The organism is Streptomyces sp. NPDC023527 (genome assembly GCF_055560115.1).
Genome location: NZ_JBVHJJ010000009.1, coordinates 55,907 through 171,249, shown reverse-complemented (window position 1 = coordinate 171,249; position 115,343 = coordinate 55,907). Strand labels below are relative to the sequence as shown.

The 115,343-nt window shown below is 70.4% G+C and carries 99 protein-coding genes and 1 pseudogene (2 of these 100 running past the window's edge); 43 read left to right on the top strand and 57 right to left on the bottom strand.

Annotated features, from left to right (window positions below):
- The 5 genes from ACZ303_RS19430 to ACZ303_RS19410 all read right to left on the bottom strand — a co-directional run.
- A protein-coding gene (locus ACZ303_RS19430; protein WP_467340488.1) for a YbaK/EbsC family protein crosses the window boundary here: on the bottom strand, window positions 1-77 show its beginning. It extends 397 nt beyond the left edge of the window; the window shows 77 of its 474 coding nt (coding positions 1-77); it begins with the start codon at window positions 75-77; the stop codon falls past the left edge of the window.
- Window positions 74-1,660 (bottom strand): amino acid adenylation domain-containing protein, encoded by a 1,587-nt coding sequence (locus ACZ303_RS19425; RefSeq protein ID WP_467340486.1) that lies wholly within the window; start codon window positions 1,658-1,660, stop codon window positions 74-76. The genes ACZ303_RS19430 and ACZ303_RS19425 overlap by 4 nt, the downstream gene beginning before the upstream one ends.
- The gene (locus ACZ303_RS19420; RefSeq protein WP_467340483.1) at window positions 1,635-2,387 is read right to left on the bottom strand and encodes a thioesterase II family protein; all 753 of its coding nucleotides are present in this window, start codon (window positions 2,385-2,387) and stop codon (window positions 1,635-1,637) included. The genes ACZ303_RS19425 and ACZ303_RS19420 overlap by 26 nt, the downstream gene beginning before the upstream one ends.
- 32 nt (window positions 2,388-2,419) lie before the next feature.
- The gene (locus ACZ303_RS19415) at window positions 2,420-2,689 is read right to left on the bottom strand and encodes an acyl carrier protein (protein ID WP_467340481.1); all 270 of its coding nucleotides are present in this window, start codon (window positions 2,687-2,689) and stop codon (window positions 2,420-2,422) included.
- Between the two features lie 102 nt (window positions 2,690-2,791).
- Window positions 2,792-3,739, bottom strand: coding sequence for a chlorinating enzyme (locus tag ACZ303_RS19410; protein ID WP_467340479.1), 948 nt, complete (start codon window positions 3,737-3,739; stop codon window positions 2,792-2,794).
- A gap of 521 nt (window positions 3,740-4,260) precedes the next feature.
- On the opposite strand from ACZ303_RS19410, the gene ACZ303_RS19405 reads away from it, so the two are divergent.
- From ACZ303_RS19405 to ACZ303_RS19395, 3 genes are all read left to right on the top strand, one after another.
- A complete protein-coding gene (locus tag ACZ303_RS19405) occupies window positions 4,261-5,025 on the top strand; it encodes a thioesterase II family protein (RefSeq protein ID WP_467340477.1) in 765 nt (254 codons plus the stop codon).
- Window positions 5,026-5,123: 98 nt separating this feature from the next.
- Window positions 5,124-8,525 (top strand): non-ribosomal peptide synthetase, encoded by a 3,402-nt coding sequence (locus tag ACZ303_RS19400; RefSeq protein ID WP_467340475.1) that lies wholly within the window; start codon window positions 5,124-5,126, stop codon window positions 8,523-8,525.
- 395 nt (window positions 8,526-8,920) lie between these two features.
- Window positions 8,921-14,068, top strand: a complete 5,148-nt coding sequence (locus ACZ303_RS19395) for an amino acid adenylation domain-containing protein (RefSeq protein ID WP_467340473.1) — start codon at window positions 8,921-8,923, stop codon at window positions 14,066-14,068.
- A 208-nt stretch (window positions 14,069-14,276) separates the two neighbouring features.
- On the opposite strand, the gene ACZ303_RS19390 is transcribed toward ACZ303_RS19395, so the two are convergent.
- The 6 genes from ACZ303_RS19390 to ACZ303_RS19365 form a co-directional block, all read right to left on the bottom strand.
- Entirely contained in the window at window positions 14,277-14,999 is a 723-nt protein-coding gene (locus ACZ303_RS19390; RefSeq protein ID WP_467340471.1) for a thioesterase II family protein, read from the bottom strand.
- A complete protein-coding gene (locus ACZ303_RS19385) occupies window positions 14,996-16,267 on the bottom strand; it encodes a cytochrome P450 (protein WP_467340469.1) in 1,272 nt (423 codons plus the stop codon). The genes ACZ303_RS19390 and ACZ303_RS19385 overlap by 4 nt, the downstream gene beginning before the upstream one ends.
- A 30-nt stretch (window positions 16,268-16,297) precedes the next feature.
- Entirely contained in the window at window positions 16,298-18,601 is a 2,304-nt protein-coding gene (locus tag ACZ303_RS19380; RefSeq protein WP_467340467.1) for an amino acid adenylation domain-containing protein, read from the bottom strand.
- A gap of 5 nt (window positions 18,602-18,606) precedes the next feature.
- Complete coding sequence (locus tag ACZ303_RS19375; protein ID WP_467340465.1) at window positions 18,607-23,202, bottom strand: non-ribosomal peptide synthetase; 4,596 nt, start codon at window positions 23,200-23,202, stop codon at window positions 18,607-18,609.
- A gap of 98 nt (window positions 23,203-23,300) precedes the next feature.
- Window positions 23,301-24,095, bottom strand: coding sequence for a thioesterase II family protein (locus ACZ303_RS19370; protein ID WP_467340463.1), 795 nt, complete (start codon window positions 24,093-24,095; stop codon window positions 23,301-23,303).
- 129 nt (window positions 24,096-24,224) lie between these two features.
- Window positions 24,225-25,019, bottom strand: a complete 795-nt coding sequence (locus ACZ303_RS19365; RefSeq protein ID WP_467340461.1) for a 4'-phosphopantetheinyl transferase family protein — start codon at window positions 25,017-25,019, stop codon at window positions 24,225-24,227.
- A 183-nt stretch (window positions 25,020-25,202) separates the two neighbouring features.
- On the opposite strand from ACZ303_RS19365, the gene ACZ303_RS19360 reads away from it, so the two are divergent.
- Window positions 25,203-25,931, top strand: coding sequence for a hypothetical protein (locus ACZ303_RS19360; protein ID WP_467340459.1), 729 nt, complete (start codon window positions 25,203-25,205; stop codon window positions 25,929-25,931).
- Between the two features lie 71 nt (window positions 25,932-26,002).
- On the opposite strand, the gene ACZ303_RS19355 is transcribed toward ACZ303_RS19360, so the two are convergent.
- The 3 genes from ACZ303_RS19355 to ACZ303_RS19345 form a co-directional block, all read right to left on the bottom strand.
- Window positions 26,003-26,182: an MbtH family protein gene (locus tag ACZ303_RS19355; protein ID WP_467340456.1), complete on the bottom strand. Its 180-nt coding sequence runs from the start codon at window positions 26,180-26,182 to the stop codon at window positions 26,003-26,005.
- A gap of 125 nt (window positions 26,183-26,307) precedes the next feature.
- Entirely contained in the window at window positions 26,308-28,656 is a 2,349-nt protein-coding gene (locus ACZ303_RS19350; RefSeq protein ID WP_467340454.1) for a M20/M25/M40 family metallo-hydrolase, read from the bottom strand.
- A 14-nt stretch (window positions 28,657-28,670) separates the two neighbouring features.
- Window positions 28,671-29,984: an MFS transporter gene (locus ACZ303_RS19345; RefSeq protein WP_467340452.1), complete on the bottom strand. Its 1,314-nt coding sequence runs from the start codon at window positions 29,982-29,984 to the stop codon at window positions 28,671-28,673.
- A 221-nt stretch (window positions 29,985-30,205) separates the two neighbouring features.
- Here ACZ303_RS19345 and ACZ303_RS19340 point away from each other — a divergent pair, with 221 nt between their 5' ends.
- The 4 genes from ACZ303_RS19340 (at window position 30,206) to ACZ303_RS19325 (ending at window position 36,683) form a co-directional block, all read left to right on the top strand.
- Entirely contained in the window at window positions 30,206-30,625 is a 420-nt protein-coding gene (locus tag ACZ303_RS19340; protein WP_467340450.1) for an ACT domain-containing protein, read from the top strand.
- Window positions 30,626-30,694: 69 nt separating this feature from the next.
- Entirely contained in the window at window positions 30,695-31,780 is a 1,086-nt protein-coding gene (gene gntD / locus ACZ303_RS19335; RefSeq protein WP_467340449.1) for a guanitoxin biosynthesis L-enduracididine beta-hydroxylase GntD, read from the top strand.
- A gap of 221 nt (window positions 31,781-32,001) precedes the next feature.
- Entirely contained in the window at window positions 32,002-35,190 is a 3,189-nt protein-coding gene (locus ACZ303_RS19330) for a non-ribosomal peptide synthetase (protein ID WP_467340447.1), read from the top strand.
- The gene (locus ACZ303_RS19325; RefSeq protein ID WP_467340445.1) at window positions 35,187-36,683 is read left to right on the top strand and encodes a condensation domain-containing protein; all 1,497 of its coding nucleotides are present in this window, start codon (window positions 35,187-35,189) and stop codon (window positions 36,681-36,683) included. The genes ACZ303_RS19330 and ACZ303_RS19325 overlap by 4 nt, the downstream gene beginning before the upstream one ends.
- A gap of 19 nt (window positions 36,684-36,702) precedes the next feature.
- Here the strand turns inward: ACZ303_RS19325 and ACZ303_RS19320 are convergent, their stop codons facing one another.
- On the bottom strand, window positions 36,703-37,209 hold the full coding sequence (locus ACZ303_RS19320) for a DinB family protein (RefSeq protein WP_467340443.1): 507 nt from the start codon (window positions 37,207-37,209) through the stop codon (window positions 36,703-36,705).
- 333 nt (window positions 37,210-37,542) lie between these two features.
- On the opposite strand from ACZ303_RS19320, the gene ACZ303_RS19315 reads away from it, so the two are divergent.
- Both ACZ303_RS19315 and ACZ303_RS19310 read left to right on the top strand, forming a co-directional pair.
- Window positions 37,543-38,157, top strand: a complete 615-nt coding sequence (locus ACZ303_RS19315; protein ID WP_467340441.1) for an antibiotic biosynthesis monooxygenase — start codon at window positions 37,543-37,545, stop codon at window positions 38,155-38,157.
- Between the two features lie 183 nt (window positions 38,158-38,340).
- Window positions 38,341-38,922 (top strand): Uma2 family endonuclease, encoded by a 582-nt coding sequence (locus ACZ303_RS19310; protein WP_467340439.1) that lies wholly within the window; start codon window positions 38,341-38,343, stop codon window positions 38,920-38,922.
- Between the two features lie 294 nt (window positions 38,923-39,216).
- Here ACZ303_RS19310 and ACZ303_RS19305 read toward each other — a convergent pair whose 3' ends face one another.
- The 5 genes from ACZ303_RS19305 to ACZ303_RS19285 all read right to left on the bottom strand — a co-directional run bounded on the left by ACZ303_RS19305 (window position 39,217) and on the right by ACZ303_RS19285 (window position 42,550).
- Complete coding sequence (locus ACZ303_RS19305) at window positions 39,217-39,681, bottom strand: hypothetical protein (RefSeq protein ID WP_467340437.1); 465 nt, start codon at window positions 39,679-39,681, stop codon at window positions 39,217-39,219.
- 386 nt (window positions 39,682-40,067) lie between these two features.
- Entirely contained in the window at window positions 40,068-40,535 is a 468-nt protein-coding gene (locus ACZ303_RS19300; protein WP_467340436.1) for a hypothetical protein, read from the bottom strand.
- A complete protein-coding gene (locus ACZ303_RS19295; protein ID WP_467340434.1) occupies window positions 40,532-41,080 on the bottom strand; it encodes an ArsR family transcriptional regulator in 549 nt (182 codons plus the stop codon). The genes ACZ303_RS19300 and ACZ303_RS19295 overlap by 4 nt, the downstream gene beginning before the upstream one ends.
- Before the next feature lie 353 nt (window positions 41,081-41,433).
- A complete protein-coding gene (locus tag ACZ303_RS19290; RefSeq protein WP_467340432.1) occupies window positions 41,434-41,922 on the bottom strand; it encodes a hypothetical protein in 489 nt (162 codons plus the stop codon).
- 337 nt (window positions 41,923-42,259) lie between these two features.
- Complete coding sequence (locus ACZ303_RS19285; RefSeq protein ID WP_467340430.1) at window positions 42,260-42,550, bottom strand: hypothetical protein; 291 nt, start codon at window positions 42,548-42,550, stop codon at window positions 42,260-42,262.
- Window positions 42,551-42,577: 27 nt separating this feature from the next.
- On the opposite strand from ACZ303_RS19285, the gene ACZ303_RS19280 reads away from it, so the two are divergent.
- Genes ACZ303_RS19280 through ACZ303_RS19270 form a run of 3 tightly spaced genes read left to right on the top strand, consistent with a single transcriptional unit; the run spans window position 42,578 to window position 45,886 of the window.
- Window positions 42,578-44,911: a helix-turn-helix domain-containing protein gene (locus tag ACZ303_RS19280; protein ID WP_467340428.1), complete on the top strand. Its 2,334-nt coding sequence runs from the start codon at window positions 42,578-42,580 to the stop codon at window positions 44,909-44,911.
- 21 nt (window positions 44,912-44,932) lie between these two features.
- On the top strand, window positions 44,933-45,253 hold the full coding sequence (locus ACZ303_RS19275; protein WP_467340426.1) for a hypothetical protein: 321 nt from the start codon (window positions 44,933-44,935) through the stop codon (window positions 45,251-45,253).
- 3 nt (window positions 45,254-45,256) lie between these two features.
- Window positions 45,257-45,886, top strand: coding sequence for a DUF6000 family protein (locus ACZ303_RS19270; RefSeq protein ID WP_467340424.1), 630 nt, complete (start codon window positions 45,257-45,259; stop codon window positions 45,884-45,886).
- Window positions 45,887-45,906: 20 nt separating this feature from the next.
- Here ACZ303_RS19270 and ACZ303_RS19265 read toward each other — a convergent pair whose 3' ends face one another.
- Both ACZ303_RS19265 and ACZ303_RS19260 read right to left on the bottom strand, forming a co-directional pair.
- A complete protein-coding gene (locus ACZ303_RS19265; protein WP_467340422.1) occupies window positions 45,907-46,443 on the bottom strand; it encodes a CbrC family protein in 537 nt (178 codons plus the stop codon).
- A 66-nt stretch (window positions 46,444-46,509) separates the two neighbouring features.
- The gene (locus tag ACZ303_RS19260) at window positions 46,510-46,866 is read right to left on the bottom strand and encodes a hypothetical protein (RefSeq protein WP_467340420.1); all 357 of its coding nucleotides are present in this window, start codon (window positions 46,864-46,866) and stop codon (window positions 46,510-46,512) included.
- Window positions 46,867-46,962: 96 nt separating this feature from the next.
- Here ACZ303_RS19260 and ACZ303_RS19255 point away from each other — a divergent pair, with 96 nt between their 5' ends.
- Both ACZ303_RS19255 and ACZ303_RS19250 read left to right on the top strand, forming a co-directional pair.
- On the top strand, window positions 46,963-47,505 hold the full coding sequence (locus ACZ303_RS19255) for a hypothetical protein (protein ID WP_467340418.1): 543 nt from the start codon (window positions 46,963-46,965) through the stop codon (window positions 47,503-47,505).
- 321 nt (window positions 47,506-47,826) lie between these two features.
- Entirely contained in the window at window positions 47,827-49,596 is a 1,770-nt protein-coding gene (locus ACZ303_RS19250) for a GmrSD restriction endonuclease domain-containing protein (RefSeq protein WP_467340416.1), read from the top strand.
- A gap of 29 nt (window positions 49,597-49,625) precedes the next feature.
- On the opposite strand, the gene ACZ303_RS19245 is transcribed toward ACZ303_RS19250, so the two are convergent.
- Both ACZ303_RS19245 and ACZ303_RS19240 read right to left on the bottom strand, forming a co-directional pair.
- The gene (locus ACZ303_RS19245) at window positions 49,626-50,162 is read right to left on the bottom strand and encodes an NUDIX domain-containing protein (protein WP_467340414.1); all 537 of its coding nucleotides are present in this window, start codon (window positions 50,160-50,162) and stop codon (window positions 49,626-49,628) included.
- A gap of 1 nt (window position 50,163) precedes the next feature.
- Window positions 50,164-51,519 (bottom strand): annotated as a pseudogene (locus tag ACZ303_RS19240) (tetratricopeptide repeat protein).
- A 194-nt stretch (window positions 51,520-51,713) separates the two neighbouring features.
- Here ACZ303_RS19240 and ACZ303_RS19235 point away from each other — a divergent pair.
- The 4 genes from ACZ303_RS19235 to ACZ303_RS19220 all read left to right on the top strand — a co-directional run bounded on the left by ACZ303_RS19235 (window position 51,714) and on the right by ACZ303_RS19220 (window position 54,717).
- Window positions 51,714-52,463, top strand: coding sequence for a hypothetical protein (locus ACZ303_RS19235; protein ID WP_467340412.1), 750 nt, complete (start codon window positions 51,714-51,716; stop codon window positions 52,461-52,463).
- Window positions 52,464-52,540: 77 nt separating this feature from the next.
- Window positions 52,541-53,452 (top strand): phosphotransferase family protein, encoded by a 912-nt coding sequence (locus tag ACZ303_RS19230; RefSeq protein ID WP_467340410.1) that lies wholly within the window; start codon window positions 52,541-52,543, stop codon window positions 53,450-53,452.
- A complete protein-coding gene (locus ACZ303_RS19225; RefSeq protein WP_467340408.1) occupies window positions 53,453-54,145 on the top strand; it encodes a class I SAM-dependent methyltransferase in 693 nt (230 codons plus the stop codon). It abuts the gene before it with no gap.
- A gap of 14 nt (window positions 54,146-54,159) precedes the next feature.
- Entirely contained in the window at window positions 54,160-54,717 is a 558-nt protein-coding gene (locus ACZ303_RS19220) for an HAD domain-containing protein (protein WP_467340406.1), read from the top strand.
- Between the two features lie 19 nt (window positions 54,718-54,736).
- Here ACZ303_RS19220 and ACZ303_RS19215 read toward each other — a convergent pair whose 3' ends face one another.
- The 4 genes from ACZ303_RS19215 to ACZ303_RS19200 all read right to left on the bottom strand — a co-directional run bounded on the left by ACZ303_RS19215 (window position 54,737) and on the right by ACZ303_RS19200 (window position 58,211).
- Entirely contained in the window at window positions 54,737-55,303 is a 567-nt protein-coding gene (locus ACZ303_RS19215) for a plasmid mobilization protein (RefSeq protein ID WP_467340404.1), read from the bottom strand.
- A 279-nt stretch (window positions 55,304-55,582) separates the two neighbouring features.
- The gene (locus ACZ303_RS19210; RefSeq protein ID WP_467340402.1) at window positions 55,583-56,293 is read right to left on the bottom strand and encodes a DUF2637 domain-containing protein; all 711 of its coding nucleotides are present in this window, start codon (window positions 56,291-56,293) and stop codon (window positions 55,583-55,585) included.
- 326 nt (window positions 56,294-56,619) lie between these two features.
- Complete coding sequence (locus ACZ303_RS19205; protein ID WP_467340400.1) at window positions 56,620-58,005, bottom strand: DUF3631 domain-containing protein; 1,386 nt, start codon at window positions 58,003-58,005, stop codon at window positions 56,620-56,622.
- Window positions 58,005-58,211, bottom strand: a complete 207-nt coding sequence (locus ACZ303_RS19200) for a helix-turn-helix domain-containing protein (protein WP_190101490.1) — start codon at window positions 58,209-58,211, stop codon at window positions 58,005-58,007. The genes ACZ303_RS19205 and ACZ303_RS19200 overlap by 1 nt, the downstream gene beginning before the upstream one ends.
- A gap of 125 nt (window positions 58,212-58,336) precedes the next feature.
- Here ACZ303_RS19200 and ACZ303_RS19195 point away from each other — a divergent pair, with 125 nt between their 5' ends.
- Both ACZ303_RS19195 and ACZ303_RS19190 read left to right on the top strand, forming a co-directional pair.
- Window positions 58,337-58,837 (top strand): helix-turn-helix domain-containing protein, encoded by a 501-nt coding sequence (locus tag ACZ303_RS19195; RefSeq protein ID WP_190101491.1) that lies wholly within the window; start codon window positions 58,337-58,339, stop codon window positions 58,835-58,837.
- Between the two features lie 22 nt (window positions 58,838-58,859).
- Window positions 58,860-59,972, top strand: a complete 1,113-nt coding sequence (locus ACZ303_RS19190) for a tyrosine-type recombinase/integrase (RefSeq protein ID WP_467340397.1) — start codon at window positions 58,860-58,862, stop codon at window positions 59,970-59,972.
- Between the two features lie 108 nt (window positions 59,973-60,080).
- On the opposite strand, the gene ychF is transcribed toward ACZ303_RS19190, so the two are convergent.
- Window positions 60,081-61,169 (bottom strand): redox-regulated ATPase YchF, encoded by a 1,089-nt coding sequence (gene ychF, locus ACZ303_RS19185; RefSeq protein ID WP_467340395.1) that lies wholly within the window; start codon window positions 61,167-61,169, stop codon window positions 60,081-60,083.
- 232 nt (window positions 61,170-61,401) lie between these two features.
- Between ychF and ACZ303_RS19180 the strand changes: the two genes are divergently transcribed.
- Complete coding sequence (locus tag ACZ303_RS19180) at window positions 61,402-62,001, top strand: DUF6542 domain-containing protein (protein ID WP_467340393.1); 600 nt, start codon at window positions 61,402-61,404, stop codon at window positions 61,999-62,001.
- Here ACZ303_RS19180 and ppgK read toward each other — a convergent pair.
- Window positions 61,898-62,662: a polyphosphate--glucose phosphotransferase gene (ppgK, locus tag ACZ303_RS19175; protein ID WP_467340391.1), complete on the bottom strand. Its 765-nt coding sequence runs from the start codon at window positions 62,660-62,662 to the stop codon at window positions 61,898-61,900. The two genes, ACZ303_RS19180 and ppgK, sit on opposite strands and share 104 nt — an antisense overlap.
- Window positions 62,663-62,692: 30 nt before the next feature.
- On the bottom strand, window positions 62,693-63,700 hold the full coding sequence (locus tag ACZ303_RS19170; RefSeq protein WP_467340389.1) for a 4-hydroxy-3-methylbut-2-enyl diphosphate reductase: 1,008 nt from the start codon (window positions 63,698-63,700) through the stop codon (window positions 62,693-62,695).
- A gap of 105 nt (window positions 63,701-63,805) precedes the next feature.
- On the opposite strand from ACZ303_RS19170, the gene ACZ303_RS19165 reads away from it, so the two are divergent.
- The 4 genes from ACZ303_RS19165 (at window position 63,806) to ACZ303_RS19150 (ending at window position 67,553) form a co-directional block, all read left to right on the top strand.
- Window positions 63,806-65,209 carry an APC family permease gene (locus tag ACZ303_RS19165; protein ID WP_467340387.1) on the top strand — a complete coding sequence of 468 codons (1,404 nt, stop codon included), beginning with the start codon at window positions 63,806-63,808 and terminating at the stop codon, window positions 65,207-65,209.
- 86 nt (window positions 65,210-65,295) lie between these two features.
- Window positions 65,296-66,516, top strand: a complete 1,221-nt coding sequence (gene xseA, locus ACZ303_RS19160) for an exodeoxyribonuclease VII large subunit (RefSeq protein WP_467340385.1) — start codon at window positions 65,296-65,298, stop codon at window positions 66,514-66,516.
- Between the two features lie 10 nt (window positions 66,517-66,526).
- On the top strand, window positions 66,527-66,796 hold the full coding sequence (locus tag ACZ303_RS19155) for an exodeoxyribonuclease VII small subunit (protein ID WP_467340383.1): 270 nt from the start codon (window positions 66,527-66,529) through the stop codon (window positions 66,794-66,796).
- Between the two features lie 166 nt (window positions 66,797-66,962).
- Complete coding sequence (locus tag ACZ303_RS19150; RefSeq protein ID WP_467340381.1) at window positions 66,963-67,553, top strand: malonic semialdehyde reductase; 591 nt, start codon at window positions 66,963-66,965, stop codon at window positions 67,551-67,553.
- Window positions 67,554-67,595: 42 nt separating this feature from the next.
- Here ACZ303_RS19150 and ACZ303_RS19145 read toward each other — a convergent pair whose 3' ends face one another.
- On the bottom strand, window positions 67,596-68,171 hold the full coding sequence (locus ACZ303_RS19145; protein WP_467340790.1) for a DUF4245 domain-containing protein: 576 nt from the start codon (window positions 68,169-68,171) through the stop codon (window positions 67,596-67,598).
- A gap of 192 nt (window positions 68,172-68,363) precedes the next feature.
- Between ACZ303_RS19145 and glpX the strand changes: the two genes are divergently transcribed.
- Complete coding sequence (glpX, locus tag ACZ303_RS19140) at window positions 68,364-69,395, top strand: class II fructose-bisphosphatase (RefSeq protein WP_467340379.1); 1,032 nt, start codon at window positions 68,364-68,366, stop codon at window positions 69,393-69,395.
- 91 nt (window positions 69,396-69,486) lie between these two features.
- On the opposite strand, the gene ACZ303_RS19135 is transcribed toward glpX, so the two are convergent.
- Window positions 69,487-69,843, bottom strand: coding sequence for a WhiB family transcriptional regulator (locus ACZ303_RS19135; RefSeq protein ID WP_467340376.1), 357 nt, complete (start codon window positions 69,841-69,843; stop codon window positions 69,487-69,489).
- Between the two features lie 170 nt (window positions 69,844-70,013).
- Window positions 70,014-70,694 (bottom strand): DUF1707 SHOCT-like domain-containing protein, encoded by a 681-nt coding sequence (locus tag ACZ303_RS19130; RefSeq protein WP_467340375.1) that lies wholly within the window; start codon window positions 70,692-70,694, stop codon window positions 70,014-70,016.
- Window positions 70,695-70,851: 157 nt separating this feature from the next.
- On the opposite strand from ACZ303_RS19130, the gene ACZ303_RS19125 reads away from it, so the two are divergent.
- Window positions 70,852-72,519 (top strand): fumarate hydratase, encoded by a 1,668-nt coding sequence (locus tag ACZ303_RS19125; protein ID WP_467340373.1) that lies wholly within the window; start codon window positions 70,852-70,854, stop codon window positions 72,517-72,519.
- Window positions 72,520-72,588: 69 nt separating this feature from the next.
- Here the strand turns inward: ACZ303_RS19125 and ACZ303_RS19120 are convergent, their stop codons facing one another.
- A complete protein-coding gene (locus ACZ303_RS19120) occupies window positions 72,589-74,106 on the bottom strand; it encodes a ricin-type beta-trefoil lectin domain protein (RefSeq protein WP_467340371.1) in 1,518 nt (505 codons plus the stop codon).
- A gap of 108 nt (window positions 74,107-74,214) precedes the next feature.
- Here ACZ303_RS19120 and ACZ303_RS19115 point away from each other — a divergent pair, with 108 nt between their 5' ends.
- The 5 genes from ACZ303_RS19115 to ACZ303_RS19095 all read left to right on the top strand — a co-directional run bounded on the left by ACZ303_RS19115 (window position 74,215) and on the right by ACZ303_RS19095 (window position 81,011).
- A complete protein-coding gene (locus ACZ303_RS19115) occupies window positions 74,215-75,609 on the top strand; it encodes a class II fumarate hydratase (RefSeq protein ID WP_467340369.1) in 1,395 nt (464 codons plus the stop codon).
- 102 nt (window positions 75,610-75,711) lie between these two features.
- Complete coding sequence (fomD, locus tag ACZ303_RS19110) at window positions 75,712-76,416, top strand: cytidylyl-2-hydroxypropylphosphonate hydrolase (protein ID WP_467340367.1); 705 nt, start codon at window positions 75,712-75,714, stop codon at window positions 76,414-76,416.
- 150 nt (window positions 76,417-76,566) lie between these two features.
- Window positions 76,567-77,241, top strand: a complete 675-nt coding sequence (locus ACZ303_RS19105; RefSeq protein ID WP_467340365.1) for a class I SAM-dependent DNA methyltransferase — start codon at window positions 76,567-76,569, stop codon at window positions 77,239-77,241.
- A 56-nt stretch (window positions 77,242-77,297) separates the two neighbouring features.
- Entirely contained in the window at window positions 77,298-79,382 is a 2,085-nt protein-coding gene (locus tag ACZ303_RS19100; RefSeq protein WP_467340363.1) for a SpoIIE family protein phosphatase, read from the top strand.
- 165 nt (window positions 79,383-79,547) lie between these two features.
- Window positions 79,548-81,011, top strand: coding sequence for a catalase (locus ACZ303_RS19095; RefSeq protein ID WP_467340361.1), 1,464 nt, complete (start codon window positions 79,548-79,550; stop codon window positions 81,009-81,011).
- Window positions 81,012-81,082: 71 nt separating this feature from the next.
- On the opposite strand, the gene ACZ303_RS19090 is transcribed toward ACZ303_RS19095, so the two are convergent.
- The gene (locus ACZ303_RS19090) at window positions 81,083-83,338 is read right to left on the bottom strand and encodes a transglycosylase domain-containing protein (protein WP_467340359.1); all 2,256 of its coding nucleotides are present in this window, start codon (window positions 83,336-83,338) and stop codon (window positions 81,083-81,085) included.
- A 251-nt stretch (window positions 83,339-83,589) separates the two neighbouring features.
- Here ACZ303_RS19090 and ACZ303_RS19085 point away from each other — a divergent pair, with 251 nt between their 5' ends.
- From ACZ303_RS19085 to ACZ303_RS19065, 5 genes are all read left to right on the top strand, one after another.
- Entirely contained in the window at window positions 83,590-84,546 is a 957-nt protein-coding gene (locus ACZ303_RS19085; RefSeq protein ID WP_467340357.1) for an SPFH domain-containing protein, read from the top strand.
- Entirely contained in the window at window positions 84,543-84,788 is a 246-nt protein-coding gene (locus ACZ303_RS19080; RefSeq protein WP_467340355.1) for a type II toxin-antitoxin system antitoxin, read from the top strand. The genes ACZ303_RS19085 and ACZ303_RS19080 overlap by 4 nt, the downstream gene beginning before the upstream one ends.
- A 114-nt stretch (window positions 84,789-84,902) precedes the next feature.
- Window positions 84,903-85,427 (top strand): PadR family transcriptional regulator, encoded by a 525-nt coding sequence (locus ACZ303_RS19075; RefSeq protein WP_467340353.1) that lies wholly within the window; start codon window positions 84,903-84,905, stop codon window positions 85,425-85,427.
- On the top strand, window positions 85,424-86,110 hold the full coding sequence (locus tag ACZ303_RS19070; RefSeq protein WP_467340351.1) for an ABC transporter ATP-binding protein: 687 nt from the start codon (window positions 85,424-85,426) through the stop codon (window positions 86,108-86,110). The genes ACZ303_RS19075 and ACZ303_RS19070 overlap by 4 nt, the downstream gene beginning before the upstream one ends.
- Window positions 86,107-88,500: an FtsX-like permease family protein gene (locus tag ACZ303_RS19065; RefSeq protein ID WP_467340349.1), complete on the top strand. Its 2,394-nt coding sequence runs from the start codon at window positions 86,107-86,109 to the stop codon at window positions 88,498-88,500. Before ACZ303_RS19070 ends, ACZ303_RS19065 begins: the two co-directional genes overlap by 4 nt.
- A 76-nt stretch (window positions 88,501-88,576) precedes the next feature.
- Here the strand turns inward: ACZ303_RS19065 and ACZ303_RS19060 are convergent, their stop codons facing one another.
- Entirely contained in the window at window positions 88,577-89,581 is a 1,005-nt protein-coding gene (locus ACZ303_RS19060) for a LysR substrate-binding domain-containing protein (protein WP_467340346.1), read from the bottom strand.
- A 132-nt stretch (window positions 89,582-89,713) separates the two neighbouring features.
- Here ACZ303_RS19060 and ACZ303_RS19055 point away from each other — a divergent pair, with 132 nt between their 5' ends.
- Entirely contained in the window at window positions 89,714-90,268 is a 555-nt protein-coding gene (locus ACZ303_RS19055; RefSeq protein WP_467340344.1) for a peroxiredoxin, read from the top strand.
- Window positions 90,269-90,279: 11 nt separating this feature from the next.
- Window positions 90,280-90,813, top strand: coding sequence for an alkyl hydroperoxide reductase (locus tag ACZ303_RS19050; protein ID WP_467340342.1), 534 nt, complete (start codon window positions 90,280-90,282; stop codon window positions 90,811-90,813).
- Window positions 90,814-90,885: 72 nt separating this feature from the next.
- Here the strand turns inward: ACZ303_RS19050 and ACZ303_RS19045 are convergent, their stop codons facing one another.
- The 4 genes from ACZ303_RS19045 to ACZ303_RS19030 form a co-directional block, all read right to left on the bottom strand.
- The gene (locus tag ACZ303_RS19045; protein WP_467340340.1) at window positions 90,886-92,310 is read right to left on the bottom strand and encodes an AI-2E family transporter; all 1,425 of its coding nucleotides are present in this window, start codon (window positions 92,308-92,310) and stop codon (window positions 90,886-90,888) included.
- A 171-nt stretch (window positions 92,311-92,481) separates the two neighbouring features.
- Complete coding sequence (locus tag ACZ303_RS19040) at window positions 92,482-93,204, bottom strand: aggregation-promoting factor C-terminal-like domain-containing protein (protein WP_467340338.1); 723 nt, start codon at window positions 93,202-93,204, stop codon at window positions 92,482-92,484.
- A 458-nt stretch (window positions 93,205-93,662) separates the two neighbouring features.
- Window positions 93,663-94,985 carry a PhoH family protein gene (locus ACZ303_RS19035; protein WP_467340336.1) on the bottom strand — a complete coding sequence of 441 codons (1,323 nt, stop codon included), beginning with the start codon at window positions 94,983-94,985 and terminating at the stop codon, window positions 93,663-93,665.
- A gap of 483 nt (window positions 94,986-95,468) precedes the next feature.
- A complete protein-coding gene (locus tag ACZ303_RS19030; RefSeq protein ID WP_467340788.1) occupies window positions 95,469-96,230 on the bottom strand; it encodes an isoprenyl transferase in 762 nt (253 codons plus the stop codon).
- Window positions 96,231-96,341: 111 nt separating this feature from the next.
- On the opposite strand from ACZ303_RS19030, the gene mgrA reads away from it, so the two are divergent.
- A complete protein-coding gene (gene mgrA / locus ACZ303_RS19025) occupies window positions 96,342-97,388 on the top strand; it encodes an L-glyceraldehyde 3-phosphate reductase (RefSeq protein ID WP_467340334.1) in 1,047 nt (348 codons plus the stop codon).
- Between the two features lie 409 nt (window positions 97,389-97,797).
- Here mgrA and ACZ303_RS19020 read toward each other — a convergent pair whose 3' ends face one another.
- The 3 genes from ACZ303_RS19020 to ACZ303_RS19010 form a co-directional block, all read right to left on the bottom strand.
- A complete protein-coding gene (locus tag ACZ303_RS19020) occupies window positions 97,798-99,033 on the bottom strand; it encodes an MFS transporter (protein WP_467340332.1) in 1,236 nt (411 codons plus the stop codon).
- Window positions 99,034-99,245: 212 nt separating this feature from the next.
- A complete protein-coding gene (locus ACZ303_RS19015; protein WP_467340330.1) occupies window positions 99,246-99,827 on the bottom strand; it encodes a TetR/AcrR family transcriptional regulator in 582 nt (193 codons plus the stop codon).
- 70 nt (window positions 99,828-99,897) lie between these two features.
- The gene (locus tag ACZ303_RS19010; protein WP_467340328.1) at window positions 99,898-100,629 is read right to left on the bottom strand and encodes a prepilin peptidase; all 732 of its coding nucleotides are present in this window, start codon (window positions 100,627-100,629) and stop codon (window positions 99,898-99,900) included.
- A gap of 105 nt (window positions 100,630-100,734) precedes the next feature.
- Between ACZ303_RS19010 and ACZ303_RS19005 the strand changes: the two genes are divergently transcribed.
- A complete protein-coding gene (locus tag ACZ303_RS19005) occupies window positions 100,735-101,103 on the top strand; it encodes a DUF192 domain-containing protein (RefSeq protein WP_467340326.1) in 369 nt (122 codons plus the stop codon).
- 21 nt (window positions 101,104-101,124) lie between these two features.
- Here the strand turns inward: ACZ303_RS19005 and ACZ303_RS19000 are convergent, their stop codons facing one another.
- From ACZ303_RS19000 to ACZ303_RS18945, 12 genes are all read right to left on the bottom strand, one after another.
- A complete protein-coding gene (locus ACZ303_RS19000; RefSeq protein WP_467340324.1) occupies window positions 101,125-102,978 on the bottom strand; it encodes an endonuclease domain-containing protein in 1,854 nt (617 codons plus the stop codon).
- Window positions 102,979-103,148: 170 nt separating this feature from the next.
- Window positions 103,149-103,799 (bottom strand): OmpA family protein, encoded by a 651-nt coding sequence (locus ACZ303_RS18995; RefSeq protein WP_467340786.1) that lies wholly within the window; start codon window positions 103,797-103,799, stop codon window positions 103,149-103,151.
- A gap of 67 nt (window positions 103,800-103,866) precedes the next feature.
- Window positions 103,867-104,460 carry a hypothetical protein gene (locus ACZ303_RS18990; RefSeq protein WP_467340322.1) on the bottom strand — a complete coding sequence of 198 codons (594 nt, stop codon included), beginning with the start codon at window positions 104,458-104,460 and terminating at the stop codon, window positions 103,867-103,869.
- Window positions 104,461-104,622: 162 nt separating this feature from the next.
- Window positions 104,623-105,318 carry a pilus assembly protein TadG-related protein gene (locus tag ACZ303_RS18985; protein ID WP_467340784.1) on the bottom strand — a complete coding sequence of 232 codons (696 nt, stop codon included), beginning with the start codon at window positions 105,316-105,318 and terminating at the stop codon, window positions 104,623-104,625.
- On the bottom strand, window positions 105,315-105,479 hold the full coding sequence (locus ACZ303_RS18980; RefSeq protein WP_467340320.1) for a Flp family type IVb pilin: 165 nt from the start codon (window positions 105,477-105,479) through the stop codon (window positions 105,315-105,317). Before ACZ303_RS18980 ends, ACZ303_RS18985 begins: the two co-directional genes overlap by 4 nt.
- Window positions 105,480-105,683: 204 nt before the next feature.
- Window positions 105,684-106,577 carry a DUF5936 domain-containing protein gene (locus ACZ303_RS18975; protein ID WP_467340318.1) on the bottom strand — a complete coding sequence of 298 codons (894 nt, stop codon included), beginning with the start codon at window positions 106,575-106,577 and terminating at the stop codon, window positions 105,684-105,686.
- A gap of 12 nt (window positions 106,578-106,589) precedes the next feature.
- Window positions 106,590-107,528 (bottom strand): type II secretion system F family protein, encoded by a 939-nt coding sequence (locus ACZ303_RS18970; RefSeq protein WP_467340316.1) that lies wholly within the window; start codon window positions 107,526-107,528, stop codon window positions 106,590-106,592.
- A 7-nt stretch (window positions 107,529-107,535) separates the two neighbouring features.
- The gene (locus tag ACZ303_RS18965) at window positions 107,536-108,879 is read right to left on the bottom strand and encodes a CpaF family protein (RefSeq protein WP_467340314.1); all 1,344 of its coding nucleotides are present in this window, start codon (window positions 108,877-108,879) and stop codon (window positions 107,536-107,538) included.
- The gene (locus ACZ303_RS18960; RefSeq protein ID WP_467340313.1) at window positions 108,876-109,415 is read right to left on the bottom strand and encodes a TadE family protein; all 540 of its coding nucleotides are present in this window, start codon (window positions 109,413-109,415) and stop codon (window positions 108,876-108,878) included. The genes ACZ303_RS18965 and ACZ303_RS18960 overlap by 4 nt, the downstream gene beginning before the upstream one ends.
- Window positions 109,416-109,527: 112 nt before the next feature.
- Window positions 109,528-111,189, bottom strand: coding sequence for an AAA family ATPase (locus ACZ303_RS18955; RefSeq protein WP_467340312.1), 1,662 nt, complete (start codon window positions 111,187-111,189; stop codon window positions 109,528-109,530).
- 25 nt (window positions 111,190-111,214) lie between these two features.
- Window positions 111,215-111,940 (bottom strand): Flp pilus assembly protein CpaB, encoded by a 726-nt coding sequence (gene cpaB / locus ACZ303_RS18950; RefSeq protein ID WP_467340310.1) that lies wholly within the window; start codon window positions 111,938-111,940, stop codon window positions 111,215-111,217.
- 69 nt (window positions 111,941-112,009) lie between these two features.
- The gene (locus ACZ303_RS18945; protein WP_467340309.1) at window positions 112,010-112,894 is read right to left on the bottom strand and encodes a hypothetical protein; all 885 of its coding nucleotides are present in this window, start codon (window positions 112,892-112,894) and stop codon (window positions 112,010-112,012) included.
- Between the two features lie 296 nt (window positions 112,895-113,190).
- On the opposite strand from ACZ303_RS18945, the gene ACZ303_RS18940 reads away from it, so the two are divergent.
- Window positions 113,191-114,894, top strand: coding sequence for a chitinase (locus ACZ303_RS18940; protein ID WP_467340307.1), 1,704 nt, complete (start codon window positions 113,191-113,193; stop codon window positions 114,892-114,894).
- Window positions 114,895-114,958: 64 nt separating this feature from the next.
- Here the strand turns inward: ACZ303_RS18940 and ACZ303_RS18935 are convergent, their stop codons facing one another.
- On the bottom strand, window positions 114,959-115,343 hold the end of the coding sequence (locus tag ACZ303_RS18935; protein WP_467340305.1) for a trypsin-like serine peptidase. Its footprint extends 479 nt past the window's final position; 385 of the gene's 864 nt are visible here — the last part of the coding sequence; its start codon lies off the right edge, out of view; it ends in the stop codon at window positions 114,959-114,961.

Below are 115,343 nucleotides of genomic sequence, written 5' to 3'. Positions count from 1 at the left end.
AGTTCGACAACGGTCAGATCCAGACCGCGCTCGTGGAGGGAGTCCTGGAACTGCTGCGCCCGCTTGCTGATGGTCATACCGACGTAACTCCCGTTGCCTGTGGGTGAGATGAGAGCAGTACTCGGCGGTCGACCTTACCGACCGCCGTCAGCGGCAGCGATGAACAGAGGTGGATGCCGGAGGGAACCATGTATGCCGGCAGCCGTGTCCTGAGGTGCGCCCGCAGCCCTTCGGGCGTGATGTCGTCGCCGTGCGGCACGACGAAGGCGACGAGCGCCCTTTCACCCGTCGCGCGCTCGGTGACCGTCACATAGCTCTGCTTCACCGTGGGATGGGATCCGAGGTGATGGGCCACTTCCCCGAGTTCGATACGGAACCCGCTGACCTTCACCTGGTCGTCCTGACGCCCCTGGAAGACCAGATCGCCGTCGGCGCGCAGATAGGCGCGGTCACCGGTGCGATAGAGGCGCTCGGACAGCCCGGCCACCTCGCGGTCGACGAACCGCTCCCGGGTGATGTCCGGCATGCCCAGGTATCCCGGTGAAAGGCCGGCACCCGCCAGCAGCACCTCGCCGGTCTCACCCGGTGCGCACAGCTTGTCGCCGTCCACCACGTACAGGCGGGTGTTCTGTATCGGTCGGCCGATGGGGAGCGCCGGGTCCTCCGGACGCAGTTCCCTGACAGGGTGGAAGGTGGCGAAGGTCGTGCACTCGGTGGGGCCGTACACGCTGACCAACCGGTCCCGGCCGTAGTGCCGGAGTGCCTTCTCGATGTGCCTGAGGGAGTGGGCCTCGCCGCCCGTGAGAATGGTCTCGAGGCCGCCGAGGGTCTCGGGCGCCTCGTCGACGACCGTGTTGAACAGGGCCGTGGTCAGGAACAACACGGTGACACGGTGATCGTCCAGAACCCGCTTCAGCTCGGACAGGCGCACGTGCTTTCCGGGGTACAGCACACAGGTTCCCCCGTGGAGCAGCGCACCCCAGATCTCGAACGTCGCCGCGTCGAAGGAAACGGGCGCCAACTGCAACAGAGTGGTGCGCGCGTCCAGGCGCGCGTACACGGCACCGAACACCAGCCGCGCGATCGCGCGGTGCTGGATCAGGACGCCCTTGGGTCTGCCGGTGGAGCCCGAGGTGAAGTTGATGTACGCGATGTCCTGAGGTCCGACGGGCACATCCGGGTTCGTCCGGCCGCGCGGCGGCTCGGCGTACGTGGCCGGGACGACCTCACACTCGGGAAATCGCCCGGCCAGCGCCACGTCCTGATCGGTGAGCACCCTACGGCAGCGGGCCTCACCGAACAGGATCCGGAGCCGTTCATCGGGCCATGAGGCGTCGAAGGGCAGATAGGCGGCGCCGCACTTGAGCACCGCGAGCAGGCCGACGATCAGTTCCGGGGACCGCTCGACGCACACCCCGACGGCGTCTCCCGGTCGCACGCCCCCCGTCCGCAGCACGTCCGCCAGGCCGTTGGCGAGTTCGTTGAGTTCGCCGTACGTCAACGTCCGGTCGCGGTGGACGATGGCCACCGTGTCGACGTTCCGGGCGGCGCAGTCCTCGAAGAGCTCCTTGACACCGGCGTCGTCGGGAAAGGGAACGGCGGTCCGGTTGATCTCCTGGTGGATCGACAGCGCCTCAGCCGTGCAGGCCAGACTCTCCACTCGCGTCCCCCAATCGGGCGTTGATGACATCCAGCAAGGGCCGGCGGTGGGTGTCCGGGAAGAAGTGCCCACCCGGCACGTCGAGCAGCTCGCAGTCCCGCTCGGTGAAGTGCTTCCAGTCCCGCATGGACTCGCGCCCGTCGATCGGGTCGTCCCGGCCGTACAGGGCCGTGACGTCGACGTCCACGCCCTTGCCGTGCCGGTCGTCCCACAACTCCGCCAGCCGGATCTCGGCGCGCATCGTCGGCAGGAAGAGCCGCATCAGGACTTCGTCGGCCAGGACTTCGGCCGGTGTGCCGCCCATGTCACGCACGGCGTCCAGGAAGCCGCTCGGCGACATCTCGTGCATGTACGGGTCGCGTTGGGGGCGGTTGGGGCTGCGGGATCCGGAGACGAAGAGCCGGCGGGTGAGCTCACCGTGGACCGGTGCGGCCGAATGGGCCACTTCGTAGGCCAGTCGGGCCCCGAAGCTGTGCCCGTAGAAAGCGTGGGGCTCGCTCAGGTAGGGGGCCAGCGCCGCACAGGTGTCCGCGACCAGCGGCTCCCACTCGGTGTAGAGGCCCTCGGCCAGTCTCGGTCCTTTGCCGGGCAGCCTGACAGCGAGCAGTTCCACGTGAGCGCTCAGATCGTCCGCCCAGGCCCTGAAGAGATCGGGGCTTCCACCCGCGTAGGGGAAGCAGATCAACCGGATGCCCGGCGTCCTGGACGCCCCCTTGAGTTTCAGCACCCATCTGTCGCTGCCAGGCCGCACCATGGGGCTCAGCTCCCGCCGACCGCGCCCGTGAGTGAACCGTTGCGCCGGATCGACGCCGCGATGTCACGCAGGCTGCTTTCGGCGTACAGGTCGTCGGGCGGAAGGGCGTCCTCGCCGTAGGTCTCCTCCGCCTTGCCGATCAACCTCATCGCGGTCAGCGAGGTGCCGCCGACCTCGAAGAAGTCGCTGTCGGCGTCCGTGACCGGCAGGCCGAGGTCCTTGCAGATCCCCACCACCCAGTTCTCGATCTCGTCGTGCTTGTCGGAAGCGCTCATCGCTGCGTCGTCTCCTCTCGGGCTTGGGCGCTGTGGCCCTGGACGTGCCGGGGGTCCGGCGGCGGACACGCCTTGGGCGCGCATCCGCCGGCCGGACACGGCCTAGCGGACCGGGAAGCGGTACCCGTTGACCGTGGTCTCGACGAATCGGTTGTGCTGGAATTCATCCTTGCCGGAGACGAGCACGTTGCCGAATTTGTCGAGGCTCGCGGCACCACCGAATTCCTCGAGAGCATCGGAGTGCGGGTAGACCTTCACCGACGTGGGCAGATAGCGGCCGGCGAATCCGAGCCGCATCTGGTCGGTAAGGCCGCTGTGCGGGTGAGACGCGTGCATCAGCGTCGACCAGAAGATGATGAACTGGCCCTGCCGCATCACCTGGGATTCGGCCTTCGACTCGTCCGGGCTCCAGTCGGGGTCCTTCTGCAGCTGGCGATAGTCATAGCCGAAGAACCCTCGCCGCACACCGTCCTTCTCCTTCTTGTTGATGGAGTCGGCGTCGTACGTCATCGTCTTCGACTCATCGTAGTTCATCGTCTTGTGCGAACCCGGGATGAACTGCAGGCAGCCGTTTTCGAGCGACGCTTCGGTGAAGGCGGACCACACGGTGATGGTGCCACCGAATTCAGCGTCCTCCGGCCAGACGATCTGCGGGTGCTTGGAGCCGGCCACGTTCGAGAAGTTGTCGGCCTGGTGCCAGTCCGTACCTTCGTCACCGGGGTACTTGGGGAAGAACTCGCTCCGCCAGCACAGGACGTCCGGACCCAGCAGACTGGAGACCCGATGGACTATCTCGGGCCTGGCGATGTGCTCCGCCAGGAAGTCGACATCAAGGTGCCGGTCATAGTTGGCCAGATTCGTGATGCCGGAGACGGCCTTGTCCTGGCTGTAGACGGCCTTCTTCGTATTCAGCAGCTTTGGACGCAGAGCGTGGAGATTCTTCTCCATCTCCTCGGGCTCGTACAGATCGAATGGACCTATGAACCCATTTCGATGAAACTGCTCTATCTCCTCGTCTGTGAGCGAGAAGTCCAGATCCTGCTGTTCCATTTCGCACCTTTCGCTGAACACACGCTGAAACAGAGCCGGAAAATGCGGAGAGACAAGGCGGATCGACTCGACCTCGGATTTCCGCATCACCCGCGCCGCGCCGCCCCCGAGGGTCGCGCCGGATTGATTTCATCACACCGGACGGACCAGGCGAAAGGGGCGATGTAAATCGTCGGCTCCGGAAATGCGAGGAGCCGCTGCCGGAGGGATATCGGTGCCATGGGAACGGGCTGCCTCGGCGAGTACGACCTGACGTCCCGGGGTGCCGCGCCGCCGGCACGTTCACCTCCGGCGACAGGGCCGGTCATTCGAGTCGTACCACATGGTCACCTTCACCGTCACCCCTTCACGATCAATGCCGGCGCGTCCCGCAGTCTGGCACGAAACGGCGCCGTGTCCGAGGAGTTGGCGCCCCCCGACGAGTAAGGGAACTCCCCGACTGGTCGGCACCCGTGCGGGCTGCGAGCCTCGAGCCAACTTCGCAGAGATCGTTTGACTCGACGGGAACAGTGTGGTGTTGCATGAACGCGCTACGGGTGTGGTCGAAGGCGGACGAGGTCCGGATGTGGCTGCTCTGTCTGCCGCCCGGAGGCGGCAGTGCGCGACTGTTCAAGAACTGGCCCGCGCTGCTGCCCGAGGGCCTCGGCGTGGCCGCGCTCGAACTGCCCGGTCATGGCGGTCGGCTGGCCGAGCCACCGGCCACGAGCTTCGAGGACGCCGTCGCGGAACTCGCTGACGCCGCGACACCGCTGCTGGAGCGACCGGTGATGCTCTTCGGGCACAGCATGGGGGCGGTTCTCGCGCTCGACCTGGCCTACGAACTGCGTGCCCGACGCGGCTGGAGTCCGGTGGCCCTGGTCGCCGCCGCGAGTGAGCCGCCCGAGCGACGGAGGGTATCGGAGACCTCGTCCGACGCCTCGGACGAGGAACTGGTGACCTGGCTCCGCGGCCTCGGCGGCACGTCGGAGGAATTGCTCGCCAGCCGGGAGTTCCTCACCGAGATGCTGCCGGCGCTGCGCGCCGATCTCCATCTCGTCGCACACAGGACGCAGCGTACGCAACCGCCGCTCGACTGTCCGCTGCACGTCTACCTCGGCGAGCAGGACCCGACGGTCGACGGGCCCGCGGCGGAACGCTGCTGGGCCGCGCACACGACGCGCGAACAGCCGCCCCGTAGCTTCCCGGGTGGTCATTTCTTCGTTCAGGAATCCGTCGAGCCGGTCCTGGCCGCACTGGCCGAAGACGCGAACGCCGCGGTCGGCGGCCGGCTCATGCCATCCGGGTGAGCGATTCAGGCGCACGTGGGCGAGGCCGAACAGGAGGAACAGACATGGTCAAGGCGGATACATCCGAAGCGCACGAAGGTGTCGCGGACAGCAGCACGATGAGGGAGTCAGCCGGACGGACGAACCCACTCCCGCTGGAGGGGCTCTCGGAGGAGCGCAGGGCGCTGCTCACCCTGGAGCTCGCCCGGCGGAAGGCCGCAGCGCTCAAACCGCGGCGGCTGCCGCGCGAGGGCGCCGAGCCGCGCTTCCCGCTCTCTTACGCACAGGAGCGGCTCTGGTTCCTCGCGCAGGCGGACCCGGAATCCACCGCCTATGTGATGTCCGGAGCGCTGCGCCTTCGCGGCGCACTGGACCGACGGGCCCTCAGTGGAGCCCTGGACGAGATCGTGCGCCGGCACGAGGTGCTCCGCACCACCTTCCCCGACGAGGGCGGTCGGCCCGAGCAGCGAGTCGGCCCGCCCCGGCCGGTTCCGCTCCCCGTGCTGGACGCGGAGAACGAGGACGAGATCGCCTCCGCGCTCCGGGCCGAGACCACCACGCCCTTCGACCTGACGTCCGACCTCATGGTGCGCGCTCGCCTGTTGCGTCTGTCCGACGAGCACCATGTGCTCCTGCTCGGGCTCCACCACATCGCCGCCGACGGTTGGTCGCTCGGCGTACTGCTGCATGAGCTCGGCGCGCTCTACGACGCCTTCCGGCGCGGGGCGCCCTCGCCGCTGCCGGAACTCGAGACGCAGTACGCCGACTATGCCGTCTGGCAGCGGGACTGGCTCGCCACCGGCCCGCTGGACGCCCAGCTCGACTACTGGCGGGAGCGGCTCGACGGAGCCCCCGTGCTGGAGCTGCCCGCGGACATCGCGCCCACGGCGGCGCGCACCTGGCGCGGCGCGTCGGAGCCGTTCGTCTTCCCGTCGGAGCTGTGGAAAGGGGTAGCCGCCTTCGCCGAGGAGCACAGGACGACCCCGTACATGGTCCTGGTGGCGGCGTTCGCGGTCGTGCTCGCACGGTGGAGCGGCGAGCGGGACGTCGTGATCGGTTCACCGCTGGCCGGGCGGTCCCACCCCGAACTGGAGCCGCTGGCCGGCTTCTTCGTCAACACCCTGCCGCTGCGGGTGGACGTGCCGGCCACAGCGCCGTTCGCGGCGCTGCTCGCCGAGGTCAAGCAGACCTGCACCGAGGCCTACGCCCATCAGGACGTCCCCTTCGGCAAGCTCGTCCAGGCGCTGCGGCCGGACCGCTCGCTCGGCCCGGTGCCGCTGGTGCAGGTGATGCTCGCACTGCGCGATGTGCCGGGGCAGGAGCCCGCATTGGCCGGGCTGGACGTCGAGGAGCTGGACCTGGCGACGAACCAGGACGCCAGCAAGTTCGACCTCGTCCTCGATCTGGTCCCGGAGCCCGACGGCCGGCTGCGCAGCCGGGTCGAGTTCAGCACCGACCTCTTCGAAGCGGCCACCGCGGGGAGGATCGCCGACGCGTTCGTCCGGGTGCTCGAGGCCGCGCTGGCCGACCCGGGCCAGCTCGTCGACCGGCTGCCACTGCTGTCGGCGGACGAGCGGGAACATCTCGTCGGCGAACTGTCCGGGGACGGTGACGCGAGCGCCTCCGACGCCGCCGGCCGCCTGCACTCCCTCATCGAGGAGCAGGCGAAGGCCCGGCCGGACGCACCGGCCGTCGAGTGCGGCGGCACCGTGCTCACCTACCGTGAGCTGAACGAGCGCGCCGACCGGCTCGCGCACCGGCTGCGCTCACTGGGTGCGGGACCGGAGCAACTCGTCGGTGTCTGCCTTCCCCGCTCGGCCGACATGGTGGTGGCGCTGCTCGGCATACTCAAAGCGGGCGCCGCGTACATGCCGCTCGACCCCGGGTATCCGCAGGGCCGGATCGAGCTGATGGTCCGCGACTCGGGCGTCTCGCTCGTCGTCACCGACCGCGGTGTGGCCGCCACCGGTCGGCTGAACGTGGGAGACGGGGACGGTGCCGACCTCGCCCCCACGCTCGTGCTCGTGGACGACATCGACGTCGAGCGGCCGACGGAGCCACTGCCCGAGCTGGCGCACCCGCGCACCATGGCCTACGTCATCTACACCTCGGGCTCCACCGGCCTGCCGAAGGGCTCGGCCAACGAGCACGGCGGCGTGGTGAACACGCTCAGCGGGCTGAACCGGACCCTCGGCCTCGGGCCGGCGGACCGGATGCTGGCGGTATCCAGTCTCAACTACGACATGTCCGTCTATGAGATCCTCGGCAGCCTGCTCGCGGGCGCGTGCGTGGTCGTCCCGCCCGGTGATCTCGAGGTCACCGATCCGGTACAGCTGCGCCGGCTTCTCGTCGACACCCGGGTCACCACCTGGAGTTCGGCGCCCGCACTGCTCGAACTGCTGGTCAACCACGCTCACGGCGGCCCCGGCCTCGACGGCGCCGCGCTGCGCATGGCCGTCCTCGGTGGCGACCGGGTGCCGCCGGGGCTCGCCGAGCGACTCGGCGAGCTGCTGCCGGATCTGCGGCTCTACAACCTCGCCGGCATGACCGAGGTCTCGTACTGCTCGACCTACCACCTCGTGCGGCGGCCCGAACCGATCCCCGGCAGCATCCCGTGGGGCCGCCCGCTGCCCAACCAGCGCCTGTACGTCCTCGACGCGCACGGTGAACCGGTCCCCGTCGGCGTGCGCGGTGAGCTCTTCATCGGCGGCGCGGGCGTGCGGCGTGGTTACTGGCGGCGGCCGGGCCTGTCGGCGCAGCGGTTCACGCCCGACCCGTTCGGCGGCGACCCTTCCGGGCGGCTCTACCGCACCGGCGACGCCGCGCGCTGGCGTTCCTCGGGCGAGCTGGAGTTCCTGGGCCGGCTCGACCAGCAGGTCAAGCTGCGCGGCTTGCGGATCGAGCCGGGTGAGATCGAGGCCGCGCTGACCTCCCATCAGGACGTCAAGCGCAGCATCGTCCTCTCGCGCGGCGCGGGCACCGACCAGCGCCTGGTGGCCTACCTCACCACCCAGGGCCAATTGCCGCCGAGCGTCGGTGAGCTGCGGCGGTACCTGCTCGACCGGCTGCCCGACCACATGGTGCCCTCGGCGTTCGTTCTCATGGAGGAATTCCCTCTGCAGCCGAGCGGCAAGCTCGATCGGGCCGCGCTGCCCGACCCCGCCGCGAACCGGCCCGAGCTGTCCGGTGCCTACGTCGAGCCCACCACGTCACTGGAGTGGGTGCTCGCCGGGATCTGGGCCGAGGTGCTGGAGTTGGACCGTGTGGGGGTGGCCGACGACTTCTTCGACCTCGGCGGTCACTCGTTGCTCGTGACGCAGGCGGTCTCCCGGATTCGTGACCTCTTCCGGGTGGATTTCTCGATCCGTGGCTTCCTGGCCTCGGGCACGGTGTCCGCGCTGGCCGGCCGGCTCCGCTCGGCCGCGGCCGAAGCGGGGGTGGACGCCGACCGCATGGCGGAGCTGATCCTCCAGGTGAGCGCCATGGATGCGGAGCAGGTGTCCAGGAGGCTTGCCGAATGAGCCCGTCCTACGCCGCCGTGCTCCGCTCGACGTAGACGGCGTTCGGGTCGCGGCCGTCGACGCCGGGCACCGGGCGTGCTGTGCGCGCGGTGCCCGGTGCGCGACGCTCGGGACCCGGCTGCCACCGGCGGTACGACCGTCATGCTCGTCGCGGTGCGAGGCACCGGAGGCCGGTGTCGGGGATGTGCGCCCCGGACGGCGGAGCCGGGATCCCTCACTACCTGCCGCCTGAGGCCGACGCCGGCCCTCCGGACCCCGCCCCGCGCGACACGGTCGACGCGACCGTCATCCGCCCGCCGGGGAAGGCCACCGTCGAGGCCGTGCGCTTCGCGCCGACCGCTTCAACGCCCCTCTTGCTCCGCCACCGCTGACCGACCTTCGTTCGAGGAGTTCACATGGACCCCACCTTCATCGAGACCCTCCGCCGGCGGGCCGAGACCACTCCTCATCGCCTGGCACTGGAGTTCGAGGTCTCGGAGACAGAGATCCGCGCGCTGGACTACGCCGATCTCGACCGGGGCGCCAGGGCGGTCGCCGCGCTGATCCAGAAGCGCGCCGACCGGGGCGACCGGGTCCTGCTCCTCCACCAGCCCGGCCCCGACTACGTGACGGCGTTCTTCGGCTGCCTGTACTCCGGGACGGTCGCCGTCCCGGTCTATCCGCCGCTCGGCGCGCACGGCCTCGAGCGGGTGCGGGCCATCGCCGCCGACTCCGGTGCCGTGCTGGCCCTGGTCGACACCGCCACGCTCGCCGCGATCGACGACCGCGGCAACCGGCTCGACCTGGGCTCCTCTCTGGAGTGGGCGACCACCGACGACGCGACCACGGCACCGGAGGACTGGCAGGAGCCGGAACTGTCCCCGGACGACCTGGCGTTCCTCCAGTACACATCGGGCTCCACCGGGACGCCGAAGGGCGTCATGCTCAGCCACGCCAACCTCGTGCACAACTCGGCGACGATCGGGCGGGCACTGGGCCTGGACGAGAACAGCCGCGGCGTCAGCTGGCTGCCGCCCTACCACGACATGGGACTCATCGGCGGCATCCTGCAGCCGGTGCACACGGGCTTCCCCTGCACGCTTCTCCCGCCGCTGACCTTTCTCCACCAGCCGATGCGCTGGCTGCGAGCGCTCAGCCGCACGCGGGCGACCATCACCGCCGCCCCCGACTTCGCCTACGCCGAGGTGCTGCGCCGCTCCAAGCCCGGGGAGCGCGACGAGCTCGACCTGTCGGCTCTGCGGCACGCGCTCGTCGGCGCGGAGCCGGTGCGCCGTGCCACGATGGACGCGTTCGCCGAGGCCTTCCGCACGGCGGGCTTCCGCCGCTCGGCGTTCTACCCCTGCTACGGCCTCGCCGAGACCACCCTGTTCGTCACCGGCAGGGTCGACCCGGCGGCCGAGCCCGCTGTCCTGCGCGTGCGGCGGCCCGACCTGGACGCGGGCCGGGCGGTCATGACCGCACCCGGCGAGTCCGCCGCCGAGCTGACCGCCTGCGGCTGGGCGCACCACGAGGACCTCGTGCTGATCGTCGATCCCGCCACCGGCGAGCCGCTGCCCCCGGGCGCCGTCGGCGAGGTCTGGGTCAGCGGCCCGACCGTCGCCCACGGCTACTGGAACCGGCCCGAGCAGACCGCCACCGCCTTCAAGGCCGTGGCACAGGGCCACCCGGGACGCGCCTTCCTGCGCACCGGGGACCTGGGCTTCCGACACGAAGCGGAACTGTACGTGACCGGCCGGATCAAGGACCTGATCATCGTCCGTGGCCGTAACCTCTACCCGCCGGACCTCGAGATGACGGCCGAGCGGGCCCACCCGCTCCTGAGCCCGGGCCGGAGCGCGGCGTTCGCGGTCGACGACGGGGCGTCGGAGCGGGTGGTGCTCGTGCACGAGGTGGTCCGGAAGTTCCGGGAAGAGGACGGGCCCTTCGTCATCGCGGCCGTGCGCGAGGCCGTGGCGGCCGAACACGGGCTCGCGCTCGCGGACGTCGTCCTCGTCCGGGTCGGCAAGATCCCGCGCACCAGCAGCGGCAAGGTCCGGCGCGCGGAGTGCCGCGCGCGCTGGCTCGCCGGAGCACTCGAGCCGGTGGCCAGGGCCGAGCGGGCCGACCCGGCGACGGCGATCCCGGCCGAGCTGGCCGAGCTCGTCGCGGCCGCGCTGGACACCGACCCCACCGCACTCGTCGCGGACGCACCGCTGGTCGGCCAGGGGCTCGACTCGCTGCGCGCCGTCCGGCTCAAGGCGGCGCTCTCCGACGCGCGCGGCGTGGACGTCCCGCTCACCCGGTTCCTGGACGGCCTCACACCGCTGGACCTCGCCGCCTTCCCGGCGCGCGAACCCGCGCGGCCGACCGGCGCCGCACTCCCGGGGCCGCCCGTCGTCAGCCCTGAGCAGGAGCGGATGTGGCTGCTCGACCAGATGGGCGCGGGCGATGCCTATCACGTCGCCGGCGGGCTTCATCTGCGCGGCCCGCTCGACCGGGCGCTGCTGGAGCGGTGCCTCATCGGGCTCTTCGACGAGGTCCCGCTCCTGCGCTCGGTGTTCCTGCGAGGACCGGACGACACGCTGGGCCTGTCCGTCCTGCCCACCGCCGACGTGTTCCGGCTGCCGTTCCGCGACCTGTCGGCGCCCGGCGAGAACCGCGTGGAAGAAGAGCTGCGCGCGCTGGCCGCCGAACCGTTCGATCTCGACTCCGGCCCGCTCGTACGCCTGCTCCTGCTGCGGCGCGGCCCCCGGGAATGGGTGCTCGGCGTCGCCGCGCACCACGCCGTGCTCGACGGCTGGTCGATGGGCCTGCTGCTGCGGCGGCTCGGCGACGCCTACCGCGAGGGCGGCACGGTGGAGCCCGTACCGTCGGCGATTCCGCCCCGCGCACCGTGGACCGAGGAGGCCCTCGCCTCATGGCGCGAACGGCTCGACGGGGCACAAGCGCTGGAGCTCCCCACCGATCGCCCTGTTCCCGCCGCGCCGACCTGGCACGGCGCTTCCCTGCCCGTACGGATCCCCGCGGATCTGGTCGGAAGGCTGCAGACGGTCGCCACGGACCGGGGAGCCACCCCCTTCATGGTTCTGCTGGCGGCCTTCGGCGTGCTCCTCGGCCGGTGGAGCGGCCAGGACGACCTGGTGGTCGGCACCGTGGCGGCGGGTCGGGACCAGCCCGGCACCGACACCGCCATCGGCATGCTCGCCGACACCCTGCCGCTGCGCGTACGGACCCGGTCGGCCGGCTTCGGCGCCGTCGTCGACGATGTGCGGGCCCAGTGTCTCGCGGCCTACGACCACGAGCGGCCACCGTTCGAGGAGATCGTCCGTGCGACCACCGAACGGCCCGCCGACGGTCGCGCTCCGCTGGTACGCGCTCTTCTCGCGCTCCAGAACCTTCCGACCGACCCCTGGGAGGCCAGGGACGTACGCGCCGAGCCCTTCGAACTGCCGGCACCCGGCGCACAGTTCGAACTGTCCGTGCACCTTGGTCCGCAACCCGACGGCTCGCTGACAGGCCACGCCGTCTACGCGGCCGACCTGTACGAGGAGCAGACCGTCGCCGCCCTGCTGGCCGGGCTGCCCGCCCTGCTCGACGCAGCGCTCACCGAGCCGGCCACCGCTGTCGCCGACCTGCCGACGCTGGCCCCCGCCGAGGCGGAACGCATCGCGCGAACCGTCGCGGACGGAGGCCCGGCGGCGGTCGGCGACGCGCTTGTCCACCGACTCGTCGAGCGCGTCGCACGGTCGGCCCCCGAGGCAACGGCTGTGGCATGGGACGGCGGTTCCCTCACCTATGGCGTCTTCGACGCGCGGGCCCAGGGGCTGGCGGCCCGGCTGCGCGCACTCGGCGTGACTCCGGACCAGCCAGTGGCCATATGCCTGCCGCGCTCGCCCGAGCTGGTCATCGCGGTGTACGCCGTACTCCTCGCCGGAGGCGCCTATCTGCCCCTCGACACCGCTCACCCGCCGGCCCGCCTCACGCGACAGATCGGCGACGCGCGCGCCCGGATACTCATCGGATCCGCACCAGGGCTGACCCCTCCCGAAGGCACCGTGCTGGTCGATCCCGAGGAGAGTGGCCCCGGCCCGTTCACGCACGCGGAAGTGCTGCCCGGCCACCTCGCCAACGTCCTGTTCACCTCGGGCTCGACGGGCGAGCCCAAGGCCGTGATGACGGCCCACGCCGCCCTGGCGAACCAGCTCGTGTGGTTCCAGCGCACCTACGGACTGGCAGCCGGGGAGGTGGTGCTGCTCAAGACCCCGGTGAGCTTCGACGTAGCCGGCCTGGAGCTGCTGGCGCCGCTGATAGCCGGGGCCACGGTGGTCCTCGCCCGGCCGGAAGGACACCGTGACCCCTATTACCTCGCCCAGCTGATCGCCCAGCACGCCGTCACCACCTGCCACTTCGTACCGTCGATGCTCCAGACCTTCCTGGAGGAGCCGGACGCCGCGCACGCCGCACGGACGCTGCGCCAGGTCATATGCATCGGCGAGGAGCTGCCCCCGGCGCTGGCCGAGCGCTTCGCCGAGGTGCTGCCCGGTGTGGAGCTGCACAATCTGTACGGGCCGACGGAGGCGGCGATCGACGTCACGGCCCAGCACGTCGGTTCCGCGGAGGCACGCCTGATCCGCGTCCCCATCGGCCGCGCGATCGCGGGCACCCGGCTCTACGTGCTCGACTCGTCCGGCGGGATCGCCCCGCCACTGGCCCCGGGCGAGCTCTACATCGGTGGGATCGCGCCGGCGCGCGGCTATCTCGGCCGCCCCGGCCTGACCGCCGAGCGGTTCGTGCCCGACCCCTACCACTCCGGCGCACGCCTGTACCGGACCGGTGACCGCGCGCGGATGCACCCCGACGGGACATTCGAGTACCTGGGACGGCTCGACCGTCAGCTCAAGATCCGCGGCCAGCGGGTGGAGCCCGGTGAGATCGAGGTGGTGCTGAACCGGCATCCGCTCGTGCGCGCCTCGGCCGTGGAGGCACGGCCCGACAGCTCGGGCCGGCCGCGGCTGCTGGCCTGGGTCGTGCCCGCGGGGGCGGAGTCCCCCTCCCTCGACATGCTGCGCGACCATCTCGAACAGGCGCTGCCGGCGGGCCTGGTCCCGGACGCGGTGACCGTCATGTCGGAATTCCCGGTGAGTCCGCACGGCAAGCTCGACCGCGCGGCGCTGCCGGATCCGACCCCGCGGGCGGCCGCGCCCGAGGAGACGATCTCGCCGCGCAACCCCGTGGAGCGCAAGATGGCCGGGATCTGGAGCGAGGTGCTGGGGGTACCGGAGCCGTCCGTCACCGCCGACTTCTTCGAGCTCGGTGGTCACTCGCTCATGGCCACCCGGGTCGCGATGCGTGCGCGTTACGCGTTCGGAGTCACGCTGTCCGCCGGTGAGCTGCTCAGCGGCTCACTGACCATCGAGCGGATGGCGGCCCTGGTGCAGAGCAGGCAGCTCACCGAGGCGGGCGACGGCGAGGTGGACGACGTGCTCGGGTGGCTGTCCGGGCTCTCGGACGAGGAGGTCACCGCGCTGCTCGCCAAGGAGCCGGGCGGTGAGGGCAGGCCGTGAGGGGCACGCACTACGCGGCTCCCTGAACCGCACCGCGTGACCGACGCACCGGAAAGCAGAAGCCCTGCCGGGATCCACCGGCAGGGCTTCTTCGTCACCACCCACGCTCATACTCAGCGGCACGCGGGTGCTCGTCTCGAGTGCGACGCGACACCCCCTGTGCGCGACACCCCCCGTCGGGGCGGGCGCCGCGCGTCACCGTCTCCGGTCAGGCGCTCAGATCCGCGAGGAAGGCGTCCATCAGGTCGTCCGGGGCATCCATGAACCGGTAGTGCGGTCCTTCCAGGACCCGGAAGGTGGTCTCGCCGCAGTCCGCCCAGGAGTCCATCAGCCGGTGGTCGACCTCCACGTCCTGGTCCCATCCCAGTGCGGTGATCGGGCAGGGCAGGCGGACGGGTGCGTCCGGGTGGTAGCGCTTGTTGGTCTCCACATCCGCCCGCAGCACCTCCAGACTCAGATCGACCAGGTCAGGACGCGGTTTGCCGCCCAGCTGCACGATCAGTGTGTGGACCTCGTCGGCCAGTTCGGCGTCGGACATCTCCAGGAAACGGCCGTGCGGACCACGGTGCGGAGCGACCTGCGAGGAGACGAACAGCCGGTCCGGGGTGGGGTACCCGCGCTCCGACAGTCGGACCGCGGTCTCGTAGCCGGGCAGCGCGGAGCCGCAGTGGCCGAAGAGCCCGAACGGGCGGTCCAGGTACGGGTGCAGCACCTCGACGAGATCATCGGCCAGGGCCTCGTACGTCTTGTACGGCTCCTCGCGGAAGCGGTTCTCCCGGCCGGGGAGCTGGACCGGGACGATCTCCATGTCACCCAGGAACCGCGGCCACTTGCGGTACATGCTCGCCCCGCACCCGGAGTAGGGCAGGCAGAAAAGGCGCGAGGCGCTTTCCGGTGACGGCTCGCGCAGGAACCACTTCGAGGCGCTCACTTGACCAGCTCCGAGCGCGTACGGGCCGCTCCCGCGCGGACCTTCGCGACCAGCGGCATGTGTTTGATGCCGGCGACGAAGTTGGAGTGCAGGTGCTCCACCTCGCCCGCGAGCTCGAAGTCGTCGAAGCTCTCGAAGAGCTCGGTGAACAGGATCTTCATGCTCATCCGGGCCACGGTATGGCCTACGCAGTAGTGCGGACCGCTGCCGAAGGCCAAGTGACGGTTGGGCTTCCGACGGATGTCGAAGGTGAAGGGGTTCTCGAAGACCTCCTCGTCACGGTTGGCCGAGCCCAACCAGACCACGACGGCATCGCCCGCCCGGATCTTCTTGCCGCGCAGCTCGATGTCCTGCAGGGCATAACGCATGAAGTGGTTGGTCGGCGAGGCCCAGCGCAGCGCCTCGTCCACCCCGGTGTTCAGCAACTTGGGGTCCGTGCGCCATTCGTGCAGCACCGAGGTGCCGGCGATCTCGGCCATCGCACCGGTCGGGACGAACGGAGTGGTGACGTTGGCGCCGAGGATCAGGCTGTAGCAGTTCGAGAGGACCGCACCGGTCTCCAGGCTCCGGCCGTCGATCTCCATGCCCAGCAGCAAGCTGATGAGGTCGTCGCCCAGGTTGTTGCGCCGCTCCCGCAGAATGTCGTGGAAGTAGGCGAACAGCTCCCGGTGGGCCGACTGGAGCGTCTCTTCGGCACCGTTGGGGCCCGCGAACTCGGGGTCGTCCGGGGCGACCGACATCGTCGTCAGCTGGGTCAGCCGGGTCCAGTCCTCACGTGGCAGGCCCATCATGGTGCCGGCGGTGGCCATCGGCAGCGTCATCATCGCCTCGGCGAAATCGAACCGCTCCCCGCTCAGGGCGGGCTCCAGGAGCCGGTGGACCTCGTTGGTGACCGCGTCCCGGTACTTCTCCACCTGCTTGTTCGTCAGGGCTCGCTGCATGGGGACCCGCATCCGGGTGTGCCGGGGCGGGTCGGTGGCGGCCATCTGCCGACCGCGCGCCGGGTCGTCCTTGCCCAGCAGGAAGAGCATGGTGCCGCGCTGGGAGGTGAACAGCGTGTGGTCGCGCAATACGAGGTCGGCATCGTCGAACTTGGTCACCGACCAGAACCCCAGCGTGTCGTCGACCTGCTGCCAGCGCACGGGGTCGCGCCGGCGCATGGCGGTCCAGACGGAGTGCGGGTCGCCCTGCCCGTACAGGACGGAGTCGGTCAGATCGACGGAATCGAGGTCGATCTGCTCCGGGTCCACTGGCTGGCTGAGCTTCATTTCGGATGGTCTCCCTGTCTCAACGGCAATTCAGGCGGTCGTCTGGCTGTCGAGCTCTGCGGCCAGCTCGGCGACGGTGGGACGCAGGTAGAGCGTGCGTGCGGACAGCTCCACGTCGAAGCGGTCCTGGAGGCGCCCCAGCAGGTCGGCCGCGATGAGCGAGTGGCCGCCCAGTTCGAAGAAGTCGTCGTCCATGCCCACCGGTTCGACGCCCAGCAGGTCGGCCCACTCCTCGGTCACGGCACTCTCCGTGGCCGTACGCGGGGCCACGTACTCGGTGACGAGCGTCCGGGCGGCCCGGCGGGCGGTGGGCAGGGCGGCCCGGTCCACCTTGCCGTTGCGGTTCAAAGGCAGCTCGGGCAGCGTGAGGATCGCCCACGGGACCATGTAGCCGGGCAGCTCGCCGCGCAGCCACTCCCGCAGCCGCTGTCCCAGCGCCGGGCTGTCGTCCTCGGGCCGCTCGGCGGTGATGTAGGCGAGCAGCCGCTTGCCGACGGCGCCGTCGCTCTGGGCCACGACGACGGACTGGCGCACGTCCTCGTGCCGGTCGAGCACGGCCTCGATCTCGCCCGGCTCCACGCGGTAGCCCTGCACCTTGATCTGCCGGTCGGCCCGGCCCAGGAACTCCAGAGTGCCGTCGGGCCCGCGGGACACGAGGTCACCGGTGCGGTACAGGCGCGCACCGGGGTCGGGTGCGAACGGGTCGGGCACGAAGCGCTCCGCGGTGGCGGCCGGCCGGCCCGCGTACCCATGGGCCAGCCCCTCGCCACCCGCGTACAGCTCGCCGGGCACCCCGACCGGCACCGGCCGCAGCTCCGGGTCCAGCACCAGGGCCCGGGTGCCGCTGATGGGCCGCCCCAGCGGGACGGAGTTCCCGGCCGGGGGCTCGGCGGAGGTCCAGCAGGTGGTGAAGGTGGTGTTCTCCGTGGGCCCGTAGCCGTTGGTGAACACCAGCCCCGGGTGCGCGGTCAGCAGACGCCTCACGTGCGTCGCGGAGAGCACATCGCCGCCGGCCACCACATGCCGCAGACCCGCGAACGCGTCCAGGTGCTGGTTGACCATTTGGTGGAAGAGACCCGCGGTCATCCAGGCGACGGTCACCTTCTCGTCCACGAGTGTGGCGGCGAGCCGCTCGGTGGAGAGCGGACCCGGCGGGTGGACGACCAGGCGCCCCCCGTTGACCAGCGGCGCCCACAGCTCGAGGGTCGAGGCGTCGAAGGCCACCGGAGCGAGCTGGAGGAAGACGTCGCGCGGGCCGAACTCGGCCCAGTCGGGCTCGACGACAAGCCGGGAGACGGCGGCGTGCGGAACGCGGACGCCCTTGGGGGCCCCGGTCGATCCGGAGGTGAAGCTGACGTACGCCACCGCGGTGGGCGCCACCTCGACGCCGATCGTCGCCACCGGGTCCTCCTGCGCTGCCGCGGCCGCGGTCAGCGGCAGCACGGTGATGCCCGCCGGCACCGAGGCGGCGTACTTGTCCTGTGCCAGCACTTGGCCGGCACCGGCGTCGGCCAGCAGTTGGCGCAGCCGCTGGGCCGGGAGGTCCGGCTCGAACGCGGCGTAGGCGGCCCCGCACTTGAGGATGGCCAGCAGCGCGACGACGAGTTCGGGCGACCGCTCGGCGAGGACGCCGACGACCCGGTCGGGACCCGCGCCCTCCTTTCGCAGGCGTAGGGCGAGCCGGTCGGCGCGCGAGGTGAGCCCGCGATAGGTCAGCTCCGCTCCGGCGCAGCTGACGGCGACCGCTTCCGGAGTACGTTCCGCCTGCTCCTGGATCATCACGTGCAGCGGCCGGGCGGGCACCGGAGCGCGGCCCGTACCGGCCTGGGCGACCGCCAGGGCCAGGTCGTCGGCGGTGACCAGCGGAAGAACCGACAGCGGCACGCCGGCGTCGGCGGACGCGGCCCGGTGCGCGGTGTGCAGCAGCCCGGTGAACCGCTCGGCGTCCTCCTCGGTGTACCGCCCGAGGCCGGCGGTCGCCCGCCACCGGGCGGGACCCGCCTCGACGGTCAGCGCGGGAGCCGTCCCCTCGGGCTCGGTGTCCCATACGAACCGGACATCGGCCACCGCCGACGGGTCCGCCTCCGCATCGTCCTCGTCCAGCGCCGCCAGGGCCGCGACCGCCTCGGCGGTCAGAGCGGCCGGCGTCGGGTCCTGGGACAGGTCGAACGACAGCACGCCTTCGGTGTCGGCGTCCTGGTAGGCGACGCGTACGGTCTCCTGAAGCGTGCACCGGTGCAGCACCGCGACCACACAGGCCACGGCGGCCGCGGGCTCCTGGGCGAACGCTTCGCCCAGCGGGCCACTCGCCCCGCGCTCCTGCGATTCGGTCATTGATGTCACGAGTTCTCCTTGGAGGGGGCGGACGCGGCCGGGGCCGCGCCACGGCGACGGCGCAGAGCGGACCGGTCGGCGCGCTGAATGGGGGCCACGGCCTCGCTGGGCTTGGCCAGTTGCTCGTCCACGTACGCGGCGACGGCCGCGATGGTCGGCGACTCGAAGAGCAGGCCGAGCGGTACGTCGACCTTGTACTCCTGGCGCACGGTGTCCATGACCTCGGAGCCGAGCAGCGAGTGCCCGCCGAGTGCGAAGAAGTCGTCGTGGACGCCGACCCGGTCCACACCGAGGGCCGCCGACCAGATGACAGTGAGCTGGCTCTCGGTCTCGGTGGCCGGCTCCCGGTGCGCCTCGGCCGCGGCGGCCGCGAGGTCGGGGCCCGGGAGGGCCGCGGGGTCGGCGACGCCCGAGCGGCCGGTGGGGAAGCCGGGGACCACCATGAGGTGCTCGGGTACCGCGTGGGCGGGCAGCCGCTGCAGCAGGTGCTGGCGCATCCTGGTCACCGCGGCGCGTTCTCGGGTGAGAGTCAGCGGGTCATTGTGCAAAGCGCCGTGCGGGGCCGTCGCGGTGCCACCCGCCACGGGGCTGCCGAAACCCTCCGGCAGGAGGTCGGCGGTGCTCGCCTGCCCGGTGCCGGTGGCCTGCGCGCGGGTGAGCAGCACATCGACGGTGCCGTCGGCCGCGTTGGCGGCGCACTGCACCAGGGCGGTGTAGCCGGCCTTCTCGGCCAGTGCCGCGAACAGGTGAGGATCCACCGGCCCGCCGGGCTCCGCGCGGCGCGGCGTGAGCGCCGCCGCGGTCTCGGAGACGGTGGTGGTGCGTCCCGCCATCAGGTCCGAGCAGGCGCGCAGCCGCGTGTGAACACGGCTGTCCGGCACGGCGGCGAGCCGCATCCGCCGGGGGGCCCGCTCGCGCAGGAGCTCGCTCACGCCGTCAGTGGTCAGACCCTCCGTCCGCCAGTCGAGGGTGAGGTCCGCGATGCCGGGGCGCGCCGGCTCGCCGGCCCGCAGTACCACGTCGTAGCGGTACGCCCCCAGTTCGTTGCGGTGGCGTCCGAGCCTGGGGAGCAGATACACCTCACCGATGCCGGGCAGCCGCTCGGCCAGTTCCGTGAAGTACCGGGGCTCCAGCGCCAGTTCCTCTTCCTGGCCGACTCGGGCGGCCACCGCCCGGCTCAGCCGACCGGCGGGATCCGTGGCCTGGAGGAGGTCCAGCTGTCCGGGCAGATGCAGGGCGCCCAGCAGCGGGAGGCTGCGTACGGAGCCGAGGTAGATGTGGCCGCCGGGGCGCAGCATCCGCAAGGCTCCGTCCAGGACCCGCTCCAGATACCGCGCGTTGGGGAAGTACTGGATCACCGAGTTGAGCACGACGGTGTCGAAGCCGCCCTCGGCCAGTCCGTCGTAGTCGTCGGCGGCCCGCTCCAGGAGCTCGACGTCGTCGACCTTGCTCGCCAGCCAGTCGCGATGGTCGCGGATGTGGCGCAGCGCGTGGGCCGAGAGGTCCGTACCCGTGTACGAGGCACAGCGTGGCGCCAGCCGGAACAGCAGTCCACCGGTCTTGCAGCCGATCTCGAGAACGTGGGCCGGCTCGAGCGCGAGGACCTGCCGGAAGGTGGTGTCCGCCCATTCGCGCATTTCGGCGGCGGTGAGGTACTCGCCGGTCTGCGGGCTGTTCCAGCCGCCCGCGTTGAGCGTCGGATCGTCCTCGGCGGCGCGCGTGGAGTAGATCTCCGCGAACCTCGCGCGGTCCGTGGTGCCGCTGTCGGGGTCGCCTTCCGGGCCCAGGGACACATGGGCGATCAGGCTGGGGTCCCCGTCGCCCGGGCGTGCGCCGAGCATGGCCCGCTCGATACCGGACACGCCGTGCAGCGCCGCCTCGACCTCGCTCGGCTCGACGCGGTGGGTCCGTACGCGGATGTCCTCGCCGAGCGGGTCCAGGGTGCCGTCGGGAAGGCGGCGGACGCGCTGGTGGGTGCGCAGCAGGCGGGCGGCGTCTTCGCGCAGCGGGTCGTCGGCCAGCAGCGAGCGGTTCTCGTGCGGCCTGCCGAGGTACCCCTCGGGCAAGGGGACGTCCCCGAGCCAGAGTTCGCCCGGCACGCCGATCGGTACCGGCTGGCCCGCCTCGTCCAGGATGCGCAGCGTGGCGCCGGGCTCGGGCGGGCCGGCCGCCGAGGTGAGGGCCTCGGAGCGGCACTCGGTACCGACCGGCTGGGCGATGATGTCCAGCGCCGCGTGGGCGGGGCCGTACTGGAGGTGGACACGGCAACCGGGGGCGGCCTCGCGCAACCGGGCGGTGAGGGCGGGCCAAGGACGCTCGCCGTGCAGGACGACCTGGCGCACGGTGGCGGGAACCTCGTCGGCGTCGAGCAGCGCCGCGAGTTCCGAGGGGGTGCACCGCAGGACGGTGACCGCTTCGAAGGACAGGGTCCCGGCCGGCGCGGCGGGTTCGTCACCGTCGGCGATCGCCACGCGCGCTCCGGCCGCCGGGGCCCACAGGAACTCCCATGGCGAGAGGTCGAACCCGGCCCCGGTGGACAGCACGGTGTGCTCTCCGCCGTCCGCACCCGCCGCGTCCAGATAGGTGGCGGCGGCCCAGCGGAGCCGGTGGGCGACGCCGGCATGGGTGTTGACCAGGCCGCGCGGGGTGGCGTCCGGCGTGTGGAGGTAGTTGACGAAGGCGCCCTGCTCCGGTGTCGGGGCGGCTGCCGGGCCGTCGGCGGGCCACCGCGCCAGATCCCCCGTGACATCGACCGGGCTGACCATGAAGTCCAGCCCGTCCGGCACCTCGCTGTCGAGAAGGACCAGTCCGGCGGAGCAGTCCAGCAGGACTTCGTTGATGTCGGCGATCGGATAGCGGGGGTTGAGGGGCACGGCCAGGCCGCCGGCCTTGAGCACGGCGAGCAGTGAGACGACCAGGTGGGCCGAGGGCGGCATACAGACCGCGACGGGCTGGCCCGGGGTCACGCCCAGGTCCCTCAGCCACCAGGAGAGCCGATTGGCGCGTTCGTCCAGTTCTCGGAAGGTCAGACCGCCGTTCCGGTGGCGGACAGCGGGCGCGGCCGGGCGCAGCCGGGCCTGTTCTTCGATGAGCGCCGGAACCGTGACGGGGGGATCCGTCCGCGCCGGGCACACGGCGCTGTCGTCCCTCAACAGTGCCAGCTCGCGTTCACCGAGCACCGGCAGGCCGGTGACGGGCGCGTCCGGCTCCCGGCCCGCCCCGTCGAGGACCGTGCGCAGGGAGTCCAGCATGCGTAGCACGATGTCTTCGGTGAAGACGTCGGTGGAGAAGTACACGGTGCCGCTGATGCCGCCGTCACTGTCGGGCGAGAGGTCCACCTCGAGGTCGAAGCGCGCGGTATTGGTGCTCAACGGTTCGACCGAGAACGTGAGGTCGGGCAGCTCGATGGTCGACCGCGGCTCATTGTGGAAGCCGAGCTGATGGCGGACGATGGGGACCCTGGCGAGCGTGTCACGCTCGGGGACGACGACCTCGACGATCCGCTCGAAGGGTACGTCCTGGTGGTCGTAGGCGCCCAGGCACACGTCCCGGGCCTGCCGGACCAGGTCGCGGTAGGTCGGTGCCCCGGAGGTGTCCATGCGCATGGCCAGCTCGTTGACGAAGCAGCCCACGAGGTGTTCCAGCTCGGCGTGCCTGCGCCCGGCCACGGCACAGCCGATGACGATGTCGTCCTGGCCGCTCCAGCGCGAGAGCACCACCGACTGGGCCGCGATCAGCGCCATGTACGGAGTGGCGCGCTCGGCCTCGGCCAGGTCGGTGATCCGGCGGACGATCTCCGGGGCGATCCGGTACTGGAGCGTGCCGCCCTTCCAGGACAGTTCGGCCGGCCGGGGCAGGCCGGTGGCGATGTCCACGAGGCGGGTCTCGGCGAGTCGCCCGCGCCAGTAGTCGAGCTGGCGCCGCACTGCCGGCTCGTCCATCCGGTCACGCTGCCAGGCGGCGAAGTCGCCGTACTGGAGCGGGAGTTCGGGAAGCTGCGGGGCGACACCGCGCAGATGTGCGCTGTACCGCTCCCCCAGCTCGCCGATCAGGACGTTGAGCGACCAGCCGTCGGTGGCGATGTGGTGCTGGCAGATCAGCAGCAGGTGCTCATCCGGGGCCAGCCGCAGCAGGACCGGCCGCAGCATCAGGTCGCGTTCGAGGTCGAAGGGCCGGTCGGTCTCGGCCTGACAGCGACGCCGCGCCTCCGACTCCCGTGCTTCGGCGGGCAGGTCCGTCAGGTCGACCAGGGGGAACTCGATGCCGGCGAAGGGGCGGACGGTCTGTACGGGCACGCCGTCGACCTGCCCGTAGGTGGTGCGCAGCACCTCGTGCCGGTCGACGATCTCACCGAGACAGCGGTGCAGCAGATCCACGTCGAGCCGGCCGCGCAGCCGGGCGGCTCCCGAGACGTTGTAGAGGGTCGCCTCGGGCTGCAGCTGGTCGAAGAACCAGATGCGCTGCTGGGCGGGGGACAGCGGCATGGCATCGCGGTCGCCGCCGTACGGGGTGATGCGGCTGTTCGCGGCAGCCGGGGCCTGGAGGTCCACCAGACGATTGAGCAGTTCCCTCTGTTCGGCTGTCAGCGTTGCCGGTCGCATGGGCGCCTCACTGTTCGGTGACGGGACGGTGGAGATGGCTGGTTCGATGGCCGTGACGGCCTTGGGCGCGCTCGCGGGAGGGGACGTGCCCGCGTTCCTCACAGCGGTCGTGCGCGGTACTCGGGGCGGTGACCCAGCGCGGGAGTCGCGACGGCACCGAGGGTGGCGGCCACATCGGCGCGCAGCCGAGCCAGCACCTCGGTCACCTTGTCCTGGATGAAGAAGTGCCCGGAGGCGAAGGTGTGGGTGGCGAAATCGCCGTTGCTCTCCGCGCGCCAGCGCGCGGCCCGGTCGGGGTGTACGCCCGGGTCCGAGGCCCCCAGGTAGACCCGCACCGGGCAGCCCAGCGGCCTGTCCTCGGCGGGCGGCCGGGTCGCCAGGACCGTCAGGTCCGCGCGCAGTGCGGGGAGCAGCATCCGCATGTAGTCGTCATCGGCGAGCAGTTCGGGCGGGGTGCCGCCCATGTCCCGCAGGAAGTCGAGGATCCCCTCCTCGGTGAGCCACCGGGCGTAGTCCTTGCGGGGGGCCGGACGCGGAGCCTCACAGGCCGCGGCGATCAGGAGGTCCGGGGTGAAGTCCCGCTCGCGGCGGAGGGTGCGGCACAGCTCGGCACCGACCGTGGCCCCCATGCTGTGACCGAAGACGACCAGCGGCCGGTCGGCCAGCGCGGCCACCTCCTCGCTCAGCGGCCGCAGGATCTCCTCCATCGAGTGCACCGCGGGCTCACCCATACGGCTCCCCCGGCCGGGCAGTTCCACGGCGACCACCCCGATGTCGGCCGGCAACAGCCGGGACCAGCGCCGGAACGTGTGGGCCGCGGTGCCGGCGCCCGGGAGGCAGAGCACCCGCAGTGCGACGTGCTCACTGTGCGACCAGTCACGCAGCCATGTCATCGGAGTCCCCTTCACATCACAGCGGGTCCGGTCGTGCCGGCTACCGGATTCCAGCTTCGCGACAGCGGCCGGGAGTTGCATTCAGGGGAGTTCCTGACAGGTGGTCGTGGGCCGGTGGCGCACCCGTCCTCAGCACACCGTCACCGTGCGGGACGCGGGCAGTGCGTCGACCGCCAGGGCGGCGACGAAGCCCTGCGGCGCTGCGAGGTCCCGTACGGACCAGCGGCCGCCCAGTCCGGGGACCGACGCCGCGGTCCAGCCGTCGGGCCGTGCCTCACCCAGGCGCGGCGGGTCCACCATTCCGGTACCGGCCGCCTTGCCCACCGCTTCGAGGCGGGTCCAGATCCGGGTGCCGTCCTGGTCGGACAGCCCGCGCCCGGCGTCGGGGCCGGGGTCGGACAGCACGGTGGCCCATCGGATCCCGGCGCGGACGCGTTCCACATCGATGCCCACCGACAGCGGCGCCCTTGCCACGGCCACCATGGCGATGTGTTCGCTGTGGCTCAAGTTGACGTCGAACTCGGCCCGGCCCGCTCCGGCACTCCATACCGGCTTGCCGTGCGGCGACGGCCCGCAGCGCGGACAGTGCCGCTCGGCCCGCAGCGCGGCCGGTTCCCGCCCCGTACAGCCGGCGAGGATGTGCCGCAGCGCGCAGTGCGCGGCCCGGCGGCGCCGCCGGTCGGCCGCGTGCTGCAGCCGGGCGGTGCGCTGCCGCTCCCGCGCGTCCAGGCAGTCGCCGCCGTCCGGCAGCACCAGCTCGTCGAGGTCCAGGCACCACACGTGGACGGTGTCGGCGGGCAGGTCCCGGGGGCCGGACACCTCACCGTCGGCCGGGCAGTGGAAGGCGACGAGGTCCGGGGTCCGCCGCGGGGCGTCGGCGTGCGGATCGGTCCCGCTCCCCGCCACGGGGGGAATCCGGCTCATGACCACCCCTGTCGTCGGAGGGCGCTGCGAAGTCACACCCTGAGTTCTTGGAAGAGACTGGCAATCCCGCGGGCTCCACTGACAGTCGGGAACACTCCTGACATCCGGGCGGCCGACGAACCGACCGGTCATCGGTACGTTCTGGGTCGCTGACACGATCCTTCGCCCCGCCGAGGAGCCTCCTTGACCGCGATATCCACCTTCTCCATCGCCGGCGCCTTCAACGGGCCCCCCACCAGCGCCAACGGCGGCTACGCGTGCGGCAGGCTGGCCGAGCTGGCCACGGCCGGAGGCCGGCTGGCCGCCCCCGTCGCCGTGTCCCTGCACCTTCCGGTCCCCCTGGACACCCCGCTCACCTACCGGCCGGCCGGGAAACGCGGGCACGCCTGGCACGGTGAGGACGTGGTCGCCTCGGTCACGGCGGGCAGCGGGCCCCCTCCTGTACTGGAGCCGGTCTCGGCAGCGGAGGCGAAAGCGGCGCAGGACTCCTTCACCGGCGTCGGACACCCCTTCCCCACGTGCTTCGTCTGCGGCCCGGAGCGGGCCGAGGGCGGTCTGGCCCTGCGGCCGGGTGCGGTCGAGGGCAAGCCGGACACGGTCGCCTGCCTGTGGACTCCCGATCCCGGGCTCGCCGATGACCAGGGCGTGGTACTCCCCGAGATCGTATGGAGCGCCCTGGACTGCCCCGGCGGCTGGACGACCGATCCGGTTCGGCGTCCCCGGCTGCTGGGCCGGATGTCCGCCCACATCGCCGAACTTCCGTCGGCAGGCCGGGAGTACGTGCTGGTCGGCAGGCTGGAGCACACGGAGGAGCGCACGACCACCAATCTCACCGCGCTCTACGACGTGGCCGACGGCAGGCTGCTCGCCCACGCCTCGGCGCTGTGGATCGCCATCGACGCGAGCGTCTGACGAGGACCGCGGAAACGCCGGGGGTCTGTCTCCCGCCCTGCCGGGGCGGGAGACAGACCCCCGGCGATCGGTCAGCGGGCGCCGGCCGGGCGCATGTCCGTCCATATGGCATCGATGTGGGCCAGGCAGTCCTCCTTGGAACCGCTGAAGCCCTCCCCGCGCCAGCCGGCCGGGATCTCGCGCCCCGCCCGCCAGATCGAGTACTGCTCCTCGGTGTTGACGACGACGTGGTACTCCCGCGTCACTGCCATGACGAACCTCCCGATCGGTGCGCCTTCGAAAGGCGCCGGTGTATGCGCGGACATGCTGCCGCGGTGTGCCGACCGCCGCCCCGACGCCGGCCGCCGGAGCGGCAGCGGCACGTGGCGTACGGCCGTCAGATGGTGAACTGCTTCGAGACCAGAGTGAATCCGGCGTCCCAGGAGGCCCAGGTGACGGTCGCGGGGGGCTCCTCCTTCAGCGCTCCACCGGGGAACCCGGGGGACTTCGCCAGCAGGCGCAGGTTCAGCGGCCCATCGCCTTCGACCGTCAGTTTCAGTTCGACACCCTCGGCCGGTGGCGCGGCATAGGTGAAGCCCCAGCCCCAACGGCCCTTGGCCCCCGGCCGGTTGTGGCCTCCGGCGAGCTTGTCCCCACCGACCGCCAGGCCCCGCACGGAGGAGCTGCCCGTCGTGTCGGCGTACAGCATCAGCTCGCCGGCCGTCGCGCCGACGGCGTTGATCCGCACCACGACCTCCCTCGATCCGGCGCCGCGCCGCGTGGACAGCACCCGCAGTTCCGGCGTCGGAGCGTCGACCAGCGGCGCGGGGCCCGTACGCCAGTCGTCCGGTGTCTTCAAGTAGGGGAATTGCGTGGCCACCGGCGTCGTACCGGCGCCGACGTACTGTTCGAGCCAGGGGTGGTCGCCGAACCCGGAGCTCACCCAGCGAGCCTTGTGCCGGTCGCCGTCGACCACGTACAAGAGGCTGACATGAGCGGGGTGTCGACTGTCCACGCCGTCCCGCGCCACCCCGACCACGCAGCCGGCGGCCCCGACCAGTGCCGCCACGGACGTCCATACGACGAGGGATCGACCGCGGAGGCGGCCGGCGAACGGCACCACGAGCGGGGCCGCGAAGAGGGCCACCACGATGAGCGGCACCATGGCCATGGCCAGTCCCAGCGCGTCGAAGAACAGCGCCGCGATGGGGACCAGCAACGCGGCCCCGGGCACCGCCGCCAGCGCCGACAAGGCGTCCCGCCAAGCCGAGTCCCGCGGCAGCCGGGCCGCGAGCGCCAGGCCCGCCGAGCCGGCCAGCGCGGGCCATACGAAGAGGTAGGAGGCGCCGGGCACCAGGGCGGCGGTGAGCACGGCCAGCACGGCCAGCCAGCAGGTGACCGCCGCGCTCAGCTCCAGGGCCCCGCGCCCGCGCCGCAGCACCGCGGCCCAGATCCAGACCGCCACCGCGGTGAGCACCCCCAGGCCGAGCGCGGCGAGCCCCGGCCGGTACGGGTCCCCGAAGACGAAGCCCGTGTAGTGCGGACGGAAGAACGTCATGAGCTGCCAGCCCGCCCAGCCGACGGCGACCGCCGCGAGCAGTGGCACCGGAACGGTCGCGGCCACGACCGCCAGCGAGCGGCCCCTGACAGCCCGGCGGCGCACAGCGAACCACACGGCGGCCGCGATCGCCGCCACCGAAAGACCGGCCAGTGGCAGGACCAGGCCGCCCGGGTAGCGCAGCAGCAGGCCACCGAGTGAGAAGTAGGTGGCGTCCGAGCTCTCCGCGAACGCCGGGATGTCGGCGGCGCCGAGCTTCCGGGTGGCGGACAGGATCGTGGAGCCCATGTCCTGCAGAGAGGCGCGGTTGGAGTGGGCGAGGTCGTCCTGAGCGGTGTGATAGTTCGCCGACGTGCCGATGTTGGCGAAGTTCATCCCGGTCAGGCCCGCCTCGCGGAAGACCGTGAAGTCGGTGTTGTTGGGCAGCAGCCGGTACACCTCGTACGCGAGCGAGGTGGTGACCGGGACATGGTCACCGAGCGCCGGTACGAGCGCCCCGTTGTGCGCACCCGTCTCGAACATCACCGCACGTCCGGACGTCCCTCTGGCGTCCAGGTTGAGCACGACGGTCCCGTCCCCGTCGCCCAGGCCTCCGGAGGCGGCGAAAGCGCGGGCCCCCATCAGACCGGCCTCCTCACCATCGGTGAACAGGAAGGTGATGTCGTTGCGCGGCGCGGGTCCCGCGCGCAGGGCCCGGATGGTCTCCAGCAGGACCGCGACGCCGTGTGCGTCGTCGGTGGCACCGGGGCCGTTCTCCGCGGAGTCGTAGTGGGCCACCACCAGAACTCGGCCGGTCGGGTCCGTACCGCGCATGGTGGCCTGGACGTTCTGCACCCGAGCGGCCGAGGCGTGGCCGGGGGTGCGGTCGACACCGACCGACGCGCCGGTCCTGGGCTCCAGTCCCAGCCGGGTGAGCTCACGCAGCAGCCGGTCGCGGACCCGGTCGTGCGAGGACGATCCGATGGGGTGCGGCTCGGAGGCGATCTCCTCGACGTGGCCGTGCGCGCGGGTGGCCGAGAACTCCTTCGCGGGCGCATCGCCGGGCAGCGGGTCAGGGGGTGTCAGCGGGCCGGTCACGGTCGCCGCCACGGCGATCAAGGCGACGACGGCGAGCAGGAGCAACCCGGGAAGGCGCCGCCGCACCACGGGTGGCGCGGCCGGTGGCCGAGTGGGGGTATCGGGGGTCACGCTCTCGCGAAGGGTCACTGGTCAGCCGTTCCTGTGCTGGTGGTCGAGGTCCCGGCGCCCGTGTGCGGTGACGCGTCGTACTGCTCCGGGAGCTGCCCGGTGCTGCGCTTCGACAGCAGGGGCAGCGAGATGAGCGCGACCACGGCGAGCAGGGCGGCCGCGAGGAAGAAGGGGGCGCGCAGACCGAAGTGGTCGGCGACCATGCCGCCGGTGAGGCCGCCCAGTGGCGCCAGGCCATTGATGACCAGCCGGTACGCGCCGTTGATGCTGCCGAACCGGTCCGGCGGGATGAGCGCCTGGCGCAGCGTGGTGGTGACCACGTTGACCAGCGCGACGCTGATTCCCACGAAGGCGAAGGCGAACGCCGCGGCCGGTGCCTGCCCGGCCGCCCCGCCGAGCGCGAAGGCGAACGGACACAGAGCGAAAGAGAGCTGGAGCACCGCGCCGCGCCCCATCACCGCGATGAGCCGGGGCGCGAGGGTCAGGCCCAGCAGCCCGCCGCCCGCGATCACCAGGAGGAGCAGGCCGTACTCCGTCTCGCTGACGTGCAGAACGTGCAGGGCATAGAGCACGGCGATGCCCATCACGGCGAGCACAGCGAAGTTGAGCACCCCTGCCATCAGGCAGACCGTGCGCAGCAGGCGGTGCCGCCACAGCCAGGCGATGCCTTCACCCGTCCGGACCGCGAGCATCCGCGGGTCGAGGGGGCGGCCCCGCCCGGGCGTCCGGGTGCCGGTGCGGCGTATGCCGAAGATCAGCAGGGCGGAGAGCGCGAAGCAGACCGTGGCCAGGCCGAAGGGCAGCACGTGGGCCGCGGCGAACAGCGCCGGGCCCACGGGAGCACCCAGGAACTCCATGGTGACCAGCCGCCCGGTCAGCAGTCTGCTGTTGGCCGAGTCCAGCGATCCGGAGCCGGCCACATCGGGCACGACGGCCTGGGACAGGTTGTCCGCCATCGTCTCGATGGAGCTCAGCAGGAACGCGGTGATCGCCAGTGCGGCTGTCCCGACCCGGTCCGCGAGAATCACCGCGACGAAGCAGGCCAGCACCACGGCCCTGGCCACATCGCAGATCCACAGCATCCGCCAGCGGTCGAGATGGTCGATCAACGTGCCGGAGAGCGGGCCGACGAGTACCCAGGGCAGCTGGCCGGCCACCGAGACCAGCGATACGGCGACCGGGTCGCTGCTGACGGTGGCGGCGTACACGGAGAGCGCGAAGATCCGGACACCGTCCCCGAGCCCGGACATCGAGGTCGCGGACCACAGTTGCAGGAATCCGGTCCCGAAGCGGCGCGGCGATGCCGCGGCAATGGTCGGCTCGGCCACCTCGGGTGCCTCCTTCCTGAGGCCGAAAAGCGCACCCCGATGGTGGCAACGAAGCGCACCGGGCAGGAGTCGGGGGAATCCCTCATGCCACCGACCGGATCGCGGACCGGTCGGTGAGCACCCGGACCGCATGCACGATCTCGCTACGAGGAGCCGACCGTCGTGTCAGGACTTGCCCTTGACGCTCCTCGTCCGGCGGAGTCCGGCGTTAGCGTGACCCCGTGATCACCTCCCCTTCGCAGCGCCTTCGCGTCCTGCCCATCGAGTTCACCGTCGAGCACCTGCCCGCCGGGCACCTGCCCGCGGACTCCTCCTGGTGGGCCCTGGTCCGCGCGCCGGAGGGGCTCACCGTGGTGCGCGAGGCCCGGCAGGAGACCGAGGCGGGAAGCGACTGCCCCGAGCCGCGGGAACGGTGGACCGGCCTGTACGGCGACACGGCCCACGGCCTGGATGTACCGGGCATGCTGGCGGCCGTGGTCGGACCGCTCGCCTCCGCCGCCGTACCCGTGTTCGTCACCTCCACCTTCCACAGTGATCTGGTGCTGGTGCCACGGGCCCGCCGTGCCGATGCCTTCACCGCCCTGCGAGCCGGCGGCCACGAGGTGGACGAAGAGCTGTCAGGGGAGTTCCCGACTGCCTGATACCCGCGGACGGCTGTCAGCCTCGTGACCAAACAGCCTGGCTCAGGCTGTTCTCAGAGGAGGTTGAACGTGGGATTGGCGGATGTCGAAGAAGCCGAAGGCCCCGGGATACGAGCGGCCGACGGTGTGCCGTGCCTGGAGCTGACCCGGGACGAGAGCGCAGCGGTTCGTCAGCTCACCGACGACCTTCTCGACGAGGACCCGGAGCGCCCCCTCGACGACCGGCTCGGCCGGCTGTCGGTGCGGGCCCATGACATGCCCGCACGGGTGCGCCATCACCTGACGGAGTTCCGGCTCACGGGCCGACCGTACGGCGGCCTGGTGGTGTCCGGCCTCCCGGTCGACGAGGACACGCTCGGCCCGACGCCGACGAGCTACACCGACGAGCCGAAGAGCCGCGAGACCGACCGGGCGGCGGCCGTACTGCTCCTGATGGGTTCCCTGATGGGTGACCCGATCTCCTATCTGACCCAGCAGCGCGGTCGGCTGGTGCTGGATGTCTTCCCGGTGCGCGGCCACGAGGAATCGCAGTTGGGTTCGAGCTCGACGGTGAACCTGGAATGGCACAACGAGGACGCGTTCCACCCGATGCGCGCCGACTGGATCATGCTGTTCTGCCTGCGCAACTCCGACAACGTACCCACCACCTTCGCGCCGGTGCACGACCTCGAGCTGGACGAGGCGACACGCCGGATCCTGTTCGAAGAGCGGTTCATCATCCTGCCGGACGAGTCGCACACCGCGGCCTTCAACGAGACGACCACCGGTATCGAGGCCAACGCGTGGGCCGACAAGGCGTTCCGGCAGATCGCGGAGATGAACAGCAGCCCGCGGCCCATCTCGATCTTCAGCGGAAAGCAGGAGGCGCCCTTCGTACGGCTCGACCCGGCCTTCATGAAGCGGTCCCTGAACGACCCGGCCGCCGAGAAGGCGCTGGAGATCGTCATCGACACCATCGACAGCCGGCTCCGTGACGTCGTGGTCTCCCCCGGCGAGCTACTGATCATCGACAACAAGCGCGCGGTGCACGGGCGCAAGCCGTTCAAGGCCCGCTATGACGGCACGGACCGCTGGCTGCGGCGCATCAACGTCACGGCGAACCTGCGGGACTCCGAGGACCGCCGCTACGGCTCGCACGGGCGAGCACTGGTCTGAGCACCTGAGACCGAGATCCCCAGACCCGGTGGCCCTGAGAACACCTGAGGTACCTCGGGGACGGGGCCCCGGGAGCTGTCGGCCCGTGCGCCGGTGAACCGGCGCACGGGTCACAGCCGTCATGCCTCGCTCCCGTCCGGACGCCGGACGGAGCCGAACGCAGCAGGGAACACGTGATGGGCACCGTACCGAAGCCCGGACCCGCGGAAACGGACGATGAGATGACCGACGACGACTCCTTCATGGCCGACACCTCCTTCACTCAGCAGAGCATGTGGCTGCTGGATCAGGCGGATCCCGGGCAGCCCACGTACAACGTGCTCGCGGCCGTGCGCATCGGAGGACGACTGGACCACTCCGCGCTGCGCCAGGCGCTCGACAGTGTCATAGAGCGGCATGAATCACTGCGCACGGTCTTCCACTTCGACGGAGTGGAACCCCTCCAGGTCGTTCTGCCGGAGCTGCACGTGGAGGTGCCGGTCGACGAGATCGCGGGCCGGGACGTCGACGAGCTCATCCTGGCCGAGGTCGAGCGGCCCTTCTCCCTGGCGACCGGGCCGCTGGTACGCATGCGGCTGCTGAGGCGCTCCCCCGAGGAGCACATCGCCGTCCTGACCATGCACCACATCGTGACCGACGGCTGGTCGTCCGGCATCTTCCTGCGGGAGCTCTCGCTGTACTACGAGGCCCACGCGGGCGGCCCGCAGGCGCGGTTGGAGCCGCTCCCCCTCCAGTACGTCGACTACGCGATCTGGCAGCGCGAGACGCTGCGGGGCGAGACGCTGTCACGCCTGGTCGACTACTGGCGCGAGCGACTGACCGGTCTCGAGCCGCTCCAACTGCCCACCGACCGACCACGACCCGCCGAACCTTCCTCGGCCGGAGCGCTGCACACGTTCACCATCCCGACGGCGCTCGTCACCCGGCTGGACCGGCTCGCCCGCGAGCACGAGGTGACGCCGTTCATGACCTTCCTCGCGGCCTTCACCGTGCTGCTCTCCCGCTACTCCGGCAGTCATGACATCTCGGTCGCCTCACCGGTCGCCGGGCGCAACCGCTCCGAACTGGCCGGCCTGATCGGGTTCTTCGTCAATACGCTGGCCCTGCGGGTGGACAGCTCCGGGGACCCGACCTTCGTCGAGCTCCTCGCCCGCTGCCGGGAGGTGTGCCTCGGTGCGTACGCACACCAGGAACTGCCCTACGAAAAGCTGGTGGAGGAGCTCAAGCCGCCACGCTACGCAGGCCTGGGAGGACCGCTGGCCCAGGTGATGCTGTCGCTGCAGAACCTGCCGCAGGAAGGCTGGTCGGCCGGCGGGCTGACTTTCGAGGCGATGCCCGTGGCCACGCGCACGGCCAAGTTCGACCTGTCCCTGGAGATCATCCCGGGCCCGGAGACCTCCCTCGGCACCCTCGAGTACAGCACCGAGCTGTTCGACTCGGCCACCGTCGAGCGGATGGCCCGCCACTTCGTGACCCTGCTCGACGCGATCGCCACGAACGCGCGTACACCGCTCTCCCGGCTGCGACTGCTGGAGGACGACGAGCGCGAGCGGCTGCTGGCCTCCACCGCCGACCCGGCCGCGCCGGTCGCCACCACGCGAGCCGACTGCCTGCACCGGGCGTTCGCCCGCCAGGCGGCGGCCACACCGGAGGCGACCGCCGTGGTCTGCGGTAGCCGAAGTCTCAGCTACGCGGAGCTGGACAGCGCGGCGAACCGGCTCGCCTGGCGGCTGCGGGAGCGCGGCGTCGACCTCGAGACACCCGTCGCCGTCCTCCTCCCCCGCTCCCCCGAGCTGATCACCGCCTACCTCGGCATACTCAAGGCCGGCGGCTACTACCTACCGCTCGACCCCGACTATCCGGCCGAGCGCCTGGACCACATGCTGTCCGACTCCGGTGTGTCCTACGTCGTGACCACGGCCGAGTACGCCGCCCGGCCCGCCGTACGCGACCGCGAACCCGTCCTCCTCGACTCCACCGGCCCGGCCTCGCACATGGGCCCGCCGCCGGACCGGACCACCGCGGACCACCTCGCCTACCTCATCTACACATCCGGCTCGACCGGGCGTCCCAAGGGTGCGATGAACACCCACGCCGGTGTCGTCGGCTTCGCCCGCGCACTGGCGGGCACACTCGGGCTCACGAGCGAGGACCGGGCCCTGCAACTGGCGCCGCTGGGCTTCGACGTGGTCGCGGAGGAGGTGTTCCCCCACCTGTTGACGGGCGGATCAGTCGCTCTGCCCGACGGCAGGCCGCCGATCGCCATCGAGGAGCTGTGGGACCTCGTACGGGAGACGGGCGCGACGGTGCTGTCAACCACCCCGTCCCGGCTGAGCGCCATCACGGAAGCCGAACGCGCCACGATTCCGTCCACCTTGCGCACCCTGCTCTTCGGGAGCGAGGCGGCTCCGGCGCTGGGCCGTCTCCTGCCATGGCAGAAGTGGCCGGGCCGGCTTCTGCAGGTCTACGGAGTCACCGAGGCCGCCTGTACGTCCATCGTGGCGCCGGTCGACTACGACGGAGTCGCGGAGGCCGTCGTGCCACTCGGCCGTCCGCTGCCGCACTGCCGCGCGTACGTGCTCGACGAATGGCTGGAGCCCGTCCCCGCGGGAGTGGCCGCCGAGCTGTACCTGGGCGGCCCGTCCGTGGCCCGCGGCTATCACGCGCGCCCTGGGCTGACCGCCGAACGCTTCGTGCCCGATCCGTACGCGACGGCCCCCGGCGCCCGCCTTTACCGCACCGGAGACCTGGTGTGCCGCCGTATGGACGGCACCCTGCAATTCGTCGGGCGGGCCGATCAGCAGGTCAAGATCCGGGGCTACCGGGTGGAGCCGGGGGAGGTCGAAGCCGTTCTCACCCAGCACCCCGGGCTCTCCGGCTGCGCCGTGGTGGCCCGGGCCGACGCATTGAACGCCATGCGGCTGGTGGCCTATCCGGTGCCCGTCGAGGGCAGCGAGGCGGACCCCGGTGAGCTGCGTGCGTTCCTCGCCGGCAAGCTGCCCGAATGGATGGTCCCCAGCCATTACGTCCCGCTGCCGGAGCTACCGCTGACAGCGAACGGAAAGGTGGACCGCGCCGCCCTGCCCGATGTCTCCGAAGCCTGCGTGTCCACTCGGTACACCGCTCCACGCACCCCCGTCGAGGAAGAACTCGCGCGGATCTGGTCGGCCATGCTGGGCGTCGACCGGGTCGGTATCCACGACAACTTCTTCGATCTGGGCGGCCACTCGCTGATCGCCGTACGCATGCTCTCCGAGGTGAGCGAGGAACTCGGCGTGCGGGTGCCCCTGCGGGTGCTGTTCACGATCGAGCCCACCGTGGCCGCTGTGGGGCAGTACGTCTTCGAGGCCCTGCTCGCCGATGACGAAGCGACCCCGGACGGGACAGCCACGGAAGAGGAGTCGGCATGACCTCCACGCAACCGGATCTGGCCGCTCGGGCCAGGCTGGAGGCCGCTCTGCTGGCCCGTCGGTCCCAGCGGAGGAAGGCCACCGGCATCCCCCGGCTTCCCCGGCCCGAGAAGGGGGCCGCTTTCCCCCTCTCACACACCCAGCGACTGATGTGGCGCCTCCACCACGACTCCCCGGTCGGCGGCACGTGGGTGACCCTCGGTGGCGTCCGCCTGTACGGCCCGCTGGACATCGCGGTCCTGGAGCGGGCCTTCACCGCCGTGACCGAGCGGCACGAGGCGCTGCGCACGATCTTCAGCACCGATGAGCACGGCGATCCCGTGCAGGTCGTACAACCCGCCGCCCTCGTCTCCGTGCCGGTCACCGACGTGACGCCGGACGGGGCCGAGGCCCTGATGGCCACGATCCTCGACGAGCCGTTCGATCTGCGGAAAGGCCCGCTGGTACGTCTGCGCTTGCTGCGGCTGGGCCCACAGGAACACCACATCGTGCTCGTGGTGCATCACATCATCAGTGACGGCCGCACGATGGAGATCATCATCGCGGAGCTGACAGCGCTGTACGTCGCCTTCGCCGCCGGCCTCCCCTCTCCCCTGCCTCCACTGGCCGTCCAGGTCGCGGACGTGACCGTCTGGCAGAACCAGCGACTGAGCGGATCCCGCCGGCGGCTGCTGGACTACTGGCTCCCGGCGCTGGAGGGGGCGACAGGGGCACTGCCGCCGACGGATGCTCCGCCCCGGCCAAAGCGCGACTCACGGGGGCGCACCTACCAACTCCCGGTGGCCGCCGAGACGGTACAGGCACTGCGGAACGTGGGCAGCACCCACAACGCGACCCTGTTCATGGTGACGCTGGCCGCCTGCCACACTCTGCTCTCCTGGTACACCGGGGTTCGTGACGGCGCTGTCGCTTCTCCGTACACCTACCGGGACCGGCCGGAGATCGACTGCCTGGCCGGCGCGTTCATGAACTACTTGGTGCTGCGCGCGGACCTGTCCGGTGACCCTGCCTTCACGGAGGTACTGGGCCGGGTCCGCGACCGGACCGCGGCCGACTTCGAGCACCATGAACTGCCGGTCGGCGAACTCATGGCGGAGCTCGGACACGAGCCCACAGCCGACCCGCACCCCCTGCTGCGCTCGCTGTTCACCGAGGAGAGCGACCCGGACCTCCCGCCTCAGGGCGTGACGGCCCTGCGCACCGAAATGATCAACGACCCGCCCTGGCGGCGGGCGGAGCGGGACTTCACGCTCCGGGTCACTCACGGCACCGCCGGCACCCATGTCATCGTGACCTACCGGACCGACGCCTTCACTCCCGAGCGCGTGCGGGACATCGCCGCCGACTACCGGGACCTGCTGGAACGGATCGCGGCCGACCCCGACTTCAAGGTCTTCGACGCCCAGGGCGGGGCCAACGCTCCGGCGCTGCGGGTCCCGCCCTCCCGCTGCCCGACGGCTGCGCCGGACGGCTCGTCCGGCCGGACCCGCTGACCTGCGGGGAGCCGGCGATCTAGCCGCCGGTCGTGCCGTCGAGCAACTCGCGCAGGATGTCCAGGTGGCCGTTGTGGCGGGCCGTCTCCTCGGTGAGGTGGAGGAGGATCCAGCGCAGGTCGACGTGGAGGCCGTCGCGGACGGCTCGCCGGGCCTGCTTGTCCAGGCTGTTCCCGGCGACCAGTTCGCGGTAGCGGGCGCTCTGTTCGGCGTATTCGTCGAGCAACCGCATGAGCGGGAAGTCGACGGCGATACGCATCTCGCGGTCGGGGTCCTCCTCGGTCCAGGGGCCCCGGTCCTCCTCGCCGAGGAAGACCACCTGGAACCAGTAGTACTCGACCCAGCGGAGGTGGTTGATCAGTCCGCTCATGGTCATCAGCGGCGAGCCCGGCAGGAGCGCCTTGCGGGCGTTCTCCGCGGAGACGCCATCGCACTTGGCGCGGGCGGTGTCACGCGCGTAATCGAGAAACGTGGTGAGCTGGGTGCGCTCGTCCCACGCGGGAGGTGTGTCGTCGATTCTGATCATCGCGCCCAGCATCCCCGATCACCGCGACCGGTGTCGAGGTGTCATCGAAGGTGACTTTCGTCGAGTGGGCGACGGGACGGAGAGCGCCATCAGCGCAACGCACCCGGGCGTCGCGCCGGGTGGTCGAGGCGTTCGTCCGGCCCCGGCCGGTCGGCCGACGCCCGCCTGCCGGCTGTCCTGCACGAGGTCGCCCCGTGGCTCCGCGGGAAGCCACGACGGCCCGCCTCTTCACCTGAATGCCCGCGCCACGTTGCCCCCCATCCGCCCCGGCCATCGCATGGGGGTGGGGAACACGAGCCCGCACGGAGCCACCGGAGGGCAGGAAAGGGCGCTATGTACGTTCGCAGCATCTATGCAACGGGCGATCCGGCCAACCTCGACGGGGTCGCCGAGGCGCTCCGGACCGAGGGGCACGAGCTGTTGTCGGCGCAGCCGGGCTTTCGCGGGATGGGGCTGTTCGCCGACCGCGAGCTCGGCAAGCTCCTGGTGGGGTCGTGGTGGGAGGACGAGACCTCCCGGCAGGACAGCTACGAGGCCCTGGGAAAGCGGCGGGCCGAGCTGATGGCGCCCTTCGCGCTGACCATGACGGTCGACAACTGGGAAGCGGCGGTCGCCCGGCGCGCGGAGACCCTCGGGCCCGGCGCGGGGTTCCGGCTGGTCCGCATGGACGTCGAGCCGCCCGGCATCGACCTGCTGGTGGACACGTTCCGCGACACCTCACTGCCCAAGATCCAGAAGGTCCCCGGACTGGCCGGCGTCTCCCTCCTCATCGACCGCGACCGGGGCAGAGCCGCTGTCGGCGCGCTCTACACCGACCGCGACGCACTCGTGGCATCCCGTGGCGCCGTCGCGGCGGTCCGCGGAGAGGCCACGGCGAAGGCCCGCGTGACCACCAGCAGCGTCGAGGAATTCGAGGTGGTCCTCGCCACGGCGGTCCCCCACGCCTGACCACGCGCTCGCTCAGCGCGTGAGCGACGTCGCCCGCTCGACGCCGACGTCGATGAGCTCTTTGCCGACGTCAGATCCAGGCGCGGAACTCCCGCAGCCGGCATCCCCACGACATCCATGCGCCGAGTACGGATCAGCAGCACGACACCCCCTCCCGACAGCCGCAGTCGCTAGGGTTGGCTCATGACCGCAATGCCTGACTGGATGCGCCCGCCGCGCGCGGAAGGCTGGTTCGCGGAGGACCTGGACCGCCTGCCCGAGGCACCACGCCACACCGAGCTCATCGACGGAGCCCTCGTCTTCATGGTGTCGCCACAGCGGTCCTGGCATGGCCGCCTCGTCACCGCCCTGACCACGACACTCATGGCGCAGGCACCGGCCGGCTTCGAGGTCGAGCGGGAGATGACGATCCGCCTCGATGCCCGCAACCGCCCCGAGCCGGACCTCTTGCTGACGGACCTGCCCTATGACCCGGACCGTACCTGGTATGCCCCGGAGGACGTGAAGCTCGTCGTCGAGGCCGTATCCCCCGAGTCCGCCCATCGCGATCGCACAGTAAAACTTCGCAAGTACGCAGAGGCCGGCATCCCGCACTACTGGTGCATTGAGGACGAGGACGGCGCACCTGTCGTCCACGTCTACGAGCTCGACGGACCGACCGGCACTTACGCGCCCGCCGGCATCTTCCGGGGCACCCTCCAACGCCCGGTGCCCTTCGAGATCAGCCTCGACCTCGACAAGCTCACACCACCACGAAGCAGCTGAAAAGTCAGCACCAAGTCAGCACGGGAATGCGGAAGGGGTCGGACTCGCCAGAGTCCGACCCCTTCTGACCTGCACGTTTGACGAAGCGAACTAACATGCGGTAACGAGGCGGCTACACATTGAAGCGGAATCCGTAGTACAGAGCTCCCACCTGCGGAAACGCGGTTCTGGAGCGTCCAAGTCAGCACAGAATCAGCACGGGAACCTCGACTCGGGCCGTCATGCCCCATCATGTCTTCCCAGGCCAGGAGCGATCCCCCTTCTCCCCACGCCACCCAGTTCATTCTTCTCCTGCTAGCGCCCCTTTGCCGCGAGGCGTCGAACGGCCGTCCTCAGCTCCGGCACCTGAGCCCGCCAACCGGCAACCGCGAGCTTCAGCTCGGCGCACGAATCGCCGGTCAGGAAGACGACATTGCAAGGCTGACAGATCAAGAACTCTCGCCATATCTCGAACCGGCGGCGCGCGGGCTCCTTGTCCTTGATGACCTTGGATATCCGGACTGCGGCGAGCAGGGCAGCAGCCGCAAAGAGGGCGAGGTTCACCGGGTCGCCGACAGGATGATCGACAAGGTTCCAGAAGAGAAACAGAGCGACTATCCCCATGGCGAAAATAAGCACCGGCGGGGGAACGTCGCCGAGGCGCACCTGCCGAGGCGGAGCTAGGTGTTTACCCAGCGTGGTTGCGCCCTGCACGGTCGTTCTAACCGCGCCCACGCGCCCGCTGTAGGCGCCACTGTTGGCCTGGTGCAGCGCAGGCACCGCCGCTACCCCCTCGATCCTTCCACAGTCAATGCACGGCTTCCGCTGCGCCACTGTGCCCCCTCGATCTCACGATGCCGTATATGACACTCCCATCCGATAGCAGCTGGTCGGCAGGGCACAAGTGGCAACCGCACGCATAATCAAGCCAGTTCGATGAGGGCGAGGGAGTCGGCGCGCCCGAACACTGACCACAACGCTCCGAACTGCTCCTACGCGCCCTCGGCGTCTTCCGAGGCTCACTCCGACATCCGGCGTCCTTCGAGATCAGCCTTGACTTGGACAAGCTCGATCCACCCCGAAGCCCCTGCCCGTCAGCTGCGAGCCAGAACGGGAAGACAAGGTCGGCATTCACATCCCGCGAAGACCGGGCAGGCGATCGAAGCTCAGTAACGCGGCATGTTCGGGATCGCCTTCTCCGCGAGCTCGATGAGGGCCTCCACCTTCATCAAGTCGGCCGCAACCTCCTCCGGCGTAACCGTGGGGGTCTCCGACGACCGGTACTCGACTTCGTTGCGCCGGGCTCGCATGCGGTTGAAGGGGCGCAGTATGGACCCGAGCGGCGGGTCGAGCTGCGCTCGCACTGCCTCGTAGATGACGGTATGACCACCACGGCTGGTCGCGCGCAGCCCCTGGTTCTGCAATACCGCGGCCAACGCTCTGCGCGCAGCGTCATAGGCCAGTGTGTATGCGCCCTCCGGGTCCGTCGCCGCCAACTGCCGCGCGGATCCCGCATGCGTGCGCGCCCGGACCAGTTCCGCCTCGGCGGCCTGCTGGGAAGCGGGTACACATTCAAGCCCACCACTGGCGATGAGCGCGTCAACCGTCGCCCGCCCTTGATTCCAGCGCGTCATCGCGTCTCCAGGTCAAGGTTCAGCTGGACCAGCGGACGTTCGCGAACGCTGGCGAGGAACGGATCATCCGTGCGGGCTTCCCACGCCTCGACGGAGACCCGATGGACGTTGACTTCACGGCGCAGCCGCCGGGACGCCTCCTCGGCAAGGTCAAAGAGCGCGTCGGCATCGGGATCACCCACAACGAGGACATCGACATCAGCGGGCGGCAGCCCAGGCTCACCGTTGTACCGAGCGGCCCAAGAGCCATAGATATAGGCACGCTGCACACCTTCAAGTCCCGTCAATGCGTCGGTGAGCAAGGGCATGGGACCAAAGGAGACAGACATGAGATCGCTCAACGGACGGTACAGCGGAGTATCCGTACGAGCCTTGACGAGGCGACTGCGTCCCACTCGCCGATCGGTCAGGATGCCACCGCCGGTCAACCGGTCAACCTCGCGCAGGACGGCTGTGGGCGTCACTCCGACGTCAGTGGCGAGCTCGGTGATGCTGTACTCGCGTTCCGGGTGCAGGAGCACCAGCGCGAGGAGCTCGCCTTGCATGCGGGATCGGAGGATAGGGAGCAGGCTCGGCGATGCTTTCATTGGGCGCAGAATATCAAGCGCCCAATGAAAGTAACAATCCGCATCAGGTTGCTCACAAGATCGGCACGGACGCCTCCCGCGAGGCGCTCCACAGGTCAGCACCAAGTCAGCACGGGAATGCAGAAGGGCCAGGCCCACCGGAGCCCGACCCTTCTGACCTGCAAACTTGACGACTTATCTAGCATGCAGTAACGAGACGATTACACGTTGAAGCGGAATGCCTGAGCCCCGATCCTGACCTGCGGCGGAGCCCCGCACAGCGCCCTGACCAGGCATTTCTCCGTTGGCGAGCGTTGGGTCCCGACGGTCACTTACGGGTGTCCTGCGGACTGTCCGCGGACTGGCCTACGGGGCCTCGACAGAGTCGAGGTGCCTGCGCCGCTCCGCGGCGATGTCTCGTCGCCACCCTGGGCCGGCAGCGGCCACGGATCGTGCTCGCCATTCGCCACAGCGAGGCTGCTCGCGAACCAGACGAGGTGCGGTGCGGGCACGAAGGAATCGCGGAGCCACCGCGCAAAGAGAGCCGCTTCACCGGCGGTCACGTCGGTCAGAGTGATGAAGGCATAGTCGGGCTCGGGCATCGACGCCGTCCCGTCGATCCATACGCCAGGGGCCAGCTCGATCTCAAAATCGAGGACGGGGACGCTGTGGATGCCCGAGATCCGATAGTCCACGGTGGGCTCGGGGAACGTCTCCCTCAGAGCCCCCTTCAGGGCCTGTGCCGTGGCGCGCCAAGCTCCGCCGTCGCCCTGGGGCGGGTAGAAGGCGAAATTGGTGCGGATGTTCCGTTCAGTGGGCACGGTCTTCCTCTGTCTCACGGCACGTATCGCCTCGAGCCCGGCGTACCCGACATCGCCATCATGAACTGCCGGTAGGCAGCGTTGTCCTTGCCGTCCGTGACGATCTCCAGTCCCCCGTGCCTCGCTGATTGCGGCGTTCTCCACGGCTTGCTTGTACCGAACGAGCTCCTTCGCGTCACCGGCGTACACGGAGTCGAGGACGGGATCCCAAGAAATCTTTCCCTGCCGGGAGGGAGCGGGACAGCGAGAGAGGCGAGAGGTTCAGGGTTCACAGGCGGATGCTGGTTCGATGGCCTGACAGATGGTGGTACACCCGTGGGTGATCGTTTACTCCTGTTCAGGTGAGGTACTGGGTGAGCACGCTGACGACAGCAGTGGCGAGGGTGATCACAGCGACGAAAGCAGCCGCCGCTCGCATCAAAGCGGCCGGGTAAGTGGTGCCATCGAGGCGGGCCAGTGTGCCCGTGGCAACGGCGGCCAAGAGTGCGAACACAACCGTCACGGCGACGGTCAGTAGGACGACGGCGACACGGGTCACGATGATCTCCCTGCACACGGTGGGACGTTGATGTGACCGAATTTCACCGAAGCGATGATCACCGTGGTTCGACCGGACGATGATGAACATCGGCAAACACATGTGACTGGGGGCCTGATGCCGAGTGAGGAGCCCGATGGAGGGGAAAACCCGCTGGCCAAGCTGCGTGACAAGCTCAGCGATGGACTGGCTCGCAAAAGGCTGACCAAGACCCAGCTCGCTACCCAGTCAGGGCTAGGTCGCACGACCATCCAGGAAGCGTTCCGGGTGGATGGGGCTGTCCCGTCGGCTGAAACAGTCGTGGCGCTGGCCCGAGTGCTCAGGGTGTCAGAAGCGGAATTGTTGGATCTGCGACGTAGGGCTGCCGCCCACCCGATCGGTTCGGTGCCCGGGCACGGCGAGGGACCCGGCAGGCCGATCGGACAGTGGGATCCGCACGACCTGGAGGTTCATCCATCCGGATCCGCCGCAGCAGCCAGCTCAGTGCGGGCGTTGTCCGGCTACGTCCGCCGTGCGCACGACCAGGTGTTGGCTGAGGCGGTGAGCGAAGTCATGGAGGGCCACAGTCGGATGCTGGTCCTGGTCGGCTCGTCGTCCACAGGCAAGACACGGGCATGCTGGGAGGCTGCCCAGCCGCTTGCTGACGAGGGGTGGCAGCTTTGGCACCCCTACGACCCAACCCGCGCAGAAGCGGCGCTCGCCGACCTCGAACGCGTCGTGCCGCTCACGGTGGTGTGGCTTAACGAAGCCCAGCACTACCTCGGTCACCCTCAAGTAGGCGAGCCCATCGCAGCCGCCCTGCACACCCTCCTCACCGACTCCAGCCGCGGACCGGTCCTCATCCTCGGAACCCTCTGGCCCGAGTACGAGGATCGATACGGCGCCATGCCCAGACCTGGCAGCCCGGACCCGCACAGCCGAGCCCGCGAGTTGCTCGCTGGCCGCACCGTACTTGTCCCCGATACCTTCAACCAGGACGCGCTCCGAACGGCCACGATCCTCGCCCAGAACGGTGACCAGCTGCTGGCGGATGCCCTTTCCCGTGCTGGCACTCACGGCCGCGTCGCCCAAGACCTCGCTGGCGCCCCCGAACTCCTGCGTCGCTACAAGCATGGCGCCCCGGCCGTTCGGGCTCTGCTGGAAACCGCGATGGATGCCCGCCGTCTCGGGGTAGGGCTCCACCTTCCCCAAGCATTCCTCACCGACGCCGCCGCCGACTATCTCACTGACGACGACTGGGACCAACTCACCAACGACTGGGCAGAAGCCGCCTACGCGGACCTCGCCCGCCCCGTCCACGGCAAGCAGGTCCCGCTCGGCCGGACAAGCCCCCGACCCGCGCGTCGTCCTCCGATCGGACCGACGCCGGCAAGTGCTGCGACCCCACCAACGGGTCCTATGCTCCGCCTCGCTGACTATCTAGAACAGCACGGGAGGACGGCCCGCCATCTACTGTGCCCACCAGCATCCTTCTGGCACGCAGCTCACGCCCATCTCACTCACCCTGGCGACCTCAACAACCTCGCTGAAGCCTCCGAGAACATGGGCCGTTCGCAATGGGCCCACCACTTCCGCCTCCGAGCTGCCGAAGCCGGACACCCCGACGCCATGATCAGAGTGGCCTGGGCGCGGGAGGACGCGGGGGACCCGGAGGGTGCCGAATCCCTGTTCTGGCAAGCTGCGGACGCTGGGGATCCCAGGGGCCTGAAGTTCTTGGGCCAGAAGCTGGAGATGGCCGGGGATCGGGAGGGTGCCGAGCCCTTTTACCAGCAGGCCGCCGCCGCAGGTGACCCAGATGCGATACGCGGTCTGGCGCGGCTGCGAGAAGTGGTCGGAGATTTGGAGGGTGCCGAAACCCTTTACCGGCGGGCCGCCGACGCGGGGGATCCCAATTCCCTGTCCAATCTGATGATGATGCGAGAGGAAGCAGGGGACCGGGAAGGTGCCGAAGCCATCGCACGGGAGGCCACTGACGCTGGCGATACCTTGTGCTTCACCATCCTGGCGCAGATGCGAGAGGAATCAGGAGACCGGGAGAGTGCCGAAGCCATCGCCCGGGAAGCGGCCGACTCCGGCGACATTTCCCCTCTGTTGGATCTGTGGCGGGATCGGCTCGACGCCGGGGACCTGGAGGGAGCCGAATCCATTTTCCGACAGGCCGCTGAGGCTAACGGCGGCCCCACCCCGGCCCACTTGGCGCGGATGCTGGAGCAGGCCGGGGACCAAGAAGGCGCCGAAGCCCTTGCTTTGAGGGCTGCCGATGTCGGTGATTTCTACATCCTGCGCGACCTTGATCGAATGCGGGACGAGGCCGGGGACAAGAAGGGCCTTGACGCCCTCTACCGACACGCCGCCGACGCTGGCCACATCCGCTCACTGTTAGGCCACGGAAGATGGCAGTACGGGCTGGACCCGGACGGTTCACCCTCATCTCCATGGATCTCGGAATAGGGGCAGCAGTTCAAACCATCGGTGACCGCCCGCCTGCGCACCGATACCGGAGCAAACAGCCCCGGCTGGCCCTCTGCCCACTACACGGCGATCATCAACGACCTGGCCGACCACTCCCAGCTGATCCTCTACTCCCAGTTCTGGCAGGTGGACGCCGGCTGCACGTACGGCATCTCCGGCACCGCGGTGGACTGGGAACTCGACTGGGCCGCGCCCTGGGAGCACCTGGTCGAAGAGGCCCGCACGTGCTCGCTGCTGGAGGCCTCCGAAGCCCCCGTCGGCGACGACATCTTCGTCGCCCCCACCTGGATCGACCGTACCGACCTGTACCCGGAAAGGTGACCGATGCCGTCCCAGCACCCCGAGGAAATCGGCTACGGCCATGTGGTCGAGAGCTACGTGACGAGGATGTACGCGGGCCTGCCGCGCTACCTCGTACTAAACGGCGGGCGCTTCCTGAGCCCCCGGTGGTGGCACACCACCCGCTTCACCCGACACCTGCTCGATGACGCCGCCGCGATCACCGACGAGGAACTGGAAGGCCTCCTCGCGTACGAATGGCGCTCGCGCCTCACCGCCGGCTGGCTGATCGGCGTCGACCGCCGCGAACGGTTCCGGGCACGCATCGGCGACCTGCTCCTGGGCAGCGAGGTCTGCTACTCCGGCGGCGCCTACTGCTTCGCCCTGGCCCGCTTCGGCACGCACGCGGACGCCGAGATCCTCACCGCCTACCTCGACCGCTACCTCCCCTGCACCGACCTGCACTACGACCAGCCCGCCGCCCTCGGCGCCCTCCTCCGCCTCGACGCCCTCCTCGGCACCCGCCACGCCGACCGCTTCACGGAGCCCGACGGCCTCTGGGACCACTGGGTCAAAGGCGTGGGACGCCTCGGCTACCCCAGCCACACCCTCGCCGAGCTGCGCCGCTGGACGGACCTCCACTGCGACTTCGCCAACGGCTGGACCCGGCCGTAGCCGCAGCCGCCTGACTGCGGCTACGTGAAGTCCGCGTACGCCATGTGTCGGCCGCAAGTGCGGCATACGAAGAGGTAGCCGCTGGGCTGGCTGTCCTTGTCCAGAGCACCCAGATAGCTCTCCACTGCCTCGGCAGACCACCCCCACGCGCCGACCTCGCTGCGCAGCTCCTCCAGGGCATCCGGGAACGTGGCCAGCTCGGCCGCCCCCACCGCCCCCAGGAACCCCGCACCGTCACCGCAGTGGAAGAACCACCGCGGGTCCTGCCAGGAGGAGAAGCCCGGCGTACACGCATCGACGGACATCACGACGTCAAGCGGGACATCATCCCCGACCGGGTCACCGATGAAGTGCGCGTCATACTTCGCAGCCGCGCTGCCGTCCGCGATGCACCACGGGCACAGCAGGTGGGAAAGCTCCTCGACCGCGTACACCGGGCCCGTGTAGACGTAGCCCCGCGCTCGCCCGCAGCAGACACACGTCGTGCTGGACGCGACGACCGCCCCGGTCGCCAAGGGGTCGGGGTGGTAGGGAAAGCCGGGCAACTCCTCGGACATGCCGGTCACGCTACCTGCGCACAGGGAGGTCGTGCTGGACTGAACCCGCCCTCGATCCGATGGCGGTTAAGGCCTCAGCAGCCGAGCCTGCGGGTCGTAGCAAACGAGCCCCATCGATGCCGCGAGATGGGCAGCGTAGGCCGAAGCCTCCTCGGCCATGCTGTAACGCAGCGGAAAGTAGATGAACGGGCCAGCCGCCTCGCCGATCAAGGGCCCGGTCGACCAGGGAGAGGTGTCTTCCTCGTCCTCCGTGAGGTCCACCCATCGCGCCAGGAGCCCGGCGACGTACTCGGCGACGCGCGGTGACGGTTGAACCTCTTCGTCTGTGTCGATGTAGCGGTCGTACAGCTGGGTGAGGATCTCACCCGCGATCACATCGTCTGCGGGTCTGTCGCCTTCCCACACCGCCAGGTCGTAGCTCATGGCCGTACTGTGCCACGCCCCGCTGACAGCTCCCCCTCCGGCTTCGCCACTCACTTAGCCGGACCCAATGTCCGAGGCCGCTGTTACCTTCCGCCCATGACCGCATCAGATGATCTACTCCGCCGGATCGAGCAAGACCCTTCCTTGGCCGCCTCGCTCGCCTGGCCCGGCGACTTCGACATCGATCGCCGGGATCCCATTGAGGACCTTGTCCTTCCCACGGGAGCACCGCTGCACCCGATAGCCGGCTGCGGCGCCGGCGGCACGTACTTCCTGTGCGGGGAAGCCGGGGCCGATGAACGGCCTGTCCTGTACGCCGACTCCGAGGGCCAGGCCACTCTGATCGGCGCCGACCTCGTCGAGGCCATCAGGCTCATCGTGGTCCTGCCCTTCTGGCGGGACCTGGCGAAGGGGTTCGCGATCGGCGAGCTGGGATTGGAACTCCGTGCCGACCACCCCGACTTCGACACTGAGCGCGACCGTCTCCTGGACGCCCTCGGGCTCGCCCCTCCCTCTGAGGAGGAAACTGCCGCTCGGCTCTTGGCCGTCGCGGCACGTACGGCCCCGAATTACGTACCGCACGTTCCGGACGCCGACCACCTGCCGTACGAGCCTCTCTTCGGGGAGAACCCCGGATAGCGGCACAGCCTCCTACGTTGGAGGACCCCTCGGTGGCGGACCGAGGATCTGAGGACGTCTGCGGACTGACACTGCTCCCGCTGCAGTCACGGACAGGCATCGTGCGCGGCGCTCGGCGGCGGCTACCCGGCACAGCGCCGAATAATGCTTGCCCTCCGCCCCCGTGGGAGCCGGCATGCGATTTCCGAAGCTCCCCCAAGCATGACGGCCCTCAGACTGCACCGCAAACCTCTGTCAAGGCCCTGCGCAACCAGGCGGCGTGGGCGATCCAGAGGGCAGATAAGCCTGCGCCGAGCACAGGTGTTATGCCAAACTGAGCACATGGCCGAACTCGACTCACAGCCCAAGTCCATTCAGTCCATCTACGCCTGGTACAGCGAAGATAAGCTTTGGGTTAATCGCCGATATCAGCGCAAGCTCGTATGGACCCTCGAAGAGAAGCAGCGGCTGATTGAGTCTGCGCTCAAGAGGTACCCGATCCCCGCCATCTTGCTTGCCGAGCGAGAAGGCGGCGAATATGAGGTCATTGACGGCCTGCAGAGACTTCACACCATCATCTCTTTCATCGAAACGGCATTCGCGACGCTCGATGATAGATATTTCGATGTAGCCCAGTTCGTTACGGCAAAGACAAGGGCCTCGGAGAATGAGGCGTTCTCCGTAACAAAGGGAGCTACCCTTTCAGCTCGCGAGGTCGGTACACTTCTCGATTATTCGATTGCTGTCTCCGTTATGCGCGGCGCTACCGATGACGAGATTGACGACGTCTTTGCTCGCATCAATACTTACGGGCACCAGCTCAGCGACCAAGAGCGCAGACAGTCAGGCGTTCGAGATGAATTCTCAACCCTTGTGCGCGAACTCTCCTGCGATGTCCGAGGAGACGCATCTAGTGACATCCTGAGTCTAGATAAAATGCCGTCCATCAGCATTGACCTCCCCAAGACAAAGCATGGATACGAGGTTGCAGCCGAAGACGTCTTCTGGGTCGAACAAGGCATCTTGAGGTCCACTGACCTCCGAGACTCGATGGATGAGCAGTGTGTTGCGGACATCGCGGCCTCCATTATTGGAGGCAGTCTCGTGGAACGGTCGAAGGTCGCACTCGACGAGATCTACCAGACGGGTTCAGATGAGAACCTGCGAGTCATCAGGGCGCTGGATGGCTACGGGGCTGACAGGTACTCGGCAGAATTCAAGCTGTGCATCGATGAGATTAGCGCGGTCTGCTCCGAAGGCAGCAATCAAAAGCTGCGAGCGACCATCTTCTCCAAGAAGAACACAAACCCCTTCCCTGCGGTATTCGCCGTACTCTTCGTAGCATTCCACGAATTGCTCATCGGCGAGAGTAAGAAGATCGCAGATTACAGAGGCGTGAAGTCCGCCATCACGGACCTAGACAGGCGAATCGAAACGAGCCGTGCCTCCACGTCGCCCGGCGAACGTCGCAGAAACGTTGACACAATCAAGGGCCTAATTAGCCCCTACTTCGTCGATAGCGAACCTCGGGACATCTACGGCGATCACACCGCAACGGACATCGACGCCGCGATCAGGCGTTCGGAAATCGAGGCGCCGCACTATGAATTGAAGCAGGGGATGCTTCGCCTCCACGGCATCCGCGAAATCGACCAGATGATTCTAAATAAGATGATTCGCACAATCTGCGCGATCGCCAACAATGGCAAAGATCGGGCTGGCACTATCCTGGTCGGCGTTGCAGACAAGGATGCCGACGCGAGCAGAATTCGCTCGCTCGACGGCGTGGAAGCTCGCAAGGTAGGCCATCGCCTTGTTGTAGGAGTGCAAAGGGAAGCAAAACAGCTCGGCGAGACACCAGAGAGGTATTTCGCCCGCTGGAAAGACGCCATTCGCTCGTCAGGGCTCTCACAAGGCCTTAAGGACAGCGTGCTCGCCAGTTTGTCCTACTCCGACTACTACGGACTCGGGGTGATCGTTATCCGCATTCCTGAGCAGCCGGAGGTATCCCTCCTCGATGACAAGATGTATATCAGGGAGGGCGACGACACCGTAGAGGTGACGGAGGTCTCCAGAATGCTGGAAATCGGCAAGCGATTCGCCTCGAAATAGCTGCTTCTAATGAGCTACCGAAAAGCGGTCTATTCAGCCGACCAGCCGTCCAAGGAGATCTCCGAGCCGTTGTTCAGGTAGTGGTGGAGGGCGCTAGCGGTGGTGTCGACGAAGGATTCGGGGATGGCGTCGGCGTCGATCCAGCGGACCTGGGAGTGCTTGCGGGGTTCGCGGTTTTCGGGTTCGCCGGTCCATTCGTGGGCGGCGAAGACGACCGTAAGGAAGCCGTTGGGGGCTTCGACGCCCCAAGCGCCGTGGATGATGTGGGCAACCTTGAGGGACTCAGGCTTCACCGTGAGGCCGGTCTCCTCGTAGAGCTCGCGGACCGCAGTCTCGGTGATGGGCTCACCGGGCTCGCTCTTGCCGACGGGGAGGTCCCACATGCCCTGGGCGAACTTGGCGTTTTCGCTGCGCTGGAGGAGGACGACTCGGTTGGTGGCCTTGTCGTGGACGATGACGGCCGCGACCAGCAGGGTCATCGAGTCGAGCGCCGGCTTGAGGGCTTGGGAGCGGTCGTCGGTCTGCTGAGCCACAGGGTTCCCTTCGTCGGGCGGGTTGTTGGGCATGTTAGGCGAGGGCCTCGCGGGCGCGGCGGGCGAGATCGGCGGCGCCGGGGACGCGGCGGCGCTGGTAGACCGCGAGGGTGCTGCGGATTGATGTGATGGCCTTGCGGGTCCGGTCGGAGGTCATGCCCTCCATGAGCACCAGTGCTTGTGTCCAGGCGGCTACCGCTTCGTCGGCGCGGGCCTGAGCGGCAAGACTGTCGCCGAGGTCGGCGTGGGTGAGGGCGTGGACGCGCTTGTACTTCTCCGGGTCCCAGCGGGTGAGGGCGTCGCGGTGTTGTTGCTCGGTGCCGATGTGGTCGGCGAGGTCAGTAAGCGTGCGGGCGGTGTGGCTGGCCACGGTGCCGGCTGCTGGGCCGCTGACGCGGGAGAAGCTGGGCTGGGGCCCGTCCTCGCGTAGGAGGGCGTCTTCGGCGGCGAGGAGGGCACGTGCGGCCGAGGGGGTCTCGCCGATGGCTGCGTAGGCGCGGGCGTGGGTGATGTGGAGGAGGGCTTCGGTCTGGCCGTCGACGTGGCCGAGGCCGCGGGTGAGGGCGCCTTCGACGAGGTCGACGCAATGGTGGGGCTGCTTGAGGCTGAGGGACTGGTGGGCGAGGGCTCGCATCATCCAGGCCGCGTGGCCGTGGGGGTCGGCTTCGCAGGCGAGCTGGTAGCCGACCTGCTAGTAGCGCTGGGCCGCGCCTTCGTGGCCCAGGTCGTGGTGCTTCCACCCGGCGAGGTAGGCGAGTTCGGCGACGGCTCCGAAGGCGGCCTGGCGTAACGGCTCCGAGGGGAAGCGTCCGCGGAGCATAGGGGCGGCGGTGTCGGCGAGGTACGCAGTGACGGTCGTCAGGCCATGGCCGCCGCCGAGGCGTTCGTCGGCGGCGCTGAAGGCCGCGGTGATCTGGCGTACGACGTCGATGTCCTCGGCTCCGACGAGGGAGCGGCCGGTGCGGGCGCGGAGCATCCGGGAGGTGGCTTCGTGGTCGTGGAGCAGCGGCATGGCGACGCCGGCCGTGGTGAAGGCGGCGATGGCGAGGAAGCGGCGGCGTTCGACGTCCGCGCGGCCGAGGTCGGTGACCGTCACGACCGGATCACCGTGCGAGGTGGCTTCGGCGTCACCGGCCTGGAGGCCAATCTCTGTCGGGGTGACGACGCGGTTGAGGCGGCGGGACAGGGCTTCGGCAAGGTACTGGCCGACCTGGCCCGAGGGTGTGCGGGTGCCATTGACCCAATGGGAGATCGCGGACTTGTTCGTTTGAAGCAGTTCGCCGTTCTCGGCGGCGATGCGACGGATGTCCTTGGCGAGGCCGTCATACGTGCATCCGGCGGCGTAAATCGCCTCGCGCAGGCGGGAGTTTGGGTTGGTCGGCGCTGGCACGATCTCCTCCGCTCCGGAGCTGTAAACCGCGTATACCGCTTGGCCTCGGTCACACCGTACCCACTCTGCGTAGCGGGCGGTTCACTTATCGACAGCCGCCCCACTCTCGGGCCGGGCGGCCCCCAAGTTCCGTACGCCCTAACGGGCTCGGGCATTCCTATGCCCCGGCCCGGACGATCAGAGACGGAGAAACGGTGACCACCATCGACACCGCGACCATCACGGTCGAGCTGCCCGACGCCTTCGACCCGCGCTGGAGCCGCCTGCCCGGCATCCAGGTGGACGGCCGACGCATCACCATCGACCCGGCCGAGTACTTCTTCCGCTTCGAGTCCAACACCTGGCTCGTCGCCGACTGGGAGCTGGTCAAGGCCCAGCTCCTCGACGTGGACGAGACCACCGGAAGCGCGGTGGAGCAGCTCGCGCTCGACTTCATCAAGAACCACGGCGAGTCCACGTCGGATGCCGCCCGCGTGCTGGCTACCGCGTACGAGGTGTACTCGTACCTCTTCCGCGAGGAGCACCTGGCCGGCCTCGGCCTGCCGCAGATCACCGCCTACCACCTGCGCATGCTGCGCGAGGCGGCCACCCTGATGGCGCTCAACAAGGTTGAGCTGGACGGGCACATCTCCAACGTCGGCCCGTGCTGGTTCTTCCCCGCCGCCACCTCCGTCGTCTTCGACCTGGACGACGAGAAGGGCGGAATGCTGGACGAGGTGTACCACGGAGGCTGGTTCAACGAGCACCGCCGGATCGAGTCCATCAAGGCCCACGCCGCGCTCGGCGGCCGGCTCGTGCACGGCTGCCAGTCCGTGCCGGACCAGTCCGGCGGGGTCGTCGCGCCCTACGGTGCCTCGATGGGGAACTTCCGTGACGACCTGGCCGAGTTCAAGGCGGGCTGGATCGAGCAGGTCTACGCCCACCGCGTGACCGCGGCCGAGTAACCCCACCCCCTGTACGGCTCCGGGGCGGGCTGACCCTCTCGTCCGCCCCGGAGCCCACCAGCCCCTTGGAGACCCCCATGGACCAGAGCCTGACCGCCGCCCTGCTGGACGACCTGTGCGCCCTCGTCGGCAAGCCCATCCCCGAACGTGCCGAGATCCGTGTCTGGGGCATGTCCGGCGTCGAACGCGTCACCTTCCCAGATGGTGAAACCACCGTCTTCAAGTACGCCAAGGAGCCCTTCGACCGCGAGGCCCAGGCCCTGCGGGTGGCCCGTCAGCGCGGGCTCCCGGTCCCCGAGCTCCACGCCACCGCCATGCAGGACAAGTGGCTCGGGATGCTCATGGACGACCTCGGCACCCCCGTACGTGATGCCGACGACCTCGACGGCGTCGCCGCCGCCGTGATGCTCCACGCCGCCCGCCCGGCCGGCGGCCTGCCCCTCCTCGACGGCGCGGGCCTGGCTGCCCTGCCCGGCCGAGCCCTCGATCACCTCCAGCGGCTGCGGAAGGCCGACCGGTGGTCGGACTGCGACGACATCGAGACCGCTCTGGGGAGGATCTCCGCTGCGGCCGACGCTCGCGTCCAGGGGACGACGCTCGACCCGTTCGGCTGGGTCCACTCCGAGTTCCACCCCACCAGCGTCCACATCGGTGAAGACGGCTGGCACCTCCTCGACTTCGCCCGCGCCTTCACCGGCCCCGGCCTGATCGACCTTGCCTCGTACCACGGCACCACCGAGGCGCCGAGCCCCGTCCGACTGCGGGTGTTCCTCGAGCAGTACGTCACCGCAGGCGGCCACGAGGACGCCCTCGCCGCCCGGGGCGGCCTGGCAGCTGAGGCGTGGGCCCTGGGCTGGCACCGCATGTGGGCCGTGGAGTGGTTCATGGAGCAGGCGATCCGCTGGATCAACGACCCGGTCAAGGACCCCGCGTACATCCCCGTCGTCCGCCGCCACCTGAACGACGTGGTCCAACTCCTGGAGGTCTAGGTGCTCGCCCAGGTCTCCCCCTGGTACGCCCACGCAGCCCAGCGCATAGCCGCCTCCCCGGCCCATGCGCTCACCGCACCGGCCCGGATGGAGTGGAGCACCCACGCGGGCCTCGGTCCCGGAGCTGAGATTCTGGGACGGGACCTGCGCGGCAAGCGCCTCCTGGAGCTGGGCTGCGGCCCTGGCCACAACGTGGCCCACCTCGCCAAGCACCACCAGGCCCGCGTCACCGGCGTCGACCTCGTCGGACTCCAGATACGCCGCGCCCGCTCCCACTACGGCCACCTCGACGGCGCCACCTTCGCCGCCGGCCATGCCCTGCACCACCTCCAAGCCACCGGCCAGACCTTCGACGCGATCTACTCCGTCTTCGGCGCCATCGGCCTCGTCGCCCCCGAGCTGCTGCTCGCCGCGATCTCCCGGCGCCTCAAACCGTGCGGTGTCCTGGCCTTCTCCGTCCCGCACCCGGCACGGGCCGGAAGACAACCATCCACGGACGACCGTCCGCGCGAGGACTACGTCACCATGCCCGACCACAGCCGACTGCCCATCGCCCGATGGGAGTTCGATGCCCGTCGCTGGGGCGCACACCTCACGCGTACCGGCCTGCGCATCACCTCGGCGCTGGAGCTGAGGCACCCACGCCTCGATCCGTGGCCCACCACCCTCCTGATCACCGCCCGCAAACGCTGACCCCGGAGGCACCGATGACCCTGCCCTACCTGCTCTTGGACATCGACGGCGTCCTCATCCCGTTCCCGGCAACAGACGGCAGCACCCCGCCCACCCACGTCCGTCACACCGTCCTGCCCACCGGTCGGCACCCCGACGACCCTGTCCCCATCTGGCTCGACCCCAACCATGGCCCGGATCTCACCGACCTACTGGCCAGCGGCCTCGTCACCCCGGTTTGGTGCACGAGCTGGCGCAAGGACGCCACCACGATCATCGGGCCGCTTCTGGGGCTGCCGGACTTCGCCTACCTCGACCTCCCCCGCCCCAAGATCACCACCAGCCATCCCGACGGCTACCTGTGGAAGCGCGACCACGTCGACCCCTGGCTCGGCAGAGCACCCGTCGTCTGGATCGACGACGACTTCACCGTCCTCGACCACGCCTGGGCCGCCGAACGCACCGCCCGCGGCTACGCCACCCTCCTGGTCCAGCCGGACCCGTACACCGGTCTCCAGACGAGCCACCTCGCCAAGGTACGGGACTGGGCAGGCATCCCGGACGCAGCACGTGGAACAACGGAAGCCGCATAGCAAGGGCCTCGCGTCCGGTCTACGAAGCGGATCGATCCGCCCGGGCGTTCCGATGCTCAATCAGCCGCGTCACGGCATCGTCCAACCTCTTCGCCGTGCGATGGACTGCTTCCAGGACTGAGTGGGCACCAGCACCATCAGCCCCGGAGTTCAGTGCCTTGGCAACCTGGTTCAGGTTGTTGCCGATGTACCCAAGCTGGCGTCGCGCGGCGAATAGCTCAACAACGATCTCTCGTTCACCGGCAACCTCAGCGGCTGTGCGGGTCAGGTCACTCGACGCGACGAGCGCGCAGTGCGCGAGGAAGCCTGCAGTCGTCATGCCGGAGACCCGGGCACCCGCCCTGATCTCGGCGAGCTCCTCCTCGCTTACACGGACCGTGCAGACAATCTTGCGCTGTGAAGGCTTCCGATGACGCCTTCGGATCCGGGAGAGCGGCTGGACCGGCTGCCGGCCTTCTTCGAGCTGCGGGCCGCCCTCGGCCTCAGCTTCCCCCTCTGGCGCCCCCTGGTGCCGGAGGGCCCCTTTGGATGCTCCGCCGATGGTGGAGTGTCCAAAGGGATAACTTGCTCCGCTCGCGGTCGGCATTGCGGCTGTGTCCTGTCCTCCATCTGCATCGGTCGAGAATGCGAGGTCGTCGCTCCCCTCGTTGGAAGCAGCGTCGTTCGTGTTGTCGATCAGGGCGAGTCTCCTTCACACGGCGTAGCGGCAGCGGGCGGCGACTCGACCACGGGCAACCGTGCGCCCGGGATCCAAGCCACCCGCTGTTCTGTCCCCAGGTGAGGGCATTACTGGGGGGCACAAGGGCGAGTGACCGGGTGGTCGGAAGGGGTTCCGACCACCCGATCGGGACAGTCGACTTGGCGGTCAGCTGAGGTTCGCCTCGGTCTCGAACTCGGGTCGCAGGATGTTCATCGCGTCGGTCAGCCGTTCACCGCCGAGCTTGAGGTCCTCGTCCTTTACGGCCTGCCGGACCACTGCCCGGCTGAGGCGTCCTTGCTGAACCGCAGCTGCACGTCCGATTTCGACGATCCGGTCAAGGGGTGCGTCCGGCGGCCGACCACCCTGCGCCTGGGGCTTCGGTTCCTCGTCCACCACTGCGGAGGACCCGGCCGCGACCTCTGCCACTGAACCGGTCTCGCGCGTGATGAGGATGCGGAGGTGGACCGCCCCAGCGAGAGCGAGCGGGGCAAGGGTGGAAAGGATGCCGACCGTGAGGTCACTCAGCCGCAGAGTGCCGGAGGCGGCCTGTTGGTTGAGGCGTACCGCGTGGAGGGCGTTGGCCCAGGTGCTGGCGGCGGTGGCGGTGCCGAAGAGGGTCCATACGTACAGGCGGGCGCGGAACGGGGCGCCCCGCAGGATGATCAGAGCACGCACGCCGTAGGCGATGAACCCGTCGATGAGCAGCGGGAAAAGGTACGTCAGAAATCCGCGGACGTGGATGGCCACGGCCATCTGCTGCAAGGCGTCGTACGAGAGCGCGCATCCGGCGGCACCAAGGGCGAGGATCGCTGCGTGGTCCCAGGCTGTGGCGCGGCTGGGCATGGTTATCTGGGCAGGTGGCGCGAGGGTGGCCATGTGGTGCGAGTACTCCAAGGGGTGGCGGGGTTGTTGCGGTGGCCCGTCTTTTCCGTCTTGGCCGTTGCAAGCGCAGGTCAGGCGGGGTACGGCAGCGACGCGGCGCTCCGTCTTGGTTCCGTCCCGGCGGGCGTCCTGTGACCTGCGGCGATACGGCAAGGACGCCTGGGACGCGGCAAGACGGATGCGGGCGGCGTATCAGTGGTGCGGCGCGGCCAGCGTTGATCGACTTCCGTCTTGGCCCCGGTTGCCGTCTTGGCTGCATGCGTCTGACCTGCGGTGCGACGGCAGGGACGGCACGGACGGCAACCGGGGTGGGCGGGGTCTCAGCCCTCGATCGAGGCGGGGCCGGCATCGACGGGGTGGACACCGGGGCAGTACCGGCGCCAGGCGTCGAGGAACTTGTTGCGGGTGTAGCCCTTGCGCTGGGTCTTGTCCGCGAGGCGGACGTTGCCCGGCCGGATGCCGTACTCGCGGAGCAGGGAACCGAGTTCGCGGGCCGTCAGGCCGCTGCGCCCCCAATCCGCCCAGGGGCCTTCGGCGTCGCCACGCAGGGCGCTGAGGATCTCGTCGGTGGTCAGGCTCTCCGGCTCGCGCTGGGCGAAGAAGACGCGGCGGATGTCGGCGAGGATGCGTGCGCCACCGGGGTTGTCCTCCTCGGCCTGGAGCTCGTCGGCGACCATCTGCGCGCAGGCGGCGCGCGCCAGGCGGGGCCACGGGCCGCCCGCGAGGTCGGCGGTGATGACCAGCGGTTCCCAGGTGTCGGCAGCACGGTCCTCGACTGGCATCGGCGGTTCAAGGTCTGCAGCCTCGTCAAGCAGCGGCCTTGCCCATGCGGCGATGCGGTCGCGGAGATTGTGGAGGGACGGGGTGTCGCGGCGGGAGCGGAAGGGATGCACGCTCTCGCCCTCGGCCCGGCGCCTCATGCGGATGACCACTGAGCGGTCCATGATCGTGTCGGGCAGGTCACCGATCCCAGCCAGGGCCGCCATGGCGAAGGTGGCGAACCTGTGGGGCGTGTGGTCGTTGCCGACCACCCGGGTGACGTACCGATTGCGCTGGTGACCCGCGTTGAGCAGGCCGCGCATCTCCTCGTTCTTCTCGGCCATCTTCGGGGTGCCGAAGATAGTGTCCGCCTCGTCCACGAGGAGCGTGGGCGGCTCCTCAGTGATGGACCGGAAGATCGCCGCCGGAGTGGTGTTGATGGTGAGCATCGGCTCGTGGACCGTCTCGGTCAGCACATCCAGTAGCCGTGACTTGCCGCACCGCTTCGCGGGGCCGACCACGGCCAGGCGCGGGGCGTGCTGCCAGGCGGGCTGGAGGTGAGTCGCGGCGACCCACAGTGTGACCGCGTCCAGGGCACGCTCGGAGGGAAGGATCACGAAGCGGGCGATCTGTTCCCGTAGTTCTGACAGCAGCTCGGCGCCCTCAGTAGCCGGCACATCCGGAATCTCCGCAGGCTCGGCAGGTGGTACCTCTTCAGCCTCCGCGGGGGCCTCGTCCCGGACGATGCCAGGTTGGCCAGGTACCGCCACCGGAGGCCATCCGACCTGATGAGCGGCAGGGGTGTTCGGGGTCGCGGGGTGCAGCAATACGAACTCCTTCTGGTGGGGCATCGGGTTGTCCGAACCGGCTCCACTGGTTCGATTCGATTCACTCTCGGGCGGGGCGTTCACGCCGTGGGCTGTCACCGTGTCAGGGTCGGCGGCCATCAAGCTCCGAGAGCCCAGTTACCGCGCAGCCCGTCCTGGCTGAGCAGTTCCTGGTCGAAGCGAGCGAGCTCGGATTCGCTGTAGAGGACTCGGCGGCCGACCTTCACGCCCCGAGGGCCGTAGCCCGTGTGACGCCAGTACCGGACTGTGCTCTCGGCGGTGCGGTAGCGCTCCGCCACTTCGGCGGTGGTGAGGTAGGGACCCAAGATTTTCCCATTCGACTAGGCGACTTTCCATTTCACCTAGACAGTGCCACGCGGAGCGCGGTTACTCAAACCGGAGAGTCCGTGTTTCAATTGGGATAGCCACTGGGCATGAGACGGAGGGTGACATGAAGGACGGACCAGGCGACGGCAGCGCGCCGCTGCTCTACAGCGAGGGCAACGCGGCGGCACGCATCGGGCTGGAGCGCGAGGTCAGGGGGTGGAGCACGACCGAACTGGCCGCCCGCATGACCAAGGCCGGCGTGCCGATGAACCAGACCGCCGTCTGGCGCATCGAGAACGGCAACCCGCGCCGCAAGATCACCCTCGATGAGGCGCTCGGCTTCGCCCGCGTCTTCGAGCTGCCCCTCGAAGAGCTCATGTCACCGCCCCTGGACGGTCTCGACCTCGACGGTCGGCGCATCGTCCAGGAGGCAGTCGAGGCGTTCTACGAGTCCCGAGACGCGCAGGACCGACTCCACCACGCGGTCGTCGCCATCTCCGAATACATCGAGGCGCACCCCGAGGGCTCGAAGGGCATCCACCTGCAGGTCCTCCGCCTCATGGGCGAAGAGCGCGAGGCCCGCGCCCTCGCCGAGTACATCGAAAGCGGCGGCTACTACCACTGATCACCGAGGAAAGAAGACCCACTTGGCGAACATCCAGAAGCGACCCAACGGCAAATGGCGCGCCCGCTACCGCGACCTCGACGGCAAGGAGCACGCACGCCACTTCGACCGCAAGATCGACGCCCAGCGCTGGCTCGACGAGGTCACGACCAGCGTGGTCACCGGGCAGTACGTCGACCCGAGGTCGGCGAAGAAGCCCTTCAAGGAGTACGCGGAGGAGTGGCGGGCCAGCCAGCCACACCGGCCGTCGACGGCCAAGGCCGTGGCCCAGCACCTGCGTTGCTACGCCTACCCCGTCTGGGAGAAGCGGGCACTTGGCGCCATCAAGCCCGGTGACGTGCAGAGCTGGATCACCAGCCTGACGACCACCCACAAGCTCGCCGCGAGCACCTCCCGCACCGTCTTCAACACCGTCAACGCGGTCTTCCGGGCAGCGGTCCGCGACCGCATGATTCCGCACAACCCCTGCACCGACGCGAAGCTGCCCTCAGTGCCCCGGAAGAAGGTGGTGCCGCTCGCGGTCGAGCAGGTGCGGACGCTGGCCGAGGAGATACCCCGGCGCTACAAGGGCCTGGTCCTGCTGGGCGCCGCCACAGGGCTCCGGCCGGGTGCGCTCTTCGGCCTCCAGCTCCGGCACGTCGACTTGCTGCAGGCGACCGTCTCGGTAGAGCAGCAAATCCAGCAGACGGCCAAGCACGGCGTGTACGTCGGCCCGTCGAAGACCGCGCGCTCACACCGCACGGTTCCGCTCCCCCGCGTGGCGGTGGATGCGATGAAGGCCCACCTGGGGGACTTCCCCGCCGATGGGCCCGAGAGCTGGGTCTTCACGGCGCCGCAGGGCGGGCCCGTGGTCTACACGCACTTCATGGACGGGTCCTGGCGGCCCGCCTGCGCGAAGGCCGGCATAGCGAAGGGCACCGGACCCCACTCCCTCCGGCACCACTACGCCAGCCTGCTGATCAAGCACGGCGAGTCGGTGAAGACCGTCTCCGAGCGCCTCGGCCACACCAACGCGGCCATGACGCTGAACATCTACACCCACCTGTGGCCCGACTCCGAGGAGCGGACCCGGGCCGCCGTCGACAAGGCGTACGCGGACCAGTCCGCCGAGACACAGGTCGACGAAGCGGCGTAGCCGCTCCCCCGTGTGCCGGACTCATCCAGCACGCTGCGGACTCTGTGCGGACCGCAAAGGCCGCCCAACCCGCTCCGCCGCAGGTCAGACGGCCTTTCGCCGAACGTATTAGACGTTGAAGCGGAACTCCACCACGTCCCCGTCCGCCATCACGTAGTCCTTGCCCTCCATGCGGGCCTTGCCCGCGGCGCGGGCCTCGGCCACGGAGCCGGTGGTGACCAGGTCCTCGAAGGAGATGACCTCGGCCTTGATGAAGCCCTTCTGGAAGTCGGTGTGGATGACACCGGCCGCCTCGGGGGCCGTGGCGCCCTTCTTGATGGTCCAGGCGCGGGTTTCCTTCGGGCCGGCCGTCAGGTAGGTCTGCAGGCCCAGGGTGTCGAAGCCGACGCGGCCGAGCGTGGCCAGGCCGGGCTCCTCCTGGCCCATGGACTGGAGGAGCTCCAGCGCCTCGTCATCGTCCAGCTCGATCAGCTCGGACTCGATCTTGGCGTTGAGGAAGATCGCCTCGGCGGGGGCCACCAGCGCGCGCTGCTCGTTCTTGAAGTCCTCGTCGACCAGTTCGTCCTCGTCGACGTTGAAGACGTAGAGGAAGGGCTTGGTGGTGAGCAGGTGGAGCTCGTGCAGGAGGTCGCCCTGCTCGGTGCCCTTGGTGATGCCGGCCGAGAAGAGGGTCTGGCCGGACTCCAGGATGCCCTTGGCGTTCTCGACGGCGGCGAGGACGGCCACCTTCTCCTTCTGGAGGCGGGACTCCTTGGTCAGGCGCGGGACGGCCTTCTCCACCGACTGGAGGTCGGCGAGGATCAGCTCGGTGTTGATGGTCTCGATGTCGTCCTTGGGCGAGACCTTGCCGTCGACGTGGACGACGTTCTCGTCCTTGAAGGCACGGATGACCTGGCAGATCGCGTCGGACTCACGGATGTTCGCCAGGAACTTGTTGCCCAGGCCCTCACCCTCCGAGGCGCCGCGCACGATGCCCGCGATGTCGACGAAGTCGACGGTGGCCGGAAGGATCTTCTGCGACCCGAAGATCTCGGCCAGCTTCTGCAGCCGGGGGTCGGGGACGCCGACGACGCCCACGTTGGGCTCGATGGTGGCGAACGGGTAGTTGGCCGCCAGCACGTCGTTCTTGGTCAGGGCGTTGAACAGGGTCGACTTGCCGACATTGGGCAGACCGACGATTCCGATCGTGAGCGACACGTGGCGACTTCCCGTAGCGAGATTCCCATGGCGATGGAGACGGCAGGTCCTGCCGCGCCATCCCTGGGAATGGTGTAAAGGGTCCGCGGCCCACGGCGGGCCGGTCATCCAGTCTACGGGTCCGGGCCGCACGGGCGGCCCGGAAGGACTATCGGTCGAACACACGGCCAAGGTGGGCCAAACAGCGTGTCCAACGTCGGATTCCTCCCGCTTCCCGACCTACTTTGGTCGGGTGGAGCAACCCAGCACGCGTATCCCTCAGCGCAAGGTCCGCCGCACGTCCCCCGTGCCCCGGCCCGCCTCCCCCGTGGGGCAGGGCGAGAGCGCGTCGCTCCAGCGCGCCGGCGAGGGGCGGTCCTCGCCCCAGCTGCGGGTGCCGGGGCCACGGCTGACCGGGCTCGGCACCGGCCTGCTCACCGCCCTGGCGATGCTCGGGGCAGGCTGGCTGACCGACCGCATGGCGGGCGGCGCGGTCTCGCTCTACGGCGCGTTCTTCCTGTTCGCGAGCGCCGCGTGCGCGCTGTGGGTACGGCCCGCCGACCTCGCGACCGCGCCGGTGACCGTGCCCATCGCCTTCGCGGTGGGCGCCGTGCCCCTCACCGAGGGCGCGGGCGGCTTCGCCGGTCAGGCCATGGGCATGATCACTCTGCTGTCCCTGAGCGCCGGCTGGCTCTACACCGGCACGCTGCTGGCCGCGCTGATCGCGTTCTCCCGCAGGATCGCGCTGATCAGGACGCGGCGGCGGGAGCGGAGCCGGCCTCGGCGGCGGCCATCGCGGCCCCTACGATCCCCGCGTTGTTCAGCAGCCGAGCGGGAACGATCTCGGAGCTGACCCCTTCGATCAGCGGCAGGAACTTGTCGGCCTTGCGGCTGACGCCGCCGCCGATCACCAGGAGGTCGGGCGAGAACAGCTTCTCCACGTGGAGGAGGTAGCGCTCCACCCGGCGCGCCCAGTGCTGCCAGTTCAGGCCCTCCTCGTCCTTGACCCGGGTCGAGGCGCGGGTCTCCGCGTCGTGGCCGTGCAGCTCCAGATGGCCCAGCTCGGTGTTGGGTACGAGCGTGCCATTGGTGAAGAGGGCGCTGCCGATGCCCGTACCGAAGGTGAGCACGATGACCGTGCCGGACCGGCCGCGGCCCGCGCCGTAGCGCATCTCGGCGAGCCCGGCGGCGTCCGCGTCGTTCAGTACGGTCACGGGGGCGCCGATCCGCTCCGTGAGCAGCGCGGCGGCGTCCCGGCCCAGCCAGCCCTTGTCGACATTGGCGGCGGAACGGGTCGTACCGCCGACCACCACGCCGGGGAACGTCACCCCGACCGGCCGCCCGTCCCAGCCGAAGTGCTCCGCGACCTCCCGGACACTGTCCGCGACCGCGTCGGGGGTGGCCGGGTGCGGGGTGAGGACCTTGAAGCGGTCCTCGGTCAGCTCACCCCGTGCCAGGTCGACCGGTGCGCCCTTGATGCCCGATCCGCCGATGTCCACGCCGAAAAGGTTCATGGTCACCACGCTACGGGGCAGGGCGGACGATCACCCCTCGTCGGTGGCGGAATCCGGCCCCCGGCCGGACAGCTCGGCCGCCTCCGCCCGCAGGTCGCGGCGGAGCTCCTTCGGCAGCGAGAAGGTGATGGACTCCTGGGCGGCCGTGATCGTCTCGACGTCGTCGTAGCCGCGCTCGGCGAGCCACTGCAGGACGCCGTCGACGAGGATCTCCGGCACCGACGCGCCCGAGGTCACACCGACCGTGCTCACGCCCTCCAGCCACGCCTCGTCGATCTCCTCGGCGAAGTCGACCAGGTGGGCGTCGCGCGCACCCGCGCCGAGGGCGACCTCGACGAGGCGGACGGAGTTGGATGAGTTCTTGGAACCGACGACGATCACCAGGTCGGCGTCGGCGCCCATCTGCTTGACGGCGGTCTGGCGGTTCTGCGTGGCGTAGCAGATGTCGTCGCTCGGCGGGCTGATCAGCTGCGGGAAGCGGCCCTTGAGGGCGTCGACCGTCTCCATCGTCTCGTCCACCGAGAGGGTGGTCTGGGAGAGCCAGACGACCTTGGACTCGTCGCGGACGCTCACGTTCGCCACGTCGTCGGGGCCGTCGACCAGGGTGATGTGGTCGGGCGCCTCACCGCTCGTACCGATGACCTCCTCGTGACCCTCGTGGCCGATGAGGAGGATGTCGTAGTCGTCGTTGGCGAAGCGGACGGCTTCCTTGTGGACCTTGGTGACCAGCGGGCAGGTGGCGTCGATGGTCGCGAGCTTGCCGCGCGCGGCCTCCTCGTGGACGACGGGGGCCACGCCGTGGGCCGAGAAGATGACGATGTTGCCCTCGGGCACCTCCTCCGTCTCGTCGACGAAGATGGCGCCCTTCTTCTCCAGGGACTTCACCACGTACTTGTTGTGCACGATCTCGTGGCGCACATAGACGGGCGCTCCGTACTGCTCCAGGGCTTTCTCGACGGCGATCACGGCACGGTCCACACCCGCGCAGTAGCCACGGGGGGCGGCGAGCAGAACCTTGCGGGCGGTGGTAGCAGTCATGCGATCCATCGTACGGGCCCGTCCACCGCTGGTTCCGCCTGACCGGCATGGCGGGTGGAGCTGGGGCACGATGGGCGGCAGGTACGCACCAGCGAGGGGCATTCCATGGCCACACCACCCGCCGGCGGTCACAAGAGCGAGCACGGGAGCGGTCTCCGGGACGCTCGCGGGAACAACGGCGAGGACACCCTCCGCCGCACGCTCTCCTTCCGGGACCTGGTCGTCTACGGCCTCCTCTTCATCGCCCCCATGGCGCCGGTCGGCATCTTCGGCACCCTCGACGCCAAGGCACACGGCGCGGTCGCGCTCGTCTACGTCGTGGCGACGGTCGCGATGGCGTTCACGGCCTTCTCGTACGCGCAGATGGTGCGGGTCGCCCCTCGGGCGGGGTCGGTCTACACGTACGCGCGCGTGGGGCTCGGCGAGGGGCCGGGTTTCATGGCCGGGTGGATGGCGATGCTCGACTACCTGCTGATCCCGGCGGTGGCGTACCTCTTCTCCGGCATCGCCCTGAACGCGCTGGTGCCGGAGGTCTCGCGGTGGGTGTGGACGGCCCTCGCGGTGGTCGTGACGACCGCCCTGAACATGTGGGGGGTGCGGACGGCGGCGCTGGTGGGCTTCCTGGTGCTGGCCATGGAGATCCTCGTGCTGCTGGTCTTCCTGGCCTCGGCGATCTTCGCGCTGGCCGAGAAGGGCACCCAGCGCGGGTGGCTGTCGCCGCTGACCGGGGAGGGCGGGCTCGCCATGGGTGCCGTCTTCACGGCGGTGTCGGTGGCGGTGCTGTCGTATCTGGGCTTCGACGCCATCGCGGCGTTCGCGGAGGAGTCGGCGGGTGGCTCGGAGCGGGTGGCGCGCGCGGTGCTGACCTGCCTCGCGGTGGCGGGCGTCCTCTTCATCGCCCAGACCTATCTGGCGGCGCTGCTCGCCCCCATGTCACCGGCGGAGCTGGCGGCGCGGCCGGAGGACCAGGGGTCGGCCTTCTACGACACGGTCGACGCGGCGACGGGTGCCTGGCTGCACGATCTGGTGGCCGCCAGCAAGGCCATCGGCGCCGCGTTCGCGGCTCTCGCCGGTCAGGCGGCGGCCGGCCGGCTGCTCTTCGCGATGGCCCGTGACCGGCGGCTGCCGGGCATCCTGTCGAAGGTGGACCGGAGTTCGGGGGTGCCCCGGCCGGCGCTGCTCGGCGCGGCGGTGGTCACCCTGCTGGCGTCGGTGTGGGCGGCGCGGCGCGACGACGGCCTGGACCGGCTGGTGTCGGTGGTGGACGTCGGCGCGCTGGTCGCCTTCGCGCTGCTGCATCTGTCGGTGATCGGCTGGTTCGCGGTACGCAAGCGGGGCGGGCCCGTGCGTCCCGTACGGCATGTGCTGGTGCCGCTGCTGGGCCTGGCGGTGGTGATCGCGGTGATCGTCAAGGCGTCGGGCGCGGCGCAGACCGTCGGCGCGGTCTGGGCGGTTGCCGGGCTGGGGGTCCTGGGCGCGCAGGTGTTCCGGCGCTCGACGGCGGGCTGAGGCGGCTGCCGTGTGCGGGCCCGGCCCGAAGCGGCTTCCGTGTGCGGCCCGGGCCGTTGTCGGTGCCCGCCACTACTCTCGTCCCCATGGCTCTCAACACGTCCCCGGACGCGCCGATCCCCGTAGGCCAGGTGTCCCGCCTGATCGGCGGGTGGATCGACCGGCTGGGCGCGGTGTGGGTCGAGGGACAGATCACGCAGCTCTCGCGGCGTCCCGGCGCGGGGGTCGTGTTCCTGACGCTGCGCGACCCCTCGCACGACATCTCCCTGTCGGTGACCTGCTATCGCGCGGTCTTCGACCAGGTCGCCGACATCGTCTCGGAGGGCGCGCGCGTCGTCGTGCACGCCAAGCCCGAGTGGTACGCGCCGCGTGGCTCGCTGTCGCTGCGGGCCACCGAGATCAAGCCGGTGGGCGTCGGTGAGCTGCTGGCGCGGCTGGAGCAGCTGAAGAGGTCGCTGGGGGCGGAGGGACTGTTCGCCGCCGACCGCAAGCGGCCGCTGCCCTTCCTGCCGCAGCTGATCGGTCTGGTCTGCGGCCGCGCCTCGGCCGCCGAGCGTGACGTGCTGGAGAACGCCCGGCACCGCTGGCCCGCCGTCCGCTTCGAGATCCGCAACGTCCCCGTGCAGGGCGTGCACGCGGTGCCGCGCGTCATCGAGGCGGTCACGGAGCTGGACAAGACGCCTGAAGTCGACGTGATCATCGTGGCGCGCGGCGGCGGCAGCGTGGAGGACCTGCTGCCGTTCTCCGACGAGCGGCTCGTCCGGGCGGTGTCCGCGTGCCGTACGCCGGTGGTGTCGGCGATCGGCCACGAGCCGGACTCCCCGCTGCTGGACCTGGTCGCCGACCTGCGGGCCTCCACCCCCACGGACGCGGCGAAGCGCGTCGTGCCCGACGTGGGCGAGGAGCTGGTCCGCGTACGGCAGTTGCGCGACCGGGCACTGCGCTGTGTCACCGCGCACCTGGAGCGCGAGGAGCGCGGCCTGGCGGCCGTCCGGGCGCGGCCGTGCGTGGAGCGGCCGCAGCGGATGGTGGACGAGCGGGAGGCCCAGGTCGACGCGCTCACCGACCGGGGGCGGCGCACCCTCGGCCATCTGCTGGACCGGGCGGAGTCGGAGCTGTCGCACACCCACGCGCGCGTGGTCGCGCTGTCCCCGGCGGCGACGCTGCGCCGGGGCTATGCCGTGCTCCAGCACGCCGACGGCTCGGTGGTGCGCGCGGCGGCCGAGGTGACGGCACAGGAGGAGCTGCGGGCGCGGGTCGCGGAGGGCGAGTTCACGGTGCGGCCCGTTGTCACACCGCCCGCATAGTCTGGGTGGCATGGCGAAGACGGGTGCGGCGGACATGGGCTCCGGCGAGAGCGTGCTGGGGTACGAGCAGGCGCGGGACGAGCTGATCGACGTGGTGCGCCGCCTGGAGGCGGGCGGCACGACGCTGGAGGAGTCGCTGGCGCTGTGGGAGCGCGGCGAGGAGCTCTCCAAGGTCTGCCGGCACTGGCTGGAGGGCGCCCGGGCGCGGCTGGACGCGGCGCTGGCGGAGTCCGAGGAGGGGGCGGCCACCGAGGCGCGCTCCACGGCCGACCAGGGCTGAACCGGCACCGGCCGCAGGGTGCGAGCCGGGCTTTTCGACACGACCAACCGGACAAACGGGAGTGAGTCGGGTCACCGCACCCCAGGTTTGGTTGAAAGTTCACACACATTGCGTACAGTGGAGGTCATCAGCACGACCCCCCACACGCATGTGAAGGTGTTTTCCCATGACCCTCGCCCTCGACCCCACCGCGCAGGACCTGCTCTTCCGTGAGGCCCACACGGCCAACACCTTCTCCGCGGAACCGGTGACCGACGAGCAGATCCAGGCCGTCTACGACCTGGTCAAGTACGCGCCCACCGCTTTCAACCAGTCGCCGCTGCGCGTCGTCCTCGTCCGCTCCGAGGAGGCCCGCGAGCGCCTGGCGCCGCTCATGGCCGAGGGCAACCGGGCCAAGACGGTGTCCGCGCCGCTGGTGGCCATCCTCGCCACGGACAACGAGTTCCACGAGGAGCTGCCGGCGCTGATGCCGCACTTCCCCCAGGCCAAGGACGTCTTCTTCGCCGAGCGCCCGGTCCGCGAGCGGTCGGCCGCGCTCAACGGCGCGCTCCAGGCCGGCTACTTCCTCGTCGGCGTCCGCGCCGCGGGGCTGGCCGCCGGCCCGATGACCGGCTTCGACCACGCCGGCGTCCAGAAGGAGTTCCTCGACGCCGACCACACGCCGCTGATGATCGTGAACATCGGCAAGCCCGGCCCGGACGCCTCGCGCCCGCGCGCCCCGCGCCTGGCGTACGACCAGGTCGTCACGACCGTCTGAGCCGGCCGCCCCGGCCGGGGCGCCGGACCCCGGCCGTCGCGCTCAGCCCTTGCCGGCCCCTTCGGGCCGCTTCTTCTCGGCCTTGAGCGCGGCGGCCATTTCCGTGAGCCGCTCGTACGAGGCGGTACCGGTGACCACCGTCGTCACCCCGCGCTCCTCGCGCACCAGGGCGTTGTACTTCTCGCCCTCGTAGCGCCGCCAGGTGCCCTCGCCGACCTGCTGGGTCCTGCCGGTCTTCGCCGCACCCCGGCTCACGCCGTCGATGAACTCGGCCGCCGGGCCGTCGCTCTGCTCGACCGCGACGTACTCCTTGCCCGGGTCGAGGAACCCCAGATGCCAGGCCGATCCCTCCTTGCCGCCCGCCCGGTACGAGACCGAGGTCGCGCGCCAGCCCTCGGCCAGCCCCTCGGGGGCCGCGACGGCGTACGGCGCGGCCCGCCGGGCCGTGTCGAGCTCCACGCGGTAGCCGACCGTCTTCACGGGGTCATTGCCTTCGTCATGCGGAATGAACACATAGCTCACCAGCGCGATGGGGACCACCACCGCCAGCGAGAGGATCATGTTCCGTACGGTCTGCGCCTTGCCGTTCCTACCTGCCACCCCACCATCGTCCCCCATGCCCGCGCCGATCTTGACGCCGGTCGGGCCGGGCGGGGCCGCGCGCCTCCCCGGGACCTTGACGCTGCTCATGCGTGGGGCGCCCTGCTCACTCTCGCAGTAAACCGATAAAGTCATCACACCCTCACTTCCTTGCCCCCTACGGGGGACGAGGAGCCCTACGGCCGTCGCCGTACAGAAAGGTGCGCTCCGATGACCGATCATCACCTGCCGTCCCAGCTGGAAGTCAGCCCCGAGGCCCCCGACCGCAACCTCGCCCTGGAGCTCGTCCGGGTCACCGAGGCCGGTGCGATGGCGTCGGGCCGCTGGGTCGGGCGCGGCGACAAGAACGGCGCGGACGGCGCCGCGGTCAAGGCCATGCGCGCCCTCATCGGCACCGTCTCCATGAACGGCGTCGTCGTCATCGGCGAGGGCGAGAAGGACAACGCGCCCATGCTCTACAACGGCGAGCGCGTGGGCGACGGGACCGGCCCCGAGTGCGACGTCGCCGTGGACCCGGTGGACGGCACGACCCTGACGGCCAAGGGCATGGCCAACGCGGTCTCCGTCATGGCCGTCGCCGACCGCGGCTCCATGTTCGACCCGTCCGCCGTCTTCTACATGGACAAGCTGGTCACCGGCCCCGAGGCCGCCGACTACGTCGACATCAACGCCCCCGTCGGCGTGAACATCCGCCGGGTCGCCAAGGCCAAGCACTCCTCGCCCGAGGACGTCACGGTCGTCGTCCTGGACCGCCCCCGCCACGACGGCATCGTCCGGGAGATCCGCGAGGCCGGCGCCCGCATCAAGTTCATCTCCGACGGCGACGTGGCCGGCGCGATCATGGCCGTCCGCGAGGGCACGGGCATCGACCTGCTGCTCGGCATCGGCGGCACGCCCGAGGGCATCATCGCGGCCTGTGCGATCAAGTGCCTCGGCGGCACGATCCAGACCAAGCTGTGGCCCAAGGACGACGAGGAGCGGGAGCGCGCCCTCGCCGCGGGCCACGACCTCGACAAGGTCCTGCACACCGACGACCTCGTCAGCGGTGACAACGTCTTCTTCGTCGCCACCGGCATCACCGACGGCGAGCTGCTGCGCGGTGTGCGCTACCGCGCGGAGACCGCGACCACGCAGTCCCTCGTCATGCGGTCCAAGTCGGGCACGATCCGGCAGATCGACTCCACGCACCGGCTGTCCAAGCTGCGCGCGTACAGCACGGTCGACTTCGAGCGCCCCAGCTGACGAGTCGCCGGCCCACCGGCCGGCGCGCTCACCACGGGCCGGGCCCCGCCGCATCTTCCGGCGGGGCCCGGCCCGTGGTGCGTACGCCCGGTCAGCCCGCGGCGGCGACGCGCGTGGCGCGCTGGAGCTCGGCCTCGCGCCGCCGGCGCCGGGCCAGCACCACGCGGCGCTCGGCCGCGGTCAGCCCGCCCCACACTCCGTACGGCTCGGGCTGGAGCAGGGCGTGCTCCCGGCACTCGACCATCACCGGGCAACGGGCGCACACCCGCTTCGCGGCCTCCTCGCGGGAAAGCCGGGCGGCGGTGGGTTCCTTGGATGGTGCGAAGAAGAGCCCGGCTTCATCCCGGCGGCACACCGCCTCCGAATGCCAGGGGCCGGCCTGATCCCGAGCGGAGATCCGCTGGGACGGTACGGCGGCTTCCTGCAGGGGCTGATGCGGTAGCAGCACGGTCTACTCCTGACGACGGCTTTGCTGGGCCGATTGAGTCACCTTTGCCCGTCTCCACTGCGCACGGCCATTCGCACCGGCAGCCGTACGAGAGACGATGCACCAAGCTTTACCCGCTGTGCGCGTGCTTATTCACACCGTTGCCATGAGCGGAACGCGGAAAGCCGCCGTCAGCCGCCCGCCCGCAGGTTCTTGAGCCGCTTTCCCCGCACGGGTTTGGCCTCCACCCCGCCGAAAAGGGCGAAGCCGGTGACGGACACGACCGGGGCGTCGGGGTCGGGCGCCTCGTACGTCCTGACGTCGAAACCGCCGAAGATCCCGCCGCCGGTGGAGCGCAGGGAGACGTTCTCCGGGACCTTGAGGTCGATGCCACCGAAGATCGCGACGGCGTTGACGACGATCTCCCGCCGTTCGAAGACCGCCTCCGTGAGATCGATCTCGACCCCGCCGAACAGCGCGAACGCGTTCGTCCGCCACGGCACCCGCCAGCGGCCCTTGCGCGTGGCGCCGCCGAAGACCGCGACCAGGTTCTCCTCGGCGGGGCTCGTGCCCTCGGGGCGCGTCGAGGCGTCGTACGGGCGCGCGGGCGCGGCCGTCGCGTGCCGGGGCGCGGCCGGAAGGTCGCGGACCAGGGGCTCCAGTTCCCCCATGGTGCGCGCCGTGTACGCCGCGCCGATCCGCTCGGAGTGCTCCTCCGGGGTCAGCCGGCCCTCGCCCAGGGCGTCGCGGAGGATGTCCGCGATCCGGTCGCGGTCGGCGTCGGAGGCGCGCAGCGCGGGTTCGGTGGCGGGGCCCGGCGGGGTCGGGGGCTCCGGCCGCTGGGGCCGTTTCTCGAACGATGGCTGTTCCACGTCAGCAGCGTAGCGAAACGCGATAGATCGCGACTAGAGGGAAGTCGAGATGTACTGAGCCTTACCTCACAGGATCGGGCGCGCCGGGGCGCCCTACGCTGGTACAGCGCTGCCGCAGATGTCAGCCGAAGCCACTGTCGAGTGAGGAATCGCCGCAATGTCTGCCCCGTCTGAGTTCGCCTATACCGACCTCCTGCCCCTGGGCGAGGACCACACTCCGTACCGCCTGGTCACCTCCGAGGGCGTGTCCACCTTCGAGGCCGACGGCCGTACGTTCCTCAAGGTGGAGCCAGAGGCGCTGCGGAAGCTGGCCGCCGAGGCGATGCACGACATCTCGCACTACCTGCGCCCGGCGCACCTGGCGCAGCTGCGCCGGATCCTCGACGACCCCGAGGCGTCCCCGAACGACCGCTTCGTCGCGCTCGACCTGCTCAAGAACGCCAACATCGCCGCGGCCGGCGTGCTGCCGATGTGCCAGGACACCGGCACCGCGATCGTCATGGGCAAGCGCGGCCAGAACGTCCTCACCGAGGGCGGCGACGAGCAGGCCCTCTCGCACGGCATCTTCGACGCGTACACCAAGCTCAACCTGCGCTACTCGCAGATGGCCCCGCTGAACATGTGGGAGGAGAAGAACACCGGCTCGAACCTGCCCGCGCAGATCGAGCTGTACGCGACCGACGGCGGCGCGTACAAGTTCCTCTTCATGGCCAAGGGCGGCGGCTCGGCCAACAAGTCCTTCCTCTACCAGGAGACGAAGGCGGTCCTCAACGAGGGCTCCATGATGAAGTTCCTGGAGGAGAAGATCCGCTCCCTGGGCACCGCCGCGTGCCCGCCGTACCACCTGGCGATCGTCGTCGGCGGTACGAGCGCGGAGTACGCCCTGAAGACCGCCAAGTACGCCTCCGCGCACTACCTCGACGAGCTGCCGGAGACCGGCTCCCCGTCGGGCCACGGCTTCCGGGACAAGGAGCTGGAGGAGAAGGTCTTCGAGCTCACGCAGAAGATCGGCATCGGCGCCCAGTTCGGCGGCAAGTACTTCTGCCACGACGTGCGCGTGGTCCGCCTGCCGCGCCACGGCGCCTCGCTGCCTGTCGCCATCGCCGTGTCCTGCTCCGCGGACCGCCAGGCGGTCGCGAAGATCACCGCCGAGGGTGTCTTCCTGGAGCAGCTGGAGACCGACCCGGCGCGCTTCCTGCCGGAGACCACCGACGAGCACCTGTCCGACGAGGGCGTGGTGCGGATCGACCTCAACCGGCCGATGGACGACATCCTCGCCGAGCTGACCAAGTACCCCGTCAAGACCCGGCTGTCGCTGACCGGACCGCTCGTCGTCGCCCGCGACATCGCACATGCGAAGATCAAGGAGCGGCTGGACGCGGGCGAGGAGATGCCTCACTACCTCCAGGACCACCCGGTCTACTACGCGGGCCCGGCGAAGACCCCCGAGGGTTACGCGTCCGGTTCCTTCGGCCCGACGACCGCGGGCCGCATGGACTCCTACGTCGAGCAGTTCCAGGCCGCGGGCGGCTCCAAGGTGATGCTCGCCAAGGGCAACCGGAGCAAGCAGGTCACCGACGCGTGCGGCGCGCACGGCGGCTTCTACCTCGGCTCGATCGGCGGGCCGGCGGCCCGTCTGGCGCAGGACTGCATCAAGAAGGTCGAGGTCCTGGAGTACGAGGAGCTCGGCATGGAGGCGGTCTGGAAGATCGAGGTCGAGGACTTCCCGGCGTTCATCGTCGTCGACGACAAGGGCAACGACTTCTTCGTCGACCCGACGCCGGCTCCGACGTTCACGTCCATTCCGGTCCGCTCCGGGCAGTAACCCCCTTTGAACGCCGAACGCCGGACGGGCTGGATTTCCAGCCCGCCCGGCGTTTTTCGAGGACCGGTGCTACGCGAAGCGCTGCGCCGCCGACCCGTCACACTTCTGCAGACGCAGCGGGTCCTTCGCCGACGCGAGCGTCAGACACCATTCCGAGGCCGCCGCGGGCCGCAGCGTGCCGCCGCTGCGGATGAACTGCTGGTTCCCGCCGCCATGGCAGTTCCACAGCACCACAGCCGTACCCGCCGCGTACTTCCCGCCCGGCACATCCACACACCGGTCGTGGGAGAGCGCCGTGCGCAGCACCTTGGCGCCCGTGTCGTACCCCCACTGCTGGTTCCGGCTCCCGGAACAGTCCCAGCCGCCCACCTGGGTGCCGTTCCGGCTGGCGGCCCCGTAGGCGTCAACGCACGTACCCGTTGCCTCACTCCTCAGTGGACGGAACGCGTCGTCCCAGGCCCCCTTCGTCAGCACGGGCGTCCCCGTGCTCGCCGGGTCCGCGCACCCCGCCTCGCCGTAGCCCGAGGCGTAGAGCTGGCTGAGGCAGGACGCGAAGGCGCCGTGGCCGCGGACGTTCGGGTGGAAGGACTGGCGGACGGAGTTCTCGTCGGGCAGGCCCGGTTTGGAGAGGTCGACGTACAGGCCGCGCGCCCAGGCGTCGTCCATGCAGACCTCGTGGCCGTGGAAGAGGCGGGAGTTGTCGAGGAAGAGCGCGCCCGCGTTCCGGGCGGCCTTGCGCATCCCGCGTTCGAAGGCGGGGACGGCCGTGTCGCGCCCCCAGGCGGAGTCGGAGGTGTGGCCGACGCAGCCGCCGGGGATCTTGCCGGGGAAGTTCGGGTTGTCCTCGAAGTCGGGGCCGATGGGGCTGGGGTAACCCATGACGACGAGCTTGTAGTCGCCGTCGGCGTAACCCGCGCCCGTCATCACGGTGCGCAGGTCCCGTACGGTCTGCTCGACCTTGGGTACGAGGCCGTCGACGCGGGCCTGCCAGCCGGGGGCGTACTTGGGCTCGCAGGGGCCCTGGAGCGTCAGGTAGCGGACGACGCAGTCGGTCATCACGGGACCGAACTGGAGGTCGTCGTTGGCACCGGCGACGAGCAGCACCATCTTGATCCGGGTGTTGCGGGCCTTGACGGCGAGGTTGTCGCTCTGGACCAGCTCGTCCGCGTACTGCTTGCCGCCGCCGATGCGGATGTTGGCGGTGGACGCGCCGGAGCAGGAGACGTTGTAGGTGACGTCGGCGGGAATCGAGGTGCGGTGGATGGCGGCGTCGGGCGAGCGGTGGCACCAGTTGGAGGGGCCGTTGGTGCCGGGCTCGTAGGTGCCGACGCCCTCGCCGGAGATCTCGCTGTCGCCGAGTGAGATCAGAGAGGACTTGCGCCGGTCGAGGGGGCGCTCGGCGGCGTCGCCGTAGAGCTTGACGGCCTCGGCCGCGCGGATCTTCTCCAGTTCGGGTGACAGGGGGGTCGAGGCGGCCTTGCGGGCCTGGGCCGCGGCGGTGGGGCCGGTCGCGGCCATGCCGCCGAAGGCCGCGGCGAGCGCGGCGACGGCGGCGAGAGTACAGCGCAGGGTGGGTCTGCGTGTCATGGAGCCTCCCCGATTTCAGTTGTTACTCGCGGTATTTACTAGTCGGTAGTGCCTTTTGGGAACACGGTGAACAAGACAAACGCTTTGTTTGTCAGGAGGTAAGTGACAATGACCGACAGCGAGCAGTACCGGATCGAGCACGATTCCATGGGAGAGGTGCGCGTCCCCGCCCACGCCAAGTGGCGCGCCCAGACGCAGCGGGCGGTGGAGAACTTCCCCGTCAGCGGGCAGCGTCTGGAGCGGGCGCACATCGAGGCCCTGGCCCGGATCAAGGGCGCCGCCGCGAAGGTCAACGCCGAGCTGGGCGTGGTCGACAAGGAGGTCGCGGAGGCCATCGCCTCGGCGGCCGGTGAGGTCGCCGAGGGCCGCTGGGACGAGCACTTCCCCGTCGACGTCTTCCAGACCGGCTCCGGTACGTCCTCCAACATGAACACCAACGAGGTCATCGCCACCCTGGCCACCGAGCGCCTCGGCCGTGACGTGCACCCCAATGACCACGTCAACGCCTCGCAGAGCTCCAATGACGTGTTCCCCTCCAGCATCCACATCGCCGCCACGGCCGCCGTCACCGGCGATCTGATCCCGGCGCTCGACCACCTCGCCGAGTCGCTGGAGCGCAAGGCGGCGGAGTTCGCGGAGGTCGTCAAGTCCGGTCGTACGCACCTGATGGACGCCACGCCCGTGACGCTCGGTCAGGAATTCGGCGGTTACGCGGCACAGGTGCGCTACGGCGTCGAGCGGCTGCGCGCCTCCCTGCCGCGACTGGCCGAACTCCCCCTGGGCGGCACGGCCGTGGGCACCGGCATCAACACCCCGCCCGGCTTCTCGGGGGCTGTCATCGCCGAGGTCGCCCGCGCGACCGGGCTGCCGCTGACCGAGGCCCGCGACCACTTCGAGGCACAGGGCGCGCGCGACGGGCTGGTGGAGACCAGCGGCCAGCTGCGCACCGTCGCCGTGGGCCTGACCAAGATCGCCAATGATCTGCGCTGGATGTCCTCCGGCCCGCGCACCGGCCTGGCCGAGATCAACCTCCCCGACCTCCAGCCGGGCTCCTCGATCATGCCGGGCAAGGTCAACCCCGTCATCCCCGAGGCCGTCCTGATGGTCGCCGCCCAGGTCACGGGCAATGACACGACCGTGGCCACGGCGGGCGCCGCCGGCAACTTCGAGCTCAATGTGATGCTCCCGGTGATGGCGAAGAACCTGCTGGAATCCGTGCGGCTGCTCGCCAACGCCTCCCGGCTCCTCGCCGACCGCACGATCGACGGCATCACCGCCAACGTCGAACGGGCCCGTGAGTACGCGGAGTCCTCGCCGTCCGTCGTCACCCCGCTCAACCGCTACATCGGCTACGAAGAGGCCGCCAAGGTGGCCAAGAAGTCCCTTGCGGAGCGCAAGACGATCCGCGAGGTCGTCCTGGAGGCGGGGTACGTCGACCGTGGGCTGCTGACGCGGGAGCAGCTCGACGAGGCGCTCGACGTGCTGCGGATGACCCGCCCGTAACGCTCCGGCGTGCGCCGCGCCGCACCCGGGCCCGCACCTTGGCCCGGACCTTTGCGGCGCACGTCACGGCGCATCCATGGCCCGGGCACCTAGGATCTGCGCATGACAGCGGACACGGTGGACACCACGGACACGGCCGGCACCGCCCCCTGGGCGCCGGGGGACCATATTCTCTGGCGTTACCGGGGCAACGCCAGCGATCAGGTCCACATCTGCCGTCCCGTCACCGTCGTCCAGGACACCGACGAGCTCCTCGCCGTCTGGATGGCCCCCGGCACCGACTGCGTCAAGCCGCTGCTCGCCGATGGCACTCCCATCCATCAGGAGCCGCTGGCCACCCGTTACACCAAGCCCCGCACGACCACCGTCGACCGCTGGCACGGCTCCGGCGTGCTCAAGCTCGCCCGGCCCGGCGAACCGTGGTCGGTGTGGCTGTTCTGGGACGCGCGCTGGAACTTCAAGAACTGGTACGTCAACCTCGAGGAGCCCCTGGCGCGCTGGGCGGGCGGGGTCGACTCCGAGGACCACTACCTCGACATCGCCGTCTACCCCGACCGCAGTTGGGAGTGGAAGGACGAGGACGAGTTCGCCCAGGCGCAGCGCGCCGGGCTGATGACCCCCGAGCAGGCGCGCCGGGTACGGGCCGCCGGCCACGCGGCGGTCGAGCGCATCGAGTCCTGGGCCGCGCCGTTCGCCGCGGGCTGGGAGGACTGGCGCCCGGACCCCGCCTGGACCGTGCCGCCGCTGCCGGACGACTGGGACCGCGCCCCGGCCCGTATCCGGTCGCAGGGCTCCTTCCCGCGGTAGGCCGCGGAAGAGATCCTCCAGAACCGCTTGGCGCGCCCCCGAGGGGCAACCGTAGGATCGGCCTCCGCGATACTGCACAGCAGCACGGCACGAACAGAGCACGGCATGTGACGCCTGATCACAGCCGACGGTCACAGAAAGGGCGGAGCCGTGAGCGGTGACGACCAGCGGGGATACGACGGCTACGCCCGCTTAGGGCTGGACCGCAGCGGACAGGCCGAGGCGTTCGACGCGATCGGCGACCGCTACGACGACGCGTTCCCGCACAAGGACGGCCAGCTCGAAGCCGGTGCCTGGCTGGCGGGGGCGCTGCCGCCCGGCTCCCGGATCCTCGACGTCGGCTGCGGTACGGGCCTGCCGACGGCCCGGCAGCTCACCGACGCCGGCCATCAGGTCGTCGGCGTCGACCTCTCCCCCGGCATGCTCGACCTGGCCCGGGTCAATGTGCCCGGGGCCGAGTTCCACCTGGCGGACCTGGCCGGTCTGCGCGACGGGCGCCTGGGCGCCTTCGACGGCGTCGCCGCCTTCTTCGCCCTGCTGATGCTGCCGCGCGCGGAGATCCCCCACGCACTGCGGATGCTGCACGGACTCCTGAGACCCGGGGGGCTGCTGGCGCTCTCGATGGTCGAGGCCGACGTGGACGACTTCGCGATTCCGTTCCTGGGCAACACGATCCGGGTATCCGGATATCTGCGGGAGGAACTGCGCCAGGTCGTGTGCGAAGCGGGTTTCGACATCGCCGGGGAGAACTCGCTGGCGTACGCCCCGGCGAGTACGGACGTACCACCCGAGATCCAGCTCTTCCTCAATCTGCGACGCGCCTGACCCACGGTGCGCCCTCTGCGACCGGGCGTACGGCCCCGACGGATGGAACCCCACGCGTGACGGAGCAGCCCAACTCCCACGGAAGTCAGCGCACCGCCGCGGTGCGGCGGTCCGCCGCGCCCGCGCTCGGCCCCGACGCCGCCACCGCCCGCCTGCCGCGGCAGCCGGACGGCTCCGGACCGCCGGGCGGCGAGGCCGCGCGCGAGCGGTGCCGCGCCGAGGCGCACCCCGACCCGGAGCCCGCGCCCGCGCGGCCCGCCGACGGCCCCCACGCCCCGGCCGGGGGCGAGAGGGGCCGCACCGGCGGGGCCGAGCCCCGCGCCTCGCGGCGCGTCCCCTCGCCCGGGGCCGGTTCGCCGGCCCCGGGCGAGGGGTCCGGCGGCCCGGGGCCCTCCGGGCCGGCCCCCGGTGCTTCCGGCACCACCGGCGGTGAGCGGCTGCGGTTCGTGGGCGCCGCCACGCGGCGCATCGCCCGCGGCATCGACCTGGACGAGATCGTTCTGGGCCTGTGCCGGGCCACCGTGCCCACGTTCGCCGACGCGATCCTGGTCTATCTGCGCGACCCGCTGCCGGTCGGCGACGAGCGCCCGGTGGGCCCGGTGGTGCTGCGGCTGCGCCGTACGGACCAGCTGCCCGAGCACGTACGAGGCCCGGTCGACGCGGAGGGCCAGGAGGTGCCGGCCGTCCGCCCGGACCCGGCCACCGATCTGGCGGGCGCCGCGGCCGAGCGCTGCGAGGTGCGCATAGGAGGGCCCCTCGCGGAGGTGCTGCGAGGGGTCAGACCCGTCTTCGGCGACTCCTCCGCCGCGCGGGCGGCGCTGCCGGAACTGCTGGGCGAGGGCCGGTGCGTACCGGACCGGCAGCGCACGATCCTCGCGCCGCTCCGGGGGCGGCGGCGGGTGATCGGCGCGGCGGTCTTCATACGGCGCGCGGACCGGCCCGCCTTCGAGGGCGACGACCTGCTGGTCGCGGCCCAGCTCGCGACGCACACCGCGCTGGGCGTCGACAAGGCGGTGCTCTACGGCCGCGAGGTCTACATCGCCGACGAGCTGCAGCGCACGATGCTCCCCGACTCCCTGCCCCAGCCCACCGGCGTACGGCTCGCCAGCCGCTATCTCCCGGCCGCGGAGACCGCCCGGGTGGGCGGCGACTGGTACGACGCGATCCCGCTGCCGGGCAACCGCGTGGCGCTGGTCGTCGGCGACGTCATGGGCCACTCCATGACGTCCGCCGCGATCATGGGCCAGCTGCGCACCACGGCACAGACCCTGGCGGGCCTGGACCTGCCGCCGGCCGAGGTGCTGCACCACCTGGACGAGCAGGCGCAGCGGCTGGGCTCGGACCGCATGGCCACCTGCCTGTACGCGGTGTACGACCCGGTCGCGCACCGCATCGTGATCGCCAACGCCGGGCACCCGCCGCCGATACTGCTGCACCGCGGCGGCCGGGCCGAGGTGCTCCGGGTGCCGCCGGGCGCGCCGATCGGGGTCGGCGGGGTGGACTTCGAGGCGGTGGAGCTGGACGCGCCGGCCGGGGCGACGCTGCTGCTGTACACCGACGGCCTGGTCGAGTCCCGGATACGCGACGTGTGGACCGGCATAGAGCAGCTGCGCGAGCGGCTGATCGAGACGGCCCGGCTGACCGGCCCGAACCCGCCGCCGCTGGAGCCGCTGTGCGACGAGGTGCTGGGCATGCTCGGCCCCGGCGACCGGGACGACGACATCGCCCTGCTCGCGGCCCGCTTCGAGGGGATCGCGCCCAGCGACGTGGCGTACTGGTTCCTCGACCCGCGCCCCCAGACGGCCCGCCAGGCGCGCCGGCTGGCCCGGCGGGCGCTGACCCGCTGGGGCCTGGAGGAGCTGTCCGACAGTGTGGAGCTGCTGGTCAGCGAGGTGATCACCAATGCGGTGCGGTACGCCGAACGGCCGATCACGCTGCGACTGCTGCGGACGGACGTCCTGCGCTGCGAGGTCGGCGACGATGTGCCGCAGCTGCCGCGGCTGCGGCAGGCCCGGCCCTCGGACGAGGGCGGCCGGGGGCTGTATCTGGTGAACAGACTGGCCAGACGGTGGGGCGCCACCCGGCTGTCGACGGGAAAGGTGGTCTGGTTCGAGCTGGCGCTGCCCCCGCACGCCCGGTGAGGAGCGCCCGGAACCTTTCCCTCCGGCGGGCCTTCCCCGTACGAGGTGAAATTCTGGACAGTGTCCAGGCTCCTGTTGCCGACGCGCTGTCGGCGGAGTTCACTGGCTCGGGTGGAGGGCGGTACGGACGCGCCCTCACCCATCCCCCGTTCCGGGAGGCGTCCCATGACCGACTCGGCGCAGCAGGCCCCTTACACCACGAACAATGCCGGGATTCCCGTGGAGAGCGATGAGCACTCGCTCACCATCGGTGACACCGGCCCCATCCTTCTCCAGGATCACTACCTGATCGAGAAGATGGCCCAGTTCAACCGCGAACGGGTCCCCGAGCGGGTGGTGCACGCCAAAGGTGGCGGCGCCTATGGCTTTTTCGAAGTGACCAATGACGTCAGCCAGTTCACCAAGGCGGATCTCTTCCAGCCGGGCAGGCGCTGCGAGATGCTGGCCCGCTTCTCGACGGTCGCGGGCGAGCAGGGCAGCCCCGACACCTGGCGCGACCCGCGCGGCTTCGCCCTGAAGTTCTACACCGATCACGGCAACTACGACCTGGTCGGCAACAACACCCCGGTCTTCTTCGTCCGCGACCCGCAGAAGTTCCAGGACTTCATCCGCAGCCAGAAGCGCCACCCGCGGACCGGCCTGCGCAACAACGACATGCAGTGGGACTTCTGGACGCTGTCGCCGGAGTCCGCGCACATGGTCACCTGGCTGATGGGCGACCGCGGCATCCCGAAGACCTGGCGCCATATGAACGGCTACAGCTCGCACACCTATATGTGGGTGAACGCGGGCGGCGAGCGGTTCTGGGTGAAGTACCACATCAAGACCGACCAGGGCATCGACTTCCTCACCCAGGCGGAGGCGGACGAGCTGGCGGGGTCGGACGCCGACAAGCACCGCCGCGACCTGTTCGAGTCCATCGAGAGCGGCAACGCCCCCTCGTGGACGATGAAGGTCCAGGTCATGCCGTTCGAGGACGCGGCGGACTACCGCTTCAACCCCTTCGACCTCACCAAGGTCTGGCCGCACGGCGACTACCCGCTGATCGACGTCGGCCGGATGACGCTGAACAAGAACCCCGAGGATTTCTTCGTCCACATCGAGCAGGCCGCGTTCGAGCCGTCCAACCTGGTGCCGGGCATCGGGCCGTCCCCGGACAAGATGCTGCTCGGCCGGCTCTTCTCGTACCCCGACACCCACCGCTACCGCATCGGCCCGAACTACGCGCAGCTGCCGCCCAACCGGCCGCACTCCCCGGTCAACTCCTACGCCAAGGACGGCCCGATGCGCTACGAGCCGTCCCGTACGGCCGCGGTGTACGCCCCGAACTCCTACGGCGGGCCGGCCGCCGACACCGCCCGCTTCGGCGACCCGGCGGGCTGGGCCGCGGCGGGCGAGATGGTGCGCGAGGCGTACAAGCTCCACCGCGAGGACGACGACTGGGGCCAGCCCGGGACGATGGTCCGCCAGGTCCTCGACGACGCCGCGCGCGACCGGCTGGTCTCCAACGTCGCCGGCCATCTGAGCAAGGGCGTGACCCCGCCCGTGCTCGACCGCGCTCTCGCGTACTGGCGCAACATCGACAAGGAGACCGGCGACCGCATCGCCACCCGGGTCAACGGCGGCTGACCAAGCGCGACGGCCGCCGATCGCGCGGGAAGCGCGGTCGGCGGCCGTGGTGCGAGCCGGTACGGGAGGGGTCAGTCGCGGGCGGCGTTGAAGTCGGGGCCGCCCGTGTCCCCGCCCGGGATCGCGCTCCTCGAGGGCGAGGGGTTCGGCGGCTTCGGCGGCTTCGGCTTCTGCGACTGGGACGTGGAGGACGAGGGCTCACGCGAGGGCGTCGCCCGCGACTGGCTCGCCGACGGCGACGGCGACTGCGGGGAGCGCGACGGCGACGGGCTCTGCGAGGCCGGCGCGGACGGCTTGACGGAGGTGGTCGGCGCCGGCGGCGGGGGGACCACGGCCAGCTCGTCCGTGTCCAGGTCGAACTCGGTGTCGCCGTAGGCGATCTTGCCCGTGTAGTCGGCCCAGATCTGCGCCGGGTAGCCACCACCGTTGACGCGGCCGCCCTCGACACCACCGGTGCCGGTCAGCGGCACCTGGGCGCCGCCGGGGCCCTCACCGAACATGCCGACCGAGGTGATCAGGTCGGGGGTGTAGCCGGAGAACCACGCCGACTTGTTGTCGTCGGACGTACCGGTCTTGCCCGCCACCGCGTAGTCGCCCAGCTGCACGGCCGTGGCCGTACCGTCGTTGACCACGCCCTTGAGGACCTGGGTGACGTTGTCGGCATTGGTGGCGGAGAGGACCTGCGAGCCGATCGGGTCGGGCATCTCGACCTTCTGGCCGTTGCGGGTCACCGACGCGACGATGGACGGGGTGACCTGCTTGCCGTGGTTGGCGAGCGTGGCGTAGGCGCCGGCCATGTGCAGCGGGCTCGCCGCCATGGAGCCCAGCGACATGGCGGGAACCTCTTCGAAGTTGCCCGCGCTGCCGTTCATGCCCATCTCGACCGCGGTCTTCTTGACCTTGTCGAGGCCGACGTCGACGGCCATCTGCGCGAAGACCGAGTTGATCGACTTGTTCATCGACTCCTGCACGGTCACCGGACCGTAGCTGGTGTGGTCCTCGTTCTCCGGGGCGAAGGCGACCTCGCTGTTACGGATGGGCCGCTTGTTGTCGCCGTTGTAGATCGTGCCGGCGGTGATCCGCTGGCCGTCCTCGTTCTTGGACTTGTTCTGCAGCGCCGAGGCGAAGATGAGCGGCTTGAAGGTGGAGGCCGGCTGGTAGTCCTCGCGGGTGGCGTTGCTCTTGAAGTGCTTGAGGTAGTCCTGGCCGCCGTACAGGGCCATGATCTTGCCGGTCTTGCGGTCCACCGACACGGCGCCGACCTGGGCGTACCCGTCGACCTTGCGGGTCTCGGGGTCGAGCCGGGAGGTCACCTGCTTGTGGACGGCCTGCTCCAGCGCCTTCTGCTTCTTGGGGTCGACGCTGAGCGTGATGGTCCAGCCGCCGGCCGCGAGGGCGCTCTCACCGCGTCCGTCCTTGCGGAAGGCGCGCTCGACCTCCTGCTTCGCCGCCTCGACGAGGTAGCCGTTCTGACCGCTCATGCCCTTCGGGGGCTTGGGGTCCTTCGGCACCTCGAACTTCATGGCCTTGCGCTTGTCCGCGTCGAGCCACTTCTTCTCGACCATCTTGTCGAGGACGTAGTTCCAGCGCGCCTGGGCGTTGCGCTTGCCCGCGTCGGTGGCCACCGTCCAGTCGTACTGGCTCGGCGCCTGGAGCAGCGCCGCGAGGTAGGCGCCCTCTTCGAGGTTGAGCTTGTCGACGTCCTTGTCGAAGTACGCGCGCGACGCGGCCTGGATGCCGTAGGCGTTGCGGCCGTAGTAACTGGTGTTCAGATACCCGGCGAGGATGTCCTTCTTGTCGAACTTCTGCTGCACCTTGAGGGAGATGATCAGCTCGTTCACCTTGCGGGAAACGGTCTGCTCCTGGCTCAGGTAGTAGTTCTTGACGTACTGCTGGGTGATGGTGGAGCCACCCTGCTTGCCCCGGCCCAGCACGGTGTTGAAGATGCCTCGGGCGGTGCCCTTGATGTCGACACCGGGGTCGGTCCAGAAGTCCTTGTTCTCGGCGGCGACCACCGCGTCCTGGACCGGCTTGGGGATCTTCTCCAGCGGCACTTCCTCACGGTTGACCGTGCCCGTGCGGGCCACCACCGTGCCGTTGCTGAGCTTGTAGACGTTGCTCTGCAGCTTGGCCTGCGAGTTGCCGCTGGGCACGTCGACGTAGAAGTAGAGCGCCACGAAGGCGCCCATGCCGAGGGCGATCACGGCCAGGAAGTAGGCGAGCAGCTTCTTCCAGGTGAAGAAGCGGCGTATGCCGGTCTTCTTGGGCTTCTTGCCCTTTGCAGTGCGCGGGCTCTTCTCCGCCCGTCGTGCTTCCGCTCGGCCCATCTCTCCCGTGGCTCCAGTCTGTCCGCCCCCAACCCAGCTCACGAAGCTAACACCGCAACTGTCACCAAACGCCCATCGATCAAGGCTTTGGGGCACGTGACATACAGCACCCCGGATGGCGGGAACCGGGCGCGGCGCAGCGCGGAGAACCGTACAGGGCGATAATGTGCTATCACTTTGCTAGACAGGAAACGGCACGCGCCGATGATCATGGGATCGCCGCGCGCCACGAGGAAAACAGGGGGAACTCCATGCCCGAGACCGTCACCGCACCGGACACCACGCCACCGGCGAACATCCCCGAAATGCCCAGGCCACGCGTCCGCGAGGTCCCGGCGCGCGACATCGGCGGCGGACTCGCCCTGCTGCTCGGCCTGGTGGGGCTGCTCGTCGGCGCGGGCGCCATCGCCCTCGGCGTCACCTTCGGCCACGACGGCAATGGCGCCGCGTGCGCGGCCTTCGTCATCGCCGGCATCCTCATCGCCCTCGCCTCCGTCACCGCGATGAGCGGGCTGAACACCGTCGCCCCCGGCGAGGCCCGCGTCGTCCAGCTCTTCGGCCGCTACCGCGGCACGATCCGCACCGAGGGCCTGCGCTGGGTCAACCCGTTCACCAGCCGGGCGAAGCTCTCCACCCGGGTGCGCAATCACGAGACCCCGGTCATGAAGGTCAACGACGCCTACGGCAACCCCATCGAGCTGGCCGCCGTGGTGGTCTGGCGGGTGGAGGACACCGCGCAGGCGATGTTCGAGGTCGACGACTTCCAGGAGTTCGTCGCCACCCAGACCGAGGCGGCCGTGCGGCACATCGCCATCGAGTACCCCTATGACGCGCACGACGACGACGCGCTGTCGCTGCGCGGCAACGCCGAGGAGATCACCGAGAAGCTCGCCATCGAGCTGCATGCCCGGGTCGAGGCGGCCGGCGTGCACATCATCGAGTCGCGCTTCACCCACCTCGCCTACGCGCCCGAGATCGCCTCCGCCATGCTCCAGCGACAGCAGGCGGGCGCGGTCGTCGCGGCCCGCAAGCTGATCGTCGAGGGCGCGGTCGGCATGGTCGAGGAGGCCCTGTCGCGGATCAGCGAGCAGGGCTTCGTGGAGCTGGACGAGGAGCGAAAAGCAGCCATGGTCAGCAATCTGATGGTGGTGCTGTGCGGTGACCGGGCCGCCCAGCCCGTCCTGAACACGGGCACCCTCTACCAGTGACCGAGGACCACCCGCCACAGCGTGGGCCGCGGCAGCGCAAGCAGGTGCTGCTGCGGCTCGACCCGCTGGTCCACGACGCGCTGACGCGCTGGGCCGGCGAGGAACTGCGCAGCGCCAACGCGCAGATCGAGTTCCTGCTGCGCAAGGCGCTCAACGACGCCGGCCGGCTGCCGAAGGGCACGGGCGCGATGCCGAAGCGCGGCCGCCCACCGAAGGGCGGGGCGGGGGACGGCGAAGGCTGAGGCGCCGCCGCCACAGCTCTACGGAGCGTGTCGGCACCTCCGGGACCGATCAGAACAAGCCAACCGAACACTATCTATACACCGTGTGTATACACCCGGTGTAGTGTCCCTCGCATGTCAATCGGACACACCCTGCTCGCGCTGCTGGAGGCCGGCCCCAGCCATGGCTACGACCTCAAGCGCGCCTTCGACGAACGCTTCGGCCACGACCGCCCGCTGCACTACGGGCAGGTCTACTCGACCATGTCGCGACTGCTGAAGAACGGTCTCGTCGAGGTCGACGGCATCGAGCAGGGCGGCGGCCCCGACCGCAAGCGCTACGCCATCACCGACGCCGGGATCACGGACGTCGAGCACTGGCTCGTACAGCCCGAGAAGCCCGAGCCCTACCTCCAGTCGACGCTCTACACCAAGGTCGTCCTCGCGCTGCTGACCGGCCGGAACGCCGCCGACCTGCTGGACGCCCAGCGCGCCGAGCACCTGCGCCTGATGCGTGGGCTCACCCGGCGCAAGGCCACCGGCGACCTCGCCGACCAGCTCATCTGCGACCACGCGCTCTTCCACCTGGAAGCCGATCTGCGGTGGCTGGAACTCACCGCCGCGCGCCTGGGCCAGCTGGCGAAAGAGGTGCGCCCATGACCCCGTCCGGCTCCCTGCTCGCCGCCACCGGGCTGCGCAAGGCGTACGGCCCGACGCCCGCCCTCGACGGCGCGGACTTCTCCATCCACCCCGGCGAGGTCGTCGCCGTCATGGGCCCCTCGGGCTCGGGCAAGTCGACACTGCTGCACTGCCTGGCGGGCATCGTGCGGCCCGACTCGGGCACCGTCCGCTACGGCGCGCGGGACCTGTCGGCGCTGTCGGACGCCGAGCGCAGCGCGCTGCGCCGGAGCGAGTTCGGGTTCGTGTTCCAGTTCGGCCAGCTGGTGCCCGAGCTGACCTGCGTGGAGAACGTCGCGCTGCCGCTGCGGCTCGGCGGCGTCAAGCGCAAGGAGGCCGAGGAGCGGGCCGTGGGCTGGCTGGAGCGGCTGGAGGTCACCGACGTGCGCGACAAGCGCCCCGGTCAGGTCTCCGGCGGCCAGGGGCAGCGCGTCGCCGTCGCCCGCGCGCTGGTCACCACCCCCAAGGTGATCTTCGCGGACGAGCCGACGGGCGCCCTCGACTCCCTCAACGGTGAGCGGGTGATGGAGCTGCTGACGGAGGCGGCCAAGTCCACCCGGGCCGCGGTCGTGCTGGTCACGCACGAGGCGCGGGTCGCCGCGTACTCCGACCGTGAGGTGATCGTGCGGGACGGCCGGGCGCGCGACATGGCGGGCGTCTCATGACCGGGCGCGGCACACAGCGCGCCGGCCATGGCCCGGCCGACCCGCCCACCGGTCCCACCGGGGCCGCCGCCTGGGCCCGCGACCTCGCCGCCGGCGTGCGTTTCGCGCTGACCGGCGGCCGCGAGGGCTGGTTGCGCACGGCGCTCACCGCGGTGGGCGTCGGCCTCGGGGTGGCGCTGCTGCTGATCGCCGCGGCCGTCCCCGAGATGCTCTCCGCGCGCCACGACCGGGACGCCGCGCGCGGCGTCTCCTTCGACACGGCGACGCGCCTGGAGCCGGGCCCCGGAACGCTCCTCTACGAACCGGCCGGCACCGACTACCGCGACAAGCCCGTCACCGGCGCCCTGCTGCGGGCGGAAGGACCGGAGGCACCCCCGCCGCCCGGCGTACGGCGGATACCCGGGCCCGGCGAGATGGTGCTCTCCCCCGCGCTGGAGAAGCTGCTGAACTCCGACGAGGGGAAACCGCTGCGGGGCCGGTTCCCCTTCCGACAGGTCGGCACCATCGGCGACTCCGGGCTCGTCGGCCCCGATGAGCTCTTCTATTACGTCGGCAGTGACCGGATCGGCGCGGACTCCGGCGCCAAGCGCGTCGACCACTACGGGACCGCCGAGACGAGCGACCCGTGGAGCCCCGCGATCATGGTGCTGGTCATCATGGTGTGCGTCGTCCTGCTGATGCCGGTGGCCGTCTTCATCGCCACCGCCGTCCGCTTCGGCGGCGAACACCGCGACCGGCGGCTCGCCGCGCTCCGGCTGGTCGGCGCGGACATCAGGACGGTGCGGCGGATCGCGTCCGGCGAGGCCCTGTGCGGCTCACTGCTCGGACTGGCCGTCGGCGTGGGCGTCATGCTCTTCGCCCGGCGGTTCGCCACCCACGTCACCGTGCGGGAAGCGAACATCTTCCCCTCGGACCTGACACCGGGCCCGCTGCTCGCGGCGCTCATCGCCGTCGCCGTCCCCACGGCCGCCGTCGTGGTCACGCTGTTCGCCCTGCGCGGCGTCGCCATCGAGCCGCTCGGGATCGTCCGTAACGCGGTGACCCGGCGCCGCCGCCTGTGGTGGCGCCTGCTGATACCCGCCCTGGGCGCGGCCCTGCTGCTCCCGCTCTTCGGCGGGGCGTCCGTGAGCCCCTACGGTGCCGGGATCAATACGCTCCAGGTCGCCGGTGGCGCGATCCTGCTGCTCATCGGCGTCACCGCCCTGCTGCCCTGGCTGGTCGAGGCGTGTGTCGCCCGGCTGCGCGGCGGGCCGCCGCCCTGGCAGCTGGCCGTCCGCCGGCTCCAGTTGAACAGCGGCGCGGCGGCGCGCTCGGTCAGCGGGATCACTGTCGCGGTGGCCGGGGCGATCGCGGTGCAGATGCTGTTCCTGGGCATGCAGAGCGACTACTCGGACCCGCCGTGGTCGAAGGACGCCCCCTCGCAGCTCCAGGCCGACCACCGGCCGGGCTCGCCCTCGGAGGTCCACGGCTATGTCGACAAGTTCCGCGCCACGGACGGCGTGCGGGCCGCGACCGGATTCGTCGACCGGTATGCGCAGAAGGAGGGGGAGAGTGACACGGTCACCTCCGTCATCGTCGGCGACTGCGCCACCTTGCGCGACATCGCCGACGTCGGCTCCTGCCGGGACGGCGACGTCTTCCTCGCCCAGGAACCGGGCGGCGGGATCGACACCGCCAACCGCTTCAAGCCCGGCACCGAGCTGGTGATGGAGGAGTACGGGCCGCCCGTCGGCGAGTCACCGCGTACGTACCAGTGGACCGTTCCCGCCTCGGCGCGGGTCGTGCCGACCGTGCCCGACCCGCTCGGCGAGCACCAGCACGGCGTGCTGGTCACCCCCTCCGCCCTCGACGTCTCCGCGATCCCGGACGCCCGGACCCGCCTGCTGATCAGGGTCCGGCCGGACGACCCGGACGCCATCGAGGCCGTGCGCAACACCGCGGCGGCCATCGATCCGGGCATGCGCGTGCGGCGCATGGGCGGCGTGAAGAAGGACGACCACTACGACGCCGTCGAGCGAGGCCTGCTGATCGGCGCGGTCCTCACGCTCGCCCTCATCGGCGCGAGCATGTTCGTCAGCATGCTGGAGCAACTGCGCGAGCGCAGAAGGCAGCTGTCCGTCCTCGTCGCGTTCGGCACCCGCCGCTCCACGATCGGCTGGTCGGTGCTCTGGCAGACCGCGATCCCCGTCGTGCTCGGCCTCGCCCTGGCGGTCGCGGGCGGACTCGGCCTGGGCTGGCTGATGCTGAAGCTGGTCGACCGGACGGTGAGGGACTGGCTGGCGTTCCTGCCCATGGTCGGCGGGGGTGTGACCGTCATCGCCGTGGTGACGCTCGTCAGCCTGCCACCGCTGTGGCGACTGATGCGGCCGGACGGCCTCCGTACGGAGTAGGCCCGGCGGAACGGGTAAGGGGCGGTGGCCCGTGGCCACCGCCCCTTACCGCATGCCCCGTACCCGGGTGCCGCGGTCAGTCGTGGACGATACGGACGGGGAGGCTCCGCAGTTCGGTGCGGAGGGCCTCCGCGAACTGCTCGAACTCGCCCTGGCGCGCCGCCCCCGAGCGCATGACCAGGGCGATGCGGCGCGAGGGCGCGGGGTCGGCGAAGTAGCCGGTGGAGAGCTGGTCGTTGCGGCTCGCCTCGACGCGCAGCGCCGTGCGCGGCAGCAGCGTGACGCCCATCCCCCCGCCGACCAACTGGACCAGCGTCGAGAGGCCGGCGGCGCTGGTCGTGACGGGCGTGCCGATCGTCCGGCCCGCCTCGCGGCAGATGTCCAGGGCCTGGTCGCGCAGGCAGTGCCCCTCGTCGAGCAGCAGCAGGTCCAGCTCGCGCAGCGCGGCGCGCGGGATGTCCCCGCGCCCCGCCAACCAGTGGTCACTCGGGGTGACGAGCACGAAGTCCTCGTCGAAGAGCGGCAGCTCCGTGGTGCCGGGGGCGCCGAGGGGAACGGCGAGCAGCAGCAGGTCCAGCCGCCCCTGGGCCAGTCCGTCCAGCAGGGAGGCGGTCTGCTCCTCGTGCACCTGGAGATCGAGGGCCGGGTAGGAGGCGTGGACCAGGCGCAGGACCGTGGGCAGCAGATAGGGCGCCACGGTCGGGATCACGCCGAGGCGCAGCACGCCGGTGAACGGCGCGCGGGCCGCGTCGGCCTCCTCCAGGAGCGCGCCGACCGCCTCCAGGACCGTACGGGCCCGGGCGGCCAGCCGCTCGCCCGCTGGACTGAGCAGCACTTTTCTCGTCGTACGCTCGAGGAGCTGGACATCGAGCACCTCCTCCAGCGCCGAGACGGCGCCGGAGAGCGCGGGCTGGCTCATGCCGATGGCGGACGCCGCGTCGCGGAAGTGCAGGTGCTCCGCGACGGCGACGAACGCGCGCAGCTGCGCGAGGCTGGGCTGCCGGGGCCGGGCCGGGGCGACTTTCGCGGGGCTGCCCGCGAGGGCTTCTCCGGGGTCCGTCCCCGGGACTATGGGCGGCATAACTGATAACCACCTCCGATCAACTTCACTCAGTCTAGCTATTTCCGTTATCAATGCCTCCTGTGGCAGGGTTGGTCTGTCCAACCCGAAGGAAGCTCCCATATGGGACGTTCCTCGTTTCAAGGAGAGCGCGTGCTCACTGTCGGTGACAAGTTCCCCGAGTTCGACCTGACCGCCTGCGTTGACCTCGACGCGGACAAGGCCTTCGCGCAGATCGACCACAAGACCTACGAGGGCAAGTGGAAGGTCGTCTTCTTCTGGCCGAAGGACTTCACCTTCGTCTGCCCGACCGAGATCGCCGCCTTCGGCAAGCTGAACGACGAGTTCGCCGACCGCGACGCCCAGATCCTCGGTGTCTCCGGCGACTCGGAGTTCGTGCACCACGCCTGGCGCAAGGACCACGCCGACCTGCGTGACCTGCCCTTCCCGATGCTGGCCGACGCCAAGCACGAGCTCATGGCCGCCTGTGGCGTCGAGGGCGAGGACGGCTACGCCCAGCGCGCCGTCTTCATCGTCGACCCGAACAACGAGATCCAGTTCGTCATGGTGACCGCCGGTTCCGTGGGCCGTAACCCCAAGGAGGTCCTGCGGGTCCTCGACGCCCTGCAGACCGACGAGCTGTGCCCCTGCAACTGGACCAAGGGCGAGAACACCCTCGACCCGGTCGCGCTGCTCGCGGGCGAGTGAGCTGATTCCTCATGGCACTCGATGAGCTGAAGTCCGCGATACCGGACTACGCCAAGGACCTGAAGCTGAACCTCGGCTCGGTCATCGGCAACTCCGACCTTCCGCAGCAGCAGCTGTGGGGCACCGTCCTGGCCTGCGCGATCGCGACCCGTTCGCCGATCGTCCTGCGCGAGCTGGAGCCGGAGGCCAAGGCCAACCTCTCCCCCGAGGCGTACACCGCGGCCAAGGCCGCCGCCGCCATCATGGCGATGAACAACGTGTACTACCGCACCCGGCACCTGCTGTCGGACCCGGAGTACGGCAACCTGCGCGCGGGTCTGCGGATGAACGTCATCGGCAACCCGGGCGTGGAGAAGGTCGACTTCGAGCTGTGGTCGCTGGCCGTCTCGGCCATCAACGGCTGCGGCATGTGCCTCGACTCCCACGAGCAGGTGCTGCGCAAGGCCGGCGTGGAGCGGGAGACCATCCAGGAAGCCTTCAAGATCGCCTCGGTTCTCCAGGCGGTCGGCGCGACCCTCGAGTCCGAGGCCGTGCTGAACGGCTGACAGCCACACCCCGTACGACAGCGGTCCGCCGGCCTTCTGGCCGGCGGACCGTTTCGTCATGTGCGGGGCGGGTCAGTCCGCGCCGGGTGGCCGGCCGTCCCCGGGCGCCGGCGCGACGGGCTCCGCCGACGGGGCCTGCGCGACGGCCGCCCGCAGGGCGTTCTCCCTGGCATGGGCCCGGAGATAGCCGACGACCGTATTGGTCACGGCGGCCAGTGGAACCGCGACCACCGCGCCGCCGATGCCCGCGACCAGCGAGCCCGCGGCCACCGAGAGGACCACCGCGAGCGGGTGCACCCGCACGGCGCGGCCGAGGATGAACGGCTGCAGCACATGGCCCTCGATCTGCTGCACGGCGAGCACCACGGTCAGCACCATCGTCGCCGTGAACACATCGCGCGTCACCAGCGCCACGACCACCGCCAGCGCGCCGGAGACGACGGCGCCGACGAGCGGGATGAACGCGAAGAGGAAGATGAAGACGGCCAGCGGCACGGCCAGCGGCACATCGAGGAAGAACAGCCCTATGCCGATGAAGATCGCGTCGATCAGGGCCACTATCACCGTGCCGCGCACATAGGCGGTCAGCGTCGCCCAGGCGCGCGGGCCCGCGCCCGACACCCCCTCGCGCGCCGCCGCCGGGAAAAGCTTCAGCAGCCAGTCCCAGATCTTGGGGCCGTCGTAGAGCAGGAAGAGCGTGCTGAACATCGCCAGCAGAATGCCCGTCAGCACCTCGATGATGACCTGGACACCCTCGATGCCGGCCGAGGTGATGTCCTTGGTGTTGGTGCCGATCGCCTGACTGAGATTGTCGGCGATGTTGTTGATCTGGTCCTCGGTGACATGGAACGGGCTGTTCAGCAGCCAGTGCTTCAGGTCCTTGATGCCCTGCTGCACCTGCGTGGACAGGTCGTCGAGGTTCTCCGTCACCTGCCAGACCACGAACCAGCCGACCAGGCCCATCACGACGAAGCCGGAGATGAAGGTCATGGCCGTGGCCAGCCCCCGGGGCACGCCGCGCCTCTTGAGCATGGCGACGGTGGGCTGGAGCAGCGCCGTGATCAGCAGCGCCGCGGTGAAGGCCAGCACCACCAGCTGGACGGCGCTGATCACCCGCATCAGGACCCACAGCGTCCCGGCGAGGAGCAGCAGGCGCCAGCTCACCTCGGCCGCGACGCGCACACCCCACGGGACGGTGGCGGCCGGATCGGGGCGCGCGGCGACGGCGGGGGCGTAACCGGGCGGCGGCGGGACGTGCTCGGGCTCGGCGGCGACCGCGGCCACGGGCGGCGCGGACACCGGCTCGGGTGCGGAGGCTCGTACGGACGCGGGGGGTCGTACGGACTCGGCGGGGGATACGGCTCCGGACGGCGGCCCGCTCGCGGGCTCCGGCGTCTCCGCCGCGCTCCGCGCCTCCGCCCTCCGGGCTTCGAGACGGTCGGCGAACCGGGTCAGGCCCGCTCCCACGCCACCGACCCATCGTGGCAATCTGGACATTTCTCTTCCTCTACCCCCACTCCCCCGCAGCCATGATGACGACGTTACCCGTGCCCACTGTCAACGAGGCCGACAGGTGTCGTGGGGGAAGACACACAAAACCCCCGGCCGGTTGAGGCCGGGGGCCATGTGAAGACATGGAAGAAGCCGCGGACGAATCCTACGCGCGGGCTAGTACCACTGGTTGGCCTGCCAGAACGACCAGGCGCCGCAGGGGCTGCCGTAGCGCTCGTTCATATAGCCCAGGCCCCACTTGATCTGGGTGGCGGGGTTGGTCCGCCAGTCGGCGCCGGCCGACGCCATCTTCGTGCCGGGCAGGGCCTGGACGAGGCCGTACGCGCCGGAGGAAGCGTTGGTGGCGGTGTAGTCCCAAGTGCTCTCGTTGTTCACGATGTTGCTGAAGCACTGGAACTGGTCGCCCGGGATCATCTGCCGGGCCATCGCCTGGACCTCGGCGGTGGTGTAGGAGCCCTTGGCGGCGAAGGACGAGGCGTCGCGCGTCGCGGAGCGGCTGCTGACCTCATCCTTCTTCTCGCGCTCGGCGGCGTCCTTCTCCGCCTTCTCCTCCGCCTCCTTCTTGGCCGCGGCGTCCGCGGCCTCCTTCTTGGAGGTGGCGTCCTCGGCGGCCTGCTTGCGCGCGGCCTCCTCGGCGTCCTTCTTCGCGGCCGTGTCGGCGGCCTCGGACTGGGTGTCCGCCTGCTGCGTCAGGGAAGCGGTCTGTGCCTGGACGTTCTGTCCGGCGGGGATGTCCGCGAGGAGCGTCGCGTCGGCTGCGGTGGCCTCGACCTGAGGGGTCGTGCCCTGATCGCCCGAGGCGACACCTACGACGGCGCCGACGGTGGTGACCGCGGTGGCGGATGCCACGGCGAATCCCCGGACCGAAATCCGGCTCACACGGTTTCCTTCCAGCATCGCCCGCTTAGGTGACCTCGCGGGCGCAATCGTGCCCCTGGCTCTGGCCTCCGTCGTGCCGGTTCCGGCTAGCTGAGGAACCGACTGGTCACAGAAGGCGCTGACCCGGTCCAACGAGGGGAGCCCTCCCGCGAAGGAGGTCCGCGTGACGCTCGGGCGGCATACGGCGACGCTGTTCAGTTCTTGTGGTGTCGCACCCCTGGAGGTGCTGTTGTGCCGTATGCGGGGCCTGACAGGACCCAGACTTTGCCCGACCGGGACGCCCCGAGGCAATTCCGCGTTGCGTGGGAAAGCTCACACGCCGTTTACACCTGCGTTTTTCCGGAAAGCACCGCGCAACACAACAGCGCGCGGCTAGGCTCCTTCGCTTTCGCCGCGCGCTGCCGTTGGGCCACCGTCAGTTGGGGCGCCCGTATCCGTATCTACGCACCGCTACGCGCTCAGATACGGCCGTCCTCCAGCATTTCGGTCACCAGCGCCGCAATCGGTGAACGCTCCGAACGGGTCAGCGTGACGTGCGAGAAGAGAGGGTGCCCCTTCAGCTTCTCGACGACCGCGACCACGCCGTCATAGCGGCCGACCCGGAGGTTGTCGCGCTGCGCGACGTCATGGGTGAGCACCACCCGTGAATTGGCCCCGATGCGCGACAGAACGGTCAGCAGGACATTGCGTTCGAGCGACTGCGCCTCGTCCACGATGACGAACGCGTCGTGCAGGGACCGCCCGCGAATGTGCGTGAGCGGCAGCACCTCCAGCATGCCGCGCCCGACGACCTCCTCGATCACCTCGGCGCTCGTCACCGCCGACAGCGTGTCGAAGACGGCCTGGGCCCAGGGGCTCATCTTCTCCGCCTCGCTGCCCGGCAGATACCCCAACTCCTGCCCGCCGACCGCGTACAGCGGCCGGAAGACCATCACCTTCCTGTGCTGCCGCCGCTCCAGGACGGCCTCCAGGCCGGCGCAGAGCGCCAGCGCCGACTTGCCCGTGCCGGCCCGGCCGCCCATGGACACGATCCCGATGTCCGGGTCCAGTAGCAGGTCGAGGGCCACGCGCTGCTCGGCGCTGCGACCGTGGATGCCGAACGCCTCCCGGTCGCCGCGCACCAGCCGCACCGAACCGTCGGCCGTGACCCGGCCCAGCGCCTTGCCGCGCTCGGACTGGAGCACCAGGCCGGTGTGCACGGGCAGTTCCGCCGCTTCCGGCACCTCGACGACCTCGGCGGCGTAGAGCTCGTCCACCTGCTCGGCCGTGACGGTGAGCTCCGCCATGCCGGTCCAGCCCGAATCGGTGATGGCCAGCTCCGCGCGGTACTCCTCCGCGAGCAGACCCACCGCGGACGCCTTGATACGCAGCGGCAGGTCCTTGGACACGACAGTGACGTCATATCCCTCGGCCTGGAGATTGCGGGCGACCGCGAGAATGCGCGAGTCATTGTCACCGAGGCGGAACCCGGCGGGCAGTATGCCCGTGTCCGAGTGGTTGAGCTCGACCCTGAGCGACCCTCCCAAGTCACCGATGGGAATCGGTGAGTCGAGGCGGCCGAATTGCACCCGGTATCCGTCCAGCAGCCGCAGTGCCTGCCGCGCGAAGTAACCGAGCTCCGGGTGGTGCCTCTTGGCCTCCAACTCCGTGACCACCACCACGGGGAGCACGACCTCGTGCTCCTCGAAGCGGGACATGGCTCCTGGGTCGGCCAGCAGGACGCTGGTGTCGAGAACATAGGTGCGCCGGTCGTTATCACGGCGGTTCTTGCTGGTCACCACGGGTGGACGAACCCCCTCGGGGAGAGGTCGGGGCGCAACGGCGTCGCCGGGGAATGGGCCGGGTCCATGCCCTTCGAGGGCCGGACGCCGGCCCTCCGCGTCGTCCGCGCGGGCCCACGGGGGCCCGCTCGGTCCGCACGGTCGTCGTCCGTGTGCAAAGGGCCTCCCGGGCGGGCGGCCCCATGCCGCCCGCTGGCAGAGCGACGGTCTTTGGACAGACCGTCGACCTGGAGGGGATATTCCCGCTAGACCGCTTGACCATGCAACGGCATATGCGACGACGAGGTGAACGCCCGATCCGTCAGCAGCCGTAGCGGCTCCGCCGCGTGGTACGAGGGACGGCTCGCGCACCCTGCCGGGGCCATTACGGCACGGCCTTCAGGGGACGCGTTCTCAGTGCCCGTACCGCCGATGCCGTGGCGTGACCGTACAGAGGCAGGGGATAACCCCCGCACCCTCAGCCGCCGCCAATACCGCAGCGCCTCAGCACCCGTACCGCCGATGCCGCGCCGCGTAATCCCGCAGGGCGCGAAGGAAGTCGACCTTCCGGAAAGCCGGCCAGAAGACTTCGCAGAAGTAGTACTCGGAGTGGGCGCTCTGCCAGAGCATGAAGCCCGACAGCCGCTGTTCGCCACTGGTGCGGATGACGAGATCCGGGTCGGGCTGGCCGCGTGTGTAGAGGTGCTTGGAGATGTGCTCGACATCCACGATCTCCGCGAGTTCCTCGAACGTCGTACCGTTCTCGGCCGCTTCGAGCACCAGCGACCGCACCGCGTCCGCGATCTCCTGCCGACCGCCGTAACCGACGGCCACATTGACCAGTATTCCGCCGATACCGACCGTGTCCTGCTCGGCCTCCTTGAGCACCGACTGGGTGCGGGCCGGCAGCAGATCGAGCGTCCCCACGTGGTGGACGCGCCAGCGCCCATCGGCCGCCAGGCCGCGCACGGTGTTCTCGATGATGCCCAGCAGCGGGTTGAGCTGCTCCGGCTCCCGGTCGAGGTTGTCCGTGGACAGCATCCAGAGGGTGACGACCTCGACATCGGTCTCGGCGCACCAGCTGAGCAGCTCGTGGATCTTGTCGGCGCCGGCCTGGTGGCCCTGCTCGAGCGTACGGCCGTCCGCGCGGGCCCAGCGGCGGTTGCCGTCGAGGATGACGCCGATGTGCTTGGGCACCTGGGCATGGTCGAGGCGGCCTTCCACCCGGCGTGCGTAGAGCTTGTACACCAGGTCGCGCAACTTCACGTCTTCCAGCCCCTCCATGCCACGGCGGTCGCCCCGAGGGCGCCACATTACTGCCCGCGTGTCACGAGGACCCAACTCGGTCCGTCACAGGTCCGTGATAGTCAGGGACGCATGACCGATTCCACTCATTCCGCTCACTATCGCGCGGCCGGATCCCGCTATGACTCCATGGAGTACCGGCGTACGGGGCACAGCGGCCTGAAACTGCCGGCCATCTCCCTGGGGCTGTGGCACAACTTCGGCGACGACCGTGCCCTGGAGTCGCAGCGCGGCATTCTGCGCCGCGCCTTCGACCTGGGAGTCACCCACTTCGACCTGGCCAACAACTACGGACCGCCGCCCGGCTCCGCCGAGCTGAACTTCGGCAAGATCTTCGCGCAGGACTTCCGCCCGTACCGCGACGAACTGGTCCTTTCCACCAAGGCCGGCTACCTCATGCACCCCGGCCCGTACGGCGAGTGGGGCTCGCGGAAGTACCTGCTCTCCTCGCTCGACGCCTCGCTGGGCCGAATGGGTGTCGACTACGTCGACATCTTCTACTCCCACCGCTTCGACCCGGAGACGCCGCTGGAGGAGACGATGGGCGCCCTCGCGTCCGCCGTCCAGCAGGGCAAGGCGCTCTACGCGGGCGTGTCCTCCTACAACGCGGAGCAGACGCGCGAAGCCGCCCGCCTGTTGCGCGAGATGGGCGTGCCCGCCCTCATCCACCAGCCGTCCTACTCGATGATCAACCGCTGGACGGAGGACGACGGGCTGCTCGACACCCTTGAGGCGGAGGGCATGGGCTGCATCTCCTTCGCGCCGCTCGCGCAGGGGCTGCTGACCGACAAGTACCTGCACGGCATCCCGGAGGGCTCCCGCGCCTCGCAGGGCAAGTCGCTGGACCCGGGGCTGCTGACCGACGACGTCGTACGGCGCCTGCGGGGGCTCCACGAGATCGCCGGGCGGCGCGGCCAGTCCCTCGCGCAGCTCGCCCTGAGCTGGGTGCTGCGGGACGCCCGGATGACCTCGGCGCTGATCGGTGCGTCCAGCGTGCGTCAGCTGGAGGCGAATGTGGCGGCGCTGGGTTCTCCGAAGCTGACGGAGGAGGAGCTGGCCGAGATCGATTCCTTCGCGGTGAGCACCGAGGGAGTCAACATCTGGGCGCGTCGCGGCTGATTTCCGGGCCGGTTTTCACATTCCCGCACAAATCATTACGCATTGTGACGACCTGGCAAGAAAAACGGGCCGGTCCGTGGGGGGGATACGGACCGGCCCGAGGGGGGGTTTCCACCTTAACCGGTCGGAGGCCGTGCCGTGTGCATCGACAGGGGTGACAAGGCGCGCCGCGCTGACACACGGTGACCTTTTCGATCTTGAACGAGGCGGTGGGCGGGGCCTCTTCGGGGCCCCACAGGGCCCGTCAGTACTGGGCCAACGGCCCGGAATCAGCCATTCGGCCCATGATCGGAATCCCGCTCTCGGGGCTTCTGAAAACGCACCGAAAAGTCATCGTGGGCTTGACGTGTTCGACGCCATTTCGTGTCGCGAACGCGACCATTGGTGACTCAGTGTGTACTGCACGTGCCTATTCCGCACCGATGTTTGTCGGAATCGGGGCTTCCGATGTGCTCGCGGATGCCCGCCGTACGACGCGCGAGGGGCTCCCGGCCCCAGCTGCGGAGGAGGACGAGCGGCGGAGGAGTTCGGGGACGAGGGTGCCGATCCCGATCAGGGCCATGGCCGCACCGATCCACAGTGGCGCCCGCAGGCCGAAGGGGCCGATGGCCAGACCCCCGGCGGACGAGCCGATGATGATGCCGAGGGTGATGAAGGACGAGTGGATGGTGTTGACCAGCGGCCGGGCGTTGCCGGCGCGCTGGACGCGGGTGACCATGGCCGGGTTCATGGTGACGCCGACCAGGCCGATGCCCAGCACGCACATCACCGCCGGTACGGGCAGGTGGGCCAGCAGGGCGAATCCCGCGAGGAAGAGCGCGTTCATGGCCAGGCCGCACAGCAGGATCCCGACGGGGTACCGGTCGGCGAGGCGTCCGACGATGTGGTTGCCGATCACCGTGGCGGCGCCGTAGGCGATGAGCAGCAGCGGTACGGTGCCGGACGCGAACCCGGTGATCTCGGTGAGGACCGGGTTGAAGTAGCTGAACGCGGAGAACGTCGCACCGATGACGAAGGTGCTGGTGGAGAGCGTCAGCCACAGCTTGGGGCGCTTGAAGACGCCGAGCTCCTGCCGGAAGGTTCCGCCGCCCTCCGCGTGACCGAGGCGCGGCACTCCGGCGAGCGTGCACAGCGCGGCGACCACCGTGAGGCCGACGATCACCCAGAAGGCCGCGCGCCAGCCGAGGCGCTCGCCGATCAGCGTGGACAGCGGCAGGCCCAGCAGGGTGCCCAGCATCAGGCCGTTCAGCGCCACCGCCGTCGCCCGGCCGCGTACCTCCGGGCGGGTGAGCTGGGCGCAGATCGACAGGGAGACGCCGAAGAACGCCTGGGAGGCGACGCCGGTGACGACGCGCGCCACCATCATGACCCCGTAGGTGGGCGCGGTGGCGGCCAGGACGTTCCCCGCCAGGGAGACGGCGAACAGCAGCATCAGCGCCCGCCGCTGCCGCATCCTCATGACCGCGACGGTGAGCAGGGGGCCGCCGACGGCCATGGCCACCGCGAAGGCGGTGATGAGATAGCCGATCTCGGGAATGGTGGCGTCCAGGCCCTCGGCCATCTGCGGCATCAGGCCGGCGACGACGAACTCGCTGGTCACCAGGGCGAAGATGCCCATGGCCAGGACATATATGGCACGTGGCACGGCAGGTGCTCCAAGTGGTGGATCGGTCGGTTGGGGGTTGGTCGGTTCGGGATCGGGTCGATTGGGGATCGGCCGGTCAGGGATCAGCCGGCTATGGAATCGGCAGTTATGGATTGGTCGGTACAAAACTGGCTCATGGGTAAGCGTGCATGGGTGAGCGGCCGAGAGGCCCCGGCCGCCCCCGGAGGTCGGATCGCGTCGAGCCCCGGGCGTCAGATCGCGTCGAGCGTGGAGCGGGCGATGTCCTCCAGCGCCCCGCGGCCGATGCCGGCGCGGGCCGAGACGCGCATGCCGCCTATCGCCGCGATCACGAAGTGCGCCAGCGCCCGCGCGTCCTTGGCGGCGTCGATGTCGCCGTCCCGCTGGCCCGACTCGATGGCGGCCCGCAGCGCCTCGAACCGGCGGCGGTAGTCGCGCTCCAGCTCGCGCGCCACCTCGTCGTCGCGGGACGCGAGCTCCACTGCGGTGTTCACGACCAGACAGCCACGGCCGTCCTCCGCGTGCGCGCACTCCTCCTCGACGATCAGCTCCAGCAGGGCGCGGAGCTTCTCCCGCACCGGCAGGTCGCCTTCGAGCAGTTCGGCGAGGATGACGGACTTGTTGTCCATGTAACGCGACAGGGCTCTGCGGAAGAGGTCGTGCTTGCTCTTGAAGGTGTTGTAGATGCTGCTCCGGCCCAGGCCCGTGGCCTCGCACAGATCCTGGGTCGAGGTCGCCTCGTACCCGGCGGTCCAGAAGGCCTCCATGGCCGCGTCGACCGCCCGCTCCTCGTCGAACTTCCTCGGTCGGGCCATGGGATGACCCTAACAGGTTTTGGATCAAGCAATCCAGAACTTCGGAGGATCGGCGGACGGGCGGCGCGCGTCAGGCGTTGGCCACCGCGACTCCCCCCAGCACCACCCCCAGCCACGCCCCCGCGATCATGAACGGTCCGAAGGCGAGTGCCGAGCCGCGCCCCGCTCTCCGCGTCACCAGCAGCGCCGTGCCGTACACCGAGCCGAGCAGCAGTCCCGCGAACGCGCCCAGGAAAAGGACCGGCCAGCCGTACCAGCCCAGCGCGCACCCCAGCCCGACGGCCAGCTTCACATCGCCCAGCCCCATTCCCCTCGGGTGGATGAGGAACAGCAGCAGATAGCCGCCTCCCAGCGTCGCCCCGCCCAACAGCGCGGTCGGCCACGACCCGCCGGCTCCGGGTATCAGCGCCGCCGCGCCCAACAGCACCGCCGTCCCGGCGGCCAACGGCAGCGTGAGGACGTCCGGGAGCCGCCGCACCGACCGGTCGACCCCCGCGAGCAGCACCCCCACCGGCGCCGTGACCAGCCACACCGCCAGCTCGGGCCGTGAGCCCACCGCCCAGGCCAGCGCCCCGCACCCGAGCGCCGTCACCGCCGCGGGCCACAGCGCCCCCGGCCCGTACCGCGCGCCGCAGACCCCGCAACGGGCTCGCCCCAGCCAGCCGGCGACCGCGTGCCCGCACGGCCCGGCAGACCGCCACGGCTCCTCGGGCTCCACGCTCAGCCGATACCGCGCCCGCGACACAGACACCCCGGCCACGGCCCCGTACACGACGGCGAGAACCATCAACAGCACGTCCATGAACCGAGGTTACGTACACACGCCGATCCCCGCTGGAGCCTGTGGATAAAGTGCCGCAGGCGTCCCCTGGAACCGCCCAGGCGGCCACCCGAAAGGACCACGGCCATGCCCCGCATGCAGGACGGCACCGCCCAACTCATCATCCACGGCAGCGATTTCGAAGTCCCGTACACCTCGGTTCCACTGGAGATCGCCGCCTCCTACCGTGCCCGCACCCGCGGCCTCCTGGGGCGTGACACCGTCGAGGGCGCCCTGCTCCTCACCCCGGCCTCCAGTGTCCATACGTTCCGGATGCGCTTCCCCATCGACGTGGCCTACCTGGACCGCCGCCTGACCGTCCTCGCCGTACGCACCATGCGCCCCGGCCGCCTCGGAGCCCCCCGGATCCGCTCGCGTCACGTGCTGGAGGCAGCGGCCGGCGCCATGGGGCCCTGGGGGCTGCGGCCGGGTGTCCGCGTCGAGATCCGCACCTGAGACCCGTTCCGGGGCGTCGCGTCAGCCGCCGGTCCGCCGGGCGGCCAGTGTCCATCCGCCGAGCCCGAGGAGCAGCAGCGATCCGGTGCCTATGCCCGCGTATCCGATCACCCGCAGCCGTCCGTCCGGACGCCTGGCGACGGCCGTGACCCGGCTTCCGGCAGCTTGGCGTTCCGTGCTCTTCTTCTGGGCACTCGCGACGCCGATGTCGAGGGTCAGGGGAACGGCGACCGAAGTCCCCTTGCCCACCTTGGGGTTCAGGCTGACTTGAAGGTAGTACGTACCGGCGAAGCGCATGCCCCGGACGGCGTCGCCGCCCGTCCCTCCGCCGAGGGCCGCCGGGGGCGTGGCCAGCGACAGCGCGGCCTCCTTCCCCTGATAGCCCGCCGTCTTGTTCATGACGTAGCCACGCGCGGTATTGCTCAGCCCCATCCGCACGCCGCTGACCACATACGGCGAGGCCGCGTCACCCGGGGCGCCCGCGAACCTCGCGTCGGCGAAGAGCTGCTGCCCCGCGTCGACGGACACCTGGTAGAAGTGCGTCTCCCCTGGCCGGAGTTCGTCCTTCCAGGCACCGGGCCGGAGTTCGGCCGCGTCGTTGAAGCCCGATCCGCCCGCCACGGGCGTGCTCGGCTCCGCCGGGGCGGACGGCGCCCGCGAGCTCCAGGCGCCGGGAGACGTCGCCGCGTCCTTCCGCTCCGCCGGCCCCGTCACATACTTCAGCTCGACCGGCACCGCCGAGCCGTCCCCGCCCGCCGCGTCGCCCCGCTCCACCGCGAACCGGTACCTGCCCGCTTCCTTGCAGGCCCCTCCCGCCCTCACCACGCGCTCCGCGTAGTCGGAGATCGGATACGCGCCACCGGCCGAGAGGAACGTCCGGTGCCGCCCGGCGCCGCACGGAGTGCCGTCCATGTCCTCCAGCACCACATCGATCCCGTCCCGCGTGCCCATCGTGCTGCCGGGCCGCGGCACGGCCACCGCGGAGACGTACGCGCTCGACTCCGCGTCCAGTTCGACGCTGTAGTACTTGCGCTCGCCGGGCTTGACGCTGTCCGTGTACGTGTGCGCGCCCGGCCTCAATAACGGTCCCCCGGCGCCGCTTTCGGACCCGTGCACCTCCTGCGCGCCCGCGGCCATCCGGTACGAGGCCACTCCCTCGGGCCCCCGGATCTGCCCGACCGCCTCCCCGTTCCTCGCGTTCCCCGCCGCCAGAACTCCCAGCGCCGCCACCCCGACGAGCCAGCCCCTCATTCCCCGCCTACCTCCACCGGTCCCCTGCCTCAGCGGTGCCCCATCCTGCCCTGCTGTCCGGGGGCGCGCGAGGGGTACGGAGCCACCGCCGGCTCCCTCCTCCGCGCGCAGGCCGTCGAGAGCGCCCTGAATGGTGCGGACCGTCAGACGTGGGCGGTGGAAGACGTCGTCACGGGTGAAGCGCAGGATCTGCCTGACCTCCCGGCAGGCGGCGAGTTCGTTGAAGCGCATGGCGTCGTTCTGATGGGCGGCCCTGCTGCCGTGCCAGGTGAAGCCCTCGATCTCCACGCCCAGCCCCTCCGCCCGGAAGAGGAAGTCCAGCCGCACGGTGCGGCCGCGCGCCGTCGTCACCTCGGCCTGCGCCTCCGGGCGCAGACCGGCGCCGCGCATCTCCAGCCGCGCCTTGGACTCGGCCGGGGAGCCGCACGCCGCGTCGGTGAGCTCCAGCACCTGCCGGGCCGCGCGCGTACGGGGCCGGCGGGACGCCGCGGCCAGGGGGGCGGCGACCTGCCCGCGGCTCACCTTGCCCCGGGCGAGCGCCGAGTCGGCGGCGATCACGCCCTCGTCCGCGGGGAGCGCGCGCAGCAGGTCGCAGACGGTCCGTACGGCCGTTGTGACGCGCACTCCGGCGATGACGGTGATCTCCTCCTCCGAGGGCGGTGAGCTCGGCGGCGACGCCGTCCTGTGCGGCGGCGAGCTCGCGCAACCCCTGGTGGTCTGCCTTCACCTCCCCAGGACACCCCAACCACCGCCCTTCGCGCGAGCCCTGTGGATAACCCGAGCGCGAGGCGGAGTCAGCGGTGCCGGGGGAAGCTGACCTCGACGCGCCGGTTCTTCTTGCGGCCCTCTTCCGTGGCGTTGTCGGCGATGGGGTACTGCTCGCCGTAACCGCGTATCTGGTAGGTGAGGGAGGACGAGCCCACGTTCTTCGCGAGTTGCTGTTGCACAGCGTTGGCGCGTTCCTTCGACAGGGTCAGGCCGTGGGCGGTGGAGCCGAGGTTGTCGGTGAAGCCGAAGACGCGCAGGGTGGTGGCGCCCTGCTTCCTGATCTCGTCGGCGATGACGCGGATGCGGGTGGTGGCCTCGGGGCCGAGGCGGGCGCTGTCCTTGTCGAAGAGGACCTCGGCCTGGAGGGCGAAGGTGACGTCGACGTTGGTGTCCTCGCGGCGCTCGTCGCCGTTGTCCGTCTCGACCACGGACTTGATGTCCAGGACGCGGCCCGGCGCCAGTTGGGCCCCGGAGCGCATCTTGAGGTCGGGGTCCCGCCCGTCGATCTTCACGGGCGGGGTGGTGTCGGCGGGGCTGCCCGGGCCGCTGTCCGCGTGCGCGGGGGCCGCGGGCGGGCCGGAGACCAGGAGCGCGACCACGGCGGCGGCGACGGCCGCACCACGGCGGACGCGGAGCGTCGTCGCCGGGCGGTGGACCGACACGCGCCAGGGCGGCATGCGGTCGGGCAGGACCCGGTCGGCCGGCACGCGGTGCGTCAGCGTGCGATGCGTCGGCATGCGCCGGTCACCCTGAGATCTTGACGCGGACGGACGGCATGGTGGGCAGCTGGAAGTCGACGTCCGTGACGTTCGCCGGGGGCGCCGGGAACTGGGCGAAGACGGGCCGGCTCTCCTTGGGCTTGATGTTCGTCAGACCCGTGCTGCACAGACACTCGCCGTCGGTGTCGCGCAGGACCAGATAGCGCTTCTTGCTCGCCTGGTCGACCAGGGACGCACCGGAGACGGACGAACGGGACTTCATCTCCGTCTCCTTCGAGAGCCAGTGGATCGCGTTGAAGGGCTTCGTGCCGCCGTTGGTCAGCGTCCCGTTCACCGTCACGAAGCCGCCCGTGTCCCGCTCGGCGGAGGTGAGCGTGATGACGACACCGTCCGGCCCCTTCATCTCGCCTATCGCGTCGGCCGACCGGGGCGCGGGCTTGTCCGCCCGACCTTGTGGGCCGGACGATTTCTCCGCGGACCCGCCGCCCTTGGCCCCCTTGCCGCCGTCCCCGCCGTCCCCGCCGCCCTCGCCGCATCCCCCCGCGGTCAGCGCCAGGACGGCCGCGAGCGCCGCCACGGCCACGCCTCTGCGGGCCTTCGTCGTGTGCCGCATGCTCATGGGTCGCGTTCCTTCGTTCGTCGCCGGAGGCGGCGGATAGGTCAACGGATCGGACAGGGAGGTCGGTCAGGGAGGTCGGTCAGGGAGGTCTGCCGGCGAGGTCGGTCGGCGTCCGGTCGGAGGAGCGGTCGACGGGCGGAGGGCAGACCGCGCGGTCGGCGGTCATTCGGCGAGCCGCACCCTGAAGAGCGCACGGGTCACCCGTGCGAGATCCTCGGGGTGCTTCAGGTCGATCGTCACCACTTCGCCTCCGCACACGATCTCGACCACCGGCGCCGGACTCTCGGGTGGCTTCGAACTCCCGGAAGGGGCCGGATCCCCAGGCGGCTTCGGACTCCCAGTCGGCTTCGGTGTCTCCGGTGGCTTCCCGCTCCCGGGCGGCTTCGCGGCGCACCGCGGTTCCACCACCGCCCTCGCCGTCGCCGTCGCGTAGGTGTTCTCGGTGCCCGGGACGACCGACCGGCCGACGGGCTCGGTCGCCCGTACGGAGACGGTGAAGGAGGCGGGCAGTCCGTTCTCGGACGCGGTGCAGCCGCCCACCAGGTCGGCGCCGTTGCCCTGCGCGTACGAGGCGGCCTCGTCGCAGGCCGCGTCGGGCCGGCCGGCCCGGCCGGTCAGCCAGTCCTCCCATGGGGCGCCCGCCGCTCCGCCCACGGCGGCCAGCAGACCCGTGCGCAGCTGGTCCCGGTAGCTCTGGGCGGCGGCGAGGGCCGCGGCGTCGGCCGCCGTCTGCGCGCCGTTCTTGTCGGCTCCCGCCCGGCCCACCGCGAAGAACGCCAGGGCCAGGAAGAGCAGGCCCGCCACGGCCGTGATGTAGAGAGGGAACGCCTGGCCGGCGTCGCCGCGGCGGCCCGTCAGCCGCTGGTCACCTCGGAGATCTTGTCGGAGATGGCGCTCGCGATCGCGCTGCCGAAATCCGTCCGGGTCAGGACCAGGACGATCGCCACCACGACGGCGATGATGCCCAGATACTCGATCGCGGTCTGACCGCGGTCGTTTCCCAAGAAGCGCTTGCCCATCGTCTTCCCCTCCATCGGCAGCCGGCCCCGTCCGGCCCGGCCGGTCCCTCCCCGTGGCGCCGCTCGCGGCACAAGAAACGTACGCCGGATCAGCAGCCGCGGAACAGAGCGCACCACACGATTCACCTCTCGTTAAAGGGAGTTGGCGCATCGATACCCTCATACGCCACTCACCACCCGCACGGCTCGCGCGCTTCACCCTCCTCACCTCCCCGTGAGAGAGCCGAAGTCCGTTCCCGACCCCAGGAAGAAGCCCGCCACCAGCAGGATCATCGTGCCCGGCACCATGAAGGTGGTGATCACGACGGTCGCCTTCGGTACGGCCCGGGCCGCGCGGCGGCGCGCCCGCTGGGCGTCGGTGCGGCGCATGTCGTTGGCGATGGCGATCAGCGTGTCGACGATCGGCGCGCCGAGCTCCTCGCCTTGCTGCAACGCGGTGACGAACTGGGCGACTTGTTCGGAGTCATTGCGTCTGCGCAGCTCCTCGAAGGCCTGGCGGCGGCTGACGCCCATGTCCATCTGGCGGAGGGTGATCCGCAGTTCGTCCGCCCACGGCCCCTCGTACCGCTCGGACACCCGGTCCAGCGCCTGCCGGAAGCTCAGTCCCGCGCTCACCACGACCGCCAGGACGTCCAGGAAGTCCGGCAGCGTCCGGTCGATCGCGTCCTTGCGTTCGCGAACCGCCGCCCAGATGCCGACCTCGATCCAGAACAGGCCGAAGGCGCCCAGCAGCAGCGCGAGGAGCAGCCGCCCGTCGAGCAGCATCACCAGCGCGCCGCCGAAGCCGAGGAAGCCGTAGACCGCGCGCCGCGCCGCGTAGCGGTCGACCGTCAGCCCGCCGGGGTTGCCGGCCCGGTCGATGCGGCCGCGGACCTTCGCCACCCGCTTGTCGCCCATCATCCGCAGCACCAGCGGTGCGTACCGCATGCCCAGCCGGTCGACGGCCGAGCCCACGGCCGTGGTGCGCGTCGCGCCGACTTCCAGCGCCAGCGCGAGGTCCGGCGGCAGCCTGGCCTCGCCGCGGTACAGGGCCAGCCCGGCGCAGACGCCGACCACGGACAGCGCGACCAGCAGTCCCAGCAGAAACCCCATGCCCATCCGGTCAGCCCCTCAGACGTCGATCTTCGACATGCGGCGGATGACGACGAAGCCGAGCCCGTACAGGCAGAACGCGGCGACGACGGCCGCCTGGCCCAGGAAGGTGGAGGTCATCCGGTCGATGGAGCCGGGTGCGACCCGGTCCATCAGCAGCAGCGTGCCGATGCCCATCAGCGGTACGACGTAGGCCGTGACGGTCACCTGCGACAGCTGCGTGCGGACCTCGCGCCGCGTCTCCTTGCGCTCCTCCAGCGTCTGGGTGAGGTTGCGCAGCGAGCTGACGACCGTGCCGCCGGCCCGGTTGGCGAGCACCAGCGTCGTCACCAGCACCACCAGCTCGCGCGAGGGCAGCCGGTCGGCCAGTTCGCCGAGCGCGTCGTCGACGGAGTGTCCGACGGCCAGCTTGTCGGCGACCTTGCCGAGCTCCTCGCCCGCCGGGGCCTCCATCTCGTCGGCCGCCATGCTCAGGGCCGTCCGCAGGGCGAGGCCGGCCTGGGTGGCGTTGGCGAGGATGCGGGAGAGCTCGGGGAGCTGGTTGATGAACTTCTCGATGCGCTTGCGGCGCTGCCAGCTCAGGAAGGCGGAGGCGGACCAGACGGCGACGACGCCGGCCAGCGGCCCGAAGAACGGCGCGAGGGCGGCGGCCGCGACCAGCCACAGGCCGGCCGCCGCCGCGACCGTGCAGGCCGTGAACTCGGCGGGCGTGACATCCAGCCCGGTCGAGGCGAGCCGCAGTTCCAGCCGACCGCCCGCGCGGGTGGCCCGCAGCCGCCGGTCGAGGCCCGCGAAGTGGCGGGCGCGACCGGCGGGCGGCAGGGCCGGGGCGTCCGAGAGCCGGTCGACCAGCGCCCGCCGCTGCTCCTTCCCGGCCGCGTACACCAGCAGGCCGGCGATGCCCAGCGCGCAGCACAGCAGGGTGGCGCCGGCCGTCAGCATGACGAGAGTGTCCATGGCTCCGCTACCTCTGCCTCGCCTCTCGGGTGGTGAGCTCGTCGGGGAACGCGGCGACGCCGAAGGCCGGTGGCACGGACTCGTTCGCCAGCCGCAGCCGTTCGGCGACGCGCTCGGGGACGGGGAAGCACGAGAACCGGCCGCGCACGACGCGGTCCGCGTCCATCGGCAGGGCGTCGAAGCGGCAGACGGTCGCCAGCCGGTAGTCCTCCCGGCCGTGCGAGTCGAGGAGCGCGATCTCGGTGACGCGCCGCGAGCCGTCGGGGTGCCGGGTGAGCTGGATCAGGCAGTCGACGGCGCTGTTGATCTGGTCGCGCAGCGCCTCGTAGGGGATCTTGACCTCGGACATCGATGCCAGCGTCTGGAGCCGCATCAGGGCGTCCTCGGCGCTGTTGGCGTGGACGGTGGCGAGCGAGCCGTCGTGGCCGGTGGACATGGCCTGGAGCATGTCGAGGGTCTCGCCGCCGCGCACCTCGCCGACAATGATGCGGTCGGGGCGCATGCGCAGGGAGTTGCGTACGAGGTCGCGAATGGTGATCCGGCCCTTGCCCTCGACGTTCGGCGGTCGCGATTCGAGGCGGATGACGTGCGCCTGCTGGAGCTGGAGCTCGGCCGCGTCCTCGACGGTGATGATGCGCTCCCCCTCCGGGATCAGTCCGGAGAGGGCGTTCAGGAGCGTCGTCTTGCCGGAGCCGGTCGGCCCGGAGACCACCACGTTGAACTTCGCCCGGACGAGCGCGGAGAGCAGCAGCAGCATCCGCTCGTCCAGCGTGCCCATGCCGATGAGCTCGTTCAGGGTGTACGCGCGCGGGAAGCGGCGGATGGTCAGCGTGGCGCCGTTGAGGGCCAGCGGGGGGATGATGACGTTGACGCGCTCACCGCTGGGCAACCGGGCGTCCACCATCGGATTCGACTCGTCCACACGGCGGTTGACGGTGGAGACGATGCGCTCGATGGTCTGCATCAGCTGCTCGTTGGAGGCGAAGCGCACGGGTACGAGCTCGACCCGCCCGGCCCGCTCGACGAAGATCTGATCGGGCCCGTTGACCATGATCTCGGTGACCGAGGGGTCTTCGAGGAGCGGTTCGAGGACGCCGAGGCCCAGCGCCTCGTCCACGACGCGCCGGATGAGCCGGTCGCGCTCGGCGGTGGACAGCACCGGGCCCTCGCGGCTGATGATGTGGCCGAGGACGCGCTCCAGCCGGGTGCGGCGCTCGGCCGCCGCGAGCGCCGACATCTCGGCGAGGTCGATCTCCTCCAGCAGCTTCGCCCGGTAGACCGGGACGAGATGACTCGACTCCCGGCCGTCGGGCGGCGCTTCCGGGGCGGCGATCCGTGCCCGCAGGCTCATGGCGCACTCCTCGGTTTCGGGTACGGGCCGGTGACCGGGTCGGTGGGGCAGGGCATGGTGGCCCGGCGGGTGACGGTCCGGTCCCCGAGGAAGGGGAGGACGGACGGGATCTCGACGGTGACGGTGGCGGTCGTGCGCGCGGCGCCGTCGCACGGGGGCGCGTCCGGGGCGCCGTCCGTCCGCAGCCAGCCGCTGAGCGCCGCCCGCCCGGCGGCGCCCGGCGACACACGCGGGTCGTCCAGCGACGCCGTACGGGCCGCCGCGCGCGCCGCGCTGCCGGCCTGCTGGGTGGCGTACGCGGCGAGGCCGAGCTGGATCGCGGCGAGCCCGACGAGCAGCAGAACCGGCAGGAACCCGATGAGCTCGATGGAGGCGGAGCCGCGGTCGCGGCCCCCTCGGCGGGGGTGACGCGGAGCGGGGTGTCCGACGCGCGGGCCGGGGGCGCCCGCCCGAGCTCGTAGGACGTTCCGCGGGGGCGTTCGGGCGTCCGCGCGCCCAGCGGCGTACGCCCGGCCCGCGGCCCGCGCGTCGGACACCCCTCGGCGGGTCGCGGGCCGCCCGGCAGCGTCGACCGGCGTCCGCGAGCCCCATAGGGCCGTACGAGCTCCCGGCCGCCCCCTCGCCCCGGCGGCGCTTGCCTCCCCCACCTCAGTCCTCCCTCGCCGCACCGGCCGAGCCCTCCACCGTCCAGGGCCAGTTGACGGCCCCGGGGAAGAGGACCGGGACCGACAGTGACACCCGGGCGCGGTAGACGCCGTCCTCCTCGCCGCAGCCGATGCCGTCGCCGCCCCAGGCCCCCGGTACGTCCGCCCGCGCCGCGGACACACAGTCGCCGCCGACCGCGCCCGCCCGCGCGCCCTTGTCCGCCGCGTCCCCGGCGAGGGAGTAGGTGTAGCCGATCAGGACGCACTGCCAGACCACCGCCAGCGCCAGCAGGACCAGCGGGAGGACGCCGAGGAACTCCACGGCGACCTGTCCCCGGTCCCCTCCCCCGCGCCGCCGGAAGCGGGGGGCCGGTACGGGCGCGAGCTGGTCGGGGCCGGTGCCGCCGGCCCCTATGGCCCGGCGGCGGCGCAGCCCGCCGGTGAGCGAGCGGTCGGCGTGCGCGGCGCCGCGCGGAGGTCCGGCGTCCGCCGCGGTGGCGAGCCCCAGCTCGCCGGCGAGCGTCCGGAACGCCTGCCGGACGGGGGACTTGGGGTCGAGGTCCTGCATCCGGCCGGAGTCGACGGCGGGCTGGAGGTCCTTGTAGCCGGCGGGAATGGCGGTACGGGCGGTCCTCGTGCCCGTGGTGCGCTCGACGAGGGGAGGCTGGATCTCGCCGCCGCGGGTGTGGCGGTTGACGACGGTCGTGGTCTCCTCCGCCTTGCGGATCTGCAGCCGCTCCCACAGCCGCACCATGCGCTTGGCGGCCCGTACGGACACCACGTCCGGCGTCGTGACGAGCAGGGCCACGTCGGCGGTCTCGACGACGGCGGCGCCCGCGGCGGTGATCTGGGTGCCGCAGTCGACGACGACCAGTTCGTACCGGCTCCGCAGCGCGCCGGCGATCTGCCGGGCGGCGAGGTCGCCGACCTCCTCGCCGCGCTCGCCCTCGGCGGGGGCGAGCAGCAGGCCGAGCCCGGTGGGGTGCGGGAAGACGGCGTCCTGGAGGACGCGCGGGGAGATGTCGCTGATGCCGGCCAGGTCGGCGATGGAGCGGCGGAACTGGACGTCCAGATAGGAGGCGACGTCACCGGACTGGAGGTCCATGTCGACCAGGGCGACGGCGCGTCCGGCGGCGCACGCGGCCAAGGCGAGCTGGACGGCGGTGACGGTCGTGCCGACGCCGCCCTTGGCGCCGATGACCGCGACGAGGCTCCCGCCGGGCCCGCCGCCGGTGAGGGTGTCGGCGCCGCCGCCCAGGTGTCGGCGGACGCCGGTGGCCCAGTGGGCGGCGGCCTGCACGCGGGCGCCCAGCTCGTCGTAGGAGAGCGGCAGTGCGGCGAGGCCGCGGGCGCCGGCGTCCATGGCGGCGGCGTAGAGCGCGGGCCCCGGGGTCGCGGTGACCATCACGACGCCGGTGGCGGGGAAGCGCAGGGCCACTTCACGGATGAGTTCGAGCGCGGGCAAGGGCCCCAGGCGCTCATGGACGAGGACGACCTCGGGGAGTTCCTCGACCGAGGCGGCGGCCAGGACGGCGAGGGTGTCGAGGAGGCGTGTGGAGTCGCCGGCGGTCCGAAGTGGCTCGACGCCGGGGAGCTGGCCGAGCAGCCCGCCGATGGCGCGGGCGGCGTCCGGGTCGCCGATGGCCGGGAGGATTCTGATCGTCACCGTGTCCCTTGCCTCTCCTGTGCCTCTATTTGTCGCCGTCGAGCGTGTACGTGCGGTCGCCGCCGCCGATCTGGCCGTCGTCGCCCGGGGCGATCAGGGCGAGCCGGACGTGGGAGGCGAAGGACTCGGCGTAGGCGACGCGCTGGGCGTCCGCCGTGCTCAGGGCGAAGGTGATCGGCACGACCTCGCCGCCCCGCCGGGTGGTGGCCGAGGTGCCGCCTCCGGCGTCGCGGTCGAGGGGCTTCATCTTGCCGACGGCGATGACCTGGGCGTTGCCGACCATGATCCGGGAGACGGGCTTGGCGCCGGACTCCTTGCCGTCGAAGGTGGCGTAGATGTTGACCCTCGACCCGGGGTTGATCTTGCCCGCGACCCCCGTCGCCGCGTCGATCATGATGGCGATCTCCTGCTGGCCGGGCTTGAGCTCCGGCCGGTCGACGACCATGTCCCGCTGGAGGAGGGAGCCCTTCCGCAACGGGGTGACGGCGATCTTGCCGTCGAGGGCGGCGAGGTCGGTGACGGCCGTGGAGGGCAGCCAGCGCTTGGGCATCGAGATCCGCTCGAAGCTGCCCTTGGAGCGTTCGAGGGACTGGTAGGCGGGGATGTCGGCGCGCAGCCGGTAGGCGGTGGTCTCGGGGCCGACCTTGGACTCGGCGTCGTGGACGACCGCGAAGACGCCGGCGAAAGCGCCGAGTGCGCACAGGACCGACAGGAGCAGCAGGATGATCCCGCGGCGCTGACGTGAATTCATGGGGCGGCGAACCTCGTTCGGGGATGTGACCGGGCTGACCGGTGGGGTCTCTGCGGCGAGGGCGTCGGGTCAGCGGCCGGCCAGGGCGCCGGCCGCGCGGCCGGGCGGGTCCAGGGCGCGGCCGGCGTCGGTGCGCGGCAGCGGGCCGGCGCAGAACGCGCAGCGGTCACCGATGAGTTCGAGGCCGCACCAGTGGCACTGCTCCCTCCTGACGGACGACACGAGCTGGTAGAGCACGCTGGGGTCGGAGATGGCGGCCGCGAACTCGACGGTGCCCCGGGCGCCCCACCAGCGCCCGGAGGCGGCGGGCAGCCCCGTCTCCTGGACGCCCTCGACGTGCCAGCGGTGGGCGAGGGTCCCCAGGACCCAGTCGACGCCCTTGGTGGGTCCGGCGCGGGCGACCGTCAGCCGTGTGCCGAAGCCGGGGCCCTCGGGGGCCTCGCCGTCGCTGACCTTGATGAGCCGGGGCGCGGGGTTGACGAGGACGGCGAACCGGGCGCCGGGCAGGAGGGACGCCAGGTGGGTGCCGAGGCCGACGTCCACCCGGTCGAGGCGGGCGACGCTGGAGAGCTGGGCGCCGGCGTAGATGTAGTGGGTGAGCAGCCGGGCCGCGGAGGCGAGCACACCGGGGCTCAGGTCGGAGACGGACAGCTGGCGGAGCTGGCGCGCCAGCACCCCGACGGCCAGGGGTGGCAGCGCGATGGGTAACAGCGCCAGTCGGTCGCTCTCCAGGACGGAGCGGATCGTGTGGAGGCGCTGGACGTACCGGGCGGGCAGCGCGTCGGGGTAGAGCGTGACCACATAGCCGCACTGGTCGAGCAGGATGGCCGTCTGGGTGACGGCGGTCTCCAGCGGCTGCGCCTCGGGCGGCTGGAAGACGGCGGCGGCGGGGGTCTGTCCATCGGGCGGTGGGAGCACCAGGTCGGGACTGGTGACTGCTATCGCGATGGGCACGTCGGCTTCCCCGTTCACTCCGGCCGCGGGGGGCTGCGGCGGACGCAGATCGATACTGCCCTGTGCTGGTGCCTCCGCACTTTATCCACGAATGGAGCGGCTGAGAACCGGTCCTCGGGGTTTACCGAGGCGCTCCCGCGGTGGCCTGGGAGTCTTCCCCGGAACCTTTGCCGCACGTATTGACGGATGTATTGGCCTAGACCATCTTTACGCCAAACGGCGACAGCCGTCCCCCACAGCTCATCCCCTGATCCTCCTCTCCCCACCCCTCAACTCCCTTCCCACCGGAGGCAGTCGTGGACCGTGCGATACGCACGCCGATTTCCGGAAACAGACGGCGCCTGGTCGGCGCCCTCGCCACCGCCCTCCTCGCGGCCGGCGGCCTCGTCGGCGCCGGCACCGGTGCCACCGCCCGCGCGGCCGACGCCAATCTCGCCAGGAACCCCGGCTTCGAGTCCGGGCTCTCGTATTGGACCTGTACGGGTGACAGCGGTACGGCGGTCACCTCGCCCGTGCACGGCGGAACGGCCGCCCTCAGGGCCACCCCCGCCGGTTCCGACAACGCCAGGTGCGCGCAGACCGTCACCGTGCGGCCCAACTCCTCGTACACGCTGAGCGCGTGGGTACAGGGCTCGTACGTGTACCTGGGCGCGAGCGGCACCGGGACCACGGACGTGTCGACGTGGACGCCGTCCGCGAGCGGCTGGCAGCAGTTGAGCACCTCCTTCACGACCGGCGCGAACACCACCTCGGTGACCCTCTACACGCACGGCTGGTACGGGCAGCCCGCCTACTTCGCCGACGACGTCACCCTGACGGGTCCGGGCGGCGGCGACCCGGGCGAGCCGGTTCCCGGCGCCCCGGGCGGCCTCACGGCCGGGGCGGCCACCTCCTCCTCCGTCGGCCTGTCGTGGAACCCGGTGACCGGCGCGACCGGCTACAACCTCTACCAGGACGGTACGAAGCTGCTGTCGGTCAGCGGCACTTCGGCGACCGCTACGGGCCTCGCGCCCTCCACCTCGTACCGGTTCCAGGTGACGGCGACCAACGCGGCGGGCGAGTCGCCGAGGTCGGCGGAGGTGACCGCCACCACCACGGCGGGCGGCGGCGACGGGCCTGCCGTGCCCAAGCACGCCGTCACGGGCTACTGGCAGAACTTCGACAACGGCGCGACGGTCCAGCGCATCAGCGACGTCCCGAGCCAGTACGACATCATCGCGGTGGCCTTCGCGGACGCCACGACCACACCGGGGGCGGTCGACTTCACCCTCGACCCGGCGCTGAAATACACGGAAGAGGCGTTTAAAGCCGACATCGCCGCCAAACAGTCAGCCGGAAAAAACGTCGTCCTCTCCATAGGCGGCGAACGGGGCACCGTCACCGTCAACGACGCCACCTCTGCCGCCAACTTCGCCGACAGCGTCCATGCCCTGATGCGGAAGTACGGCTTCAACGGCGTCGACATCGACCTGGAGAACGGGCTGAACCCCACCTATATGACGCAGGCACTGCGCGCGCTGTCGGCGAAGGCGGGCAGCAAGCTCGTGATCACCATGGCGCCGCAGACCATCGACATGCAGTCGACGTCGGCCGGTTACTTCAAGACCGCGCTGAACATCAAGGACATCCTGACCGTCGTCAACACGCAGTATTACAACAGCGGTTCGATGAACGGCTGTGACGGCAAGGTCTACTCGCAGGGCACGGTCGACTTCCTCACCGCGCTGGCCTGCATCCAGCTCGAAGGCGGCCTCGCGCCCTCACAGGTCGGGCTGGGCCTGCCCGCGTCGACACGAGGCGCGGGCAGCGGCTATGTGGCGCCGTCCGTCGTCAACAACGCCCTCGACTGCCTCGCCAAGGGCACGGACTGCGGATCGTTCAAGCCCGCGAAGACGTATCCGGGGATCAGGGGCGCGATGACCTGGTCGACGAACTGGGACGCGAGCAATGGCAACGCCTGGTCCAACGGCGTGGGCCCGCACGTGCACGGGTTGCCGTAGGCGGAGCCGCCCTCGATCGCCGGACGGGGTCCACGGGCCCGTCCGGCGATCGAGGACGTGCGGTTCAGCGTCGGGCCGCGGCCGTCGGCTTGGGGAGCGCGCACCCCGGCAGGCCGAGGTCGAGCTTGTTGCCGATGCCGACGCACTTGGCTATGCCGTACGTCTGCTGGGCGTAATTGATGCCCTGGCGGACGGTGACCTTGCCGTTCTCGTCGACCTCGCACGGATTGTTGACCGTGCAGCGCTGGCCGCTCTCGTTGCCGGTGTTATTGATGGCGACGACCTTGCCCGTGGTCGTGTCGACGACGGGAGAGCCGGACGTTCCGCCTATCGTGTCGCACGACGAGGTGTAGCGGAGGGAGTCCTTCCAGGTCCAGTCGCCCTCACGGAGTCGGTAGACGAACCCGTCGACGTTGCAGGAGTAGATCCGCTTCCAGTAGCCGGAGACG

Excerpts from the sequence above, each read along its gene's own strand:
- ACZ303_RS19300 (WP_467340436.1), bottom strand. The coding sequence starts at position 40,535 with ATGACGCGCTGGAATCAAGGGCGGGCGACGGTTGACGCGCTCATCGCC.
- ACZ303_RS19205 (WP_467340400.1), bottom strand. The coding sequence starts at position 58,005 with ATGGCCGCCGACCCTGACACGGTGACAGCCCACGGCGTGAACGCCCCG.
- ACZ303_RS19220 (WP_467340406.1), top strand. The coding sequence starts at position 54,160 with ATGACCCTGCCCTACCTGCTCTTGGACATCGACGGCGTCCTCATCCCG.
- ACZ303_RS19270 (WP_467340424.1), top strand. The coding sequence starts at position 45,257 with ATGCCGTCCCAGCACCCCGAGGAAATCGGCTACGGCCATGTGGTCGAG.
- ACZ303_RS18965 (WP_467340314.1), bottom strand. The coding sequence starts at position 108,879 with ATGAGCCTGCGGGCACGGATCGCCGCCCCGGAAGCGCCGCCCGACGGC.
- ACZ303_RS18990 (WP_467340322.1), bottom strand. The coding sequence starts at position 104,460 with ATGAGCATGCGGCACACGACGAAGGCCCGCAGAGGCGTGGCCGTGGCG.
- ACZ303_RS19250 (WP_467340416.1), top strand. The coding sequence starts at position 47,827 with ATGGCCGAACTCGACTCACAGCCCAAGTCCATTCAGTCCATCTACGCC.
- ACZ303_RS19330 (WP_467340447.1), top strand. The coding sequence starts at position 32,002 with ATGACCGACGACGACTCCTTCATGGCCGACACCTCCTTCACTCAGCAG.
- ACZ303_RS19230 (WP_467340410.1), top strand. The coding sequence starts at position 52,541 with ATGGACCAGAGCCTGACCGCCGCCCTGCTGGACGACCTGTGCGCCCTC.
- ACZ303_RS19005 (WP_467340326.1), top strand. The coding sequence starts at position 100,735 with ATGCCCCGCATGCAGGACGGCACCGCCCAACTCATCATCCACGGCAGC.
- ACZ303_RS19120 (WP_467340371.1), bottom strand. The coding sequence starts at position 74,106 with ATGACACGCAGACCCACCCTGCGCTGTACTCTCGCCGCCGTCGCCGCG.
- ACZ303_RS19265 (WP_467340422.1), bottom strand. The coding sequence starts at position 46,443 with ATGTCCGAGGAGTTGCCCGGCTTTCCCTACCACCCCGACCCCTTGGCG.
- ACZ303_RS19320 (WP_467340443.1), bottom strand. The coding sequence starts at position 37,209 with ATGATCAGAATCGACGACACACCTCCCGCGTGGGACGAGCGCACCCAG.
- ACZ303_RS19365 (WP_467340461.1), bottom strand. The coding sequence starts at position 25,019 with ATGAGCCGGATTCCCCCCGTGGCGGGGAGCGGGACCGATCCGCACGCC.
- ACZ303_RS19325 (WP_467340445.1), top strand. The coding sequence starts at position 35,187 with ATGACCTCCACGCAACCGGATCTGGCCGCTCGGGCCAGGCTGGAGGCC.
- ACZ303_RS19195 (WP_190101491.1), top strand. The coding sequence starts at position 58,337 with ATGAAGGACGGACCAGGCGACGGCAGCGCGCCGCTGCTCTACAGCGAG.
- ACZ303_RS19245 (WP_467340414.1), bottom strand. The coding sequence starts at position 50,162 with ATGCCCAACAACCCGCCCGACGAAGGGAACCCTGTGGCTCAGCAGACC.
- ACZ303_RS19070 (WP_467340351.1), top strand. The coding sequence starts at position 85,424 with ATGACCCCGTCCGGCTCCCTGCTCGCCGCCACCGGGCTGCGCAAGGCG.
- xseA (WP_467340385.1), top strand. The coding sequence starts at position 65,296 with ATGGCTCTCAACACGTCCCCGGACGCGCCGATCCCCGTAGGCCAGGTG.
- ACZ303_RS19255 (WP_467340418.1), top strand. The coding sequence starts at position 46,963 with ATGACCGCATCAGATGATCTACTCCGCCGGATCGAGCAAGACCCTTCC.
- ACZ303_RS19145 (WP_467340790.1), bottom strand. The coding sequence starts at position 68,171 with ATGGGGGACGATGGTGGGGTGGCAGGTAGGAACGGCAAGGCGCAGACC.
- ACZ303_RS19125 (WP_467340373.1), top strand. The coding sequence starts at position 70,852 with ATGTCTGCCCCGTCTGAGTTCGCCTATACCGACCTCCTGCCCCTGGGC.
- ACZ303_RS19170 (WP_467340389.1), bottom strand. The coding sequence starts at position 63,700 with ATGACTGCTACCACCGCCCGCAAGGTTCTGCTCGCCGCCCCCCGTGGC.
- ACZ303_RS19090 (WP_467340359.1), bottom strand. The coding sequence starts at position 83,338 with ATGGGCCGAGCGGAAGCACGACGGGCGGAGAAGAGCCCGCGCACTGCA.
- fomD (WP_467340367.1), top strand. The coding sequence starts at position 75,712 with ATGACAGCGGACACGGTGGACACCACGGACACGGCCGGCACCGCCCCC.
- ACZ303_RS19285 (WP_467340430.1), bottom strand. The coding sequence starts at position 42,550 with ATGTTCATCATCGTCCGGTCGAACCACGGTGATCATCGCTTCGGTGAA.
- glpX (WP_467340379.1), top strand. The coding sequence starts at position 68,364 with ATGACCGATCATCACCTGCCGTCCCAGCTGGAAGTCAGCCCCGAGGCC.
- ACZ303_RS19015 (WP_467340330.1), bottom strand. The coding sequence starts at position 99,827 with ATGGCCCGACCGAGGAAGTTCGACGAGGAGCGGGCGGTCGACGCGGCC.
- ACZ303_RS19375 (WP_467340465.1), bottom strand. The coding sequence starts at position 23,202 with ATGCGACCGGCAACGCTGACAGCCGAACAGAGGGAACTGCTCAATCGT.
- ACZ303_RS19095 (WP_467340361.1), top strand. The coding sequence starts at position 79,548 with ATGACCGACTCGGCGCAGCAGGCCCCTTACACCACGAACAATGCCGGG.
- ACZ303_RS19280 (WP_467340428.1), top strand. The coding sequence starts at position 42,578 with ATGCCGAGTGAGGAGCCCGATGGAGGGGAAAACCCGCTGGCCAAGCTG.
- ACZ303_RS19165 (WP_467340387.1), top strand. The coding sequence starts at position 63,806 with ATGGCCACACCACCCGCCGGCGGTCACAAGAGCGAGCACGGGAGCGGT.
- ACZ303_RS19310 (WP_467340439.1), top strand. The coding sequence starts at position 38,341 with ATGACCGCAATGCCTGACTGGATGCGCCCGCCGCGCGCGGAAGGCTGG.
- ACZ303_RS19395 (WP_467340473.1), top strand. The coding sequence starts at position 8,921 with ATGGACCCCACCTTCATCGAGACCCTCCGCCGGCGGGCCGAGACCACT.
- ACZ303_RS18975 (WP_467340318.1), bottom strand. The coding sequence starts at position 106,577 with ATGGGCATGGGGTTTCTGCTGGGACTGCTGGTCGCGCTGTCCGTGGTC.
- ACZ303_RS19060 (WP_467340346.1), bottom strand. The coding sequence starts at position 89,581 with ATGCCGCCCATAGTCCCGGGGACGGACCCCGGAGAAGCCCTCGCGGGC.
- ACZ303_RS19050 (WP_467340342.1), top strand. The coding sequence starts at position 90,280 with ATGGCACTCGATGAGCTGAAGTCCGCGATACCGGACTACGCCAAGGAC.
- ACZ303_RS19355 (WP_467340456.1), bottom strand. The coding sequence starts at position 26,182 with ATGGCAGTGACGCGGGAGTACCACGTCGTCGTCAACACCGAGGAGCAG.
- ACZ303_RS19150 (WP_467340381.1), top strand. The coding sequence starts at position 66,963 with ATGACCCTCGCCCTCGACCCCACCGCGCAGGACCTGCTCTTCCGTGAG.
- ACZ303_RS19295 (WP_467340434.1), bottom strand. The coding sequence starts at position 41,080 with ATGCAAGGCGAGCTCCTCGCGCTGGTGCTCCTGCACCCGGAACGCGAG.
- ACZ303_RS19065 (WP_467340349.1), top strand. The coding sequence starts at position 86,107 with ATGACCGGGCGCGGCACACAGCGCGCCGGCCATGGCCCGGCCGACCCG.
- ACZ303_RS18980 (WP_467340320.1), bottom strand. The coding sequence starts at position 105,479 with ATGGGCAAGCGCTTCTTGGGAAACGACCGCGGTCAGACCGCGATCGAG.
- ACZ303_RS19410 (WP_467340479.1), bottom strand. The coding sequence starts at position 3,739 with ATGGAACAGCAGGATCTGGACTTCTCGCTCACAGACGAGGAGATAGAG.
- ACZ303_RS18995 (WP_467340786.1), bottom strand. The coding sequence starts at position 103,799 with ATGCCGCCCTGGCGCGTGTCGGTCCACCGCCCGGCGACGACGCTCCGC.
- ACZ303_RS19155 (WP_467340383.1), top strand. The coding sequence starts at position 66,527 with ATGGCGAAGACGGGTGCGGCGGACATGGGCTCCGGCGAGAGCGTGCTG.
- mgrA (WP_467340334.1), top strand. The coding sequence starts at position 96,342 with ATGACCGATTCCACTCATTCCGCTCACTATCGCGCGGCCGGATCCCGC.
- ACZ303_RS19215 (WP_467340404.1), bottom strand. The coding sequence starts at position 55,303 with ATGCCGACCGCGAGCGGAGCAAGTTATCCCTTTGGACACTCCACCATC.
- ACZ303_RS19045 (WP_467340340.1), bottom strand. The coding sequence starts at position 92,310 with ATGTCCAGATTGCCACGATGGGTCGGTGGCGTGGGAGCGGGCCTGACC.
- ACZ303_RS19315 (WP_467340441.1), top strand. The coding sequence starts at position 37,543 with ATGTACGTTCGCAGCATCTATGCAACGGGCGATCCGGCCAACCTCGAC.
- ACZ303_RS19085 (WP_467340357.1), top strand. The coding sequence starts at position 83,590 with ATGCCCGAGACCGTCACCGCACCGGACACCACGCCACCGGCGAACATC.
- ACZ303_RS19260 (WP_467340420.1), bottom strand. The coding sequence starts at position 46,866 with ATGAGCTACGACCTGGCGGTGTGGGAAGGCGACAGACCCGCAGACGAT.
- ACZ303_RS19115 (WP_467340369.1), top strand. The coding sequence starts at position 74,215 with ATGACCGACAGCGAGCAGTACCGGATCGAGCACGATTCCATGGGAGAG.
- ACZ303_RS19210 (WP_467340402.1), bottom strand. The coding sequence starts at position 56,293 with ATGGCCACCCTCGCGCCACCTGCCCAGATAACCATGCCCAGCCGCGCC.
- ACZ303_RS19415 (WP_467340481.1), bottom strand. The coding sequence starts at position 2,689 with ATGAGCGCTTCCGACAAGCACGACGAGATCGAGAACTGGGTGGTGGGG.
- ACZ303_RS18970 (WP_467340316.1), bottom strand. The coding sequence starts at position 107,528 with ATGGACACTCTCGTCATGCTGACGGCCGGCGCCACCCTGCTGTGCTGC.
- ACZ303_RS19405 (WP_467340477.1), top strand. The coding sequence starts at position 4,261 with ATGAACGCGCTACGGGTGTGGTCGAAGGCGGACGAGGTCCGGATGTGG.
- ACZ303_RS19385 (WP_467340469.1), bottom strand. The coding sequence starts at position 16,267 with ATGAAGCTCAGCCAGCCAGTGGACCCGGAGCAGATCGACCTCGATTCC.
- ACZ303_RS19400 (WP_467340475.1), top strand. The coding sequence starts at position 5,124 with ATGAGGGAGTCAGCCGGACGGACGAACCCACTCCCGCTGGAGGGGCTC.
- ACZ303_RS19010 (WP_467340328.1), bottom strand. The coding sequence starts at position 100,629 with ATGGACGTGCTGTTGATGGTTCTCGCCGTCGTGTACGGGGCCGTGGCC.
- ACZ303_RS19075 (WP_467340353.1), top strand. The coding sequence starts at position 84,903 with ATGTCAATCGGACACACCCTGCTCGCGCTGCTGGAGGCCGGCCCCAGC.
- ACZ303_RS19380 (WP_467340467.1), bottom strand. The coding sequence starts at position 18,601 with ATGACCGAATCGCAGGAGCGCGGGGCGAGTGGCCCGCTGGGCGAAGCG.
- ppgK (WP_467340391.1), bottom strand. The coding sequence starts at position 62,662 with ATGAACCTTTTCGGCGTGGACATCGGCGGATCGGGCATCAAGGGCGCA.
- cpaB (WP_467340310.1), bottom strand. The coding sequence starts at position 111,940 with ATGAATTCACGTCAGCGCCGCGGGATCATCCTGCTGCTCCTGTCGGTC.
- ACZ303_RS19370 (WP_467340463.1), bottom strand. The coding sequence starts at position 24,095 with ATGACATGGCTGCGTGACTGGTCGCACAGTGAGCACGTCGCACTGCGG.